A 115343-nucleotide genomic window follows, 5' to 3' on the forward strand; every position below is an offset into this window, starting at 1 on the left:
CCACGGAGCTTATTTTGCAGTAAAACGTCCTTTTCGGATTCTAACGGTCACCACAGAGCTTATTTCCAAGAAACAGGCCAAAAAACAGCCAAAATATAGCTTTTCTACCGAAATAGCGTCACTGGGGATCGTTAGATTTTTAGGTTGGTTAAATCCAGCCAAATAACGTCTCTGGTGATCGTTAGAAGTTAGCTGAGACGAAATCAAGATACGGAGGGGACCATTTTACGTCTATAGAGAAATTCCAACCAGCCCCACTCTCAAAAAGCATAAACATACACCTTGGTTCGCAACGAATCGCGGCAGGTGATCGTGCGTAGTGGCTCTTTGCCCGGCAGTGCAAAACAGACGCTGATGACCTTCGCACCCGGCGGCAACTCGCGTTGGAACTTGTCCACGAGCCGAGTCATCGCACCCGGAAACAGATAACAGATCACGCCATCGGCATGCGCATAGGAACATGTATAGATGTTGCCGCGGATGAAGCGCAGACGTCCCTTGAACGAATGCTGTTGTCCTCCAGCTCGGCGTAACCCTACACTAAGCCATGTCAGCCATTGTGAAGTCCACAAGGGAATGAGTGAGTTTTCAATGCCAGTCAACCTTTTGCCAGGACAATGCTTCACCACATCCATGCCCAGTGTTCCCCATCCCGAACCCGCTTCCATAATATCTGCATAACCCGTTATACGATTGACCTCCTGTATCACTACCTGCCTGACCGGGCGGGATGTCGGCATGGGCGAAATTCCATTTTTCCAGCTTACGATTACGATCCATACAACGGCAATCAAAGTTAACACGGCAATCAGCCATGGAATTAATTGAATAATCATCATGAACTCATCATAACAAAGGGAAGCTTCGGAGGTCTATGACCGTGCAGAAGCTTCCCTTTGTTATGTTTATATTCTTTTCAAAGGCATGATCATTATTACTTGGCAGTACTGTTTAGAGGATATGATGCAATTATTCACCCGTTTCCCCGACATGAGACTTCATGTATACCCCTTTTTTGTACACGGATTTAATCGTAAAATGAATGCCCAGCTTGCGATTCGTGCGGTAGATGAGCGAGTTAATCTCGTCGATACCCACCGGATCACTCTCCAGCATACTTCGTTCCGGCCACACCTGAGCAATGATCTGCTCCCTCGTGACAAAATGATCCAGCTCACTATACAGCAACTTGAATAATTGATATTCCTTCTTGGACAACGGAATTTCATCCTCGTTTACCTGTACCGTCTGCAGATGATCCTGTAGACGCACACCCTCACCGAGCAAGTCCGATATACGATATTCTCTCGTCTCCCCGAGATCACCTTCCACCCGAAGGTGAATCAAACCGTTGACCAGTGTCAGGCTATCGCCTTCGCCAAACGGATATTTCTCATATGGGACGAGGCGTTGCCCGTTAAGCTCGGTTCCATTTTTGCTATCCAGATCCTCGATCCAGAGCTGTTCTTTCGTGTCATAATGAATGCGGCAATGCCGCTTCGATATCATCTGATTATAGATGGACAAGTCCAGTTCACTGACACCTGTGTAACGCCCCACCGTAATCGAGCGGCCCTGGCTCACATAGGCGAATGAACCATCGCTCTCCTGTCCCGGCGTACGAATGACGATTTTTGCCGTCTCCCGCATGTTATTCCCCACCTTTAATGTCACTCGGTCTCTATCTTTTCATTCGAGTACTGATAAATTCATCAGATTTGTTCCATTGTTTGCGTGCCTGCCATTTCATATAGTGATATACAGGAACACCATAGACTTAAACAGGCTTAAACATTCTTTACTCATTCTATAACTATACCAGACGTTGTGCATTTTTTCTCATAACGCCCTGACGGACGCTTTAGCTTATTCAACAAGAGAGGTATTTCCCATGAAGAAAAAAAACATTTTGATATACGTACTGCTTGCCTTCGCTCTATCTATGACCGTAACCGTATTATCTCGCGTGAGCGGCGATGGCGGTGTATCACCAGAGGGGACATCGGCCTCCGAAATTTCGTGGCTTCGGATGAACAATCAACCTTAAATGTGGCAGCTTACTCTATTATAAACGCGACTCCTGTGCAAAACGTTTCACGAATGTCATCGATGCGTAACATTTGCAGCACGTCCTTCGTTCCACAATATAAGGGGAGGAATTTCAGTGAAAAGAAATACCATTCACGCGATCACATGCGCTCTTTTTGCTGCTTTGATCCTTAGCAGTTGTCAAAGCTCTGATCTGCCCAATCCAGCGGAATTAAATAAAACTCCACGAGAGCTTGGGTCGTTCTATCCCGATAACATCACTGAAGTAGATTCAATTGAGATCATGAGTGGCAGTGACGGTTCTACAAAAAGAACGACCAATCCCAAGTTGATTCATGACTGGATTAAAAAGATTCGACATGTAAAAATTGTTCAGCATTCGGACGCAGAAGACACAACAGGCGTGTTATTTCATGTGACCATGTTCAAACAGGAAAACGTCATCTTTTATATGACACCTACCGATATGAATCATCAGCCAATTGAGCCACAGGGTGAACTGGCAGACCTCATGACTGAGCTCTACGAAGCCATTCCATAGCATTTTTCGCACTCAAAAGGACTCTGAAATCACTTTAATTCCAGAGTCCTTTGACAACGTTCAACGAAGAATACAACGTAGCAAGCACAGCGTTTTCTAATATGATAAGTACAACGACACTCGTTTTAAGCCTACATCAATGTTGTTCACCATCTGTTTCTTCGGATGTACCTGGGATATTTTTCTCAGATTCACTGGATCGCGTTGATTGATTTGTTGGATTTATTGTATTTGCCACGCTCTCCTTCGCCTGAATCTCCTCCATCCGGCTGGACACCTTCTGATACAGATACGAAATACCCAGTAGCAACAGACCAAAGCTGAAATACGCGATGATTTTACTGCCCGCTGTCAACAGACTGACATCGTAGAACACCATCTTGCCCGTGGCGAACAGCGTCAAACCCAGACCGAGACGGCGGATCATGACATATTTTCGACGGAACCCGTACGCGATATAGAGAATAGCCAGCACCAGGTAGATCAAGCTGAACATCAGTCCTACGTCGCCCCACTGGAACTGAATGGTCAGGAACGCGGTGATGACGCCGAGCAAGTAGATGCCCGCAATAACGGGATACCACTCCACACTTTTGAACTGACTACGTATCCCCAAAATAAGCAGATCACGCCCCGCGAAGAATACGCCCACGTTGAAAATAATTAACACCACCAGTCCGACAATCTCGGCTACCGTATGTTGCTCCAAACCTGGTTGCAATGCAGGCATCGTTAAGGTAACAGCCAGTGCAATACAGCATCCGACTGCATGCAGGAAAAGGGTATAACCCCGCAGGAAAGTGTCACGAAGCATCTTCACTTTGCCCAGTCCATACGCCAAAGCAATCGTCAGCGCCGCAAACATAAGCAACTTGTAGAACATGTATAACAGGAAGGTCTCATCCACAGCCCTGATATACAATTCATTCGATTCATAGAGCACGTACAACCATACATTCACAAGGGTCACGTACCTGAAACCTTCCAGGAAACCACGCTCCCACGGGACGTAGTTGAATCGCCTTCCCATTCCTTCGGAGGCGTTTCCGCGCAGCGCCCAAGCATAATAAAGCGTAATGAGCAGGGTTCCCAGCGTAAGACTGGAGTATTTTAACATGAAATACGATTGTTCCCCTACAAAGAATAAGGACAGTAGGTCATACTGCACAAAGATTACAATACACAGTAGCACGATGCCCCAGCCCGCACGCTCCACTGCCTTGAATTTTCTGAAATGTCCAAACGTAACAAGCAAGACACCTTCAATCAGCCAGCCCATCGACAGCCATTTCGAACCAAACTGGAACGGAACAAACAGAATGGTGAAGGTGAGCGACGTAAGATAAAAAAGTAGAATGGTCTGCTTCTCCTGCGCCATATGTCGCTGAACCAACCTCGCAAGTCCAAGATAGACGAGTGCAAAAATAACTGCAAGCAAGCCCTGTGCATCATTCCAGCCCGCCGCATCAAGCAATACATATAACACAAGACAACTCAAGCTCGTATTCATCGCTAACAAGGCAAAATCCCACCAAGTCAGCTTCACCCGATGTTTAAACGGATAAGCAAGCGTAATACCCAGATACAGAGCAAAAGCCACCACAGAATACAGCATACCTACCTGTTCACTCGGGGACAGCCACAGCAGAATGAGCATCGATGGCGCGTGGAACAGGAAGCTGATGTAATGCACTACCGGCCATCGTTGCCCGAACGAAATGAACACAATGATACCGTTCAGCAGCAACAGATAGATCATTGCGGTATAGACCGCTGTGCCTTCCAGTCCAAACGTAAACAGGTACGAGAAAAAAGGCAGATAACCGCCTACCAGACCAAAGGAACAGATCGTTTTCGACTGATACCGCAAAGACAGCAGGACGGACACCGCCGACACCAGCACGGATAAACCCAGACCTGTATACAGCCCGATAATATGCAGCAGGAAATAACTGTAGAATATCGAACCAAACAGCACAGATATACCTCCGCCGAGCAGCCCCATGGCAAATGTTTTCTGTTTCCGCCGGAACAGCAGCTCACCGCCCGCAAGCATCAATATGCCAAGCAGGAAAAAGCCCGCGCCCTTCATCTCATCGCTAAACCACGTCGAATACGAGTACCGGAAGGCTGCCCCAACTCCCAAAATCAGGAGCAGGATCGCCACCTTGTTAATCCAGCTCAGCCCGATCCGCATCTCCATCCGGTTCTGCTTGATCCGGCGCTGGATCGTCTCCTCGCTCAGCTCCTCCTCTGCCATCTGCTCATAACCATGCTGCATCTGCCCCCGCACAGCCTCGGCTCTCTCCCATACCGCCTGTTTGTGTGATTCGATACGTGCATTGACCTCGGTTGCCAGATAGGCAATCCGCTCCTTCATCTCAGCCGCATCCTCTTGCAGATGCTGGGAAGCCTGATTGAAGAGAGTATTCAGATTAGCTTTGGTTCGATATTCCAAATCACTGATCTGGTCACTATGTACTGCCGTTTTCCCTTGAAAATACGTCTCCATCTTCTCCCGGGATACCCGGATCAAGTTCAGCTTCTCGTCCAGCATCTGCTCGGACAATGCCGTGCGAAGACGCGCATTCTCCTCTTCCATCTGGCGTGCCCGCAGTTCAAGCTGCCGCAGCTTAAGCTTCTGAGCTTCGGTCTGCTCCAGCAGCTGTTCATTACGTACAATGAGATCATCCGACTGGTATTCTTGCAGCAGCGCCTGATATTCCTTCGCCAGCTGTTTCTGCTGCGCCTGAACCTGCTCAAGCCGATCCTTAAATTCCTTCATGGACTTCCTCCATTGGTTGTCATAAGATGTTTCCCTAAATTTTACTATACTTATGTCAAAAATAGAGGTTTTCATGATAATTTTCCATCCAATGCACTTCCAAGCTTGCTACATAAAAAAAAACACCAGCACTCCAGATCTGCGATATTACAGATGCCAGAAGACGCTGATGCTTATTTATTGAAGCTGTATACGTTGAATTAAAGATTTTATGCAACCCACTTCGATGACAGACCAACCTCTCTCTACTTATAGGAGGTAGTAAAAAAAAGTAATTTTAGGAGGTAGTAAGAAAGTAATTTTCCTTCTAGCCGTCTTAGTGAGTCGATTTAGGGATTGGTTTTTTCAAAAATACACCGTAAGATAAAGCACCCAGAAGCAACAGCCCCGCACCCAGCAAAAATACGTTATTAAAGCTGCCTGTCGTGTCCAAAATGTATCCGGTTACAACAGGAGCAAGCGCAGCACCCAGAAATCCGCCAAAGTTCTGTATTGCACCCAAGGATGCTACTTGTTCACCCGGAGCTATATCTGCAGCCAGTGTCCATATGACACCTGATGGCAGCTGCGAAGCAAAGTAACCTACAGACAATAAAACGATGCTTACAACCGTACTGTCGATAAACGGGATAGGCGCTACCGACGCTGCCGCCAGAATTGCTCCTCCAACGATAGGAACCTTACGTGAGGTCACTACATTTACCCCTTTTCGAATGAAAAAGTCCGAGATCAATCCGCCCAGCAGTACGCCGATTATGCCGGCTACGAACGGAATCGATGCAATCCAGCCCGTCTCCTTCAGCGTAAAGCCCTGCTCCTTCTCCAGATAGCTCGGTAGCCATGTCAGGTATACCCAGATCGTAAACATAATGCCGAAGTTTCCGATGATCATAAACCAGGTGCTTTTGTGTTTGAACAGAGAACCCCAGTTTGCTTTGGGAGCATCAGCGGTTTTTGCTTTTTCCGTACCTGTGCTCTGTTCAGCTGCAGCTTCCGGCCCTTTGATCAGCTGCTTTTCGGCAAATGTCGGATCACGATACACCTTGAGCCAGATCAGCATAATAATCAGACCAATGACACCGACAAAAATAAACATCCCTCTCCACGTCATCGTCAACATTAGAACCGTCAAAAGCGGCGGTGCAATCGCATTCGCAATCTGTGATCCCGTGTTAATTATCGAGGTTGGCAGTCCACGCTCACTCTTGGCAAACCAGCGCTCGGTTACCTTCAGACCGGAGGTAAAGAAAGGAGATTCCGATACACCCAGCAGCATACGCATCGCGTATAACAGGGAGTATGTATTAGTGAACGCACTCAATATGGTTGCCGCAGACCACAGTCCAGAAGCCCAGGCAAACATCTTTTTGGGTCCAAACTTGTCCACGAGCCAGCCCGCTGGCAGATTAGCCAATGCATATGGCCATAAAAAGGCGGATAACAGCAATCCCATTTGCGTGGAAGACAGTCCGAACTCTGCTGCTATCGTTGTATTTGCAATGCTTAGATTGGATCTGTCCAAATAGTTTACAACGGCACCCAGGAGCAATAATAAAATGATGCCCCATCTCAAACCTACTTTTGGTGCCTGAGGTACCGAAGCAGGGGATGGCGATGTTTTTAACGTTGCCATGGAAGTCACTCTCCTCAACATTTATAAATATAAAATTACTCAAATTATATTTAATGAATAAATATGGAAATTAAAACTTCGAACAAGCCATGCTTCTCCCGCGGTATGGGGAAGGTTCCAATGAAGTATACGTTTTCATAACTGGGTAAAACCTCTTTATTCTATACATCTGTCCCAACATACTCCAGACTCCCGTCCCCCTGCTTGCTCACAACGACCAGCTTGGCGCAGCTCCCTGATCGCTGTGAACTTTGTTACATGTGCACGGGTTATCTGATCTGCTTGGAGCCGATTAGCGCGCAGCAGCTACAGCTTGCAGAAACTCTTCCGCAGCCTTCGTTACTCGTCCATAATCACCGGAATCCTTGGCCGCTTTGGTGATATAACTGCCGACACCAACGCCAACACAGCCAGCAGCAAGCCACTCATGCACATTTTGCGGTGTAACTCCACCCGTAGGCGCGATCGCAGCTTGAGGCAGAGGCGCAGCCATCGCTTTAACATACTGCGGCCCTACAGCTTCCGCCGGGAACAGCTTCACGATATCCGCTCCCGCTTCAAGCGTCTCTACGATCTCCTTGGCAGTGAACGCCCCACTAACGGTTACCGCCTGGTAACGGTTAGCAACCTTGATCATATCCGGGTTAAGTTGAGGACTTACCAGCATCTCTGCTCCAGCCAGTATAGCAGCTCGCGCCGTTTCCCCATCAAGAATTGTACCTGCACCGATCAGAATACCTTGGGAAGCATATTTACGTGATAAAATCTTGATAACATCAAGTGCTCCCGGTACACTCATCGTAATTTCGAGTGCCCGGATTCCTCCTGCAATTGCTGCTTCTGCAACGGATAGTGCCTCTTCTTCACTTTCTGATCGAATAATGAGTACAATGCCGGTTTCGGCAATGGTATTCAAGTTCTTCAGCTTACGCCACATATCTGTATCCCCCTTAACTCATATGTCTTGTTTATATTAATCTGCACTTCCATAAGCCTACTCTTGTCTTTGCGGATACAGGCGATCACCGCTGTAGCCCAGCTGACCGGAGAGCTTCCACGCGGCTTCTTTAACCAGCTTTACAATGCTGGCCTCACGTTCCGGGGTCATGCCTGAATACATGCTAGCCACACTGATTGCAGCCACTGGCTCGTCCCACTGATCATAGACAGCAGATCCGATGCAGTACATCTCCAGATGATCCTCACGGTCATCAATCGAATAACCGCGCTCACAAATCTCCTGCATGTCCTGCAAAATATCGGGAACCGTCACTTTGGAGTAGGATGTGCGCGAAGGGATCTCGCCGTCTCCCAGAATCTCCAGCACCTTGCTGGTTGGAAGAGCTGCAAGCAATGCCTTACCCAGCCCGGTAGTATGCATATAACGGCGCGAGCCCAGCTTGGCTGTTGGACGCATCACCGAATAACTCTCCGCTTTGTCCAGATATACGATCCGTCCCTTGTCCTCAATGCCAAGAAAGGCCGTGCTGCCTGTCTGGCGATTCAATTCCTGAAGCAAAGGCCGGGCCATATGGGGAACGCCCATATTGGACAAATAAGCCATACCTGTCTCAAACACCGCAATTCCCAGGCGATATGTCTTGAGACGTGCATCGTCCATTTCAATAAACCCTTTGTGCAGCAAGGTCTGAACGAGTTCAAAACCGCTACTCTTAGGCATATTCATCTGTTTGCATATTTCATTCAGTGTTAACGGAGTACCACTCTTGGCAAATAAAACGAGTAAATCTGCTACACGCTCCGCAGATTTATTCATGCGAATATTGTCCATGTTATCTCCTTCAAATTCTTCGACGTCGAAGTTCGCATATGTGAACTTATTTCACATCACCGAACGATGCCCTCATTATAGATCAGCCATTCCGAAAATATCAACCGCTTTCCCAAAAATTTTTTCGGATTTCTTTTTCCCCAAAAGGGATTGTTTTTCTGAGAGAAACAGTTTACTCTAGAAGCAAATGTTCACCAACGCGAATCAAGTTCGTATATGCGAACTATATGGAGGGTAAAATCCATTCACGATCGATATGATCCTGATATTCTGTAGGGGGAATTGGGCATGAAACCTGTACTGATTTTTCTAATCGGCTCCGCTGGCTCCGGTAAATCAACCATTGGCAAGAAGCTGGCTACCGAGCATCACTTTTGTTACTTGGATAAAGATGTTTTGTGTAACACGTTTACGGGCAAACTTCTGGAAACGCAAGGATATTCACCTCATGATCGTGACGGCAACACCTATTATCGCGATATCGTGATGGATCTGGAGTACGAAACGTTACTCAACGTGGCCAACGACAATCTGCAATTGGGCAGATCCGTTATTCTGGACGCGCCTTTTGTTGGTTATTTTCATAAAAGCGATTACATTGACGGGTTGGTTTCCAAATACGGGTGGGAACAGGTCACTCCTGTTGTGCTCCGGGTTGATGTAAATATGGATGTGCTTGAACAGCGCTTGCGAAATCGAGGGTTGGAGAGGGACAGATGGAAGCTGGAGCACTGGGATGCTTTTGTGCAAGGATTGAAAGCCAACGTCTGTACTTGGGACAATATACAGCTGATTTCTGTAGATAACAGTTCAGAGGATTTGGATCTGGAACAGCTGACTTCACAGCTACCTTTGACTGTAACTTCTCTTGGTTCTTAGCGTCTTAATCTAGGCGAAAAAATATAGACCTGATACCGGTATGAATACCTATACCCATACTTAATACGACAGCAAAAAAAGTACACAGAGAGCAAGCGCCCTGCTGTGTACTTTGGTGTTTTTATCTTATCATCAGCAAGGCGCGAAGCCCCATTGCTCCAGAACGCTGCAAATCTAGCTTTTATCTGCTGTATCGCTTTGTTCTGCTGTGCCACTCTCATCCGTCGATTCCGGCACAATCAATTGCGTTGTATTCGGGTCTAACCAGCTCTTAATCATACCTCGCACATAGGCCAGATCTTCATCAGACAGATCATAATACCACGTACCGCTGCGCATCTTCCCATCGCCTTTCAGCATATAGTTGCTGATGGTTGGAATGCTGTCCTTCATATATAGAGACTCGGCAAAATTCACAATAAAGTCCGATTTCATATTGGTTGTAAAATTCGATCCGGCAATCTTGATGATGTCCGGGATTTTGGTCAGATTTTTGACCTCCATCGCACGATTCATGAAGCTACTTAGGAAAATCCGGTGACGCATCGTACGGTTGAAATCCGAATCCTCCCGATAGCGGACATATCCCAGCGCCTCTTCGCCGTTATAGATCGGTTTGTTAGCTTGCACGAACAGCTTCTCATGCGCTTTATTTTTGTTCTCAATGTCTTTCTTGATCGGCAACTCCACACCGCCTACCGCATCGACAATGTCTTTCAAGCCGTGAAAGTTAATCGCAGCATAGAAATCCACTTTGTTCTCCAGCAGCTTCTCCACCGTATCCATTGCCATCTTGGCTTCGCCATGAGCATAAGCCGAATTAATCTTGGACTTCACATCACGGCCCACAATTTCAGTGTAGGAGTCACGCGGAATGGATAACAATAACACTTTATTATCCTCTGGACGCACGACAGAATAGATGATCGTGTCCGAACGGCTTGGCTCATTATCCCGCTGATCAATGCCCAGCAACAACAATGAAAAAGGATCGGTATGTTGAACAACAGGCGCATCCTTATCCCCTGCGGCTTTATACGAATCATCCAAAGCCTCCTTCACCGTACCTGAGGCGAACAGGTTAAATGCCAGCACAACGAGTTGTTTCTGATAGATGAATCCGATGCCTCCGAGCACAATCAACAGGCTCAGTATGATGATGAGCGGCTTCTTCCATTTTTTCTTCGGTTTTTTCGGCTTCCGTCTAGTTAAATGTGCAGCACTGTTTTCCATCATATCTCCTTTAGTTGCGGTTTCTTCATTCATTTAACTATATTAATAACACGTTTTCAATAGATTACGTTATAATCGGCTATACAAATACTGGACACCAAAGGAGCGATGAGAGATGGAGTATCGACGTTTAGGCAACAGCGGTCTGCGTGTATCGGCACTGGGTCTGGGCACGAATGCATTTGGCAAAAGAGCTGATCAAGCCGCTTCGACCCGCATCCTTCATGCAGCACTGGACCGTGGCATCAACTTTATTGACACGGCCAACATCTATGCTGGCACAGAATCAGAACGAATCATCGGACAGGCACTGGCCGGTCGGCGGGAAAACGCAGTGCTTGCTACCAAAGCCGGCTTGCCCCGGCATGATGGTCCCCATGGGCGCGGTTCCTCGCGCTACCATCTGCAGCAAGAGCTGGAACATAGCCTGCGGCGTCTGCAGACGGATTATGTCGATCTATACCAGATCCATACCTTTGACCCGCATACCCCGCTGGATGAAACACTGCGCACGCTCGACGATATGATCACGTCCGGCAAAGTGCGCTACATCGGCGCCTCCAATTACGCCGCCTGGGAGCTGATGAAAGCCCTTGGCATCAGCGAGATGCGCGGATATGCGCGATACATCTCCACGCAAACCAGCTATTCGCTCGCCGATCGAACACCTGAGAACGAACTCGTTCCGCTGTGTCTGGATCAAGGCGTAGGCATTATCCCGTACTTCCCACTGGCTGGCGGTATCCTGACGGGAAAATACAATGGACAAGCCAGTATTCCGTCTGGCTCCAGAGCAGATACCGACCCGTCGTTCAATCGCTTCTTGCTGGAGCATAATATTCGGCTAAGCGAGCAGGTAAGTGCCAAGGCAGAGGCCGCCGGTTGCTCTCCAAGTACACTATCCCTCGCATGGCTATTAACTCGCCCGGCCGTATCCACCGTAATTGTAGGAGCCACGCAGACGGAGCAGATGGAGCACAATCTGGCTAGCCTTGATTTAAACCTTTCGGATGACTTGCTGACTCAACTGGATCAACTCAGCGAGGGTTTCCGTCATGGCGAGCCATTCGCATCCTACAGACTGGATTAGATTTCAATGACAAAAAAACCTTCCAACCTTACATGGTTAGGGAGGTTTTTTTATTTTTCGTCATTTTTCACAAAACCTATATGAAGAATTCACTTCATGCAAAAGGCATGCGGCTTATTAGTAATTTAATGTAATGAGTAGAATTGCGTTTAATGATCTGCTTTGTGCCGGATGAATTCCTGCATGATTTCCATATAACCCTCTTTACGATCCGCTAAAAGCTCGAAGAAGTTTTTATCTGACTCCTCCACAAGATTCATCCCCTCAATTGCAAGCCTTGTGCCTTCCGCCGTTGTTGTAATAATATTGGCCCGTGTATCGGTCTGATGACGGGCACGCGTAACGTAACCTCTTTTTTCGAGGGCTCGTAACACTTGGGAGGTAACATTCACGTCTACATTGGCAAAATGAGCAATCTGTACCTGGGTAACTCCCTTGCCTTCCAAGTCACGCTCATTAAGCCATAGACAAGTATGCAATAAAATGAATTGGGGCTGTGTCAGATCAAGCGGTTCCAGAACCCTCCGTACTTCCTTCTGCCACATTGTGGTTACCTGCCATAACAGGTATCCGGGACTATCTTGCGGATTTGTGTATCTTGAGCTTTTCATTGTTCTACCTCCGTGATGTACGATCTTGTGCAACAGAGATGTATGTATATATCATACATGGTATAACGAACCTGTTATAATAACGCTTCGAAATACACTTCCGTTGCATCTCTGTTCATTCATCTATGAAATAATATAACGATTTATCGTGTAGGAATAAACTGTTTTATCCATTGACCAAATCCCTGCGGATTTCGGCTCTGGATCAGGACGGTGCCCTCTCCTCGAAAACGGCAAACCAACCCTTCGCCACTCGTCACGCTGGATAACCAGCCTTGGGATGCTTTTTCGATGCGATAATCGACGTAATGAGGCCAAGCTACCAAGTGAGCATTATCGACAATAATCTCTTCGCCAGCAGCCAATTGTATAGGATGTATTGCACCATATGAGGACAGAAACACAGTGCCTCGTCCACTGATTTCAATTATAAAGAAGCCTTCTCCGGAAAAAAGACCTTTTTTCAAATTCTGCATTTTGGTATTCACCTGAATGCCTTCTGTTCCTGCCAGAAATCCGTCTTTCTGTACATAGAGAGAGTACGAGCCATCCAGTTCTACTGCCTCCACACTGCCAAGGGTTGATGGAGATAACAAAATCTCCGCGTTTCCCCCGGCTGCCGTCAATTCCTGGAAGAAAAATTTCTCTCCACTCAGCATACGGCCAAATCCAGCGAGCATGCCGCCTTCTGCTGATCCTTTGAGTTCAACGGTAGGCGACATGGACACCATGGCTCCACTCTCAGCCTTGAAACGCTCCCCACGTTGCAACTCTACCTTGAGCATAGCAAATGCACCATCGTATAGAATTTCGTATCTCACGGTTTCATCAGCTCCCTGTCATTGTCGGTAGTAAAGTCATTGAGTCCGTTATCTTCCAGCATGGCTGCCTTGTCGCCATATTCCTTGATAATGTGCTGGTCACCCCAATTACATAGTGCGGTCAGAATGGGCTCTAAACTCCGGCCGTATTCACTTAATTCATACTCTACCTTGGGCGGTACCTGATTGTACACGATTCTTTTTACGATACCGTCATTCTCCAGCTCCCGCAGCTGCTGCGTTAACATTTTCTGGGTGATTGCGGGCATAATACGCTTTAGATCACTCGTTCTTTTCTTTCCATGCGTCAGGTGACAAAGAATAACACACTTCCATTTGCCGCCAATAACCTCCAGCGTTGCTTCAACAGATATATTATATTTTTTGCGCTCCATTGTCGTCTTCCTCCCTAATGAATCTAGTTTTTGCCCCCGTTCACGCTACTATATAGGCACTAAAAAGTACGTAGGGTACTAAAAAGTACGTACTGTTCATGTTATACCGAATAATTCATAATAGCATTTGCCGGTAAGCAAATCTACATTCTAGGAGTTGAACAGGACATGCATCATGAGACAAAACACAGCACTTGGGCGCTACTGGCACTGGCAATCAGCGCTTTTGCCATCGGTACGACGGAGTTCATCAGTGTAGGACTCTTGCCCCTGATCGCAAATGATCTTCATATTAGCGTATCGTCAGCAGGGCTGACCGTTACCATATATGCTCTGGGCGTGATGTTTGGTGCACCAATCCTGACATCACTTACATCGGCTATATCACGCAAAACGTTGCTACTCGCAATCATGTTGGTTTTTATTGCCGGTAACACCTTGGCATCATTATCAACCGGGATTACCGTACTACTCATTGCACGAGTCATATCAGCTCTCTCACATGGCTTGTTCATGTCGATCGGCTCCACCATAGCGGCTGATCTGGTACCGGAAGGCCGCAGAGCAAGTGCTATTGCCACGATGTTCTCGGGACTGACCATTGCAACGGTAACCGGTGTGCCTATCGGTACATTCGTAGGCCAAAATGTTGGCTGGCGGGCAGCCTTTATCCTGATTGCAGCCGTTGGCATTCTTGCTTTGGTTGCTAACTTGTTGCTTGTGCCCTCAACGTTACAACGTGGTAATCGTACAATCTTTCGGGATCAGGTAAAACTCGTAACAGGCGGTCGCCTAATGCTTGCTTTTACCATCACAGCCGTAGGCTACGGAGGCACATTCGTTGTGTTCACGTACTTATCTCCGTTATTGCATGATATCAGCGGTTATTCGGAGCAAACGATCGCTTTCATTTTGCTGCTGTATGGTATTGCCATCGCCATTGGTAATGTGATTGGCGGCAAGGCAGCCAACCGGAATCCATTAAAGTCACTTCTTGTCATGTTCATTGTGCAGACCATGATCCTGGGCATTCTGTACTTCACCGTTCCATTCCAATGGGCGGCACTAGTGACCATCATGGGCATGGGGCTTCTTGCTTTTATGAACGTGCCTGGTCTTCAGATGATTGTGGTCACATTGGCAGAACGAATTGCACCGCAAGCCAAAGATGTCGCGTCAGCTTTTAATATCGCTGCGTTTAACGGGGGTATTGCTATAGGCGCCTATCTTGGCGGAGTCGTGAATGACTCCATTGGTTTGATCCATACCACCTGGGTCGGTGCATTAATGGTGCTCATTGCGGCAATCCTGACGATATGGGCACAGCATCTTGAACAGCAAGTTACGACAAACTCAGACAGGTTGAAACCAAACGTTGTTTAAGGTTTGATCTGGAAGAAAAGCACCTTTCTCGTTATAGATCAGAGACCGTTAGAATGCATATCTGGTCTCATATTATATATCGACAGACTATATACGTTACTATATAGGTTGCGCATTATTTGATCTAGTATGATTTAATTTTGTATCATGAATTGTTGGCAATTCAACTCTATATGGAAATATAAACAGATTTCAAGGAGGATTTCTCATGACAATAGCAAAAAATCTACAATCGACAACAACATTACACAACGGTGTTCACATGCCTTGGTTTGGCCTGGGCGTATTCAAGGTCCAAGAGGGATCAGAACTGATCGAGGCGGTAAAAAGTGCAATCAAACACGGTTACCGCAGTATCGACACAGCGGCGATCTACGGCAATGAAGCCGGAGTTGGACAAGCCATTGCTGAAGCATTGCAAGAGAACGGGTTAAAGCGCGAGGACCTGTTTATTACCTCCAAGGTATGGAATGCCGACCTTGGATATACGGAAACCCTTGCCGCATTTGAAACCACGATGAACAAGCTGGGATTGGAATACCTGGATCTATACCTGATTCACTGGCCCAAAGCCGGTAAATACAAGGGTGCATGGAAAGCCATGGAGGAACTGTACGCAGCAGGCCGAATCCGTGCAATTGGCGTAAGTAATTTTCAGATTCATCACCTCCAAGATCTGATGCAGGATGCACAAGTGAAACCGATGGTCAACCAAGTGGAGTACCATCCCCGTCTAACACAGGACGAGTTGCGAGCATTCTGCAAACAGCATGGCATTCAGCTTGAAGCCTGGTCACCGTTGATGCAAGGTGAACTGCTGGACAATCCAGTACTAGCAGAGATCGCTGCATCCAAAGGTAAATCTATCGCACAGGTAATCCTTCGCTGGGATCTGCAGAATGGTGTTGTAACCATTCCGAAATCGACCAAAGAGCACCGAATTATCGAGAATGCGGCCATTTTTGACTTCACGCTGTCCACGGAAGAGATGGAACGGATCAGCTCGCTTAACGAGAATGTGCGGGTAGGTCCAGACCCGGATAACTTTGATTTCTAATTCGATAAGTTAAAATAACACCACTAACCTCTCAAACAAAGTCGATTATTTATCTATCGGCTTTGTTTTTGGTTTCTTCTTCATGATTAAACTGGTTAATGAGTTTATCTAGAATTACCGACTGCTTGATGACTTCCGGATGCAGAAATTCGTTATATTTCTTCTCCAGTTCGTATAGGCGGCTTCTAGCCCGCTCCATTCTCAACTGTATGCGTGCTCTTCTCCTCAATCAACTCAGCCCCTCTGTCACATTTCAGAACTTGACGTCAGCTATTAAAATATTAATCTAAAGGCATAAAATGAGTTGATTTAGAGATAAAATAAGTGCTCTCTCTAGATTAAAAACCTTACCTAGCAAGCACCAAAGAGACTGTGTCTAAATTCCTGAACGAATTTAGATACAGTCTCTACTTTCTTTTTTCAAACAACAGCCAGAGGATCAACATCCCCCTATTTAAATAAATGGCTTCCAGCCATCCTCCCCCGACAGAACGAGGGACAACGCATACTCGGCCGCTTCTTCGTCCGTCAGTATGTTGCACCAAGGCACGCGCACATCTGCACGTCCGGCTCCTGGCCCAGCACTTTTATATTCGGCATAATTCACCGTGGTTTCCGCTTCAACCTTGTTCCAGTTATGCCAGCCCTCCTGTTTCACATGTGCACCGAGCCAGCAGTTCAGGAAACAGACTTTGGAATGATTTCGCCAAGGCCTGCCCAGATACACCGATTGCGGAGGGGCATTGCTGGTCAGATCACATTCGATAAACACATAACCGTAACGAACATCTTCTGGTGTAGAGGCGGCTGTGATCCACCCATTGACTTGCCCTTCTGCAACCTCCGCTTCCGTCAAGCGACTCTTCGTGAATATCTCACAACCCTTGAACACGACCGTAGCCGAGCCAAAAATAAAGTCGATATCTCCTTCGATATAACAATCCTCGAAGTACTGTCTTAACTTCCTGCGCTCCGCACCGTCACGCGGCCCGCCAAAATAACTGCGATCCAGCGGTTGCTCAGGCAACGGTCCGGTAAAGATCGTATCCTGATGACCGATAAAACGACATCCGCGGAACACAGCGCGATCCCCATCCACATAGACTGCTAGCGCCTGTCCTACCTCGCTACCTGGCCCAGCCGAATTCACGAAAGAGATGCCTTCCGCCTTGAAATCATCAGCCCCGACAAACGCCGTGTACGAATGAAATGTATGATACTGTGAACCGTCGGGAAATCGCTTGAGCGCATGGTCATCGTAGGTGATGATCGTCTGCTCGGCGCCCTCACCAATCAGATGGATGCCCGGCTTATCCATGTGCAGCTTCTCAACATACACGCCGGCCTTCACTCGGATCGGAAGGCCGTGAGTACCATGATCTGGATGAGCATCCACTGCCTCCTGAATGGTTGTATAATCTCCTGATCCGTCAGAAGCAACCGTAATACAGGGAGCAGATGACTCCAACACGAGATCCGCTGCCGAGCGCTGCTCCGTCATGGCAAACGCTCCATTTCCAGTGCGGCCAGCAACAATGGAGCAACACCCATAAAGGAATCGCTTACAATTGCCTCGCTGACATAGTAGCCGTACGAGCCATCACGATCCAGACTCAATCCTGCTCCATGACAGATGCCGTTCAACCGAACACCTTCGTTGGTCTCCTCCATTAACTTGGACGTAAGTCCTTGCCAACCTTTTTCGGCCGCGGTTCTGAAGTGAGGTTCCAGATAACGCAAACGCACACCTTTGGCAATTGCATATACAAACATGCTTGAGCCTGAAGCTTCCAGATAGTTTCCTTTGCGGAACCCTTGATCCAGCACCTGGAACCATAGTCCGCTCTCCTGCTCTTGTACTCGTACCAAGGCGTTACACATCCGCTCAAAGATACCAATAATCGTCCCCCGTTTAGGATGATTCAGCGGGAAATGTTCGACACTATCCACAATGGCCATGGCATACCAGCCCATAGCTCGGCTCCAGAAGTGCGGGGAACATCCGGTCAGGGAATCGGCCCAAATCTGCTCTTTAGACTCATCCCAGCCGTGGTATAACAGCCCTGTACGGGGATCACGCGTCTGGCGTTCAATCAGTAAAATTTGATGAGCTACCTCATCAAATAACTCGGGACGCTGAAACGTCTTCGCATATTGGGAGAGAAAAGGAGAAGACATGTACAGTCCATCCAGCCACATCTGGAACGGATAGATTTTTTTATGCCAGAAGCCACCCTCGGATGTGCGTGGCTGCCCTGCCAGTTGCGCAGCGAGCAGATGAGCCGCCTCGGCATAGCGCCCATCCTTGGCATCGTCCAGTAACGCAAACAGGTTCTTTCCTTGGTTAATCTGATCCAGATTATATTCCTCCAGGGAGTAGGTACCGATAGAACCATCTGGTTGCACATACAGATCCATATGTCTTTTCATAAAATCGATATATTCCTGCTTGTTATACTCTTCTCCTGTTCGTGCCATAGCCATTAACGTCATGCCCTCCACATATGCCCATCGTCCTGAAGGAAATGCATGGAAACCATCCTCGTTACATTGTTGCATGATCGTAGCTGCAATTCGCTCAGACCAGGATAACTGCGTCTGTACCTGCATCGCGTTACCTCCTAGTAGTTTATATTGGTTCAAATGCAATCACGTGAAGCCGGCATTACTGCCGGCACGTCGCTGTTGAATTACGCAGATTCAGCTTCGGCTGGATAATTACCGGCACATCCACTTGCTCGTCACGAATCAGGGATACGATGAGCTCTGCCGCCTGAGCGGCCAGTTCATCCAGCGGTGGACCAATGGTGGTCAATGCCACTTCGGCATACTGCATATCCGGCAGATCGTCGTAACCGATAATCGAGATATCACGCGGTACGCTGTAGCCCGCTTCGAGCAACGCCCGAAGCGCTCCCCGTGTTACGAGGTTGTTCAAGCCGATAAATGCCGTGGGAGACTCCGCTCCAAACGTATAGTTCCGAATCGCGAAATACCCGTCCTCCCACGAAGAATGCGCGGGCAATACATCGTCCTCATTAAAAGTCAGTCCCGTGCGCTGCAATGCTTCCCGATAACCTTCCAGCTTCACATGCTGCGAGTTACCGATGAATCCAATTCGGCTGTGACCGAGTGATTTCAGATGCTCCACTGCCTTGTACAGCCCCTCCTTACGATCAATCTTAATGTAAGGAGAGTTCGGGGCTTCATCTGTACCGAGTACAAAACACGGCATGTTCAGGGTCGCAAACTTTTTCCAGAATGCATCCCGGTTGTCCAGCGCATAGTCCCACAGAATACAACCATCGACACGCAGCTGGCTGAACACGTCCACACCGTCATCGGCAACAACCAGAATCATCTGATATCCTCGCTTCTTCAGCTCGGTATGCAGGCTGCCGGAAATGTTCGAGAACAATGGATTGCTCAATTCATCCAGCACAAAACCGATGATATTGCTTCTGCCGGTGGAGAGCTGCCGGGCCAGCATATTTTTCCGGTATTGGTGTTTCTCCGCTACCGCTAACACCTTCTGCTTGGTCGCCGGTTTGATCCGGGGATCGTCATTCAGTGCCTTCGATACCGTGCTGTAGCTCACCCCCGCCAGTTTGGCTATATCTTTAATGGTAATCAAATTGAATCAACACCTCTCATATGCCTGAAACCTGTTTCTTATTTCTGTGCAGCTTTATAACGATCGTATTGTGCCTGTCTGCCTGCGATCACCTGTTCAACGTTCATACTTTTTAGTGTCTCGATGTACTTGTCGAACTGATCCAGACTTGCATCACCGCTAATAAACTTGAAGTTCATCTCTTCTACGTATGTGGTGATGTCAGGCATCGACATACTCTCTACGCTCGCTTCATCTGGCAAAGCATACACAAACGGGAACGGTTCACGCACATATTTCTCTAATTCTTTGTCCAGCTTCGCATGCCACGGTGCAACGATCGAGTCCGCTGAATCCGTGGACTGGATGTTTGGCAAGTTAACTGGTCCAATGCCGAGCTTCTGGATATATTCATTGTCTTTACCTTTATCCGTGAATTTCTTCACGCCGTTCTCTTCTGTATACGTATCATCCTTGATGCCCCAAGTGTAATAGGTTTGTGCTTCGTCACTCACTGCATAATCCAGGAAGCGGAAAGCCAGTTCCGGATTCTTGCTATCCTTACTAATACCGAAGATACCACTAACCGGTGTACGTCCGATGTAGAACTGGTCTCCATGCGGCCCTTTTAATGGCAGAATGCCTTTGATAATTGGCTCTTCCGGCTTGTAATCCTTGAAGAGCGGGCTGTATACCATCGACATATACCAGCTGAAATTAAACGTCGCTCCGGTTACGTCCTGCGAGATCCGTGAAGTAACCTGGTCACTTGTGGTACTCGCGTAGTCCACCCCAAGCAGGCCTTCCTTGTACAGACCGTTCAAGTACGTCAGGTATTCCTTGTAGGCCGGCTCATAGTAGCTGAAGTGCACTTTGCCTTGATCGTCTGCATAGAAATTGTTCGATAAATCCAGTCCAAAGGCGGGGCCGAAGGCCATCGGCACAAACTTCGATTCCATGGACAATGGAATTTCATCCGCTTTGCCGTTGCCGTTAGGGTCATCCGTTTTAAATTTGCGCAGCATCGCCGTGAACTCATCGAGCGTGGTTGGCTCGGATAATCCCAGCTTTTTGAGCCAACGCTCATTCACCATGAATACAGGCATGTAGTTGCGCGTCAGCGTCTGCTGCGGAACATAATACATTTTACCATCTGGCGTCGTTAAACTGGCTTTTACGGATGGCGACTTTTCATATATTTTTTTGAGATTGACGCCATATTTCTCTACCAGATCATTAATCGGAATGAACAGACCACTGTTAATGTACTTCATTAATTGATCCTGATCCGGCAGATACACGATATCCGGGAGTCCTGTACCGGCAGCCAGTCTTGGATTCACCGCATCCGCATAGTTCTGAGGAGGGATCAGATCCCAATCGACTTTTACACCCGCATTGCTCTCGATTTTCTTAACGATGGCTGCGGTGGACAAATCCACGTTTGTCGTCCACGCGTTCGTTGCCAGGATGGACAGCTTCGCGTCCGGTTGATCCGTTACTGGCCCAGCGCCTGTATAATTAAAGGCTTTTTCTGTACTCTCAGGTGTCTTCCCCGCATCGGTTCCTGCACCTGTTCCCCCGCTGCAACCTGCCAAACTGATCGCAAGTATCGCTGCAATTACACTTTTTCTTCCTGCCCCTTTGACTTTCATCCATCATTCCTCCTTGGTATGAACCCTCTTGAACTCCCTTGAATGACTTGCTTGAATGACTGTGGTGCTTGGTAATGCAATCTATCCTTTCACGGCTCCGAGGGTAATCCCTTTAACGAAGTACCGTTGGATAAACGGGTAGATCATCACGATCGGCAAAATGCTGACCACGATGGAGACGTAACGAACTTGCAGCGTAGAAACCGCCAGCGCTCCGGATGTCATGGTACCGCCCATCTTCTGCATGACCTCTGGCGAAGCCATGATCAGCACCCTTCGCAGGAACATCTGGAGCGGCTGCATATCCTGTTTGCCCAGATACAGCAAGGCCGAGAAAAAATTGTTCCAGTGGAATACGGCATAGTACAGCGTCAGCACCGCAAGTGTAGGCTTGATAATCGGAACAGCGAGACGATACAGCATCGTTAACTCGTTTGCACCGTCAATGCTGGCGCTTTCAAATATTTCATTGGGAATCCCTTCAAAGGCCGAGCGGCAGATCATGACGTTGAACGTAATTACCAGTACAGGCAGCACCATCACCCAGCGGGTATTGTACAGACCAAGCGAGGTGATCAGCATGTAGACCGGAATGAGTCCACCCGAGAAATACATGGTGAAAGCGATAAAAAAGTTCAGCTTGCGCCGCAGAAAAAACTGCTGTCTCGACAACGGGAATGCAGCAAGGCAAGTCGCTACAATGTTAAGCAGCGTACCCACAACGGTATACCAGACGGTGTTATAAAAGGAAACCCACAGTTCCTTGTATTGCAGTACCATCTTATATCCTGAGAGTGTGAAGCCTACAGGCCAGAGCACCACTTTTTGTTTATCAATCGCATCCACCGAACTGAAGGAAATGCTGACCACATACAGGAATGGATATAGCGTGACTACAACCGCCAGAATTGTCAGCAGGTAGACAAAGACATAGAATAATCGGTCACTTCTCGATTTTTGCATACAGGCTCTCCTTTGGATCAGTGTGTGTCTTACCAGAGTGACATTTTGGTCAGGCGGCGAGTCAGGGTATTGGCTGCAAAAACAAGGATAAAGGTGATAATAGAGTTGAATAGTCCAATAGCTGTGGCGAAGCCATAGTTCTGACCCTCGATCCCCATACGGTACACATAAGTGGACAGTACGTCTGCCGTTTCATATGTAGCCCCGTTATAGAGCAGGTATACTTTCTCGAAGCCTACGCTCATAATGCCGCCGAGCGACAGAAGAAGCAGAATCACGATGGTCGGTTTAATGCTTGGCAGAGTGAGATGCCACAACTCCTGGAACTTGTTCACGCCATCGATTTTGCCGGAGTCATACATCTCGGGGTCAATGCCCATAATGGCTGCGATGTAGATGATGGAGCTGAAACCAAAGCTCTGCCAGATGTCCGAACTTGTGAAGATGGTACGGAACCAGCTTGCATCCATCATGAAGTTTATTTTTTCCATGCCGAGACTTGCGATCAGGGTGTTGATAATACCATCTGTTGGTGATAGGAAGTTGATTATAATGCCGGCCACCACAACGGTGGAGATAAAGTGAGGAAGATAAGTTACGGTTTGCGCGAAGCGTTTAAAGGTTCGGTTCTTAATCTCTACGATGCAGACTGCAAACAGAATCGGGATGGAGAAACCGAACAAGAGTGGCAGAAAGGCAAGCAAAAAGGTATTACGCAGCAGCCGCCAGAAGTAAATCGAGTTGACGAACTGCTCAAACCAGCGTAGCCCCACCCATTCGCCGCTGAACATGCCCTGACCCGGTATAAAGTTACGAAAGGCAAGCAGTACACCCGGCATGGGCAGGTACATGAAGATGAGATAATACAGAAAGATTGGTGAGAACATCAGCAGCAAATACTTATCCCGCCGAATCAGACTGAACAGCGTGGACATGCGTTTTTTCAACGTAAACACTCCCCTTCGTCTCGAAATTACAACGTTTGAATTTTTTAATAAAAAAAATATATACCCCTGTAATACATCTGATATTGATCCAACTTTAATTTTGTAACAACCCATACTATACCGCACAATCACAATAAAAATCGCATTTATTCAGTCTCGTTTATGCCTCAACTATGCCTTATCAAATCTTACATCCCCCATAATTACAACGTTGTAATTTTAATTTAAATGAATACGCTTACATAAACTTTTTTCTCATCTTAGCAGAGTCTTGAATGTTTAGCAACAACAAAATCAGGGACACCTTGTAACTTTTAAAAATATCCCCACCGATGCATACGCAAATTGCCTGATACCTGTATTCGAATACGAAAAAAAGAGGCAGCAATCGTGTTGCTATTCTGCCTCAACATGTATGACTACTGCATATCATAACTGATTGCGGAACTGCATCGGTGTCACACCCTTGACGCGCTGAAACGCTCTGTAGAACTGACTGACATGCGAGAATCCCAGTGCAAAGCTGATTGCCGTCACCGATTCGGTTGTATTACGCAGACAACGGACGGCTTCCTCCACACGTAAATTCAGTAGATACTGGTACGGTGTTGAACCCGTCAACCTCTTGAACGAGCGCATAAAATGGTACCTGCTCTGGTGCGCTACCGCTGCCATCGAGTCAATATCTATCTCGCTTGTGAAGTCACTGTGAATGTACTCCAATACACGCTGCATATGAGGATCTATTCCTGGATTACTTCCGGCTGCACCAAGGAAATAAGGTCGATTATGACAAGGCAGCGATAGTCCCTCTGTTTTCCCGGACCATATGGAGCCAGCTTCTCTTGCCAATCCGTGCGAATACCCGGATATAGATAATATGCGTTCAAGATACTGCTCTACTGCCAGCTCAGTCTCCTGAATGAGCAACGGGTCCGGTTCATCCTCCAGCCCGGTCACATGCCAACCCCGGAACAGCCTGCTGATCTCCGCGGGATCAAAAGCTTGAGTGACCTGTAATTCTGAAGGGACTGCTGTTGAACTCTGATTCGCAAGCCTTCCCGGCAGGTTACGAAATTTGATCACAATGACGGCTGCATCAGAACCAATCTCAAAAAAGTGCTCCGTCCGGGGATGGGCAATGATTCCTGATCCGGCCTGCAATGAATATGTCTGTTGTTCCTGCACCAGCAAGCATTGACCCTTAATTGGCAGGGTTACCTGATACCAATCATCATGAACATGGGGTTCATTGGCGAACCCGCCAGAAGCTTTCCATAACTCCAAACCATTGAATGCCATGTTTAATTCCATCGTTTCTCACCTGCTGACATTATAGCAAATCGTGCTTGTTTTCCAAGCACTTTTCACAAAGACAAGCTCTATAACAATCTTTTATTATGGATAAAAATATCCGAGGTGATCTGAAATGACTCAAGCCGCCCTAAACAAAATTCAATTAAACCACGCAGCAAACTGGGCCCTTGCAGGGGTGAGCTTCGCCCATCTGCTGAATGATGCCATGCAAACGGTGGTTACATCTGCCTTCCCGCTGTTTCAACAAGCCATGCATCTCAGCTTTGCACAGATGGGCTGGATTGCCTTTGCACTAAACATTACTGCTTCGGTGCTGCAACCGCTGGTCGGATATATATCCGATCGCAAACCCATGCCTATTCTGCTGCCTGGCGGCATGGTATTTTCCCTGTTCGGGATTCTCGGCTTCGCTTTCTCGTCATCGTTATGGATGCTGCTCGTATCCGCATCGCTGATTGGCATCGGCTCATCCATTCTTCATCCCGAATCCTCGCGTGTTGCACATCTGGCTGCTGGTCGAGGGCGCGGTATGGCACAGTCCATCTTTCAGGTTGGCGGGAATACGGGACAAGCTCTCGCTCCCCTACTGGTGGCTTTTGTGCTTCTTCCCCATGGTCAGTTACAATTTCTATGGCTAATGGCCTTTGCACTTATCGGCATCCTTATCCAGGCTTCAGTCAGCCGTTGGTACAAAAACAAGCTGAACGTTGTACATCCCCATCGGACACAGTCCGTACAGCATGCGCTGCATGAATCAGAAGCAACGCCTCAGCCTGTGAGTCGAAGACGAATCGTCATATCCATGAGCGTTCTCATCCTGTTGTTATTCTCCAAGTTTGTTTATATTGCGGCTATGACAGGGTACTACGCCTTCTATTACACGGATGTGCATCATCTTCCACTCTCCAAGGCGCAGCTCTGCTTGTTTATCCTTCAATTTGCAGGCATGGTTGGAACCCTGCTTGGCGGGCCACTCGCAGATCGTTATGGGCGCAAACCGATGATCTGGTTTTCCATTGCAGGTACGGCTCCGTTCTCACTGTTGCTCCCGTATGCAGGTCCCGTCCTATCTATGGTGTTATGCGGTATTATTGGTTTAATCCTGATGTCGGGCTTCAGTGTTATTATTGTCTACGCGCAGGAATTGCTGCCGCGTCACATTGGAACCGTATCAGGTTTGTTTTTTGGCCTGTCATTTGGTATGGCTGGGCTGGGCTCGGTTGTCATTGGTTCTCTGATCGATGTGACCAGCATTTCCTTCGTCATCCGATTGTGTTCCTTTTTGCCCCTGATCGGCGTGTGTGCCGTATTCTTGCGCAGTGATCCAGCCGCTAAAGCTTAACAAGCTATTGAAACCTCCATGGCAGGTTCAATACAATTAGTGGAGAAGCAGAAGCGCGATATTGAACAGAGAGGAGGAATCGTTAGATGATCATTGATGTACAGCATGTGACTTGGAAAAGAGGAGATCTCACTCTGCTGCACGATGTCAGCTGGCGTGTAAACAGAGGCGAACACTGGGCGCTGCTTGGCCTGAACGGCTCGGGCAAAACAACGCTCCTCAATATGATTACCGGTTATTTATGGCCTACGGAAGGAAGAATCTCAGTACTCGGTCATGAATATGGCAGTGTAGATCTGAGGGAGCTTCGAAAATCGATTGGCTGGGTAAGTTCCTCCTTGCAGGAGAAACTGTACGCTTCTGATCGTACGCAATATGTCGTGATTAGTGGGAAACACGCTACAATTGGTCTGTATGACAAACTGGCAGACCAAGATTTGGATCAGGCGATGCACTGGATGCAAACGCTGGGCTGCCAGCATCTGTGGGATCGCGAGTATCGCACCTGCTCGCAGGGGGAGAAGCAGAAACTGCTCATTGCCCGTGCCCTGATGGCTAATCCACAGCTGCTCATTCTAGATGAGCCTTGTAACGGGCTTGATCTGTTCTCCAGAGAGCATCTACTAGACAGCATCGGTGAACTGACGGCACGTTCAGACGCACCTTCGCTGATCTATGTTACGCATCACACCGAGGAGATTCTGCCCGTCTTCCGGCACAGCCTTTTGCTCCGTCGGGGTGAAATTTTCGGCAGCGGATTAACTACTGATCTGATGACACAGGCTGTATTAAGTGATTTCTTTGAAGCTCCGGTAGAAGTAGATCAGCATGGAGAACGGGTTTATGTACGAGCAGCAGCATCCAAAAGTTAAAATCATCCGCATCCCATTGGAACAGAGAAAGGCAAAATGAAACAAGAAAGCCCAAAGACTTATCCACATGTGGATAGTTTTTGGGCTTTCTACTCCTATATATTGTGTTATCCACGGTTTTCTGTGTAAAACTTTCGCTAAACTGAGTATAACTTCGCTTCTAAGTTTGCCTCTTCCTAAGCCTATTTTCGTGCGGAGAGAAACAGAAAAAGCGGAATACGCTGTCTGCGCTGATACGTCTCCTCATCGACGAACTCCGCCCGCCTCGGTGCTGATTCACGCAATTGCTCCACTCGGAATCCAGCTTCCTGCAGGGCCATGTAATAAGATTCAATGGTACGGTGCATTTTCTGGACGGAGCCGCCAAGCCACCGCTGCTCCCGAAACCCTTCGACGAAGTATTGATCTACGATCCAATTGGTTCGTGTCCCGGAGGGCTGCAGCGTTGAAGTTATCACCGGGTGTTCTACCGAGAAAACAAAGATTCCATCCTTTTTAAGTGCGCCATACACTTTGCAAAAGAGGCTTTCAACATCCTCGATGTAGTGGATCGCCAATCTTGAAATGGCAAGGTCATATGAATTTACAGGATACGTCCACTCTTCAAGATAAGATTGCTCAATTCGGGCATTCAATCCCTGAACGGACTTGCGGGCAACCCGAACCATATTCGTTGAACCTTCGACACCTGTATAAGCCAAGCCATTATACCTCTCGCCGAGTAGTTCTACAGCAAATTTTGCGTCTCCGCAGCCGAGATCGAGAATATGTTTATCGGTAACGTCCCCGATCATCTCCAGCATAACCGGTCGCTCCAACGTATCATTGGCGTTATCCTGACCTTGCCGACGTTCCATATACGTCTCAAATACCGCGTCATTATCGTAAAAATCAGAACCTCTTTCACTCATACCTGCACAGACCCCCACTCTATGAGTTATACTCTAGTCCGTTCACCTTTCTACCCACTATAATCTGTAAAAGTATACCGGATTCAGGCAACCTTCACCATAATAAAAAAGCTGCCTGCCGGAGTTTACTCCGCAAACAGCCTTCTTGGCAAACTTTTGGTTTGTTTATCCCTAGCCAAATCGCTCGGTTTTGTACCATTTGCTCTCGCGTTTTCGAATCTTGTCCATCAGCAGATTATAGAAAGCACGAATCGAGATCAAAATGAAGAGCTGAGCATAGGTGAAATACGATACGCACGCATAGATAAAGTTACGGGTGTTGCTCTGCCCGATATCTGCCGCCAGTGCCAGATTGATCTGAAGAACATAGATAAAATACATCAGTGCCCAACCAATAACCAGGTAGACGTAGGCGTCCCCGGCAAACTGGAATGGAGAACTGACCTCCGGTTTAAATATTGCGATAACCTGGTAAACAAGGTTAACCACAAAGATAATGTCCGAGACAATAATAGCCAACATAAACCAGAAGTAACTGACCGCATAGTAGAGGACAAGCAATTTATTTCGCCAGCTGGAACGGTTGAACAGGTTATGAATGTTGTCCAGAACTACCTGGTAATTCCCCTTGGCCCAGCGTTCACGCTGTTTCATGTATACACCAAGCTGTTCCGGTTCCTGCTGGTACGCTTCCGCTTGCGGCGCTAGGGCAACCAGCTGTCCCCGGTTCATAATTTCAAACGACAACGCCGTATCTTCCGTAATGGCCGTCACATCCCATCCGCCGATTTCCCGGATCAGGCTTGTCTTAATAATATAATTCGTGCCCGGAATTGTCCCCAGCTTAAAAAGCTCCCACAGCCCGGTGTGATAGACACGCTGAGACGTGATAATTTCGAGATTAATACATTTGGAGAGAAAATTCTGCCCGCGGTTACGCGCTTTGTTTCGGCCAAACACGACCCCGTACTGTTCAGGATTCTCCAGTGATTTTTGCGCGAGGAACATCAGTGAATTTCGCTCCGGTGCAGCGTCTGCGTCAAATATACAAATCCAGTCTCCGGTTGCCAGTTCCAGTCCATCGTTGAGCGCACCAGATTTGCCACCCGTACCTTTGCGTTCAAGTACGGTAACGTTACGGTGCACATAACTGGTCTGTCCAAGGAACGACTTTAACCGATCGGCTGTGTCATCCGTGCAATTATCTGCAATGACAATGACCTGCACCTTATCCTCCGGATAGTTCAGTCGCAAGATATGCTCCACTGTTGCCACGATGACCAGACCTTCGTTATGGGCAGGTACCATAACCGTGACGTTCGGATAATGATCCATATTTTCCGGAATCTGAATGCCCTTCTTCTCCTGCTTGTGGATAAAACGAATAGCTCCGGCCATAATGACGATCGATTCGAACACAGCGATCCAAATACTGAATATCGACAAGATCAGAATGAAATCAGCCATCCGTTTTCCTCCGATCATACCTTCGAATTACTCTTGAGCGAAATCGGAGCGTGGCAATCGTTAATCCGATGGTAAACACCACAAAAATACAACTGACGGCAATACAGATCGGGATAAACCAAGACATATAATCCATCCGCCTCGCTCCTTTCGGTTAAATATATTCCCCGATTAAATCCGTCTCCGTGTTTCGTTCCAGCGCTGCCAGGACAGCGTCAAGATTGTCATACTTGCTGAATTGTTCCTTCTGAAAAACCAGTGCACCTGATTTGATAATGGTCTGGAGCTGGTTCCCCTTTTTATCGAGCACATCCAAATCCATAATATTTTTTTTAATCCTTCGCGTTAACATAGGCAGGTAATCCACATTGACCATCGGACACAATATGACAAATCGTCCGCGGTCTACAAAAAATTTGTGATCCTCATATCGAATTTGCTTCTGAATCGACTGTGAGATCTCAAGTAGCAACTGGGAATATCGAACTGAACCAAGCGACTCCTGCACAAGCGGCAGAAATTCAATCTTAAACATGGCGATGCTGAATCCATAGCAGTCTGAATAACGTCTGGCAAGGTTGCTCTGTTTAACCAATGTATCTCCAAGCGCTTCCTTATTGCCCAGCGTTGTATCCAGATCGATCTCTGGATTGTGATCCTTCATCTGCTCCAGACGTTCGATCACCCGTGCACTTCGCACAAGTCTTCTTTTAATATAAGCAGCAATTGCCGTGTTCGCCGGAATGAGCAGCCACCAGGAAAACACGAGCGCATTGGGTTCTGCAAAAGTCACGAGCCACACAAAATAAGTGACCAAGTATACAAATATCAGTACGACGGATACACCGACAGGAAGCAAAAGCCCTGCGGCTAGCGCCCCTAGTGACGCTATGCTAAATACAACATCCAGCTTGGTGTAGCTTTGATTCATGTACAAGTGGAGATATACAAAGAACTGCTGTACGATGGCGAGACTAATCAAGATTGCGTAACCCCAGGCCAGACGCTGGGTAGGTGCGTTATTTCTCATAGTCCTCCTTCTCTGCATCCAATTTCAGAATGACTCGGTGCCAACACCTCTTTTTTATTAACCGAAATTCCAACAAAAATCGACAATTAAAGACAATAATATAGTAACATATAATCTCGGATTATATAAATAAATTTTTACTTTTTAAGAAAATTATACAAATAAGTTTCGCCAAGCAACGGGAACAAGTTATCAAACAGGTGGGTGTTTCCGTCAAATACGTAACCGCCCGGATATCGTGTGTCTTGCCCTCGCAGTGTGATCATATGTTTATACAGTTGTTTTGCCCAAATTGGATCACCTGAGCGAACAGCAAGCAGGACGGATAGACCATACACCGATGCCGATTCATAATCTACGGCTGGTTTCTGTGTTCTACGATCATACTGTCCGGGGAGCTTGCCCCGGGTGCCGAACTCTTTTTTGAGAAAAGCAAGCAGCTTGTCGGGTTTGTGCCCCATCTCCATCACATGATTGGCAACGATGAGCTGATCAATCAGATTAACTTTGTCATCGTAGGTGTAAGCCTTGGACTTTACATTCATGCTCTTCGGATAGAATAATCCATCGTCAGGCATTTTATGCAGTATATCCTCGTACATGCTGTAAACGTCCGGCTCCAGCATCTGATGGTCTCTCATCGCTTGCAAAGCGAGCAAATCTACATAGACCAGACTTAAGGTGTCCGTGGAATGTCCACTTTTAAAATCATAAAAATCGACCAGGTACCCCTGTTGCTCGGTTCGCTGCGTTAATGTTCGGGAAAGGGCCGATGCGGTTGCCAGCCTGTCTGCTCTGCCTTGCTCCCAACGGTCGGCTGCTTGCAACAGTGCCCCCATAATTCGCAGATCGTCACCCAGCGCGTTGGTTGCCACATGGACTTTCCCTTGAGGATCAAGCTTCCAGGCAATGTAAATGTCGGGCCTGATCACATAGTACTTCTGGAGCTGCTTGTAAGCCTGCTCGAACATATCCTCGTTATCACTTGCCAAAGCATACTGCATCCACAATCCAAGCGACTCCGACAGTGCCTCTCGGCCAGCAACAATGTCCGCTCTCTCCGACGCCGCTTCCTGCAAATAGGTTGCAAGTGTGCCATTCGGATTCGTCATATGTTTTTCAACAAAGGCAACTGTAGGCGACACCTTCTCCATCACAAACCGCTCCCTCCATAGGAGTACAATCGCTACAGATACAACAACTACAAGTAATATGTACCATGACCGCTTTTTTCGGAAAATAAACTTCACACCATTCCTCCTGACGGGAATATATGACGGAGCAACTCGGCCACTTCTTACGCTTTTGGAAGTAGGCCTTGTTCCAAGTGTGCGCTTAATCATCGTGATCCATGTATGAGCGGCGTCCGCCCTTTTTGACAAATTTCCAATCGACCTCAATGTTGTGTCTCATCTTCCGCAGCAACTGGATTGCTGTCTCAATCTCTTCCTGTGTCAGACCATCCAACGTTACCTGATCCGAATGCACGCCTTCTTTGCGAATAAACTGCCACGCTTCAAGCCCAGCCTCGGTTGGATACAGCACCTTATTCTTTTTATTACCCAATGCCGGCTGTTTGACAATAAAACCGTCCGATTCCAGTTTGCTAATCGCTCTTGCTGCCGTTGTACGATCCACCTTGATCAGTTCAGCCAGCTGGTTCGGAATGATACCAGGGTTCTCGCAAATGCGGTACAAGTACAAATATTGTCCACGGGACAAGTTCAAATGCTGAAACTCCACATTGCTGATGGAATCCAGACAGCGAGCAATCATGCCAATCTCGCGCAACACTTCTCTTGGCTCGTTCAGTTCATGTACTTCCTGCGATTCATCGTTCGGCTGAGTCGGTTCGTTGGCTAATTTAGGCTCTTTCGGTTCTGTCACAGAGTTCACACTCCTATAAAATTGTTGCATTCGCAACATAATTGATGATATAACTACACTAGTTAAGTGTATCACTTTCAATTCCATTCCGATATTCCATCCGACTAGGTAAAGGAGAACGATTCATGAATATAACTGTTGTTGAAGCAAACACCCCGGAACTGCTTGATGCGTGCTTTGCCATTCGTATGGCCATTTTTGTAGAAGAGCAAGGCGTACCTGCCTCCGATGAATTCGATGCATTTGATGCGCTAGGGACAGAAGCACGCCATATCCTGCTCTATGTGGATGGTGTACCTGCCGCTTCCTCCAGACTTCGCATCGTAGAGCAAGTTGCCAAGCTTGAACGCATCTGCGTGATGCTGGATTACCGCAAGCATGGCCTAGGCCGCGTGTTAATCAACAAGTTGGAGGAGATGGCCAAGGAAGACGGATTAGAGAAAGCCAAGCTGCACGCACAAGTTCAAGCCTCCGGCTTCTATGAACGTCTTGGCTATGCTCCTGCTTCCGAAGTATTTATGGAGGATGGCATTCCCCATCTGCTGATGACGAAGAAGCTGAAGTAAGCAAGCCAACTTGACTGGAAGTCCGAAATTAGCCTGCAACTCAAAAAACGCCCCTATCTTCACTTCATTAGTGAGTACATAGAGGCGTTTGTTATGTTTCTTAGATTCGGGCAGTCATGCTTTATTTGCGTGCTTTATCCCATAGCCAGACGGCTAGCGTCCGGTTTTGCAGAGGTTCTCCCGTCTGCTTTAGCTTCCGCATTTTTCATCTGCTTGCTGCGCAGCTGTCCGCAGGCCGCATCGATATCTGTACCATGCTCCATACGTACTGTAGAGTTGATGTTGTTCTTCTTCAGCGTATCGTAGAAGCCCAGAATCGACTCCTCTGTACTGCGCTGGTACTGGCTGTGCTCATCCACCGGATTGTATGGAATCAGATTTACGCTGACCATGCTCTTGCGGCTGGACAACAGTTCAGCCAGTTCCGCAGCGTGCTCGCGCTGATCGTTCACGTCTCGAAGCAAAATGTATTCAAACATAATGCGTTTATTTGTCTTCTCCAGGTAATAATCCACCGCATCCATCAATTGTTCAATCGGGAATGCGCGGTTGATCTTCATGATATGTGTACGCAGCTCATTATTCGGCGCATGCAGGGAGATCGCAAGGTTCACCTGCAGACTGCTGTCTGCAAATTCCTTGATTTTATCTGGCAATCCGCTTGTGGACACCGTGATTCGCTTCGCTGCAAGAGCAAGCCCTTTGCGATCCTTGATCACTTCGATGAAGTTGCTCATATGCTCGAAGTTATCAAACGGTTCGCCGATGCCCATTACCACGACGTTGGTAACCCGCTCGCCTTGACCCGCTGCATCCAGATGCCGCTGCACATGCATGATCTGTTCTACAATCTCTCCTGCAGAGAGATCACGGCTCTTCTTGATCAGCCCGCTGGCACAGAAGCTACAGCCAATATTACATCCGACCTGTGTGGTAACACAGACAGTTAAGCCATATTTTTGCCGCATGAGCACCGTCTCGATCAGGTTTCCGTCCTGCAAACGGAGCAGGAATTTCACCGTACCGTCTGCCGACTCCTGCTTCACGTGTTCACTCATTGAATTCAAGGTGAAATGCTCAGAGAGCACATCCAAACATTCCTGACGAACATCGGACATGCCGTTAAAATCATAAACCCGCTCCTGGTATAACCACTCCCAGATGCGGGACGCGCGGGATTTCTTCTGCCCATGCTCAGGCAACCAAGCACGTAATTGCTCTAATGTTAATCCATATATGGATGATTTAATCATGGTATAAACCTCTTTTCGCAAAAAGCATATGGCTCCTCGGTCGTCTTACCCAAAAAACCTCTACTCCGTATTGTCCCAAAATTAACAGGGGAACACAAGGGCTTTTGCATTTCTTCCAAGAGGTTTTATGCTTGGTAAATCTGCGCAGGCGGCCTAGAAGTGAATAATGCCAGACGTGTGCAGCAACACGAGCAGAACCAGAATCGGTGCTATATAACGAAGCATGAACAGCCAGATGCGGAACCAGCCGGAGCTTAGACCGGATGCCTCGGCGGCCGTTTTCCAAAAGTATCCCGCAAAGATCGTAACTAACAATCCACCTACAGGCAACAGAATGTTGGAAGCCATAAAGTCCATCCAGTCGAACACACTCTTCGATCCGATCTTCCACTCCGGGAACAGTCCGAGTGACAGAACGGAAGGCAGCCCTACGATAAAGACAGCGAGAGCAATGCTCCATACGGCGCGATTACGGCTCCATGCGAAACGCTCCATGAAATACTTAACGGGAACCTCCAGCAGTGATACTGACGATGTTAACGCCGCGATTGCCAGAATAATAAAGAATAATCCTGCGAACAGAAAACCCAGTGGCATTGCAGAAAACGCTGCAGGTAGTGCAATGAAAATCAGGGACGGACCTTGGTCGGGCGCAATGTTAAACGAGAAGGTTGTCGGGAAGATGATCAGACCCGCAATAAAAGCATAAAGCAAGTCTCCTGCACCGACGGCAACCGTTGCTGCACCGAGGGATTGGCTTTTATCCACATATGAACCATAGGTGATGAGAATACCCATACCCAGCGAAAGCGAGAAGAAGGCATGTCCGAGGGCAACCAGTGCCGACTCCGTTGTGAGCTGGGAGAAATCCGGATTCAGGAAAAAGGAAACCCCGGCACCTGATCCTGGCAGTGTAACTGCACGGATCATTAGAATGATTAGCAGGACCAACATAGCTGGAATCAGGATTTTGTTAAACTTCTCAATCCCGTTGGATACACCCTTCGCTACAATCCAGCCTGTAATCAGAACGGCAACCAACTGCCAGACAATTGGCATATAACCGCCTACAAAACTGCTGAATTGTCCAGCATAATCCGAATTGTTAAACAACGTGCCGCTGAACGAAGTTACAGCATATTGCAATGTCCATCCTGCGATGATGACGTAGAAGGACAGAATGATAAAAGGCGTTAATACTTGCAGTAAACCAGCTACTAACCAGCCTTTGTGTCCACCTGCTTTAATAAAAGCAGTCGCTGCGCTCCCCCGTCCGCTGCGTCCAATAGCGAGTTCGGCAAGCAATACAGGCAAACCGATCAGCAAGAGACAGACAATAAAGAGCAGGAAAAAAGCAGCTCCCCCATTTTCGCCCGTAATATAAGGGAATTTCCACATGTTTCCGAGACCTACGGAACTACCGATGGCCGCTAAGATAAAACCGGCACGCGAGAAGCGTTCCCCTTTGCCAGCGTTGTTAGGGTCCAGATCAGACTTACTCAAATTCATTGTATCTACTCCATCACTTTAAAGTTTTCCCGTAATTATATACTACTCGGCTTGTCAGGTCATGCAAAAATCAGTATTTGTCGAAAATTCACCATATTGGAGATGATTTCAGGTTGAATTCAGTATGGGAAAATAACCTGAAACTTAACCATTCGACTATCATCCATCAACCATTAACCGTGAGTTAAGTTGGGAAAACAAAAAAAAAAAAGATGTTCCAGACAGCTCTTTACATAGCCTCTGAAACATCTCCTCTTTTTAAAAGATGCTCTATATATCGCGGGGTGACATCCCCACATAGGTTTACTATTCTCGCTTTACACTGACTATACTTTGATCTCCAGCAATTCGTATTTGATGACACCCATCGGAGCGTTAACATGAATGACACTGCCCACTTCTTTGCCCATCAGCTCTTTGCCCAGTGGACTCTCATACGAAATTTTGTTGTTCGATACGTCTGCTTCGGCAGGACCCACCAGTTGATATTCAATCTTCTCGGCAAACTCAAGATCGTTCAACAGTACTGTTGAGCCAATGCTTACTTGATTGGAATCGATATTATCTGCGCTGATGACTCTGGCTTTGGTTAACATCTTCTCCAGAATCAGAATGCGGGTCTCCATAAATGCCTGATCATCTTTGGCTGAATGATACTCGCTGTTCTCCTTCAGGTCCCCGTAACTGATCGCAAGCTTGAGTCGTTCTGCCAGTTCCTTGCGTTTCACCGTTTTCAGTTCCTTCAGTTCTTCCTCCAGCTTTTCCAAGCCTTCCTGTGTCAAAATCACTTCATCATTAGCCATGTTTTCCATCTCCTAATCCTGCTATCTATCTCTATTCTAACCTATTTCCACTCCAAACGGTTAACATACCCCGGAAAAAGAAACCAAACTATCGTTTATCAAAAAACATGCACAAAATATATATGTGTACTCTATTACAACTATGAGTATCATCTGAATTGTACCGGTACAATCAGGGCAAACGCATGTGTGCGTTTCAGACGTTCACTTATACAATGAATTCAGGGCCGTAGCTTTCACGACATTTCACTTGCGGCTCATGATAAAACTAAGAGGTGAACGAGATGAATGTTACATTAACTCCATCTGAAATACACGCTTATCTGAAACGGATAGGCATAAATACAATCAAGAAACCCACTCTGGAATTCCTTGCCGAAATGCAGCAGGCACATGTCCACCATCTATCCTGGCAAACGGTCGATATTTTTGCAGGCAGGCCCGCAGGCATCGATCTGCAAGAATCCGTGCAGCTTATCCTTCAAGGACGTAGCGGTTACTGTTTCCATTTGAATGGCGCATTCAGTGTTTTACTTCATTCCCTGGGTTATAAAGTGCACTGGCACCGCGCGGGCGTTCAGCCGCGTGTGAACTCGTTCCATCTCGGTCTATCCGTCTCTTTGCCAGATGCGGACCCGAATGTGGAACGTCGGATTGTGGATGTAGGTCTAGGCGGCATGCCTTTTGAACCGCTCCCTCTTCGTTACGGAACCTATGGGCCGACTCCATTTACGTATACATTAATGCCTTCTTCCGTTGTTCCCGGTGGGTGGCGGCTTGAATACGAGCCTAACGGACCAAGCAAGGGTGTGGATTATGATCCCGAGGAGCTTACCCGCCTGGAAGAGTTTAATCCCAAGCATGAATTCTACAGTCAATCCGTGGATTCGCCCTGGCATAACGCATTTTTGCTCCGTCAGAGAGATACAGACCACAGCTATGAACTCAGGGGATGCATGCTTCGCACACATGGAATCGAAGGTATTCGTAAGACGGAAATTCAAACCTATGAAGAATGGAAAGACGTACTAGCCAAGCTTTTCTATGAACCGTTGGTGGATTATACAGAACAAGAGCGCAGAGAGATGTGGGATCGGATACAAATTGCTCATGAAGAATGGAAAAGAACACAACTAGCATGGTCCACTGAGGAAAACGCGATGAAAGGATAAATTATTAGAGGAAAGCCTGTCATCCATGCCGAATACAACGTCAGGTGATAAATGATGATAACTATACAAGTACTGAAGGTACCCTCTGTGATACCCGAAGCATACTGGGATCTATTTCTGTCCTCTGTCTCTGAGGAGCGGCGGGCACAAGCTTCTCGTTTTATACATCTGGCGGATGCCTATCGGTCAGTGCTAGGTGAAGTGCTGACCCGTGTGAAGTTAAGCAAGTTGACCGGCCTAGGGCATGGAGAGATTACGTTTACCCGTAACAAATATGGCAAACCCGCCCTCACTCACGACGCTGATGTACAATTTAATGTCTCGCATTCCGGCGATTGGATTGCACTGATTGCTGGGGGTAAAGATGAAATCGGTGTGGACGTGGAGAAAATAGCACCGATCGACCTGCAGATCGCAGAGCGTTTCTTCTCGCCGCAAGAGAACACGTATCTGGCGGCACAGCCTGCAGATCAACAGTTAAATACCTTTTATCGCCTTTGGACGCTAAAGGAGAGCTACATTAAAGCTATAGGCATGGGCTTGTCCATGCCGCTGAGCTCATTCGCTATTCTTCCCCATGTTCAGAAACATGGAGAGCCTGTTTGGAGATGTAATCAAGACGGGCAAATTGTTAGGCATCGCTTCTACAGTCACCCTCTAGATGAACAGCATATGTTTGCTGCCTGTACTGCAGAAGGAGATTTGCCAAGCCATCCCGAGATCGTGACGCTGGAGAGTATATACGCTGAATTGGTTTAATTTGCAGAAAAGACCTGTAGGGGTTAGAAAAGGAGCGAATCCATCCGGTGATAAAGATCCCCGGCGTTTCGCTCCTTTTATCTGTGAACCCATATAACTGTAACGGTAAGATTAGTCGCGGCTCCGCAGTTTGCTGAGCAGACGAATAATCTCAATGTACAACCATACCAGAGTTACCATCAGTCCGAACGCACCGTACCACTCCATATACTTGGGCGCACCTTGCTCGGCGCCACTTTCGATGAAGTCAAAATCCAGTACCAGATTAAGAGCAGCAACAATGACAATCACAACCGAGATGCCAATACCAATCAGGCTGTTCTCATGAAGATATGGCACCGTGATGCCGAACAGACCGAGCACAAAGCTAAGCAAATACATAATCATGATGCCGCCTGTTGCAGCCACTACGCCTAGCTTGAAGTTCTCTGTTGCTTTGATTAACCGCGTTTTATAGGCTGTTAACAGGGCAACAAACACCGCCATGGTTAGCAAAGCTGCTTGTAACGTAATTCCGTTGTACAAGGACTCATAACTTGCCGAAAGTGCTCCCAGGAACATCCCCTCTGCTACCGCATAGATCGGTACAAGATATGGAGATACCACCGGTTTGAACGAAATAATTAGCGCCAAAATAAAACCGACAATTAACCCGCCATAGGCAAGCGGCATCACTTCTTGTCCTTTGAAAAACATCATCCACGTTGCAAATGCACTGCCCAGCAAGATGATCAACGTGATGAACGCTTTGTTCACCGTGCCGTTAATCGTCATGTAATTCTGGTACCGATCCTCTCCATATCCTCTGTTCTCGAACGTGCTGTCTTTAAGTGTAGGATTACCGCTGCGACCGATCAACACCATCACCTCTTCTTATGTATTTGGTAAATCCGTGAAACCCCTGCGTGGTGCTGCTTCCTCGAAAAGTAAACTTTTCAGCTTCTATTCTTGCTACGTAGAACTATATTTGCAAAGAGAATGGAGTTGGATGCAATCCATGGATCACATCCTGTCCACTTGCATATGAACCCAGGACATATGTCCTAAATATATTTCAAGCTTATTAACTTGTTTACTTGCTTGTGCACCTTAAATAACTTAACTTTTACTTATACAGCACCTTGTCTACATTATACTTTGCACGCATCGTGTTAATGATATAGGTCTCGTAGATTTCACGATCCATCGGATCTTCTACCAAACAAACTTCAATCTTCGCGACTTCCTCGCGATAATTCTTCATTGGTGATACCGTATCTTCAAAATGCTTTTTGATTCGCGGTCTCAATTTTCGCGCTTTCCCGACAAATAACAACTCATCATCGGCATTATAAAACATGAAAATTCCGCCTTGCTCCCTTGTAATCAGGTGAAAATCAGTAAATCCGTAAATATGGCTTAACTGCGGATTTTCCTGCTTTGTAATGGTTACATCCGGTGTTGGAACCGTAATCTGAATCATCCATTTCACTTCCTCTATATTCTATAGAACTACATCCTAACACATATCACAATCCGACACCATTTCGAGCTAAATGAAGTACAATTCACGGAATTTTCGCTTTTGCGACAAATATTTCAAAAAAAAGGTTAACTTCCCTGATTCAAAGTGGTACTATAGGGGTATGAGGAAGAATTTGGGCACTAAGACATATGTCTTTGTATCCACGCTCGTTTTACAGAGCCTATCATTTTTCATCTTTTTCATACTGAATTCGGTGACGTGCACACGAGAAGAGTACAGTTAGTAAGAACCGTAGCTTTGAAGTAGATTGTAGAATTACCATCTTTACGAAAACCTATTGCAGCAAGCAATGAGTGGCAATAATTAGCCTTTTTGAGATTTCTTTTTATTACAGCATCAAGTTTATCATCTAGGATTAGAATAATATAGACAAAGCATAGGAAGTAGCTCCACTTAGAATTATACAGACAGGTATTTCTAGAGACTAGTCAGAACATGCAACTGTAGCTAGAACAGCATAGTATTACACCCTTAGAATTGAACAGGCTTCACCTCCAGCCCGGCATATGAGCCAGGGCTTTTTCCCGTTGTGCGTACAACTCAGGCCACTTTAGCTACGAAACAGAGGTATCGTGGTTCTTTCTGCTGGGTTTATAATATGGCAAGATACCAGTAGAGGGAGTGATGGGATGTATTCCGACCTGCATTTGACGGAGGACCGCCCTGTATATATACAAGTCAAAGATTATTTGAAACGGTTAATGTTAAAAGGCGGTTTGCAGCCCAATCAGAAGCTGCCTTCAACCCGTGAGCTGAGCACGTTGATGAAGGTAAGCCGAAGCACCATCCTGCTCGCCTACGCAGAGCTTGAAGAGGAAGGATTGATCTATGCGCTCAAAGGTAAGGGTAATTACGTCAGCACACTTATTGAAACGCAACAGACCAATGCAATCCATTGGCAACTTGACTGGACGGCAGAGGTTAGCGATTATGCAATTCAGGCAGAGCAATATGATCTGATGAAACATGGCTCGGGAGCAGAGCGCGGCGAAATTTCCTTTACCAGCATCGCGCCGGATGAAAAACTGTTTGATCTTCAAAATGTGAAACGGGCCTTCCTGGATCGCATGTCACTTGAAGGAGAAGTTTTACTTAATTACGGCTACGCGCAAGGATATAAACCGCTCATGAATTATTTGATGAACTACATGGAAAACAAAGGGGTCGACCTTACGGGTAAGGATATTTTGATTACGAACGGGTTTACGGAGGGATTTGACCTGGTGCTCGGGGCATTGCGCAAAAAGAGCGGCAAAGCGCTCTGTGAGAATCCCACACATCATACGGCGATCAAGAACCTGAAGCTGCACCAGTTTCAGCTAACCGGTATCGATATGGAACCGGATGGCCTGGATCTGAAGCAGCTAGAGCAGGAACTGGCTGAAAGTGCGTATGATCTGGCATATCTTGTGCCCTCGTATCACAATCCGACCGGAATCGTGACTTCGCCCGCAAAACGAACTGAAATTATACGTTTAATGAACGAATATCAAGTTCCGATTATTGAGGATGGATTTAACGAAGAGCTTCGTTATTCCGGCTCCCATGTCTCGCCCTTGATCGCCAGTATGGGTAAGGGTAACGGCCTTGTCTATCTCGGTAGCTTCTCCAAAGTATTGTTTCCCGGACTGCGTGTGGGCTGGATTATCGCGGATGCCGCATTGATCGATTATCTGGAAAGCATGAAGCGGGCGCGCAGTATTCATACGTCTACTCTGGATCAGTCCCTGTTATATCAATATTTAAGCAACGGCAATTTTGAAAAATACCTGAAACGGGCTCGTACAGAGTACAAGCGAAAATATGAACTCGCTGTGCATTGTCTGAAACGGCATCTGCCGATGTGCCAAATATCCGGAGCAGGCGGTTTGCATCTGTTTGTGCAGTTTCCACCAGAGGTGCGAACCAGAGAGCTGCTAGCTGCCTGTAAAGTAAAAGGGGTAACCTTTACTCCCGGAGATACCTTTTATCTGGAGCCCGGTCAAGGACTTCACACCATGCGGCTCGGCTTCTCCAGAGTCAGTGACGAGAACATTCGCAAAGGCATTCGTATCATCGGGGAAACGGTTGCGAGCATGATGTAAGAAATTTTAAAAAGCATAGGAGGATTTCATATGAAAGTCGGCGTTATTATGGGCGGAACATCTTCAGAGCGGGATATCTCCCTGCTCACCGGACAGGAGATGATTGCGAACTTGGACAGAAGCAAATACGAGGTCGTGCCGATTGAGCTGAATTCCAAACGGGATCTGATCGATAAATCGGACGGAATCGATGTAGCTTTGCTTGCCCTGCACGGAAAATACGGAGAAGACGGTACGGTGCAAGGCACGCTTGAATCCCTCGGCATTCCTTACACGGGTTGCGGCGTGCTTGCAAGCAGCGTATGCATGGATAAGGACATGTCCAAACAGCTCATGCGGCAAGCGGGGGTACTCACGGGAGACTGGCTTCAAGTGAACAGAATGCAAGATCTGTCCTCTGTGGTTGTCCAGCACTTAACGTACCCTGTCGTTGTCAAACCCAACTCAGGCGGCTCCAGCATTGGAACGCAGATCGTCTATGAACCATCATCCCTGCCTGCGGCAGTAGAGTCCGCTCTTGCCTGGGATGACAGTGTAATGATCGAGCAATACATTGAGGGTGAAGAGATTACCTGTGCTATCGTAGATGGTAAAATGCTACCCGTGATCTCTATTCGTGCCAATGCTGCCTTTTTTGATTATGCTGCCAAGTATGATGATAACGGTGCGGATGAGCAGGTCGTACAACTCCCTTCAGAGCTGCATCAGCGCGTAGAAGCCGCAGCGTTAACCTGTTACAACGTACTCAAATGCAGTGTCTATGCCAGAGTGGATATGCTCATTCGGGATGGCGTGCCTTACGTACTGGAGGTAAACACCTTACCGGGGCTTACCCGCAACAGCCTGCTACCCAAAAGTGCCGCCGCTGCGGGGATTTCTTTTGCTGAGCTACTCGACACCATCATTGATCTGTCTCTCAAAGAACGTTCCGGGGAGTTGTCTCGTGTATGAGTCTAGATGTAAATATCCGGCATAGCGCCGATCAGGATCTGCAGGACATGGTTATTCTTATGGATCAGCTGGGATACCCAACAACCTACGACGAGATGCAGGAAAGATACACTCACATTGCTGCTGATACCCATTTCACAACGCTGGTAGCCGAAGTGCGCGGGCGTGTAGTGGGACTGATTGGTATGCAGACGTCATATTCCTATGAAAAGAACGGTAGACATTGCCGTATTATGGCACTGGTTGTGCACGAACATTACCGCGGCTCCGGTATCGGCCGTCAACTTCTATTCGCTGCTGAGCAATGGGTAGCCACACAGCAGGTCGACTCTATCTCGCTAAACAGCGGTAATCGTGCGGATCGTGAAGCAGCGCATGCATTTTATCAAAATATGGGTTATTCCGCTGGTAGCACCGGATTCAGCAAAAAAACACAGTTGCTGCAACATACGTAATCCAAGTCGGGCGCCCAAATATGGATACAGGTCATTACTGCTCACGGTAAAACTCCGCATATAACCTCGAAACTATAAATATAAAAAATAAAACATTCCCTTCTAAGCGCTAATATGGCTCGAAGGGAATGTTTATGTTTCATGGTCTTATCCTGATTGATTTAGGACTTGGCAGATTGTTCACCGGACAGCAGGAATGCGACCAGACGGCCGACTTCCTTGGATTCACCCAGACGTTTGGCCGGGTTGTCCTTTACGAACTCTTTGGACGCCGACTCCCAGTCATTCGGGTTAATCTGTTTGAATGAGGCACAGCACGAGGTCATTCTTAATTTAATACCCTTTTCAAATTGGGCTTTATCACACCTTCGACAACTCATATGCCTCCATTAATTTCTCCAGAGGAATCCCGTTAATTTTCATTCCTGACACTTGGCAGGCTTCAAGCTCAACACCTGAAAGATCACAGTCGACAAATCGACTGCCTCCCAAATCACAATGTCTCCACTGCATTGGCACGCGGTCTGTACCCAGATGTGTATCCTGGAACTGAGCCCCGTCCAGCGCACAGAATTCAAACTTGGTATTTGTTAAACGTAAATCTGCCAGCAACATTTCCGTCATATTCAGGTTCGTTAGTTTGCTTCCACTCATATTACAGTCGGTGATGCGGCTGTTCCTCATTGTACTGGAGCTGTACCACATCGAATCCAAATTGGCTTGAACATGTTCATGCTCCTGAATTGGATCATGCTGTCCGCTTCCGGTATCGATCTTCTTCTCATAACCATACTCTGACTCGGAGGCATACATCCGAACATAACCGAGCTTTTCGTAGAAATGATGATTACTCGTCTGCCGACCAGAAGTCTCCAGCCTCCAATGCAAAATATGCGGAAACACAGTCTCAATCTGTCTGATCACTTGTGAGCCTACTCCGCGCCCTTGACAGACAGGGTCGATATAGATTTTATCCAACCTTGCGATTCCATGTCCGAGCACATTTATGCTCACGCCACCGATGGCACAGCCATCTGCTTCCACCACATAGTAGTCCCACTCACGAATGACATATTCATGCAAGCGAACAGCGTTATATCCCGGAGGACAAAGATTGCTATCCAATTTCTGCTCTCCGTTCGCCCAAACGTGCATGACATGATCAAAAGCACGTGTGCAGATTTCTGTCAGCACAACGGCATCTTCTTGTTCTGCCCGGCGCAGGTTTATCGATAATGGTTTGGATTTATTCTGCCCATGCCCAGTAGCTTCCCCGTCAGAATCCGTGCTGTTAAGTTCAAAATAATCATAGACCTCCCCGTCAGACAGACGTCTCCGATTCACATACTGGAAGCCTGTATGCTCCAGTACTTTACGAGAAGCCGGGTTGTACGTCTTCACGATGCCCACAATCCGGTTTAACGACGTATGTTCGAATAGATACGTCGTCAACGCTCGTACCGCCTCCGTGATATAACCTTTGTTGCGGTGATCGCGTGAAATGGCATAAGCTACCTCATGATCAGACGGATCAAGCATATCGTTAGGAAACACACCACACCAACCGATCAACCGCTGGCTCTCCTGATGAATGACCGCAAGCATAATCCGTACATCCTGAGGATCAAACGGTTCATAACTCCCTACGACAAACTGCAAAAATTCACTTAATTGCTCTTCTGTCATCTTCCAATCGGGTAACAGGTCGGTAATTTCAGGCTGATGTGTCAAGGTTGTCAGCGCGGCTCGGTCTTGCAAGGTAAAGGGACGTAACATTACTGAATTAGCAAAAATCGTGAAACCATGATTCATATAGAACACCTCTTAGGGATTATTTTGTGATGGCACGACAAAAAAGAGTACCTCCAATAGAGGTACTCCCGTATCGTTTCATCCTTTCAGATCAAACGCCGAAGCTCCTCGTAATGGGTCAAAAAGGACAGACGTATCCCGTGTTGGTCTAACGGAATTTTTGCGCCTTGTTCTTTTCTACATCATTACGAGAAATCTGGCATTCTCTGAAATCCCCTTTCAATGCACGCATCATTTTTAGCTATCTACATTAGATTACGGACGATCAATGAAAATCCAGCCTGTATCTTGTTCTTTTTCAATCGTGGCTCCAAGTGATTCAGCCATGAAACGAAGCGGCACATAAGTCTTGCCGTTTTTGCCAACAAAGGCGGATTCCACCATCGTGACTTCTTGCCCCGCAACGGTGGCCTTTGGAGAATCTACCGTCAGCACGATCTCGTTTCCGGTTATGTCATCAATGACAACGATCTGTTTCGAACCTTTCGTCCATTTCACTTCTGCATCCAATTGCTCGGACAGATAGCGAATCGGTACAAAGGTTGTATTTTTGACAGTAATTGCACCAAACTCTTCGTCTTCCGGATAGAGGAAGATGCTTTTCGTTGTAATCTTCATCTCATTTTTCAGGAATTGATAAACAAATGAATTTGGATCAAAATTGCGAAGCACCTGACCCGGTGTAACTTCCCCTTCGGTTAGTTCCATCACACCACGGGAAGCATCTACTTGATCAACAGTAACCGCGCCGCCGACATTCCATAGCTCACTGTCTGCGCTAACCGTTACAGAGCGCACTGGCAAGTCTTCTGATGCAGGCACAGCCACCTTCAACGACATCTTTTGTTTGCGAATATCCAGCTTGCTGTCGATGAAGAAGTCCATGTTTAATTTAGTTTCCGAGCCAAATACTGTTTTCAGCTCCGGTGTATCTTTCAGCAGGTTGCTCAGCTCCTGATCATAGTTCGCCAGAATGCTGTCCAAACCTTCTTTAATCATGGCATAAATGGAAGTGACTGCTTCCTCCTTCGAATTAGGCAGGATAGAGGTGATTCCTTCGTTTTCCATACCTTCCAAGCCCATATAACTTTCAAATACAGGGTACAGCACATCATACAAGTCTCCAATCAACTGTTTGAGACCTTGCTCATCCTTAGAGATACTTGTCAGGAACGGCTTAAACATCGCAAGCAACTCTTCACCGTTAATCTCCATATGTAGCTTGTTCAGAGACAATATTTCACCATTTACGGCTTCCTGAACAGGGGTAACGGATATGTTTTTCGGATTGGACAGATGTTTCATGACAAAAGTGAATACCTTCGGAGAAAGCTCCTGAAGCTGTTTCTCCAGTTCTTTAGTATCTATTGGAAGAAGCATGGTCTCTGCTCCCCCAAGTGTATCCAGAGATATATAAACCGGTTTCTGAGCTCCATCGACATCGATGGTCATGCCCGACTTGTCCATAGACAGATGGAAAGGCAATTTCGTTCCTTCGATGCTCACCGATCCTTTGACCGATGCCGTGTTCGCGTCCTTCATCTTGGCATGATCAATGTTCAGCGAGATTGAGTTAATTCGTTTGATCATTTCGAGGTCTTCATCGGTTGCCAATTGTTTGTCCGGCTCTATGTTAATATGCATGGATTGTTTGGTTTCACCGGATTTTACATTGGTGTTATTGACCATGGCTTGGCTAACATTAACTCCGCCCACGGCCTGACAACCTGTAAGAATAACCAGTAAAAGGACAAGCGGTACTGCCATCCATTGGCTTAACTTACGACTCATAATTGGGATCTCCCCCCTTAGCAAAATATGGTTCAATTCATATTATGAGGGCAGGTGGAAACAATGTAAACGGATACGCACAAAAATAGGCCAAATAGGCCGGATCGCGTCCGGCCTCCTGGTTCTTCTATCACTCATATGTCATAACATGCGCGTGGAAACATGCTGTTTCATGTAATATTTTCAGACTATTCCTGCTCCTGATCTTCTGCAGGCTCTTCATCTTTCACCTCATCTGCTGGTGTTACAGGGGTCTCGAATTGATCCGGTTCATCGTCTTGAATCGCTTTGTTTTCTTCATTCTGGTTTTGTGTCATCATCGCTCTCCCTCTCTTCAGCGGATATCATCAAGGCACTGCCTTGTTTGTATCAATAACCGGATGGCATATGAATCAAACATGATGCGGTGATTTTTGCAATACCTAGCCATTTTAGAACACGTAGAAGATAATCCCGTTGCCGTTCTCTACGGTGACTTGAAACAAAGCCTGAATCATATCAATCGTTTGCACGATCTCCTGAAAAATCTCCTCTTCGTCCCAACCTTCCATTACGGGGTATACCCCTTCAGCAAGCATCTTGTCCAAGCTGAAACGCATCCTCACATCCTCAGGGGTAAGTTGCTCCAAGGCCATATAAGCCTCAAGAACCTGCTTGTTATTAATCAAGAACAGATCCATATCGGAATAGTTACCCAAATACTGCTGACTAGCCAGCGGCACAACGTATCCTAGCGGAGGTTCTCCATCCACAAGGTTACCGTTCAACGTAAACTGTAGCATCTGCCACGTTTTATCAATATCCAGATCGACCTGACAATCATGCACACTAACTTCTCCTGATTGAATGGAATTTACCAATTCATCGGTTACGACCACATATCTGCCCGACATGCCCATCGCGTTATCCCTCCTGACATTTCCTTCTATTGTTCCCCATTAACCGTGCATGTTACATCAGAATCGGGGTAAAAAGGAAAAAGGGCACAATAACGTCACCATACGATGCTCATGTGGGGAGCGCAAATGAACCATTTCCTAAGGAGGATATCCCGATGAAAAAATTTGACTACAGTCTAAATTACGAGGAACTCGATCTGCGGAAGCAGCCTGAATTATATACCGTTGGCCGGGGCGAGCAAGGGGTACTTATGGTGGAACCCTACAAAAGCGAGATTCTGCCGCACTGGCGGTTCAAAACACCTGAGATTGCGACAGAGTCATCGGAGAAGATCTATGAACTATTTTTGGAGTATAAGAAACAGGGGGATTTCGTTGGCATGGATATGGCTCGCAAGTTTTTACAGATGGGCTACACTCGGGCGAGACGTTATACCAATCATAAAGGCGGACGCAAATATTCGAAGCAGGATGGCTCGATCCTGCCTTATCAGAACGACCCGGTGAAGGCGGAAGCAGCAGCTATTTTCAAAGCGCAATGGGAAGTAGCGAAGAAAGACCCCGACTACGTGAAAATGATGAAGCAACATCGGGAAAAGTACGAGTCAGAGGAAGGCTAGGCGCATATTTGAAATCATTGACTTGTGGAAACATATGGCTCAAAATCTATCTTGTTACTGTTTGTTTTCCACCACTATTTTGGAGAAAAGAGGCGCAGCCGACTATGACAGATTCGTTTATACAATTAAACACAGGCCAGAATACCAACATTAACGAATGCGCTCAGCTTCAGGTGACAATCAAATGCACATCCGCCCCCTCGGCCTTGGATGTTAGCTGTTTCATGGTAAACGAAGCAGGAAAAGTTCCATCGGACGACTATTTTGTATTTTATAATCAGGAGGCTGACCCGCATAACAGCGTTCGTTTGCAACAGATAAAGGAATGGCAATCCACTTTTGTACTGGATACGCATATATTACGGCAGGCCTCTGTAGAAAAATGTGTGTTCACGGCTACACTTGATGCGGGACATACATTCGCCGATGTTCGTACATGTCAAGCGGTTGTTCAAGCGGGTTCCCAGCAGATTACGTATGAGATTACGCAGGCCACGGCAGAAACAGCGCTTATTTTCATTGAAATTTACAAGTATCGTGACGGATTCAAGGTTCGTGCCATCGGACGTGGTTTCTTCGGTGGATTGAAGCCGCTGGCAGAATCTTTCGGGGTAGAGATTGAAAGTAACGATGCCTCGGAAGCCGAACAGGCCCTGCTCACAGCACAAGCTGAAGTGGCAGCAACCTCATCCCAAACCGCGGTACCCGTTGCTGATCCGATTCCGAGCCCTCCACCACTGAACTTGACCAAAATCGATTTGCTCAAGCATAAAGTAACCCTGTCTCTCCAAAAGAAAAAGGTTGAACCTATTCAGGCACGTGTTGCCGTTGTATTCGATGCATCAGGGTCCATGTACCATCTGTATCGTAAAAGCATCGTGCAAGAAGCCTTTGAGCGGATACTGGCGATTGCATCCGCATTTGATGACAACGGGGAATTAGACGTATGGTTCTTCGCCAAAGACTTCTTACGTGCCCCTAGCGTCACCGCCAAAGATTTCGAGAATTATATTGAACGTACATACAAGCTGGGGAGCAAAGGCGGTACCAATAACGAACCACCTGTAATGCAAGATGTCATTCATAAATACACCATCGAGGAACCCAATGTTAAGATTCCAACGTATATTATCTTTTTTAGCGATGGCGGGGTTAGTCAAAAAGGAAAAATCAAGCGATTGATTACCGAAAGCTCAACCAAAAATCTGTTCTGGCAATTCGTTGGTTTGGGTAGAGCCAATTACGGTGTTTTGGAGAATCTCGATGAAATGGAGGGGCGTTTCATTGATAACGCTAACTTCTTCGCACTGGACGACATCTCGAAAATCAGCGATGAAGAATTGTACGATCGTCTGCTCAACGAATTCCCAGGCTGGATCAAGGAAGCTCGGGCCAAAGGCATTCTGGCCTAAGAGTTCATCTTCTAAGGTTAATTCAGGCTTGTAGCTTTCCCACTTGTAATCTTAGAATCGTGGTCTTAACATGCTTCCGACAATTCGCAGCATGGACTTGCGTGGCATGAGGCGGGAGAACTGTGCTGTCCAGTAATTCCGGGCACCCGGTACTGCATATGGCTTGCCTTTCTCCAGCGCCCTCACGGCCACTGCCACGACATGCTCAGGTGTATCACGTTTACCTACAGAAGCTTCATCAGCACCTACCACATCAAAGAACGGCGTCTCGGTTGAGCCCGGACATAAGGCCAAAAATTGAACGCCACGTTTCCTATTTTCTTCATATAACGCCTCTGTAAAAGAAAGTACAAATGCCTTTGTCGCCCCGTACACCGCCATAAACGGATCAGGCTGGAAAGCTGCCGTCGAAGCCACGTTAATAACCGTGCCATTCTCCTTCTCTAACATATTTGGCAAGAAAAGATGCGTCATGTTTGTCAAAGCTAATACGTTCAACGTAATCTCATCCTGTTGCCGGGAACCCGGCAATTGTTCAAAGTAACCATGAGTAGCGAATCCAGCGTTATTGATCAGGATATCAATCTGTATTCCCCGTTTCTGGCATTCCTCATATACCTTCTGTGGTGCGTCTAATTCGGAGAGATCCGATACGACCACTTCTGCCCTTACTTGATATGTACGTTTGATTCGTTCTGCCAACTGTTCCAGTTTGGACTCCGTTCTTGCTACTAGTACAACATGATTACCCTTCGAAGCCATTTCGAGTGCAAAAACTTCACCTATTCCTGAAGAAGCTCCTGTAATAAGTGCCCATTGATGTTGTTTTATCATTTCTCATCCACCCTCTACATTAATATAAACATACGTTTTCTATAGGAAACACTGTTACCATATAGAATCATCGTAACCAATATTCATGATCCTGTCAAATTCAATCTGTTTAACTCGACTTCAGAACGTCGTGCTTACTTTCAAGAGTCCAATTAAATTGACGTGATCTGGCGTAAAACAGTAGAATGGCCATAAGCAAAGGAAACGTCGCAGTTCCTGATTAACAACAATACGGTTATGAGGATGAAATCAATGAAGGATAAGGATATACATTCGGGTTCCGCGGAACCTGCACATACGGTAACAACCTTTCAGGAAGCCAGACTGCAGCACTCGGATAATCTTCGGCAAAATGTTGTGCATGCTGCTGCTGCTTTATTACAAGAGCATGGACCCGAAGCCGTCACGGTACGCCGCGTAGCTGAACGCATGGAATGCTCTACCAAGATCATATATAACCTTTTTGGCAAAAAAGAAGGGTTAGCCAAGCATCTATATCTAGAGGGATGCTCTGTTATGGCTCAGCATTTTGAAGCTGTTCCCCGGCAAGCATCATTCGAACAATATTTCCGTGATCTGGCCTACGTCTACTGGGACTTCGGCATTGCTCAATCCAGCTTCTATCAGCTGATGTTTGGAGGTTCTTTTTCCGAATTCAAACCGGACGGAGAGACGTTACAGGGAACAGCGACTGCACTGAAACAAGTATCTGGGTTAGTTGAGTCAGCCATTGAACAAGGAATGATTCAGGTGCAAGATCCCCTGCTTGCGGTGCGTATGATTTGGGCTCCCTTACATGGTGTGATTCATCTGTACTTGGGAGGACATATCGAGAACGAAGATGCTGCCAAAACCCTCTATGATCATACGTTATCGATGGTTATAGGCTCTCTTGTGAACAAATCTGCGAAAGGATAGACACAAGATTGGTGCATGTAGAAAAGGTTAACGTCGAACGTAAAAGGAGCCTGTCCGCTTGCGTAATACGCTTAGGACATGCTCCTTTTTCTTTTGCTACTCTATCTCGGTGTACATGACTAGATCAATTTAGATCATATTTATCATCTACAGCAGGCTTAGCGCGCCTCTTGATTCTCCGCTTCCCAGCGTGCAATTTCCTCACGCACTTTCGGTGCAACTTCTTTGCCAAGCAGTTCGATCGCGTGCATAACCTCATCATGCGGCTGTGTACCCAGTGGTGTATGCAACATGAAACGGGTGATGCCAACCTCTTTGCGCAGATAGATAATCTTCTCAGCGACGGTGTCCACATCCCCTACGTACAATGCACCTTCCAGACTACGTGCCGCATCAAATGTTTCACGTCCATAATGTCCCCATCCGCGTTCGCGTCCCAGCTGGTTCATTACCGCTTGTGCAGGGCGGAAAAACTTCTCTACCGCATCATCGGTTGTATCGGCAACAAAGCCATGAGAGTGGGAAGCAACGGTTAACTTGGAAGCATCGTGTCCGGCATGTGCGGCTGCTTTTTTGTACAGCTCCACCAGAGGTGCGAATTGTTTTGGACGACCACCGATAATGGCAAGCACCAGCGGCAATCCGAGCAGACCTGCACGGACAACCGATTCCTGATTACCGCCGCTGCCAATCCAGACCGGAAGCTTCTCCTGCACCGGACGCGGGTAGATGCCCAGGTTGTTGAAGGAAGGGCGGTGTTTGCCCGACCAGGTTACTTTTTCCGACTCCGTCAGTTTCAGAAGCAGATCCAATTTCTCGTCGAACAATTCATCATAGTCGCCCAGATCATAACCGAACAATGGGAACGATTCAATAAATGAGCCACGCCCTGCCATAATCTCCGCACGTCCATTTGAAATACCGTCCAATGTCGCAAAGTCCTGAAACACACGTACTGGATCATCCGACGACAACACGGTCACCGCACTGGTCAAGCGAATGTTTTTCGTCTGCGAAGCTGCCGCCGCAAGAATGACTGCCGGGGATGAAGCCGCATAGTCCGAACGATGATGCTCCCCTACACCGTACACATCCAGACCCACTTGATCTGCCAGAACGATTTCTTCCACAACATCACGAATACGCTGCGCGTGGCTAATTACTTCTCCTGTATTAACATCCGGGTTTGTTTCCACGAATGTACTAATTCCGATTTCCATGATATGTTCCTCCCTGTGTATGAAGCGATCCGTCGTTCATCTAACCTATTGTAAGTAGATCACCTTTTGTTATATACCTTTATATTGGACTATTTTGAGCAAAAACACAAGTACCCTCTGTTTCCAGAGGGCTCCTTTCTTCTACAACTTCCTTCCGATATACAACAGATGGGACGAGATTCCCAGAATGGAAGGGTCTTTGGCCGCCTCAATCAAGTATTGAAGCAGTTCTTGCTCTTCACCGCGTTCCCTCCAATATTGCTGCTGCTCGTCTGTAATCAACGCTTTGAGGCTGGAAGAGCCGATCAATTGAACAGTCCCGAAGCCGTACTGTTCCATGAACGGCACAACATCCTGCACATGAAAATAGTATGCTCCCGTAAAGCGGCCCTGATCCTGATGATCAAATGTGCCTCTTTCTACAAAAGACCGGATCGCATCCATGCTATCATTGGGACTCCAATGATGGGGCGATTGCAGTGAGTTGATACTCATCCGCATCCGGGTCTGTACCGCCACAAATACAACGCCTCCCGGCTTGGTTACCCGATAGAGTTCACGCACTGCCGCCCTCCGCGCTTCTTTCTTCTGCAGATGATAAAGCGGCCCCAGCATAAGCACTGCATCATAAGTGTTATCTACAATCTCGTTCAGGTGAATCGCATCCAATACATGAAATCCCTCAAACTGCGGCGTCAACCCAAACGCTTCGGCCTTTTCTCGTGCTTGCTCTACCGATGAAGGTGTAAGATCCGATAACGTAACCCTGTACCCCTGTTTGGCTAACTCCATCGCATATTTTCCCGGCCCTGCACCGTTATCCAGAATCATACCGCTCGGCGGAAGATGTTCGCGAATATAATGCATGTTAATGATGAATTCGATGGGTTCGCGCTCCAGCCTGCCCCACTCATCAAATCCGGAATAATATTGAATAATGCGCTCTCGATCTCTGTCCATCTCTTGTACACCTGCCCTTTCCTCTGGAATTAAGCTTTACAGAACATCAAAGAACATCAAAAAGACCTGCCGCCTCAGCTAAGAGGCGACAGGTCTGACCTTCGCGGTACCACTCTTTTTGTTTATAGACAGGATTATACCAACCTATCCTTCCATAACATCTCATGACCTGATGACGGAGGTTACCCGTCAGGATCTACGTGGAACGCATTCGATCCTGCCGCTCACAGGTGAGTTGGGGACAGGCTGGACTGTCTCGCACCGAATTGACAGTTCTCTGAACCACGCCATATACCTTAATACTCCTGATCATTGCGTTTGTTATTTTAGTTTTACCAAGTATAGTTCTCCTAAATATTTACTATCAACTCTAAATTCACAGTACATCAGACAGTTCTCTCATTTATAAAATACAAACCGTATTACATCAATCCTTCTTATTTTTGCTTCTTTTCCACTAATGGTACAGCTATTTTAGCTTCCGGTTCTTCTATACTATACATCCAAGGATATACAACTGCCGTATCCGATGTATACTTCTCATACCGATCAATACCCTGGTTGTCTCCGTCACCCGCAAACTGGGTCTTGGCAGGCATACCATAGCTTCGTTCCCCCTTTATGAGCATAAAGGTCTGATTCATCCCTCCAAAATGCGGATCATCACTATACCTCTCCACGTACAAATCCCCGTCCTTAAGGTAATATGTCCAATGGATTGTATAACCGCCCAGATTTGAATCCACAACTTGTGGCTTCTCACCAATTGCAGGCAAAGTAACCGGCTCGAACTCACCCTCAATATATCGGACTTGATGATGGGCGAACAGAGTCATTGGTGTATCTGGATTAATCTCTAGGCCGGGGTTGACTTCAAAACGAAGTTCCATTTGATTTGAAGTATCTGACGGCCATACGGCACCTTCCAAACGTGTGCCATGCACATCCAGATCATATTTCAAATAGGGCAGTTGCAAGATGGCTCGATCCTGAGCAAGAATCACCCGGATTTGTGTCGGCGTAATGATGGCCTCCTTCACGAGTACCCCTTCCGATTGTTGGCCCAGAGGGAGATTCAACACTTTTCTGCTCGTTCCGCCAAGCATCTCCGTTTTATCTAATCGTATACTGATATTCAAGGGCTGATCCATTCTGCCTTCTTCTTTATGATACGCGAGTACATAAGATGAGGCTTGTTGTTTTAACGTATCCAGGTTATAGAACTGTTCTGATATATATTCACCGTGCGCTCCTGGCTTACCGCTTATACTCGGTGCAACCGAATCTAATGTCTGTCCTTTTTGATCATAAATCTTTAAAAAAGGATAAGCATACTCACGGACATCAGACTGGTCAAAAGTTAACGATGTAGACAGCATCACTTGATTATCTTTCTCGTTGAATACACTCACTGCAAGTTTACCCAAGCCGTCTTGATGGATATCGAACCCTTGTGACTGCCGCTGGGAAAGATCCAGGTTAATTGCCTGTTCCTCGGGAGCCAACACCTGGACTCCACTTACTGTAAAATCAACATCGACCTCTTTTCCTGACGGTGTCCACTCCGTTTCAAAATAACCTTTGTATACTCCGTTCACCTGATCAAAATCATGATAATACCTGCCTTCGATTTGCTTCCCAGTCTCATCGCGCAGGCCGATCGAAGGAAATCTTACCGTATCCCCTTTGTACTTACCGGGGTTTAAGGTGTACAAAATAACAGTACGATTATCATCAGTAAAGGCAGTATCGAGTGTTAATGTTACCCCGCCGACCGTCACCGATTGATTCAGTTTCTGTCCAAGTCCATTTTGCAGCGCATTCTGGATACCACTCCGGTGATTCAACAGGTCAAACCAGTCATAGTGGACTGCTGCGTATACAGGTGTCGCCATAAGAATAACGGCTGCTGTTCCGATCAGTGTGGTTTTTTTCCATCTCAGGCTCTGCCGTACATTTTCTTTCCTCGCTGAAGCATGAAGCTCAGGGCAACGCTCTTGATCCTTTTGAATCTGATCCCACATGGCATTAAAATCGGGATAATGGATATCCGCATCATTTTTCAGATGATGAGACAACCTTTCTTCCGTATGTTTCACTGTACACTTCCCCTTTCTGATGTTGTTTGCTGGCCTTCTCCCATTTTTTCCTCAGCAGGCGAATTCCCTTATATATTCTTGACTTTACCGTGCCCAGCGGAACTTCCAGCGTTTCGGCCGTTTCCGATAAACTGAATTCGTTCATATAGCGTAGCAGAATGGCTGAACGTATTTTCTCAGGCAACTCCTGAACCCAATGTTCCCAGAGATCCGATTCCTCCGCATGCTGAGCCACCTGGTCAACCGGGTCAACCGTTCGTTGCGGCGTGAGCATAAAAACCCTTTTTTCCCGTTGCTTGGATGCATGCTCTCTTTTCATAAAATTAAGGCAGTGATTCACTGTGATTTTCATCAGCCATGTTTTCATGTTTTCCACCTTCCTCCAATCCTGACGGAAGACGGTAATAAAAACGTCGTGGCAGACATCTTCCGCATTCTGCGCATGATGGAGCATGTAGTAACACGTCCGGTACACATCTTTGTTGTACATTTCGAACAGTTCTTTTTCAGTCAAACGACTCTCCTCCTTTCTTTTGCATCAGCCTTTTCAAAACTATAGACAAAGCCGATCCTTCAAAGGTTCATTCTTCTTCTCTCCGCACAGCCAAAAAAGAACGTTCACTTCCACAGCAATGCAGAAATGAACGTTCTTTATGGATGAAGACAAGTATACTAGGACTCATGTACAGTGCAGTCCCTGCACTCCACCCTAGATCTTTTTCACAAATTCGGACTTCAACTTCATCGCGCCAAGGCTATCGATCTTGCAATCAATATCGTGATCTCCATCGATCAGACGAATATTCTTCACCTTGGTTCCTTGCTTCACGACGAGCGAGCTGCCTTTCACCTTGAGGTCTTTAATGACCGTAACGGTATCCCCATCCTTCAGTACATTCCCGTTGGCATCACGCACAACTTTGGATTCCTCGGCATCCCCTTGATCCGCTTCCAAAGACCATTCATGCGCACATTCCGGGCAGATCAACAACAGACCATCCTCGTACGTATACTCCGAATTACATTTCGGACAATTAGGCAAAGTAGACATATGTATTAAACTCTCCATTCTAAAATTGGCTTACATGCAAGTATACGGGATTTGGGCCGTTTGTTCCATACGATGGATCACTGCAACACATGTTTAACTTATAGGGAAGGTTCCACCCACACCGAATTTAAACCAAATTTAAACTTGGTTCTACCCTTGCTTTAAGGAAATCCGCTTAATATATAAGTATCCAAACAGACGAAATCATTTTATAAACCTTACGGACATTGTCCTCTACTTATATTTCCATGCCAAAGGAGTTTCTGCTTATGTCATCCTATGTTTTCCCCATTCAGACCGCGTTTATCATCTTTGTCATTGCATCCATGTTTCTGCTGGTGCCGTGGTTAATCTATGGTTATCGCAAAGACGGCTTCTTTAGCTGGTCCCGGTTTGCCGTCAGCTTTTCTTTTATTTTCTTCCTCATGGCTGCTTACTGCCTTGTGATCCTGCCGCTTCCCGCGACTCGAAATAACTGCGCTGGTCACACAGCGAATGCCGTATATTACAACCTTCAACCCTTTATGTTTGTGAAAGACATTATGAAGGAAACACCTATCATATGGTCTCAACCATCAACTTGGATCAACATGATTAAAGGCCGTGCTTTCTTGCAAGTACTGTTTAATGTCCTGCTACTCATGCCGCTGGGGGTCTATATTCGGTATTTCTGGCAAAAGAGAGCATTCTGGAAACATGCCTTTGTCGCCGGTTTTGGGCTTTCCTTATTTTTCGAAGTCACCCAACTCACCGGGTTGTACGGGTATTTCAGTTGTCCTTACCGACTGTTCGATGTGGATGATCTAATGTTGAACACCTCAGGTGCAGTGATTGGATTTTTCGCAGCCCCGCTTGCGTTGGCCTTGTTCCCGTCACGTGAGAGTATTCAAGCTAAGAGTGAGCAAATCATGGAGCAAAACCGCGTCTATCCTGTGCCACAGTTGCTCGCACTGCTGATCGACGGTATTGTTGTCATGATTATCGACACCTTCATCTCCATATTCACAGCGTCCAATGATATTCAGGATGTTATCAATACGTCCACGGCGATGGTTATCGTGCTGTTCTTTATCCCTTGGGTTCGCAACGGAGTTACACCGGGCTCTGCCGTTCTCCGGTTCCGATATGTCGATCGTCAAACGGGTATGCCGACGCTTAGAGCATTATTGAAAAGATTTATTGCCATCTATGCTCCGTGGTTTGTGTTAACGGTTATTCAACTGGTAAGTCAGTATGCATCCCCTAACTACCAGGATGATGTGCTTAATTCTTATCTGGTCTGGATTTTCCTAGGCATAAACTTTTTAGTCTTCCTCGTATATTTCGTCCTCTTTATCCATGTGGTGGTCGTGATATTCTCGGGTGGAAAACGTTCCTTCTACTTCGACGAGGCCTCTCATACGCGAGCCTCCCGTAAATAATAAATCAAGTGTGCTCTCCCTAACAGAGACGACCACATAGCCAAAAAAGGCGGCATCTCATGGTTATTCCATGAGGCCGCCTTTTGCAATTAGAAAGACTAAGATTTTAGAACTCGTTGTATATTCTCAGACTTTTGATTGAAGGATACCTTACTTAACACCTAGCAGTTCGCGTTTGGAAGCCTCTGGGTCATGCACAACCTCAATCTCATGGTTAATGATCAGTGTCGCCCGATCTTCACGATATTCAGGCCATTCGATTCCTGCTGTCTCCGGATTGCCGTTTCTCGCGAAGGAAATCCAGGCATCCTGTACCTTGAGAGCAAGCGCTTTAGCCGCTTCATCCGGCTCAGCTTTCATGAATTTCAGCGCATCCAGCGTGTTAAATACAAAGAACATTTCAATGCTATGAATCGCTCTTTTCAGAAGGGGATGCTCCGGCATTACCCAGTCAAAACGGTACATCCACACCGGGGCATGCTTCTGCTGTGCAGATGCATACTGTAGTGCTGATCGCCAGAAGAACATATCCGTCATGACTTGAGCTTGTCCATCCGCTGTTTTCGGATAACTATCCGCGATAGCGGCGCGATTCTCCAGATCCGGTGTCATGAAATCAACGCCCTGCACCATATCAATTTCATTGGAAAACGGGACATCTGGCTGAATAAATAACGATCCTTCATGCAGCGTTGTTCCGATCAGTACCGGAATATCCTGCGCGAATCCCTCACTTACAGCCTGGAGTGGTATCTGGGGCAGTGTCTCACCATCGAGCACAGGTTGGAACAACAAGGCCATACCTGGTCCGCTCTGCTGTTTCACCGTTTCTGCCGCCGCCATAATCTGCTCTACCGGAATGCTGTTCAGGTTGGCTAGGCTGTCCCCGTCTATACCAAGCACCTTTAACATGCCCTCACGCAAAGCCGAAGCTTGTTCTGCCGGCATGAATTGCGAAGCACCACTCTCCATGATGGCACGCTGGAACAGCCCTTTGGCTGCTGGCATCGCCATTAGTGCGGCAATACTCATACTACCTGCCGATTCGCCAAACACCGTTACCTGACCAGGGTCACCGCCGAAGGAAGTAATGTTATCTTTCACCCATTGTAGCGCCGCTACCTGATCCAGCAGGCCTGCATTGGATACGTATGAATCATGCAGCGGAGCCATATGCAGGAATCCTAGCGGCCCAAGACGATAGTTAATCGTCACCACGATGACATCGCCGCGAACAGCCAGCTGTGTGCCATCATATACAGGCAGACTGCCTGATCCGGTTACGAACGATCCCCCGTGAATCCAGACCATAACGGGGAGGGGATGACTGCTTTCTTTTTTGGGTGCCCATATGTTCAGATACAGACTGTCTTCCGACTCTGGCGGCTTCTGCCCGCCCATCCATTCTGAATCCCGACGCGGCTGTATATTCTCAGGCCCAAATTCGGTCGCCTGTCTGATTCCTTCCCATGACTCGGGCTGTACCGGAGCTCGGAAACGCAGCTCTCCCACTGGCGGTTTCGCATAAGGAATACCCTTCCATACACTTGCACCGTGTAAAAGCTCGCCTTGAACCGTACCATATTTCGTTTGAACCTGAAGTTCTCGCATTCCGCTTCTACATCCTCTCCGTGATTGAATACATTCATTGGTACCCATGATTAGAGCTTAATTAGGCTAAACATGTGTATATATTTGAGTATAAATCTTCGGCATCCCCATTTACAAATTTTGCCCAGATGGATACCGTTTGATGTTAACTATAGCGTCCTCAGAGAAAATGTAATATCCAGACTCCATTTCGTTCTTTTCCCCTATATTTTTACTTAATAGTGGGTAATTTGCCTTATGTTAAATTTAACCATATAATTAATATTCAATTCAAAAGCAAAGGATGAGCAACATGACTCTACTCCACAATCCCAGAACCGCGGTTCCGCCCAATTGGAGTTCAAAAATCCAATTCTCAAGAGCACAATGGATGGATTGGAAATCAGAGTATAAAGGAACTTCATTGCGAGAACTCAAAACTCACATTTCTCATACTGGATTAAAGACGAGGCAGAACTCCAATAAAAAAGTGCTAGAGCTGTTTAGAAGTAAACTAAATTTGCTACAAGGGCAGTTCTTTTATCCACATCTCTTTTTTCTAGTAGACCTAGAGGGAATTGTACTAGATATCCATGGGGAGGATTCTCTTTATCAGGATTTCGAACCCTTGATCGTTAGGCCAGGTAGTGCAATGTCCATGGAATCAGGAGGAATTAACGCCATCTCTATCGCCATTAAAACAGGGGAGAACATATTCCTTGAAGGTGACGAACATCAACTAAGCTTCTTCAAAAGTTGGCTCTGCCTTTGCAGTCCAATTAAAGTTCAAGGTGAAATAGTAGCTTTTCTAAATTTCTCACGCCATACCCCGTTTGTATATGACAGTATATTTGCTTTAGTTTCATCTATCGTAGCCTCTATTGAATACGAATTAGAGTTAGAAATGCAGACTCATAATCAGATAGATAATCTATTTGATACTTACTGTTTTACGGCAAGAGAGCGTGAAGTCGCCAATCTCTGGCTACAGAATAAAGGAGCACTATACATAGGTGAGAAATTAGGAATTACGGAAGGCACAGTAAGAAACTTTGTGAAGAAGATTTATATGAAATCCGGAGTGAATGATCGTGGGGGATTTATGAAAAAGTTTTATTAAAAATAACGGGACATTAGTAGTGAAACATACGCTGAAGTCCCGTTTGTTTTCTTTTATTATATTCATAAACTTCTTATTCCTGAAATAATAGTACTTAGGTGAATAAGAAATACGGTGACTGTAACCATCCAGAAAAGCACTAAGGGCTGACTTAGAGCCCCATCACGGATCGCTTGCACTACTAATAGTATAGTCCAAACAACTAGCGCTATTAACAATAACTTTGTCGCCATAGAAGCCGCTTTCAACATCGCTAGTGTGTAACCAATTACTATAACTACCAGTGATAATCTGTATTCTTTCAATAATGAACTCCCTTTCCTTTCCATGGTTATTTCAAATCTTGCTATAATCTACTTTTGTTTTTTTATTCTAATACCGAAAGCTACAGCCAGCATAAAAAGCACACCTAAAATACTGAGAATGATCATTGAGGTGTTAACAGAAGGATCTTTATCATTCAGAAAATGAGGAAATAGGCGATTTAGTAATACGAGGGAAAAAACGAAAAATTGTAGAATGAAATATGGCACATACATTATATTATGAGTTTGGCTATAAAAATACACGAGAAGTAAAAATACAATCAAATTATATATTGATGTCGGCTTGTACTAAAATTAAGATGTAATACAGTAAAGCCAATGATAAAATCAATAGTTATTAATGCCTTTATATTTTTGAATTCATAACTCCTCATCTCACAATTCGTGTTATATCAATCTTAGCTACAGCAGATTGTCGATTAAAAGACCTAATTTATATCCTAGACTATAAGATTCTTCGGCAAGAGTAACTGTACTATTTAGTAGAAGGTTAAATGTATTAAAAATAATAACTCCTTCCATAGGTATAATCACAGGTAACATAACTTTCCCATACAAATTCCAATTTATATTCATCAAAGAAAAGAGCCTCCGTTCTTAATTTACTTCACCCCAAAGCTACTTTTTAATTTTCTTTGATTTCCTTAATTTAATAAACTCTACAGATATAAATAACATTATAATTAGTAATGATACAAGCGATAACAAGGCTAACCTTTTTTCTTTCAAAAATACATAAATAAGATTGACAAGTGGAATTAACAATAAAAAAATTCCGTAGTAATTTTTTTTATTCATGGGCTCCTCCAACATACATGGATATCTCGTATCTTATAACAGTACAACTAAAGCATTCCAGACCATATGAAGAACTATACCAGGAATCAGAGAATTTGTTTTAAAATAGATATAATTGAATATCAGCCCATATATCGTAGTCAAAATGAATAAGTCACTGTGCAGAAGCCCAAAGATCACCGAGGAAACAATCAAAGCCCATTTGAAACCAAATTTATTAAGTACGGTAGTAAAAAGTAAACCTCTGAATAGTAACTCCTCATAAAAAGGTATAATGATTATTATGGACAAGATCATAAATATGTTCTTTACGTTAAAAACCTGATTTAATTCATCCAATTTCAAACTTTCCCTTTGACTTTCATCCGAACCAAAACCAAAACCTAAAATAAAAATCGATGATAGGGTAAATAACGCCAACCCAGCAAGAACGTAGGCTAATACTGGTCTCAAACTCAATTTTAACTTATCAGATATAAAACCTCTAAATCGATTATTTAAGGAGAGAAAAGCGACATATGATAGCACTTGAAATAACATAAATATAAGTGCCTCATCTATATTTCGAATACCCATTATCTTAAGTGTTGTAGAGATTATAATCATTAATAGTGCTGGTATTGACAATATGAAGACTATTTTCATAGCAACTTCTTTAAAACTATATACTTTGCCTGAATACATTACTCTATCCCACCTCTTACAGTAGTAGCCTGGTTACATAGATTATACGTAATCAGGCTACTTCATTACTAATTATCTTTTATTCCATCCATCCACTACACCGCTCGTAAACCCTTTTGAGAAATCCCAAATTGGTTCTAGAACTGCCACACCTCTTAAAAGGCCGTTCTTGCTTGCTTTCTCTGCTGTATCTAGTAAATCTGAAAACCAGCCACCACCATCTATTTGTAACATTTCATCGGAACTAAGTTCTACAAATTGTGTATGCATACATTCTTACCTCCTAATTAAAATAAATTATCTTCTACCATTCGTAGCATAATTAATATAGTTCCACGGATTAACGAATTCTTTAACTGCTGAACCTATGCCCTTAACGCCTTCTACAACCCCTTGTCCAACATAGCCTACGCCATATCCCACAGCTTTACCCAAGTCTTCCATAATGCCCCCTCCATTGATATCTTCCAACTCAGACATAGACAATTGACTAAAATTATTATTCATATACTATTACCTCCTATAATTTTGAATCTATGTAAAATTAATACTTAAATTAGTTTTTGTCAATATCTTTTTTACATCTCTTTATTAACTTGTTATCTGATCTTAGGCCATATAAAACATAATTAATTCATATACATAGTATAAAATCTACAATTAATAAAAATATAATCCTATATCCACTATTAGATATGTACTCCATATGCCATATAGCTTATTCTAAACATTCTCTTCTTATATTCTGGGTAGATAATCAAGATTTTAGAAATGATACTTCCCATAGTAAAAGTGTAGAAACTTTGATTAATACGATATTTAAGTCATGATTTACTACTTTCGGAGGTTCACATGTCTTTATTCAATAGGTTCAGTATTCAAAAACAATATGATCAAAAGGACTGTGGTGCAGCTTGTATAGCAACTATTTCGCGTCATCACGGTTTAAAAATCCCGCTTACTCGTATTAGAGAAATTGCAGGTACTGATAAACAAGGCACTAATGCATTAGGTCTTATCAAGGCTGCAGAACAACTAGGTTTCTCAGCCAAAGCTGTTAAAGGGAACCCGGAAGCCTTCTTCAGTGACTTCCCACTGCCTTGCATTGCACATGTAGTTATCGATCAAAAACTTCTCCATTATGTAGTTATACATAAGATAACAAAGAAAAAAGTAATTATAGCCGACCCAGCAAAAGGAATTGTAAAGTATAACCCCGAAGAATTTTTCAAGATTTGGACAGGTATCCTAATCTTTATGGTTCCAACCACACAGTTTCAGAAGAAAAATGAAACACAAGGTACCTTATCTCGTTTCTTCACCCTACTGCTCCCTCAGAAACATATGTTATTGGGGATTTTTTTCGCGTCATTGTTATATACAGCATTAGGCCTTTTAGGTGCTTTTTATTTTAAATTCTTACTTGATTCGATTGTTCCTTACAGGCTAGAGCAGACCCTACATTGGATTTCAATTGGTGTCATCGTCCTGACTTTACTACAGGTGTTGTTAAATGCATTTAGAAGCCACTTGTTACTGTACCTGAGTCAGAAGTTAGATATCTCATTAATCCTTGGGTACTACTATCATGTCTTGAGATTGCCTCTTTCCTTTTTCGAGACACGTAAAACAGGAGAAATCATCTCCCGACTTATGGACGCATCTAAAGTGAGGGAAGCTATATCCAGTGCTGCTCTAACCATAATGATTGATACTTTAATGGTCATAGCGGGTGGAATCATTTTATATTCACAAAACTCATTCCTTTTTGGAATCACAGCGATTTTGGTCCCACTTTACGCTCTGATTGTTTGGGGATTCCACCGTACATTCGAAAGACAAAATCGAGAGCAAATGGAGCAAAACGCTGCATTGACTTCATATATTGTTGAATCTGTTAATGGTATTGAGACACTTAAAGCTTACCAAGCTGAGAGAGAAGCCAATCTAGAAACTGAGAGAAAGTTCATTACATTGCTACGTACTCTCTTCAGTTTCGGATATTCTAACAATCTTCAATCTAATCTTAAGGGAGCTCTTCAAGGTGTTGGTGGGATTGCCATCCTGTGGATTGGTGCTAACGAGGTATTGAAAGGGCAATTAACCATCGGACAGCTCATTACGTTTAATGCTCTGCTCGCATACTTTCTAAATCCCATTTTAAATCTAATCAACTTGCAGTCCTCCCTACAGACCGCTATTGTTGCTGCAGATCGGCTAACTGAAATTATGGATCTGGAACCTGAAAAAAAGGAATCCGATGACCGCAATATCAGACCAACCACACTGAAGGGCTCTATTAACTTTCAAGATGTTCATTTCCGCTATGGGACAAGACAATCTATTTTAAATGGCGTATCTCTGCATGTTAATCCAGGTGAAAAAGTCGCATTAGTAGGAGAAAGTGGATCTGGTAAGACCACCTTAGTCAAGTTATTACTCCGTTTCTACGAAGCAGAAAAGGGAGAACTTCTAATCTCAGAGAACAACATAAAAGATATTTCTATTGAGTCACTTCGACAGAAAATAAGTTATATCCCGCAACAAACATTTTTCTTCAGTGGAACGATTAGAGATAATCTTGCCATGGGAGCAACTTCCGAGATAGAAATGGATGAAATTATCGAAGCTACAAAACAAGCAAGTGCCCACGATTTTATCAATCAATTGCCTATGCGTTATCAGACTAATCTTGAAGAGAATGCCTCTAATTTGTCAGGTGGACAGCGTCAGCGACTGGCTTTGGCACGAGCATTACTAACTAGACCAGACATACTCATCTTGGATGAAGCCACCAGCAATTTGGATACAACAACCGAAAAAGCGGTATCTGACACGATTCATGGCTTAGAGGATATGATCATGATCATTATTGCTCACCGACTAAGTACGGTTATGCGCTGTGATCGCATTTTTGTCATGGACAAAGGTATCGTAGTCGAGTCTGGAACACATAGTCAGCTATTACAGCTACGAGGGAGATATTACGAGCTTTGGAAGGATCAGTTACCTGGATTAGATTCAGGAAGCCAACAAGAAGAAAATCGCGCTCTACCTAAATCGGGACACATGGGGGCGATGGTATGAGTTTTAAACTTCTAAACCTTGAAGAGCTTAGAGACAGTAGAGAAATGTTGGAAAAAAGGTCACCTGCCTTTATTAGTTGGTTTCTGATATTGCTAACTGTCGTCCTCGCTATTGCTCTAATTTGGAGTTGGAAAGCTCAAATTGATATCGTTGTGAAAGCTCCTGGAGTGATTAAGCCCAATGAAAGAATATCCAAAATCATAAATAAGGCTACAGGAAGCGTCTCAAAAATCTATGTCCAACAGGGACAGCAAGTTCATACTGGAGACAAACTCTTCTCCATACAAACTGGAACACTTAAAAGTGATCGAACCCGCTTACAAGAAGATTTAAAAGAATCAGAGCAACGATTGACTGGCCTTGAACAACTCTCTGTAGCCCTATCTTCGGGTAATGAGGCAATAAAGCCCTACACAACGGCTGAAACCCTGTTGCGTCACAATAATTCATTACAGAATAAACTAGAGTTAGATATTTTAAAGGTGATGGCTGATCTGGTCGAAACGGATAAAAAAATTGCTAACCAACGCCTCCTACTTAAAAGTCTTAACTATGGTAAAAACTACTTGGCCTCAGGTTCTCTTGAATATGAACGATATGAAAACCATAGCTTGAAGGCTTCTCAAAATTCATTAGCTGAAGCACAAATCCAGGAAGATTATAAACGAGCTATCTTTAACGGTGATGAGCTAACCGCGGCAGCGGCCAAAGAGAAGCTAAAGACAATCAAGTTGCAGATGGAAACCAGTCAAAGTGAATTTAGATTCACAACTCAGTCAGAGTTGGAGGATGCATTACAGCAGAAAGAAACGTTAAAAAAACAAAAATCGGACTTGTACGTTCAGTTGCAAGGTAGTATTGAAGAGTTAAAACAACAACAAAAGGAACTTAATACCCGAATTAACACCATTAGTTCTAGTCTGAATAATTATACAGCAACTGCACCGACTTCAGGCGTCATCAACATCATCAATGAGATCGGTGAGGGACAGCTTATTCAGGAAGGATTACAAGTATTAGATATAGTTCCAATTAAAAATACGATATACTCTGTTCAAATTGCTATGAATCAACAGGATGTAGGCCGTATTCACGAGGGAGACACTGTTCGCTTTCATTTTGCAGCCTTTCCTCGAGAAGAATATGGTTCGGTGCTTGGGAAAGTAGCATCTATTAGTAGCGATGCCTTAATAAATCCGCAGAATGGCTCGAGTTACTATATGGTTGAAGCTAATCTCGAATCCATCATATTGAAAAATATTCTTGGTCAATCTGAGCATATTAAATCAGGAATGCAAACCGAGGCGTACATTATTACGGAGCAAAAATCAGCCTTGAAATGGCTATTAGAGAAAATGGATTTTTGGACAAAATAAAAAACGGAGTCGTACATGTTAAGTACGACTCTGTTTTATTTTTAATAGTAAGAACTATAAAGATACATCAATAAGATATCTCCAGTTATTAGCTTCATTTCTCTAACTCCATTAGAAAAACTTATCAAGTATATCACCTAATTTGTACCCTAATCCATAAGATTCATTGGCAGAGTAACCATGCTTTTTAGGAGAAAGTTAGATGTATTAAAAATAATAATTCCTAAAATAGGTATAATTACAGGTAACATCGATTTTCCATACCAATGCCAGTTTTTATTCCTCAAGAAGAGAACATCCTTTCACAAAAAATGGGTGAATTGAGAAAACGATGATTCACACTCCACTACTGGATATCGCACCGTATACTCAGCACCCTCAATCCATTTCCCGGCAGTAAAGTCCCGGCCCTTCACAACCACTCGATCCTTGTAAATCTCCACATGCAGTCCTTCGCTACCCTCCAAATGTTCGTCCTCATCCGTCCATAGATAAGCAACAGAAGAAGCATTAAACATGGTTGGCATTTGACCTGCACCATCGTACATCGTATGCGGTGCTTGCAGCTGCCAATGTGTATGTCCCGAGAACAAAATCGTTTGTGGATACTTGGCGAGCACGGCTTTCAATTCCGCATCCTGATTCACGCCATACCAGCCTTGTGCCTGAAGCGATCCCGCAACGGTGTCTATCAGCGGCTGATGGATAAAGATAAAAATGGGACGATCTGGCGCAGCCTGTTCAGCCAGCTTCGCATCCAGCCATTCCAGTTGTTCAGACGACATCTCACAGTCCTTCGGATGCGGTTGTTCCGTGCCAAGAAAGATATAATGATATCCGTCGATCCAATGATCGTGATAACTTCCCTTCATGCCTGTCGCCGCTTCAAAATCGTTCAACCGTCGATGCCATAATCCCGCTACAGTTATTGTTTCAGTGTTGGTTCTAGCAGAGATTTCTGCCTGAACTTCTCCACGTACACTTCCTTCTTTATTTCCACCCTCACTGTCATACACATGGCTACCTACACTGCCTTCTGAACTTCCCATTTCTCCTTCATACCCAGCCTGCCCAGACAACATAAACTGGTTGCCAGCCAGCTTCTGAATCAGCGCCGCTGACTCCTCCGCTGTCTGCTTCACCGGATGCTCTAACTCGGCATCTTGCTCCAGCAGTTCAGCAACATGCCCTTCGGTCATCCCAAGTAATACCAATGGCGGCTTCTGCCAGATGACTGCTCCAATATCATGATTGCCCACCGTGAAACGTATCTCCGGCAACTTCTCCGCATATTGCTCCCAGATTCGCTGCCATTCCCGATACTCGCTCGGCAACCCGCGGTCGGTTACATCACCCACATGCATAATTCCACTGCTTCCATAGCTGAAAGAGGCAATATCTGCAAGCGCCTGCTCCAGATGCCGGTTATGAATATGACCCACCTCGTCCCGTACATGTGTGTCCGTGATCACTTGGAAGGTAGCCAGTGGTTGCTCGGTAGTACTCATTACGAATCACTCCATTTCAGTCCAATAATGCCTATCAAAATAAAACCGATCCATACCATCGACGTCAGTCGCAGTCGTTCACCAAAGAAATAATGCCCCACCACGCCAATCATCGTGATCCCCACGCCTGACCAGATCGCATAGGCTACAGCCAGCGGCATATACTTGACGGCATAATTCAGAAAGGTGAAGCTTGCGGCGTAACAAACAAACATCATCACGGAAGGCCACAATCTGGAGAAACCATCCGATACTTTAAGTAATATCGTGGCACTCAGTTCCAGACCAATGGCAAGTGCCAGCAACACCCAGCCCAGATAAGTCTGACTATTCGTCATCGGCCTACCCCACCGGAGAGCAATTCATGGAACGTCTGGATCGTGCGATCCGCCAGTTGTATTTTCCCAGGCTCACCAATGCCAATCTTGTAGCCTGCTCCGGCCGCTCTCGCCATCTCCATATCTCCGTCCGTGTCCCCAATCACCATGACCTGCTGCGCCTGTACACTGAGTCGCTCACAAGCAAGTAGCAACATATCGGGGAACGGTTTACCGCGGTCCACCAAATCTGTGCCAATGACGATGTCAAAGTAATCATCCAGCCCCATCCATTGCAGATGTTTGACTGCACTTGCGGTCTCATCGGCTGTCACGACGCCCAGTTTCAACCCCTGACTCCGTGACTGCCCCAAGAACTCTCTCACACCAGGTAGCGGGTATGCTGGGCGATGTACTTCCATCGCTTCCTCCGCCTGTGCGAGACATGCCCGAACGATCATTTTGGCCTCTGCCCAGCTGAGGCCTGCACGATATCCATGCCACGTCAGCACGGCATATACTTCATCCATCGTACCCATGGCGAGCGGGCCCCGGACATCATAACCGTTCATCCGTCCTTGTTCATCGTGAAACGTGCCCCAGATCTTTGGAAGATCGGCATCATCCATCTCTAAACCACGAATAACCAGTTGTTCTCTGAAATCATTGAGCACACAATCTGTCCAGAACCCCCACATGCCTGTAAAATCAAGCAACGTCCCATCCTTATCAAACAGAATGGCTTGAGCCTGCGTCTGTAAACGGTCGTCTACATATATCTCATGTACTTTATTCTCTTGCATGGACTAAACTCCTTGTCTGTGATCGTAATGAATGGAAAGGGCGGTACGTGGTGTACCGCCCTTTTGTTTAAGGCTTCAATGTCTATACATGAGAGAAGATGAATTGGAATACACTACAAAACGGATCAAACCTCACGCGTCCTCCGTTATTTTGCGATTCGATCCAGTTCTTTCTGCGCTTTCTCTTTGGCTTCCTTCAGCGCCTGCTCTGCCGGAACATTGTTGATCTGCACTTTATCCGCTGCTTCCTTCAGGGCATCGTTAATTTTCCCGCCTGTTGGATCACGGAATGGAGCTGAAGCATGCGCTGCTTGTTGCAATGGTACGGTAATCTGTGGATGCTCTTCGCTGAATTTCTTGAATTCCGGATCTTGCTGTGCAGATTGACGCACGGCAATGTAACCTGTGTTCATCGACCACGAAGCGGTGTTCTCGGTTTTGGAGAAATACGTCAGCCATTTATACGCTGCCTGTTGTTGCTCTGGACTAGCTGCTGCCGGAATACCTGCAAGGATGGCACTCGCTACAGGTTTACCTTCGCCAATGCCTTCCCAGCCTGGCTGTTGCATGGCCGCTACGATTTTAAAGTCCAGATCGCCTTGGTCGCCACTTGAACCGGTGTATCCAGCCGCTTTATTTTTCATCACATCGTCAATCGTTTTGTACCAATACTCCCAGCCTTGACCGCCATACTGAATGCCCATGATGTTGTCTTCGTTGATCCATTTACGGAACAGTTCCCATGTCTCGATCCATTCAGGGGAGTCGATCATCACCGTTTTACCGTCATCACTCAGAATTTTGCCGCCTTTGCCCATAACAGCATCGATCATGTTATCTCTGCCCCACATCGGCTCCCAGCCATAGAAGGTCGTTTTGCCATTTTCTTTCTTGGACATCTTCGCGGCAGCCTCGGCAAACTTCTCCCATGTCGTCAGGCTTGCCGGGTCGATTCCGTTCTCTTTGAACGTATCCATACGGTAGTACATAATTTGAGTCGTGCCATACATCGGTAAAAAGAACTGCTTGCCATCTACATTCCCTTGTTCCAGGAACGTTGGAATAAAATCGCCTTTTTTGAATTCCGGATCAGCCGCGATCATCTCATCCATAGATGCATAGTAACCTTTGCGGGCCCAGTCAATATTGGCACTAAGAACGGCAGCAGGTACTTTCTTGGACGCAATGGCCGCTTGAAGCTTCTGCTCAGTCTCGGTGTAGTCCGCTTGTACAATGCCCTTCACAACCACTTCGTTCTGCGAGGCGTTGAACGCATCGATTTTCTTCTTCATATTGTCGCCCAGATTACCGCCCAGCCCATACCAGAACTCAATCTCCACCGGTACTTTTGCTTGTGTATCCGTGCCGCCGCTAGCAGCAGCCGTTGAATTCGATTCTGCCGGGGCTTGTGTTCCACAAGCGGTTATTAAAGCGAAGCTTGCAGCGAGTACCAGCGACATGCCACCTTTCCAGCTCAGCTTCAGTTTCTTTTTCAAAGTCATGCCTGACTTGCTCCAATTCATTGTTGTTCCTCCTGTTTTTGGGTGACTTTATTAGGAAAAAAGTGAAGCATATCAATTCTTGTTTACGCCAGCCGTCATGTTCACACTCTGCATGATCGTTTTCTGGGTGAACACGAAAAGAATAAGTAAAGGTGCGATGGTAAACGCACTTGCAGCCATAATCTGCGGCCAAGCCAGTCCATAGGCCCCGCCTTCCACGAAGAAACTTCGTAACCCGGCAGATACCAGCTGCAGGTCAGGGTCTTTGGTGATGAGCATCGGCCAGAAATAGTTGTTGTACTGTTCTATGAATGTAATCAGCACCATCACGGCGAAGCTGGAGCGAACGAGCGGTGCAATAATCGTCCAGAGAATGCGGAAATGTGATGCTCCATCCAGCTGTCCGGCTTCCACGAGTTCATGAGACACCTGCATAAAGGCCTGACGAATCAGGAAAATAGAGAACACACTGACACAATTGGATACGATCAGACCTGTGTAGGAATCCAGCAGATTCAGCTCGCTTAACACCAAGTAACCTGGCAGATATACGGCTGTGCTTGGAATCATGTACCCTACCAGAATGATGCCGGTTAACGTGCCCTTAAGGCGAAATTTCATATGAGTCAAGGCGTATGCCATCATGCTGGAGTTCACAATCTGGAGCAGACAGATCGCTATGGCGACCCCGGTGCTGTTCAGCATGTACCGTGCAAACGGTGCAGCGTTCCAGGCATCCACGTAGTTCTGCCACAGAAATGTCTCTGGCCAGAAGGTCGGCGGGAACTGCCAGATTTCATCATTTGTTTTGAATCCGCTGATCACCATCCAATAGAACGGAAAAGCAGTGCCTAGTGCAATAATAGCAAGCGCCAGATAGCGAAGGATGGCACTGATTTTTACTTTTTTACGGGATGCCTTATGCATCTCTCTGGGCTTCATTTGGCTCGTTTTACTTTTGGGCATGGTCATTGTCATTAGTAGTGCACCAGGCGTCTGCCAAGCAGGAAGGAAACTCCCGATAACAGCACGCAGATCAGAATAATAACTACAGCGATCGATGAAGCTTCTCCGACATTAAACGATTCAAACGCAGACTGATAGTACATATACAGCAAGGTTCGAGTTGATCCAGCAGGTCCACCTTGAGTCATGACGTTAATCTGGTCGTAAGCCTGTAGCGATTGAATGGTCAGTATGATGGAGAGGAAAAAGGTCGTTGGCGAGATCAGCGGCAACGTAATTCTTCTGAACTTGTCCCAGGCTCCTGCCCCGTCAATGGAAGCTGCTTCAAGCAGATCGGACGGCAGATTCCGTAGAGCTACCAGATAGAACACCATCGCCCAACCAATGGACTTCCACAGGGTGACAATCAACACGGCAACCAGTGCCCAGTCCATATCACGGAGCCATCCAATCGGCGATACTCCCACCCAGCCCAGCATCAGATTGGCTAGTCCCACTTGCGGTTCAAAAATCCATGACCATGCGATGGATACGGCAACCGTTGGTGTCACCCATGGTGAGAAGAGCAATGTGCGAAAAATACCGGATGATTTCATTTTGCTATTCATCAGCATCGCTAGTGCAAGTCCTCCCACAATCGTAGGGATCACGCTTCCGAGTCCAAACAATAACGTGACTTTCAGAGATCGATAGAACTCTGAATTCGTTAGCAGGTACGTGTAGTTATCCAACCCGACGAACAGCTTGTCCGGGCTCATGAAGTCCCAGTCCGTAAAACTGAGATATACGATGTATCCCAGAGGTCCCAGCCAGAAAATCAACAGCGGGATTAAAGCAGGCAACGTGAATAGAACTGCCTCGGACTCTCTCCATATTTTCAAACGCAATTCTCCCACTCCTTATTGTCCAAATTTTCTTTAATCATTAGCAATTTATAGATACATATAAGCTTTTTTAATCTTCTGTACAAAAATGATTGTACATTTGAATTGAAAAATCTATTTCGGGGTTGTGTTAAAATTCGAAGGACTCATGTAAAATATGAATATGTTCGTGGAAACGTTTATTCTATTGCCGAGGTGACATTGTGGGAAAAGAAATTGCCGGGAACCCGAATCATTTATCGTTACCTGATCGGTCTGCACTAAGGGAGAGAGTCATCGAGGCGATTGCCAATACGATGGATCTCTATGGGGTTAATCATACGTTTGGTAAATTGTACGGTGTGATGTATTTCGAAGACCGTCCGATGACGCTGGAAGAGATGAAAACCTCTATGAATATGAGCAAAAGCAACATGAGTTATGCCGTTCGTTCGTTAACCGAGTCTCAAATGATCTATAAGCTGGACGAGAAAAAGGAGCGGCAGGATCAATATGTGGCGGAGACAGACTTCTTTCGCACGTTTCAAAACTTCTTCGGATTAAAGTTGCAGCGGGAAGTGGATGTGATGCTGGAAGGCATCCGCGAGGTCATCCCTGACCTGACAACCATGATTCTATCGGAACATACAACTGCACAAGAACGGGAAGAGGCATTGCGAGATTTGCACAAACTCCAGCATGCAGAGCAATACTATGTCTGGCTCCAAGGATTCGTGGATCGGCTGCGAGAAGGTAAGCTATATGAAAATAGCCCGCAAACACCGGACCAAGGATAATGAAAATATAAATAAAAGAGCTGTCCCAATCCAAAGACTTTGGGGACAGCTCTTTTATTATCGTGTAGGATAAGTCTTCTCATCTTTTCGTCATGTTTCAACATCGTTTTCGTAGCATATATCTCACGAGAACTACATAACCGCTATCAAATTAGAGTATATCCCCCGTCTACATACAACGTACTTCCGGTCGTGAACGTATTCGTCATCAGATACGCGACTGTATGTGCAATTTCTTCATTGGAGCCTACACGTTTGAGCACTGACATTTCCTCATAATCTTTGAAATGATCGCCTCGCGGTGTCCCTTCCTGTCCTTCCCGCCAGATGGTTCCAGGGGAGACTACATTGACACGGACAGGAGCCAGCTCGACGGCAAGTGCTTTACCCAGGCTCTCAATGGCTCCGTTACACGCCGCATATGAAGCTCCTCCATCCAATGGACGCTGGCTGAACCCGCCAGATATCAATGTGATTGAGCCTGAGGAAGCGAGATAGGGTGCAGCGTACTTCGCAGCAAAATATTGAGGCCAAAATTTCCCTTTGAAACAACTCTCTGCTGTCTCCCGATCCGAAGTTAGGGGGCCTCGGGTATAGACCGCTCCCGGGGTGAATAGATGATCGAATGCACCAACTTGGGCGAAAAATGCTTCGATCTGCTGTTCATCCTGATTGTCCAGCACATAAGTATCGACAAGGGCACGCCGGTCTCCACCCTCTCTTATCGCCTCGATCTGATTTCGTGCCGTCTCCAGTCTGGATGACGATCTACCTGCAATGACGATTGAAGCGCCTGCTTCAGCTACCTGGATTGCGGTAGCCAATCCGATACCTGAGCTTCCGCCAATAATAACAACCCGTTTATTCTCCAGTGTATACCCATTCATCTATCATCTTCTCCTTGTCTCCAGTTATACGCGTGAGCTCACGTACTGTTCATTATTCAACACATAGATAACGCTGAACAGTACGCACTTACATCGTACCTAGTACGAAATTGCATACTATTGGGGTAAAGAACTCAGCAAAAATGATGAAAATCCGTTAAAATAGATAGAATAATATAGGCAGATAAACTGAGGTGATTACTATGAATTTACAAGAGCCCCGGTTAGAAGGTGTCATAACTACACTAGAGACCATTAATGGGAAATGGAAACCGCTCATATTGTTCATTTTATTGAAAGAAGGTACCAAACGATTTGGTGAACTACGGCGTATGATTCCTGAGGTATCTCAAGGCACGTTAACGAAGCAATTGCGCGAATTGGAGCAGGATCTGATCATCGTGCGCACACTCTATGGAGATGTTCCGCCCAAAGTGGAGTACAGCCTGTCTGAACATGGTCAGACCATCGGCACATTATTGGACAACATGTGCGGCTGGGGTAAAGCACATCGGAACTATTTGAACAGCAACCACAACCAATAGAAACTGCCCGCTTGTTGCACCATAAATAAATCATGCATTCTCAGAAATTATCTGCAATGCCAAAGAGGCCGGGGATCGAATTCCCGGCCTCTTTGGCATTGCAGCTTTTGTTCATATTAAAATGGTTTATATGTTTTTCACTGCCGTTCTTTCCTACTTCTGCGCTGCCGCTTCAATATCTGCATATGCCCAGTGGGTTACAGGCACGTCGCTAAAGGATGGCGTTGCCACTCCCGTCAGCGGTGTACGTTTGAACAATACGTTCAGCACTTTTACCGCTTCGGCACGGGTCAGCTTGCTGTCTGGTTTGAATGTACCATCACTATATCCAGTCATCAGACCAGTGGACTGCACATAGGCAATCGCATCTGCTGCCCATAGATCAGTGGCTACATCTGTAAAGGAAGCTGCTTCTGGTGCTGTTGGTGAGGTACTCGCAGTCACAGCGTTCGTTTGTTGTTTCTGCAACCAGCGGTACGCGATCGTTGCCATCTGGGCACGCGTAATCGAACCTTCCGGTGCAAACGCTGTTTCACTCAGACCATTCATGATACCTGCGGCCTGTGCCTTTTGAATCTCGCTTGTTGCCCAATGTGTTGCGGCTACATCGGCAAAGGTTGTACCCGCTGCCGTAGCTGTTGCTGTTTCACTAGGCAGGTTACGAGCCAGCATTGCAGCCATCTGGGCACGTGTAACGAAGGCATCTGGACGGAAATCTGCACCGAAACCTTGGATGTACGGATGATTTGTCTTTTGAGCAGCTTTCAGCCCATCTACGACAACCAGTGTAAACGTACTGAACTTGGTTACCGTAAACTCAATGCCTTCGCTGTTATTAGCCAGTTTCACAAGTTTGCCTTGTACCAGTTCTTTCGTGCCATCACTGTGTTCAATGTACACAGCCAGGTTATCCAAGATCTGCTGACGTGCTGACGCATCCGTTGGCAGGCTGTTACCCAGTGGCAATGTTAGCGTCACTTCACGGCTCTGCATATTCGTTTCAATCTCAACTGGACGAGCCAGTACACGCACATTCGTATTTGGAGCAACTTGCTGAATCACTTGCTCTTTCTTCGCCCGCTCTTCCAAGTCTTTGCGCTCGGATTCCTTTTTGAGTGGAACCAGACGGAAGTACAAATCTTGATCAAATCCGGCGATAGACTTTGTTGGAATCGAAATGACTGCATTCTCTGTCGAGATTTCCAGTTTCATCGAACCGTCACTTAAATTCTTAACCGCTGTTTTTGGAACCTCGACTCTTGTCTCGGACACAGCATCTTTCGAATCTGGAATCACAATGCGTGCCGTATTGCTACCCAATTGTTTTGCTTTTTCAACCGATTCCTTGGTAATGGCATCTGTCATTTTGACCAAATCTTTAACCGTGCCATTGGTTACGGTTGTACGTGTGATTGGGGTTTTGGTCAGATTTGTGCCGTCAACACCGTTCACGTCTACCACGAGCTGTTCTTGCTTGGCCGTTGGTGCAGGGGTAGACGTTACTGGTGCAGATGATCCACCGCCACCGTTACCACCTGTATTGTTGCCCGGGTTAGGTGTGGAACCATTCCCATTCCCATTACCGCTGTCACCATTGGCTGTAAAGACGATCTTCACAGCACGTCCTGGCAATGCATCACTAACGGCCTTATGACGCACCCAGACTATTTTGTTACCGCTAAAATCCAACTTCTGAATGGAAGCCAGATCAATCCAATTCAGTTTTCCATCAAAGGAAATTTCCATTGTGTCATTCAGACCCGTTATTTCGTTTTTAACGTCGTCCCCTTTTACATTAGGAGCAGTGAAGAAACGATTAATTACATATTGTAAATTCCCAATATCCTCATAGCTGTCTTGTTCATCAAGTACCCATTGTGCCAATTCCTTTTGATCTTCCACGCTAAGTTCTGCTCTTTTGGACAGGTCGAGGGCACCCGTACGATCTAAAGCATATTTCTCGAAGAAAGCCTCACCCTCCATTTGATCTTTCATAGCACTTTCGAGCCACTGACTCATTGGATCAATTTTGGTGGCCTTTTCAATAGATTGATACGGGGCAGTCAAAAGCCCTAACACTACCATTGGTTCCACGATATCTCCTTGGTAGAGTCCTTCCAACTTTTCATAGGCCATCGAATACAGATATTTATAAGCAAAAACATTTTTGTCTACTTTATTGGTGAGTTTCAAATAGTTTTGACCAATGCTTCCATACTCTTCTGCTTCTTGGTCATTAAAGTACTCTGATATATCTACCAATTTTTGTGCGAGTAGATCCAGTTTATTGCTCAAAGCAGTAAGCTCCGTTTGTTCCCAAACAGATTGTGCCAACATGCCAAGTTCAATCATAAGCTGAACCTGATTTTTATTCTCGTAATCTTCACTGACGTATTGGATCAAGAATCCTGCAATGAAATCTCTAACCTGTGGGTTTAAATTTTCGTAGCCGTCAGGAAATTTAATTTCTAAAGCCGGATCTTCCATAGCATCACGCATAGCTGTTTTATTTCCATTTTTCCTCGCAGCGTTCAAGACAGACAATACATCCGTGTTATTATCGCTTGAGAAAAATTTGTCAAAAGCGGTCTGGATTTGAACAAAGGATTCGTACCTGCCAGCTGGCCGCTCCGCAATCATATGATCTGCCAGTGCATTTAACTTTTGTGCATCTGTCTTTATTCCATTCATTTTGCTCATATCTAACGGAAAGCTATTTACAGGATTTTCCGTGTTATTATTGTTGTATTTCTTAATGTCAGACTGAATTTGTTGCAATTCGTACAGAGAAGCCAGCATTTCATTAGTGGTCGGCGCCTTGTTAATTAAGGGGGTAAACCTTGCTTCATCATCGAGAGAAGTTAATAACTTGGACACAGGCGACGGACCCTTTTTAAGTTGTAGCTCAAGCATAGCCGCTGTGATACGTTTTTCAATGTCTGAGAATTCAGAATATTTACCAACAAATTGATAAAACATACTGTCAGGGGCAGGATGATCCAGATAGTTAACTTGTTGCATTTGCTTCGCATATAGTTCATCAAGTGAACTCATTTCATCCGGTCCACCAATGTCATGAATGAATTCAACCGCTTTTAGAGCTAGTTGCACGAGGTATTCAACTTGCGCTTTATTCTCGTACCCTTCACTGGTTGGTGGATCTAAATTAAGCATATATACTGCGATATCCTTCTGATCATCTAAGGATAGTTGCTTGAAACCAGGCGCATCTATGAAACTTTCATCACTCAATTGTTCAACAGCATCAGCTAAAAAGTTGCTTGCGTTGCCTTTTGCTGCTTTTATTAATTCGTTGTACTTTCTCAACCCTGGTTCAAAGAACGCATCAAATGCTTTTTGAACGTCGGATACTGTTTCGTAGCCATCATGCTTGTGATCCAGCATCCATTGAGCAAGTTCATTTCTAGCTTCTTCATTATGAATTGTAGACATTTTGTCCATGTTAAACACAAATGGTCGCACGCCTGGGGTCCACCCTATTTGTGGAAGAAACATTGTATACATTTTAAAAAGTGAGTCAATCGCCTCATTCATACTGTTGATATCCGTTGCTTTATTTATCTCTTTGTAATCATTAAGTTTCTCATATAACATTGCGAGCTGGCTATTATGGTAGATCGTAGCAGAGCTGTTTTTGAAAACAATATTGTATAGCAATATATTATCAATAAACATTGTCCAATCCGCACCAGTCAGTTGCATATAACGAGATGCAGCTTGTGTCCATTCTGCCTTGTCGACACCGGGGAAATAGGAGTTCCACTTCCCTAACAAATTATATACATACTCCATTTTTTGGCCTAAGGTTTCAATCTCGAACTGTCCGGGCATTACACTGACGTTATAAATCAGATTAAATGCATATACAGCCTGATTATCACTATCATATTGCACATCTAGTGGAATCAGCATAATCATACCTCTGGCAATCTCATTCTTTTGATCTTCGCTTAATGCTGCGTAACCTTCAGGCAGCTGTAGCAATTCTCCTTCTTCAAGCAAATGACGAACATTAGCTATTTTCTCGCCAGGGTTGGAATCATCATACCCTTGTCTCTCCATGTTTAAAAGTTCGTATGGGTAAGATCGAGCACTTACCACACCTCCAGGACTTACAATCTGAAGCAACATCACAGCCACTAACATAAAACTTACAATTTTTCTGAACAAGGCTTCGCTCTCCTCTCATTTCATGTTTAACCCTTATGCCTATATCTTTGGACCTAGTTTAGAACACTACAATAAACAGATTCTGAACAGGAAATGATAATAAACGGAAAAAAATCCACTCCATAGTTGAAAATAGAGTGGATTTCTTCATATTTTTCGTCAAAATTCATCATTGTAAAAAAAATTTAAGCGAAATTCATTGTTAACTATCCGGCTTCACCTGATACTCCCGTAATCTACCCTCATACACCAGCTTCAACTGCTCGCACTGGCGAAAATCATCCGGAGTTACAAGCGCAGGTAACTTGTTCCATAGCTTGATGCCTGAGCGTTGCAAAATTTCGGCTACAAACTGGGAGCAGAAATAAGAGTTGCTGAACTCCACCGGCTCCTTGAGTGTAATACCAAGAACGCCCAGCAGGTTGTACATATATTTCTGGCGGCTGCGAATGAAAATGTGCAACACACGCTTCATTTTTTCCACTTCCCGCTCCGTGACCTGAAGCTCGTAGATGACACATGTCGTATTGGGATACTTACTGTATGTACCCGTCTGGATATCTTCCTTCACAAACCCGCCATTCAGCGGATTGCTGGGATGTTTGCGTCCAAAGCTGTACAATTCCGTTAATTCCCGGTCGAACGAGATGGAGGCGTGGTTATACGGCGCTCTGGTGTAGGTCTGAATGACTCTTGTAAACAACGTACCTGTATTCGTCAGCAAAATATAAATCGAACGTTCCTCGGTCATCCTCATATTTCCCCTTATCAAGTTGGCACTATTCCTTCATAATAACATAGGTACCCTATAATGGAATCTCACATTGAATAAGCAGGTGATCTTCTTATATGAGTAGCTCTCTATTCACATTAACCCTGATTTTTGCAGCCTTACTAGTTATACATATCGTGTACAAAGTAATTGCCAAGCTGCAGCCGGACAAGGATTATTCGGGCATTGGAACAAAAATTAAAACCTGGTGGGGCATGCTGGTCATCTTTTGCCTTGCAACCCTGTTCAATCCCATCGTCTCGCTGATCTCACTCATGGTGCTTGCGTTTTTCTCGCTCAAAGAATACTTTTCCATGATCCGCAACACCCGGAAAGCCGACCGCCGCCTGTTTCTATGGGCATACCTCGCGATCCCGGTGCAATTTTACTGGATATACATTGGGTGGTATGGCATGTTTATCATCTTTATTCCGCTCTATGTATTTCTCGTCTTGCCCATGCCACGTCTGATCAACAAGGGAACGATCGGATTCCTGCGTAGTGTCAGCTCCACACAGTGGGGACTCATGCTCATGGTGTTTGGATTAAGTCATCTCGCTTATTTTCCCTTTGCCTCACCCGAGTACGGATCGAAACTGGTATTGTTCCTCGTGGTGCTAACACAGCTTAATGATGTGGTGCACTATCTCGTATCTCTTTATCTGGGCAAACGAAAAGTGGTGCCTACAGCGAATCCTTTTATTACATGGGAAGGATTTGTGTGTGCATTCTTTGTCACGACGGCAGCCTCCTATTTCATTCATCCCTACCTCACGCCATTCGACTGGCCATTTTCGTTGTTCATCGGGGCGCTGATCGGCCTCGCCGGATTCTTCGGCAGCCTCACCGTATCTGTGCTGAAACGGGATCTGCTCATCGGGGATGATAACAAGTCGGATGCACTCAAAAAAAGCTATCTCAGCCGGGTCGACAGTCTCACCTACACCTCGCCGGTCATGTTCCACGTCGTTCGTTATTTCTTTGAATTCATGTAGAAACGACCGTTTACTAATCATATAAAACAAATTCTAAGAAAACGATAATGCATATCAAAAAAAGCAGCCCGAAGGCTGCTTTTCCCGTTTTATTTTTATCTCTATCCGTACAGTGATTATGTTTCTCCGTTTCCTGAGCTCTCTGTGTCTACTTCAACCTAATCTCCTTCTCGGACATCAGGATGTTACCCTTATCGTTGGTAAAAACAAATATGGCTTTCCCGCGTTCACCCTTCATCTCATCCGAATAGATAAAGCCTGAGAACTGTCCATTACCGCTAAAATAAAAGCCGTCTTCTCCGTTCCCGCCGTGCTCGATCGCTTCCTGCATCGTATTCACAATCGTTACCGTGTTGGATGTCCAGCGCATTTCCGTTAGGCTGTAACCTTTGGGCACTTGTTTGATCGCAAAATCAAAGCTGTTGACATCACTCGGTTTATCCGATTGATCAATGACAATGTTGATCTCCTCTGAAGTTGCCGTAGCGTTAGACTGTGTCTGCATCTTGCCCTCTTCACCTTTTGCGCTACTCTGATCGTTCTTGTTTTTGGCCTCCGCATTAGGTATCGATCCCTGTCCAGCGTCCTCGATGGGTTGTTTGGACTGCGGGTATGCGTGCTCCTGTACAGACTCTTTATTATTTTTGGCGCCACAGGCGCTAATAACAATGACCATACATAACACAGCAGTATACAGTGCAGATCTCTTGATCACCTGTTTCATACTCCATCTTCTCCCTTCGTTCTTCTTGCATCCTTCTCACACACAGATTAGAACCTTATTCATCACTACACCATATCGTCCCTCATGAAGCTCCATAATATGTAAATGATTTTAAAATTCCAGACTGCACCTGTTCTTTTGCAGTGATGCGTGTATGAGTTTTCATGCAAAGCGATGGGAATCAGACGTGTATCATCTCTTATAATTAATGTTGAAATTGCGGCAACTCCAGCACTTGTCCTGTCTGAATGTTTCCGTGTGACAATTGGTTTGTATCTTTGAGCGCTTCGACATAAATCCGGGTATCCATCTGATCCGGTTTGTTCGCAAGAGATATACTCCACAGCGTATCGCCGGAAGATACAACAACCTGTTCATTCAGCAGCACTGGCTGATCTCCCGCCGATGCCTTGAATACTACACTGCAACCAGCGATAAATACGCTCATCGTGATGAGTAGCTTAATCATCGCCGGGCGTGTAATCTGATCTCGTAAAAAGAGCCTTGAAGCGTGTTTTCCATATGAAAATTCCGGCTTGGTTCTTAGAACCTGCTCAGGTTCATGAATGCTTTTGTACGTGGAATATTTCATTTCCATCTGACCCCCGATTGTTATCTTCCTTTTTTCGTCAATCTTCAACTTGCTTGCCTATATAACTTCATTTAACAACATAATTTTCTTCTCTCTCTAAAGACAAATAGGCACATATTACTAGCTTTTAATCGAATACATAGGTCTATGTTATCACTTCATTCTAAACAAATTCTGAACAATGACCGGGCCGACTGAACAAAAGTTTAAATTCGAGAATGGGTGCCTGATTTTCGGCGATGGGACATATAATTCTGCCCTATAATAAGGGAAAGATTGTGATTCTACTGGAGTAAGGGTGTGCAGTTTATGATCTCTGCTGATCTGAAGGAACAATATTACCAGGCGCTAATCGCTAAAGATTCAGAATACGAAGGTTTATTTTATGTGGGGGTCAAAACAACAGGGGTATTCTGTCGTCCCACCTGCCCGGCTCGGAAACCTAAATTTGAGAATTGCGAATTTTATGAAACCGCTCAGCAAGCACTGCTTGCGTCATTTCGTCCATGCCAGCGATGCCGGCCTCTATCTCACCCCAATCATGTCTCGGATGTGGTTCGCATGCTGGTTGAGGCTGTCGAGAAGGAGCCGGAAAAACGCTGGAAGGGACAAGATTTCAGGGCACTATCCATTGATGAATCTACTGCTCGCCGTCAGTTCAAAAAAAGATTCGGGATGACCTTTGTTGAATACGCTCGCGCACGGCGTATGGGACTAGCGCTGAAACATATTCGTTCAGGGCGCACCGTCATCGATAGCCAACTCTCCACCGGATATGAATCCAGCAGTGGATTCCGCGATGCCTTTTCAAGGATCATGGGAGCTGCACCTACACATATAGATGACGAACGGGTACTGAAAGCAACCTGGATCGATACAAGGCTTGGCCCCATGATGGCTGTAGCGGATGAGCAAGCTTTATATTTACTTGAATTTATTGATCGCAGAGGGCTGGAAAGAGAGGTAGAACGTTTGCGCAAGCGCACCAAATCTGCAATTGTACCTGGCACAACAGCACCTATTCAATCCATTGAACGGGAATTAAATGAATATTTCGACGGCAAAAGGACAGCGTTCGACACAACGTTGTTCTGTTTAGGAACACTATTTCAGAAACAGGTCTGGGAAGCGTTATTAGCCATTCCGGCTGGGGAAACGAGGTCTTATCAGGAGGTTGCAAACGCCGTTGGAAAACCGTCTGCATGCCGGGCCGTAGCCCAGGCGAACGGGGCAAATCAGCTAGCTATTGTTATTCCGTGTCACCGTGTGATTAACGCAAGTGGTGAGTTGGGCGGTTATGGAGGTGGACTGACACGAAAAAATTGGTTGCTTCAGCACGAGAGACAGATGTCATTGCACTAGGAATTCACAGTAGTAGTAGCCTATCTATTTCTATAAAGGAAGTGAGCCACGATGAAAAACAACCATTGCACACAAAAAGAAAAAGCTGAACAATTTCATCAATATCATGTGAAGGGACAACCTCTCGTACTGGTGAACGTGTGGGATGCCGGGAGCGCACAGACCATTCAATCTACGGGGTCCAAAGCTCTGGCTACGGGAAGCTGGTCTGTTGCCGCCGCTCATGGGGAACAGGATGGTGAAGCTCTGCCGTTTCAATTCGTGCTTGCTAATCTCGCACGTATTATAAAGAGCGTAGATCTACCTGTCACCATCGATATAGAGGGAGGGTATGGCAGGTCTGTGTCAGAAGTGAAGCAAAACGTGTTGCAAATTATTGAACATGGGGCGGTAGGCATTAATATCGAGGATCAGTTGCCCTGTGATGAAGGCCTGTACAGTGTCACAGAACAATGTCTGAGACTATCCGCTGCTCGCGAAGCGGCACGTGAGGCAGGCATTCCTCTTTTTATCAATGCACGCACAGATTTATTTCTACAACAAGTTCCTGAGAAACATAATGAAGCGTTAGTTAACAAAGCAATCACACGGTCCGAGGCATATGCGGAAGCAGGGGCAAGCGGTATATTCATTCCAGGTTTACAGGATCAGCATTGGATTCAGGAACTATGTGACCGTTCGCCAATCCCCGTCAACGTGATGGTAACCTCCAACGAACCTTTACCCAGACAACTGGCAACACTAGGGGTCGCACGAATCAGCTACGGGCCTTATCCTTATCTGCAAGTCATGGAGAACCTGAAAGCACTTGGGCAACGTATTTTAACAGGAGCATAAGGATTATACTAATGAGGTGTGTTCAATCCACGCCGTCCCACACGGACAGAAGATAGGATGTTTCCAGCCTTCACCTGTGGTATAATCCCACTACCTAACAGTAACAGGAGGCACATATGCTTAACGTTGAACAAAAGCTTGAAATTCTCGAGTCGTACCCACAGTTGCAGCGCAAAAATGTTTCTCTGGGTCGTGTGAATTTCCACTACGAGGACAGTGCCTACGAGAAAAAAATTGTAGCACTCCATATTCACCCTAACGGTAACGGTTATATCTATGCAGGGTTATTGCCGAACTACGAGACGGATGCCAAAGGGTTCGTCAATGTCCGTGATTACTCCGAGGCAGATCTGCGTACATTGCTGGATGCAACGCTCAAAGCGATGTCTCATAATCCAGACGCAGTTGAAGTGACTGAGAACGTACCATCCCCTAAAGAATCTGCCCCGGTCACCCTGTCATCAGGCGGTGGTATCTGGATCAATGAAGAGGGACACACACTTACGTTAAAATATGACAATGACATGTGGTGTGTATATGCTGGTCAGGAACTAGAGATGGCTTTTGAATCACGGGGTGAAGCTGGCGAGTATCTTGAAGAGGAAGGTTTCAAACCACAAGCCCAAGCATAGATTAGAGTACAACCCATGTGAAAAAATAACGAAAACACGAGGCGAGCATAGTCCTCGTGTTTTTCTTATCCCTCGTGCCTAATTACTGGTAGTAATTATTACTGAACATCCTCATTTGCGTTCCCCTAACGGCTTAAACTCTGTAATTCATCACAGTTAGTCTTTGCTGCTTTTGCGTACCAACGGAGCATGCTTCATCATGGGATAGGTGGACAGAAGCAGCGCGCCACCGATTACACCCAGCACCGTGAATACGAGCATTCGATTTTGATAGGCAATCCAGAGCGTGAATTGTCTCATATCTCCAAATGCAACCACCAGCGACATCACTAAGCCCAAGCCAAACAACAGAATCAGGAAATTACGCAGGCCCAGCCGAATCCAGCAAACCGTCAAGAAAACAGATAGACCGAGTACCAAGAGCCCCAGCATCACGTCAATCCACAGATAAGGAAACACAAGATAACTCGAAGAATAGAGCATTCCCGGTTGGTACAACGTGACCTGTAGCCATCCTCCGACATTCAGCAGATGAACGACCCCATAGATCGCATGCAGAATGATCATCGTGCCCACAACCATACAGGCTCCCATCATATAGAAAGATTTCATGAATTGAATCCGTGTACTGCCCATACCAATAGCCACCGGGTAGAGCGTGATCAGACCCGCAATGGCAAAGGTACAGATCCCTCCATACATCGGCCCGAACAATTGCGATGAATAACTGACATGAAACAGAAAACCAATCGCCACATAGACTGCTGTCAACCCAAGTGCAATGGATGTAAAGATGATCAAATATAAACGCATGTCATCTAAAATCAGCCGATTCGTTCCTTTTACTGCATTCATGCTCTCACCTCCTCCTGCTTCCGCGTTACATTCACCAGATAATCCTGAAGCATTGCTTTTTCAATGGAAATCCCGTGATGTTTAGCCTTGGCTACCCATTCCTTCGAATACACATCATCAATCATCACTTTGCCGGTTGTGCCCATACGAGCAGAATCAATAATACTAGCACCTATAGAGGCCAGCTCAACTTCTTGAATTAACCCTGTTAGAAGAATCCCGCGCTCACGTACTTCCTCCATGGGGTGATGATATAATACTTTTCCTTGATGTACCACGATCAGCGTTTCACACAAAGGCTGTACCTCTTCAATATGATGCGTTGATATCAGAATCAGACGGGGGTTATCTTCATACGTTTCCAATAATGCTTCATAGAAAAGTTTTCGTTTCTCGGCATCGAGTCCATTCGTAGGCTCATCCATAATCGTTACACTCGCATTACTGCACAGCCCCAGAATAATTTGAGCAGCTGTCTTCATGCCCTTCGAAAATTTACCCATTTTCTGTTTGGAAGGCAGGTCGAATACATCGATGAGCCGCTTGGCAAGTTGTTGATCCCATTGTGAATGGAAATGTGATCCGATGGTGACCAGATCATTTATTGTCCAGTTTTTACCAAGCGGATGATTCTCCTGAATATAACATAGATGTCCTTGAGCAGACAGATTATTGTACGGGTTCTGACCCATAATTTGAATGGTGCCACTGTCAGGGCGGTTATGTCCGGCGAGCAGGCTCATTAGCGTCGTTTTACCAGCACCGTTCCTTCCCCAAATTGCACCAATGACAGGTTCATTCTCATGCAGGGTGACACTGTTCAGAATAGAGGGTTTACTCTTTTGATAGCTGTAACATACCTGCTCCATATGAATCATATTTCACTCTCCTTATCCTTCTTACCGCGAATCAGATCAATAATCATGTCCTCGTCCATCCGAATACGTCTGGCTTCTTCAAGTAGAGGTTTGATGTATTCTTCGTAAAAATGTTGCTTTCGTTCAACAAGCAAGGCTTCTCTAGCTCCTTTGGCAACAAACATTCCCACACCTCGCTGTTTGTATATGATGCCTTTGTCTACCAACTCCTGTAGCCCCTTTCGCGCCGTAGCCGGATTAATATTGTAAAAGCGTGACAGTTCATTCGTCGAGGGAACCTGCTCCTCCACCCTCAATCTGCCTTCCACAATATCATCCATGATCATCATGGCGATCTGATGAAAAATAGGCTGGGATTCATCCAAAGTCGATTTCATCTGTTTCCAACTTTCATACATAATATTGATTCTGCGTGTGTCTTATCTTTGGGTTAATTTTTCATCTCTTAGTTAGTTGGTTAGTTACTCATGTAACTAACTATAGTATACAAGAACATAAATGTAAATAGACCTTTGTTAATTGATTAACTTCTCCACACGGATTCGGTTATATTGGTTCAGGAGAGCGTCAAGGAGTACGGACTGTCTAATCACTTCAGGATGAAGCAGGCTACCGTATTGCAGATGTATCTGATGCAGCTGTTGTCTCGCGTCTTCTATCTGAGATTTTAATTCCATACGATCCATAGCACCCCCTCCTTTTGTCATATTTTAGCTTATTATGCCAATCGATAGTTTAATGAGGGTATGACAGATACGCTCTTCATACGTTACCGGATCGTTTATACATACAAAAAAGAACGCCTCTGAGTTATTCAGGAGCGTTCTGTGGCTCAGGCTTATGTCCCTAAACCGTGATCATTCGTTCGGTAGATTGGAGGAGGGGTATCTTCCTTGACTGGAGATGGCCCGGTAACCGTCGGCAGGATGTTCACCGCGATACTACAAGTAACTATCAGCAAAGCCAGTTTTTTCTTCATTGATTTTTTGCACCTCACCAATCAAGATTTTGTATTGCTGTATAGCAGTATCGGACGCATAATCCCTGTATTGTTCGAATAGTCCGACACTTCTAAGCATACCTCGTCCATCACTAATTTCAATAGAAAATCTTAAGCTATCCAGCACAAAATTTAAACCTTGTGCAAAGTGATCCCTCTTCAGATAATACTTGCCCAATCCAGCCAATAATCGAACATAACGATCATCCGTAACCTGCTTGCTGACTTTTCCAATTCGGTTCCGTTGCTCCTGATAAGTAAAATGCGGTGCATACTCTTCTAATACATCATCGATATCCATATCGTATCGATTCGCCGCAGTAACAATATCACATAGCGCTGGAAAGATCTCGTTCTCTTTTGTTGAAATGTAGGCCAGATACTGGGGAAGAATTTCAAACTGTCCAGCCATTAATTGATATATATAACGATTCCCCTCAGCCCATTCCTGAAATTGTTGAATAACAACCATTTCTTCATGATCCGGATTTTTGACCCAGGAGGAATCGGTGTATAACGAAACATATTTGAGGGCCATCTCATAGTTGTCTAAATGGAAGTAAGCACTTCCCGATGCCAAATAAGCATACATAACATAGAAAATAATTGGTCTTTTCGTTTCTTCCGCTTTCTTTCTCCCATTCAATTCATAGTGAATAGTTGCCTTCACTCGCAGTTTTTCTGACAACTCCTGTACCTTACTCCACCGATGAAGCGAGGCAAACGCATTAATCAGTTCATTCAATGCATCCAGTTGATAGCGTTCATCCAGCCGGTCCACATAATATTCAAATTGAGCCGCAATAATAACATTCCGTTGCTGATCATTCGACAGTCCGAGCTTGAACAGACGATACTGACAGAGCGCAAGCCGCTCGGAATGTTGCATCTTCTCACTTTCAGCGATTGTTTCATATAAGAGAGTTGCCGGTTTCCATTTACCAGCATGATAGAACTCCTCCGCCACATCAAATAACATCGGGATATACGAAAGATTATCCATCATGAGACGGACGACCTCTTCGATACAGTCCAGCTTATCCAGTTCAGCACATCGATGCAGAAAAGGACCTAACCTCCGCCAATCCGGCGTTGCGTGCACAAAGCACTCATCAATATACAACTCATAGAAATGGCCCGCTGCCAGCTTCATAGCTACCGTAATACGGTCCAGCTGCTGCATGGAGATAGGTCGATTTTTATTCAAAATGTTGCTGAGTGTGCCAGAATTAATTCCGGACAGCTCTGAAAATAAACTGATCGACATCTGTTCACGCTTCAGATAGCTTGCTAAATGATCGCGTATCGTGGTTGTTGTCGGCTCCAAGGGAACACCACCCTCCAAAATAAAAACACCAAAAGCAAGATTACAGGTATATGCAAAAGTAATTATATGTAATATGTACGTGCTTTTCAATAAAATAATTTCAACTAATTTGTATTAATTACATTTTAACCCTTTTAGAGCGAGAAAATATGTATCTATATTTTATATCGAAATGGTCTGTTCTTCCAAGACCCAACTGCACAAAAAAACACGAGCCAGGCGGGCTCGTGTCATTTGTCCGAATATCATTACGCATTCGGCGTATTTTCACTTTTACTCCATATTCAATGTATGTGACTTAAGGCAGTACATTCCCTGCAGCGCGATAAATTTCATACCACTCTGGACGAGTGAGGTGAACTTCACTTGCTTTCACACAATCTTGCAGACGTTCAATATTCATTGTGCCTGTCACAGGCTGCATCTTCGCAGGGTGACGAAGCAGCCACGCAATCGCAATGGTTGTATTGCTCACGTCATACTTCGCAGCGATCTCATCGATCTTGGCATTCAATTCCGGGAATTTCTCATTGCCAAGGAATACCCCCTCGAAGAATCCGTATTGGAACGGAGACCACGGCTGAATGGTGATATCATGCAGACGGCAGTAATCCAGAATGCTGCCATCTCTGTTCACCGCAGCGTCATTCTCCATATTCACGTTGATGCCGCTATCGATCATCGTCGTGTTGGTAATACTCATCTGTAGCTGGTTGGCTACCAGAGGCTGTTTGACATATTTTTTGAGCAATGCGATCTGGTTCGGATTCTGGTTGGATACGCCGAAGTGACGCACTTTTCCCTCACGCTCCAACTGATCGAATGCTTCGGCCACTTCCTCCGGCTCCACAAGTGCGTCCGGGCGGTGCAAGAGCAACACATCCAGGTATTCCGTTCTCAGACGTTGCAAAATGCCATCCACTGAATTCAGGATATGCTCTTTGGAGAAATCAAACATACCCTTGCGAATGCCGCATTTGGATTGAAGAATCAAATTCTCACGAACTTGGGGATTCATCTGCACAGCATCGGCAAAAATCTCCTCACATGTCCCTGTGCCGTAAATATCGGCGTGATCGAAGAAATTCGCGCCTACTTCCATAGCAGAACGTACAAAATGCTCCGCATCCTTACTATCCAAAGAATTGATTCGCATACAACCTACAGCAACTACAGGCACATCGAGTGCACTGCTGCCCAGTTTAATGGTTCTCAAGATGTTTCCCCTCCATTATTCAAAAATAGTTTATGCGCATGGGACACTGATACATATCCGTATATGTACGTCCATGCTTGTCTTCCGTCTATGATTGTGACACACATCTGCAATCGGTTTCAATAGACTTTCCCTACATTTATATGGAGAAATGATTTGTTTTAAGTCATACTGCCCAGCCTTGGGCAGAAATCATTAATCTTTTTCCGGCACGATCACCTTCATATAACCAGGCAATACACGGATATCAATCGGTAAAGCTGGGCCTTCCTCTCCATCAACATTCGTACGGATGGTTTCGTCGGAGCGAACACGCACTTCTTTGGCTGTAAAATAGTGCACGTCCTTATGGGCCTTCAGATTGCCGAAGAACAGTGAAGTGCCTAAGGTCAAGCTGTTGAACACACCGATGTTCTGAATCACAAAGCAGTGGATCAATCCGTCGTCTACCGCTGCATCCGGTGACAATTTTTCGAATCCTCCGACCGAGTTGGTAAGTGCTGCCACAAAAAGCGGAGTCTCTCCTTCCCAGAATTGCCCGTCATATTCGATCTTCAAAACGTTTGCCGGTGTATTTACCAGATCCTTCAAGCCTTCTTTCAGATAAGCGAATGATCCCAGCTTTGATTTTTCCTCTGACGAAACCGAGAATAACGCCTCCGCCAAGGAGCCGGCTGCCAACACATTGGCAAACAGTCGTCCATTCACCAGGCCGAGATCTACCGACCGGGTCTGTTCCGAACGTAACTGCTCGAGCGCTTCCTCCGGGTCAAGGGAGATATGTAACGCCCTTGCAAAATCATTCACTGTTCCCAGTGGAACAACGCCTAGAAGAGGACGATGCTCCTGATCCAGCATACCGTTGATCGTCTCATGTAATGTGCCGTCTCCCCCGATCGAGATGACCAGATCACACCCTTCTTTGCAGGCATGCAGACCGTAATGGGTGGCATCCCCTTCCCCGGCTGTTTCGTTAACCATGACTGCGTATTGACTGGATTCCAGAATAGCCCGAACCTGGGATACATATTGCTCTGCTTTTTCCTTGCCTGACGACGGATTGCTAATGATCATTGCTTTCCTCATCGATACATCTCCCTCTCCGCATATAACCTCTGTACATCCTTACCCTTTTCAAGATGGGGTTGAATACAGTGTGATGCAACTATATTGATCATCATGCAAATTTTTTTAATTTGCACAAAGTTATGCTGAAAAAGTGCAGGGCATGGGCCTTATCATATAGAATAAAAGTATAGATAGATAAACGTTATAAAATCACTGTTCCTATATCCCCAAGACGGGTTAATAATAAGAGATGTTATGATTTGGAGGGAAGGCATGTAATGAAGAGAATCGCACTATTATTGTTGATATGTATTCTAAGTATAGGTACGGCGGGGCAAGCGAAGGCATACGTGCTCGATGATTCAGATCATTCCCTCATTAAAGATCCCGCGCTCGAAGAAGGACTGAAGCTGATTCTGAACATCCCTGTAGGTGAACCCCTGACATCCAAAGATCTGAAGCAGCTTCGTATGGTGGATCTGAGCAATGCCGGCATTCAGAGTCTTTCCGGGCTGGAACATGCCGTAAATTTAACCCATCTGCGTCTGTACGGTAATGAAATTACAGATCTCACACCACTGGAACACCTGACGGAGCTTCGCGAGATTGATGTCCGCAACAATTACATTACATCCATTCAGCCTCTTGCGGCTTTACGGCAACTGGGACGTCTATATATCAGTAACAATTCAATATCCTCCATTGACGTCGTGCGGGAATTCCCCAGACTACATACATTGCATGCCAGCGGCAATCAGATTCTAAGCCTGAATGCCCTAACAGAGCTACATACGCTGAAATGGCTCGAAATCTCAAATAATTTCATTACAGATCTTACACCACTTACGGAACAGACTGAGCTGAAGCGGCTGAATGTGGCTAACAATCAGATTGAAGCACTTGATGCTCTCGCAGAGTTGCCAGATACCCTGCGTGAGCTGAATGTGGCAGGTAACCATGTATCTCGCTTGGCGCCCCTGAGCCACCTGACAGAATTGCGGAAACTGGATATCTCGGGTAACCAGATCCAGCAACTGAGCGACATCGCAACATTAACAAACTTAACGGAGCTCAATGCGGAGTCCAATCAGATCTATAATCTGGAGCCGCTACGCAAGTTAACCAAACTAAACGTCTTGAAGCTATCGGACAACCGGATATGGGATCTGACACCAATCTCCGAATTATCCTTCACACCGGATAATTCAGGTGTACCAAGCGTAGACAACATCTCTGCTTCCACTTCTATGTCCTTAAGCACACCAAACGTGATGACAGAGACAGCTGATGCCGGGCTTACTGTACATAACAATTATCTGGATGTGACAAGTGGCAGTCATACGATGCAACTACTGAACGAGATGAATGTCAGAGAGCAGAAGCGTACGCCTCAGGGTCGTTTTCAACGCCTGATCGAAGGGTCTGCCACGGCATATGTGGGTGACCGTGCATACGAACTGGATGCGGCTCCATTCATCGATGAAGGCCGGACATACGTGCCTCTTCGTTTTGTATCCGAGCATTTGAATGCTCGGGTGAACTGGAACAGCGGTACACGCGAAGCAGTCATTACACAAGAGGATCAAACCATTCGCTGGGGCGTAAGCAACAAGCAGGTCACCGTTAACGATGAACTCATCATGAATGATGCTCCGCTGTTAATGAAGGATGGCAATGCCTACGTTCCAATTCGATTTATTTCAGAGCAGCTTCATACAACCGTTGGATATATCGCCAAGAGTAAAACGATTCTGATCTTTGAAAACAAATAACCATAACCCCGCTGCATTGTGAGCGGGGATTTTTTCTCTTTTCAGAGGAATAGGGTATATCGTGCTCACTATCTGGTGATCCCATAATTAAAGCCAACATGAGCACAATAGGTGTAGTGACCTACTCCCTCCCACTCTATAATGCTTCATTACCAAACGAACCACCTTGGATTAGGGTAAATATTGCACGGATTAGCACATCTGCTTTTGCAACGGAAGTTGGTATACTTAACGTAATCAAAAGGATTACTCACCAGCCTACGAGGAGGATCATCATATGACATTTACGTTTAACGGATTTTCGACTACACCTACAGAGCCGTGGAACGAGTTATCTTTTTCAACCACTCATGAAAGCGCTAACTTAAAATTAACCGGTGAGCAGCATCAGCTGGTTGAAGGGTTCGGTGGTTGCTTCAATGAACTGGGTTATTTGGCTTTGGCCCATTTAAGTGACGAGCAGCGGCACGAAGTCATGCATTCCCTGTTCCACCCGGAAGGGGAACATCGGTTCACGATCTGTCGTCTGCCGATTGGCGCGAGTGACTATGCAGAGCAGTGGTATAGCCACAACGAAGTAGACGGAGATGTGGCGATGGACCATTTTTCCATCGAACGAGATTTCAAATATCTGATCCCTTATATCAAGGAAGCTTTGAGTTATAACCCGGATTTGCAATTATTCGCATCGCCATGGAGTCCGCCAACCTGGATGAAGTTCCCCAAAGCTTACAACTACGGAACACTGCGCTGGGAAAAGGACATTCTCGAAGCCTACGCTTTGTATTTTGTGAAGTTTGTTGAAGCCTACCGTGAAGCAGGCATTACGATTCATCAGGTACATGTGCAGAATGAAGTGATCGCGGATCAGAAGTTCCCTTCCTGCATGTGGACAGGTGAACAGCTGCGTGAATTTATCGCTGATTATCTAGGGCCGGCTTTTGACAAACATGGGCTGGACACCGAAATTTGGCTGGGTACGATCAATGCGCCTGATCCGTGGGAAGAACTGATGAAAAAGAAAACAACCGGATTCGATGAATATGCCGGACTGGTGCTCAGCGATCCCAAAGCCTACTCCTATATTAAGGGGGTTGGATACCAATGGGCAGGCAAACATGCCATTCAGCGTACCGTTGCTAGTTACCCGGAGCTTCGCTATATGCAAACCGAGAATGAGTGTGGGGATGGTCATAACTCGTGGAATTATGCCAAGCACGTGTATAACCTCTATCAACACTATTTCAGTAACGGCGTCAACGCCTATATCTATTGGAATATGGTGCTTGAGCCCAAAGGACGTAGCACATGGGGCTGGGAGCAAAACTCAATGATCACCGTTGATCCTGCAAGTAAGGACGTCACTCGTAATCCAGAGTATTATGTCATGAAACATTTTGCTCACCATATCGTTAACGGTGCTCGCCGGCTGGGTCTCTCTGGAGCATGGAGCGGCAAAGCCGTTGCTTTCCGTAACCCGGATAACAGCCTCGTTATCGTTGTTAACAATCCGTTCCCGGATCGCCGCGACCTTCGCTTGACGTTCGCCGAAGGAAAAACGATTCATGTGCAGCTAGAGGCTGATTCCTTTAACAGCATGGTGATTACAGCGAATTAAAACACCATGCAGAATGGTAAGAAACGTAAACATGGCATGATATTTCTACAAGCCAAAGAGCCTGTCCCATATCATAACGGGACAGGCTCTTATTTGAGGGGAAAATGCAGGTCAAACGATTTTTAGCTGATAGAGCGAATCCATTCTACTTGTACTTGTACTACTACAGTAGTTATACAATTGTCCAACTCCAAGGTCCGCACCTGGGCTTAAGGATTGTTCGCCATGTAGGTTTTCAGCCACTGCATTGCAGGGCGCTCTGTGCCATTGCTTCTTACCAGATGGGAACCACTAACCCAAGTTTGGTTTTCGTTATAACCCCACAGCGTAACACCTTTAACAGCCGGGTGCTTCCACAGTACCGGGAATTTTTGTTGGTAACGTTGCAACTGGGTATTGTCATCGCCAGTCATATCTAGCTCGGATACATACACTGGAAGACCCGTTGCTTGCAGTTTGTTCAGAACGATGTTCATCGTGTTCACAGATACGTTGTCCATATTAAAGTGATGCGCTTGAATACCGATGCCATCAACGAGACCTCTGTTTTTCAGCAGGTTGATGATTTGGATATATTGATCTGCCTTCGCAGGATCACCGATAATGCCATATTCATTGATCAACAATTTGGAATTCGGGAAAGCTTGTCTTGCTTGTTGGAATGACCAGATAACCCAATCCCAACCTGTCTGTCCATCTCCGCCAATCGCATTACGGAAGGCTGGCTTCGCATGCAACGGCTCATTAACTACATCGACAAACTCGGACTGGGAATAGCGCTGGCCTGCCGCTCTGATCCATTGGAGCACTTCGTTTCGCTGATCCGTAGCTGAAAGGCTATTGATCCAGTTTGGCGCCTGACTACCCCACACAAGCGTATGGAATTTGAAAGGCATATTATTGTTCTTCGCATAGTTGTAAGCCATATCTGCCTGGCCCCAGTTCATCACATTACGCGTGCCTTCTACTGCACCCCATTTGGTGGAGTTCTCTGGAGTTACCTGATTCCAGTACGGACTGAAATTGTTTGGTACCTGGCTAGCTATAATATTCCCCAAGAATTTACTTCCTTTAGCCAATCCGGCACTGACACTGCCCACCGCGACTGACGCGGCCAGCACACCTGCCAGAGCAAGCGTACCTACCGTCTTAAACCATTTGGACTTCAACATAATATTCCTCCTTGGTTGGGTTTATTTTATAAAGCGCTTACAAGGACATCATAATGGATAATTTTGGTTTTATACACATATAAAACATACTATTTACTTTGAAAAATATACTTCCTATTGCTTTATCTTTTCCCCCACTTTATTCAACTGTATCGAACATATATGTTACATCTGCGTTTACATTGCGTTGATGTTTCTCTAGTATGGAATGAATACGTTAAATACACACACTAGAACACAAGGGAGATTACACATGCGCACACATGGTTTAAAACGTTTCGCTAGTTGGTCATTATCCATTCTATTAGGTACTTCCCTGCTGCTCGCGCCGCTTGCTTCGGAAGATGCTCACGCAGCTGAAGCAGATCCAGAGACTAAGATTACTTTGCTTGGCACATCTGATATTCATGGTCGCTTTATGCCATGGGACTACGCACTGGATGGCCCCAACCCTGCCGGAAGCATGACACAGCTCTATACGATGGTAAAAAAAGTTCGTGCTGAGAATCCCAACACTATCCTGCTGGATGCGGGAGATATGATTCAGGACAATTCTGCCGAATTGTTCAATGATCAACCCCAGTCACCGATGATGGTGGCCATGAACGAGATGAACTATGATGCCTGGGTTATGGGGAATCATGAATTTAATTTTGGCCTGGACGTACTGGAGAAAATCTCTTCTCAGTTCAAAGGCCAGGCGCTTGTTGGTAACATTTTCAAAGAAAATGGCGACCGTTACATGCCTGCCTATACCATTATCGAGAAGGACGGTATCAAAGTAGGCGTGATTGGAATGAATACCCCGATGATTACCGAGTTTGAAAAAGGAACGGATCACTTGAATGGTGTCATTGTCAAAGACCCTGTGGAAGAGACTCGCAAAGCCATTGCCGAGCTGAAAGGCAAAGTGGATGTAATGGTTGGCCTCATGCATATGGGACTGGATAACGAGAACGGCAAACCGGGAACCGGCGTCACGGACATTGCCAATGCCAACCCGGAGCTGGCTGCTATTTTTGCCGGACATATGCATCAGCTGATCGAGTCACAGACCGTGAACGGCGTGCTGATCTCCGAGCCTAACAAATACGGTACACACATGTCACGTATTGACCTGACGTTTGCTAAAGAGAACGGTAAGGTTGTGCTTAAGAGTAAAGAAGCGAAAGCACTGGCTGTCAAAAAGGCAGACGGCACCTATGAAGTTTCCGATCCTTCCTTGGAAAAAACACTGCACCCGTTCCACGAGTTCGCCCGTGCCGACGCTAACATTGAGGTAGCGGAGTTGAAAGGCACCAATCTGGTTCCTGCAGATGAGATCAAAGGCATCCCTGCTGTGCAGATTCAGGAAACGCCACTGTCTGATTTTTTCACCGAAGTTATGCTCCATTACAGTGATGCCGACGTTGTTGCGCATCAGATCGATAATGACAAAGCCAAGCTGGACGTTGGCCCGATCAAGAAAAAAGATATTGCGTTTAACTACCAGTACACATTTGGTGAAGTGACGGTATATGAAGTGACCGGACGTGATCTGAAGGATTACATGGAATGGTCTGCAGGATACTTCAACTCTACTCGCCCCGGAGATGTGACCATCAGCTTTGATCCGAAGCGACGTGCTTCCAAGTACAGCACCGATGATTTCTTCGGCGGTGTGACCTATGAGATCGACCTGACCAAGCCATATGGTAGCCGCATTACCCATTTGAAGTACAGTAACGGAAAAACGGTTCAGGCAGATGATACACTCAAGCTCGGCATGAATGCTTATCGAATGGAAGCACTGGTTGCCAAAGGCGGAGCTCTTGAAGGACGTAAGTTTAAACAACTCTGGTCTTCTAAGGATGCTTCGGCCTTTGGTGAGATTCAAGGCACGATCCGTAATCTGTCTATCGCATATCTGAAAGACGTGATGAAAGGTGTCTACGAACCGAAAGTGCAGCAACATTGGAAAATCACCGGCGTAGACCTGACTACACCGGAGCGTGCAGATGTCGTGGAACTGATTAATGCTGGCATTATGACCGTGCCGACAACAGAAGATGGCAAGTACACCAATATTGCCTCCATTAATATTTTGGATGCTATAACTGAAGATGAGATGCAAGCTCTCTCTTCCAAAGCAGGGGTAGATGCAGCACAATTCAAAGGCGCAAAAACGAAAGGTGCTTTCTACCAGAAGTTGAACAAGGTTCGCAAAGCTGTAGATGGTCAAGGCAATGGCGGGAACTCTCCATCTCCAGCACCTGCACCGGGGAAACCGGCAACTCCAGCGAAGCCGAATCCAACTCCGGTTCCTACACCTGGAGCGGCAAAACCAAGTACTCCGAAACCAGGTAAACCATCTGTTTCATCGGGCAATGGTAAGCCAAGTGTCGGAGTTCCAGGCAAACAAGCGAGGGTTACAGCCACTCATTTGAATGTACGTGCGGGTGCATCTTCCAAATCTAAAGTGATTACTTCTGTACCACAAGGTACGATACTTGAGGTAGTTAGCACAGGCCATGCCTATGGCTGGGTCAAAGTGAAGCTGGATGGACAGACGGCATACGTTTACGGCAAATATGTGAGTATTCTAAAATAACACCGTATGTATCAAGACGATACCCCCATGTAATGATGGGGGTATCGTCTTTTCTTAATATCTTAATATGAGTTCACTACCCGAGAAAGATCTCTGTGGAATGATACAAATCGTTTCACGTGGAACGTTTGCACATATTAGGGTTGCTATTGAATCGCTCGCTCGACATGAGATTAATCCCCTGCCAGGGAAATAATGGCATCAGCCTTCAGCAACGGACGAAACAGAAGAAAGATTTCGTTGTGATCTTACAACGATCAAGCAGGAAAATACATTTCAGAACTGCACCTCATGCACCTTCTTGCGCATGTGTAGTGAGTTTGACGCACCGAGATGCTCAAGTCTTGCGATTAGGACTATGTTACAGCAATGTTAGAATAATGCGGGTGCGGACAATGACCATAACTACCTTCGTCGGTATATAGGGGTGAGCCGATGTTCAGAAGGCCAGTCTCTTTATTTCCCACGCGCTTCCCGTGAACATAGAGTATAATAGGCAGGTATATGATGCATGTACGGTGCAATGCTGGTAAGTAAGAGTAAGATCATCACCTCAATCCTTACTGGGACCAAAATAACGTGAGCAGACTGCATTTCAAAACTAAACGCAAAAGAGGTAAACGATGAGTAAGCAGTATTTTAAAGATTATGGCTTAGGGGAAGAGATCGTCAAAGCACTGGACAGCCTGGGTTACGAGAATCCCACCGAAGTTCAGACCCGGGTTATTCCCGTTGCTTTGGAGAATCAAGACCTTGTTGTGAAATCACAGACAGGTAGCGGCAAAACAGCCGCATACGGTATACCTCTCTGCGAGCTGGTGGACTGGAACGAGAATAAACCGCAGGCCCTGATCCTGACTCCCACAAGGGAGCTGGCCCTGCAGGTCAACGAAGATATTACCAACATCGGGCGCTTTAAACGTATTAAAGCTACCGCACTGTATGGACAATCCCCTTTTCACATTCAAAAAGCCGAGCTGAAACAACGAACCCACGTGGCTGTCGGCACACCAGGCCGGGTTCTGGATCATATTGAACGGGGAACGCTGCCGCTGGATCGCATCGCATATCTGGTCATCGATGAAGCAGATGAGATGCTGAACATGGGCTTTATCGAGACGGTACAAGCGATTATCCAGGCATTGCCGCAGGAACGGACAACGATGCTGTTCTCCGCAACGTTCCCGGAAGATGTAGCGAAGCTTTCACGTCAATATATGAACACCCCCGTAGAAATCGAGATCAAGGCTAGCGGACTGACTACAGCGACGATTGAACATGCCGTAATTCGCACGTCGGAAGTGAACAAAACTGCACTGCTTCAGGACTTGTTGATTACTGAAAACCCGGACAGTAGCATTGTATTTTGCCGCACGCAGGAGAATGTCGATAAGTTGTTCCGCGTGTTGGCTGATCTGGACTATCCAGCGGATCGCATCCACGGTGGTATGGAGCAGGATGAGCGAATCGAAGTGATGAATGCCTTCAGACGTGGACAATTCCGTTATCTGATCGCCACTGACGTTGCCGCGCGTGGAATTGATATCACGAACATCACCCATGTCATCAATTATGATATCCCGCTTGAAAAAGAAAGCTATGTACACCGTACAGGCCGCACGGGCCGTGCAGGTAAAACAGGTAGAGCCTTCACTTTGGTCACGCCAAAGGATGGTAGACGTCTTGCGGAGATCGAATCCTACATTGGGTTTGAGATTCCTGTGGTCAAAGCACCTTCAGAAGATGAGGTAGACCGCTGCCGGGAAGCATTCGAGAAACGCCTCAAGATCGCCCCTGAACGCAAAAAGGACAAGCGTGAGCAGTTAAACCAGCAGATTATGAAGCTGAACTTCAACGGAGGCAAGAAGAAGAAACTTCGTGCGGTTGATTTTGTAGGAACCATTGCGAAGATCGAAGGCGTAAGTGCGGACGATATCGGGATTATCACGATTCTGGATAACGTGACGGATGTGGAAATCCTGAATGGCAAAGGACCGCTCGTGCTGGAAGTCATGCAACATACTACGATTAAACGTATGCAGCTTAAAGTACGTAAAGGGCGTAAATAGACGGATCATAGGATCATATATAGCGAGGGATAACGGAGAATTTCTACGATCCGTTATCCTTTTTCTGTCTTTACGTTGAGAATCATTATCAATATAATAAAAGAAATGCCCACGCGCAGCAGGAGGTTCGTACGAATGACAATAACACTTGATGAACATATTCGAGTATGGAATCATTCTTCGGTTAAAGTCATGGATATTCGCCTTGCCGTGCTGGAACCCGGAGAAGGCTTGCAACGATACCAGCTCCCGGCACATTCATTCTTATATGTGCTGGACGGACATGCCCAGATACGCCTTGATCAATCCCAATATTACATGAGCCGATTCCATGTCTTACATGGAGGACGCGGCGCCTTTATAGACATTTTCGCAGAGGATCGGTTGGAATATTATCTGATTCTGTACAAAGCAGTCATGATGTTACCTGCTTCTCATCCACTGTTAAGGCAACCGGGAGTCGATTCTTCCTTTCGATATCAATATGTATTTGTCCCTGGCCATCCGACCTCTTTGCTGTTGAAGCTGGATGATATGTTTCAAAACTGGACGACTCCCGATCTGCTCCATCAGTTTCAGGCTCGAACCCTGTTTTATCAGTTCGTTCATGCGCTTCTTTTACAGATGAAACAGCAAGGAATCGAACCCGTGGCCCCGGACTTGCCTTCTCAGGTATTACATTACATTCAGGAACATTATATGGAGCCCATCACACTTAAATCCCTGGCTGAACTGTTCGATTGCAGTGTTAGTTATCTGACCAAAATGTTCAAGTCTCGACTGAACGACAGTCCCATACGGCTATTAGCAAAAGTTCGTGCTCAAAAGGCTGCCATGATGCTTTCACGTCAAGGAATCCCTCTTCAAGAGATTGCCGAACTTGTTGGTTACCCGGATGCCCACACATTAAGCCGCAGTTTCAAAAAAGTATACGGCATAACTCCTGCTCAGTACCGGGCAACCGTTTCCCAGACAGGGAACCGAATACCGGAAATGCCCAAGCCGCGTACCCGATCTGCCCTTGTTGTAGCTGAACCTCAGTGCTATAGTTTCAATGATTATAATTCTCATTTACATTCAAGCGGAGGTTTATCCATGGTTAAGACAAGCAGATCATCATCCATTGCCACAGCGGCATTGCTCTTATGTTTCACCTTAATTCTCTCGGCATGCGCTGGTGGAGCAACAGCACCGAACAACTTAGCATCAGGTACAGCAGGGGAATCGAATGTATCTCAACAAAAATCAGCCGCCACATCCGAGACATCAACGCCAGCAACCCGGACCTACACCGATAGTAGAGGAACCATCACCATTCCCGCCCACCCTCAGCGAATTGTCGATCTGACGGGCAGTGCCATCGGGAATTTACTGGTGCTTGGTGTCAAGCCGGTAGCATCGACTCATGATGCGATGCGAAACCCTTACCATCAAGGCATGCTGGAAGGAATCATCAATCTGGAGGAAGGAAGCAACGCAGAAGCAATATTGAGTCTGGAACCCGATCTGATCATCACATATGATTATCTGGTGGACAATCAATACGAAGCCTTGTCCCAAATTGCCCCTGTAGTAAGCTTGAAATATGGCGGTGCAACTCCACAAGAGCTCTTGCTTGAATTCGGAAAATTAACGGGCAAAGAGAAAGAAGCTCAGACTTGGGTAGACCATTGGAATGCCAAAATCGCCAACGTTAAACCAAAGATTCAAGCAGTCGTGGGCAATCATACGGTTTCTATCCTTCAGCCCTATGCCAAAGGCATCTATGCGTGGGGAAATAAGGGTGCACGTGGGGGAGAGATTTTGTACCGGGACCTTGGTCTGAAAGCCCCTGCTCTAATCCAGAAGGATCTCATTGATGGGGAAGGCACAGGTGCCAGCCTGTCCTTGGAGAAACTGCCCGAATATGCAGGCGATTATATTTTCACAAGCAATTGGGGGTGGGACGACGGTAATCCTGATGTGGTGTACGAAAGCAACATTTGGAAGGGACTTCCTGCTGTGAAAAACAAACAGGTTTATTTCATCAACACAGAGGGCTCATTCTATAATGACCCGATTTCTCTGGAAGCACAGCTACAATTTATTGAAGACAGCCTCTTGAAGAAACCTCAATAAAGCTACTTCTCTGAAGACCAACAAGCTGACAGCTCAGACAAAATCCCCTCCTTCCAGCATACGGAACAGGAGGGGATTTTTTGAATACCGTTTTTTTGATTTCGAATTTTCTGTTTCATATCTATTTCTATTTTCACTTCTTCTTTTTCCGCACTACACTTCCTGCTACCGTATAAAAGAACAGCTTATCCTCCGCACCACCTTCATTATCCGTCACCTGAAAGGTCTCCGCATCCGCCGTCTTGTATACCCCTCCTGTCACAAAACTGAATACGCCCTGATCATCCTTGCCCCAATATGGATTTAACATGACAAAAGATGCTCCATCAATGCCTTTTACGGTACGTTTGCCGTTGGCATTATAGAGCCCATTTCGATCCTTGGCCCAGCTCTGGGGATCAGCTTCGAGCAAATGAGTAAAGCTGGCACGATCTATCTTTTTATTGACTATACCCCACAGATATACCTGATTCGCATCTACAGCCCAACTACCAGATGGTGTGAGCACTTCAAAAGTTGCTGTATCCGCTCCCTTGATCCGTTGAAGCACATCGTCAGGATGGCCGAAAGGCTGAAGGGTACGCGCATACTGCGCATGATATACATGGTTCTGATCTCTGGATAAACCCAGATGCTCCGTACCGCCTAACACTTCAAACGTTAGTACATCTGCTCCCTCAATACGGTACCCGTTATAATAAATATGCTGCTTGTCCCGGCCAAATCGGCCTCCAAGTGACTCGAAGCTCTTCGGATCTGTTCCACGGATGGTACGCCACTGAAAATAAACCCGATTCCGATCACGCGCAAACTGTTCATCTAGCGGTCCAAATGAACTTCGATCCGCACCGCGAACCAGATTGAAGGTTTCTTTAGCATCTCGCCTGTACCCACCGTCAGAATCTGTCCGATAGAATACGGAGGTAGCCGTGGCATACCAATTGCCCGTAAGCTGCACCGAATTATCTGCATGATGAGCATAGTCAGCCTGCCACCAGCCAGGTATATCTGGATGATGCTCCCGCAACCAATCGACCATCTCATGTTTATATTCATTGGCATAACGAAGGCCGCTCGACAAATGAAACAGATGATCCTGATCCGTACAGTAATCATGCCGCGCAATGGCTAGACTTGTATCAATTTCATCGAACACATGAAAATGCTGGCTGTCTTTGACATATAGCCAATGTTTATCCTTTGCAAAATAAGGCGTCCCTGGCAACAGCTCAAAGCTGCCTGGATCGGAGGGAGAAACGGGCTTGTCCTCCAGATAGACATGCTGCGAATCAGAGCTGTAATCCTCGTGCACAACGCGGAACGCTTCTATGTCTTGACTGAACAAACTGACCTTGTTCGTGCGCGCATTGAACCACCATATACCCTGATGATCTTTTAGATAGGCAAATGTCAGCCAGCCTTTGGGGTAGGTCGATAAGACTTCGAAACCATCAGCAGTGATCCCGCCCTTGACCAGCACCGCGTCTCCGTCCTCTCTCTGCAAGACCACTAGAGTATTCGCATTGATCACAAAGCGATCCATAACCTTTCCTCCTTCAATCCATGGCTATATCGTCAGAAATTATAAGTGTGAGCCACCACTGGCATCCAGACATTGTCCTGTCATCCAGCGACTATCCGCCGAGGCAAGAAATGCAGCGATATCAGCCACATCGTCGGGTTCTCCCCAGCGATTCATTACAGAGAGCCCGGCTGCATACGCCTGTCCCTGTGGGTTCGCAAGTGTTCCTGCGTTCATCTCGGTGTTGATGATTCCCGGTTGTATGGCGTTAACTCTGATCTGGCGGCTTCCCAGTTCTTTGGCTAGTAGCTTCGTGAACGTATCCACAGCCCCTTTGGTCATACTGTAAGCAAACACCCCCGGAGAAGCTACCCGTGTCACAAAAGAGGAAATATTGATGATACACCCTCCGTCCCGAAGCCGAGAGACGGCCTGCTGCGTCACAAATAGCGGTGCTTTTACATTAATTCTCATGACATCCTCAAAAGATTCTTCCGTCGTTTCCTCCAGGCTAAGGATCTGTCCTATGCCAGCGTTATTGACCAAAATATCCAACTTGCCTTCTTGTCCGTGCTTCTGAACAGCTGCATCAACCTTGGCAAACAGTGCATGAATGCCATCCAGCGTATTTAAATCAGCTCCAATGGCCTGCCCCTGTCCACCACGGTCTACGATGTGCCGCACCACACTCTCCGCTTCCGCCTGCCTTGTTGCAAAATGCACAAGAACGTATGCCCCCTCCTGTGCCAGACGGATCGCAATACTCCGGCCAATACCTCTGCTCGCACCTGTTACTACGGCTACTTGTCCTTCCAGTCTTCTGCATGTTTCGTTCATAACGTCATCCCCTTCAATGAATAATCTGACCTTCTCAAAGGCTCAGGACAGTTATATCACGAGACGACAATCACAATCTTGCTCTTATATTCGAGCGATACCTCAATCACTTGTAGAGCCTCAGTCGGTGATGAAGTTGCTCTCGAATCTCTGTCTGATTGCTCACTTTAACGATCAGCGAAGGTTCGTAGTGTTGTTGCATGATCTCATATGAAAACTCCGGACCGGATGATGGGAAGACCGTCTGAAACAGCTGATAGAAGTATAGGCCATTCGGTTCGTCTGAACCTCTATACTTATACGGTGCCTGATAAATCAGGTAAGGCAATTGGGCCAGATCAGGCTTAGAAGGTCTCTTTTTATCGTGATCCGACAGCAGATTTATCCATCGTGGATCATCGACCATATCCTCAATCAAGTTATAACGAGATGCATTCAATTTCACATTTTCCAATATTAATTCAGTCACATCGGCTGTATTCTCTCTCGAAAAACCATATACGTAACCTGCCTGACTCGGCTCCTCGCTATGATCGGCGCGGCTCAAACAGGCAAAATAGAGCGCGCGTAGCGGAGACGCTGTAAGCTCCAGCAGATTCGTAGGCAGACCCTCATGATGACACCAGGCTAACACATGCTCGTGCTCCCACTCTCCCGCTTGATCTGCCATATCTCCGATATAATCGTTTACTGTATCCACATAAAATTCCGGGTTATCTCGAAGCAATCGCGCTATTCCTGATCGAAGTAAGGAAGAGGATTGAGTGGCGTATCGCCTGTTTTCTCCGCGATAATAATACCCCTCCTGACCATTCGGTAACTCTTCGATCATCGCTATATAATCTTCTACCGAATTTACCTCATAGCATACGGCATCATTCATAGCATCTTGCACCTCCAGCGCCTATATGTGTTTTATCCTTCATCTTCCTACAAAGATACTACCATTTACTTACGACTTCATCTGATTTCTGGCTTCATATCACAGTCAATGGGGGCAGCATTATGCTCTTTCCGCTTATTCTTCATCAGATGTTGCTCTGTTCAGCAATCTCTGAATTGTTCACTTGCTAAATATTGTAAATCAACTACAATAGATTTGAAAGCGCTTTAATTATTTTCTAATCTATATGGAGGTGTACGTAATGGGAAAACGTAAGACGGTCTGGCTTCTGGTTTTCACACTCGCATTAACGATGTTTGGTCTACATCCTGAACGAAGCAACGCGGCAAGTGTAGCAATTACCAATGGTACCGATTGGCTTGATACGGCTGGCAATCCCATTCACGCCAACAGCGGTAACATCCTGCAGGTAGGCTCAACGTATTATCTGTATGGCGAACACGCGGTGGGCGGCAAGTTTGACAGCGTAAACGTCTACACCTCGACGGATTTGAAAAATTGGACCTTCAGCAATGCCATATTGACCAAAGACTCCGCGACGGAACTCGCCTCCAGTAAAATCGAACGTCCCAAAGTGATCTACAACGCCTCCACCAAGCAATATGTGCTCTGGGCTCATTATGAGAACGGTACGGATTATAATCTCGGCCGCGTTGCAGTAGCTACCAGCAGTACACCCAATGGAAAATTTACGTATGAGGGCAGCTTCCGTCCGCTTGACTATGAATCCCGTGACATGACTGTTTTCGTGGATACGAACGGCACAGGTTATCTCGTAACGGCCTCCCGTAAAAACGGCGGTGCGAATGATACGATGGCTGTTTTTAAAATGAATGCAAGCTACACAGGGGTACAGTCGTTCGAAGGATGGTTGTTCGAGAATGCATACCGCGAGGCCCCTGCTGTTGTGAAAAAAGGAAACCGCTACTATCTCTTCACCTCCCAGGCCGCTGGCTGGTATCCGAATCAGGGAGCATACGCTACAGCTACGTCCATGACAGGGCCATGGACTGCACTTACGCCTTATGGCAATCCATCAGCCTTTGGCTCTCAGATTCATGATATTGCCACGATTCAGGGTAGTAACACCACTTCGTATATCTATATGGCAGATCGCTGGAATCCGATGAATCTAGGCGAGCACAAACATATCTGGCTACCACTCACGTTAAATGACGCCAGTGGAACGGCTTCGCTGGAATGGTATACGTCATGGAACATTGACGCGGCAACAGGCCAGATCACGTTACCTGCGCTCGTCAATCATGCCCAAGGCAAGGCGGCCTCCGCCAGCTCGACGGCCTCTGGCTCGTCCCCCTCCCTTGTCAATGACGGTAACTATCAGACCTCGTGGGTAGCTTCCTCCAATAGCTGGCCGGCATGGTGGCAGGTCGATTTCGGAGCACCAAAAACCATTACGGAGATCGACATATCCTGGTTTATGTATAAAGGTTCCGAGGGGTACTACAAATACAAAATAGAAACCAGTAACGATGGCGTGAATTATTCCACCATAGATCGCTCTAACAATCTGACATATGGCTTCACAACCGATGCTGTGAACCTGACTGCTCGTTATGTCCGGATTCGTATGATCACAGCCGTGCTATGGAACAATCCGGGTAACTGGTACACCCCAACCCTGCATGAGGTGAAACTGTTAGGTCCAGCAACTCCATAATCACTTTCAGTTAGAGGAGTTTCACGGGTGAAGGGCTAGCAACAGGAGCTAGCCTTTCGCTCGTTTTAGGGTGTGTCTGAAAACGCTGAAAAAAGCAGATTTTTTCGAATTTTCGTTCCAAGCAAGGAAGTTTGCAGCAGGCGTGCCGGGGCACGTCAAGGGGAAGTGACGACTCAGTCTCCGACGGTGAATGAAGGTGTAATCAACGCGTAATCACCTGCCAGACTGGCTAATGGCTGCCAGCGCTCAGTAGCTATTTTAGAGTTACCGGCATAGGCATCTGCATCCACCCTTACATGTTCTACTTTTCCAAGAACAAGATGATCTGTCCCCACCTCAATTATTCGATCCAGTGTAAGTTCAAAAGCAATTGGAGACTCCTGAACCGAAGGCACAATCACCCGTTTTCCCGACTGCGGATGAACCCCTGCCAGTTCAAATTCATTTTCTTCCGATGTTACATTCATAGATGAGCGCTGCATAGATTCCACTAACGATGCCGGAACTACATTAATAACGTATTGTCCGGTATCTTGAATATTAACAAGGGTATCTTTCCTCGTCCCTTCTCTCTCTCCTACACCAGGACCAATGGACAGAAGTAAGGTTGGCGGATTACGCGAAGCAACAGTAAAAAAACTAAATGGAGCCAGATTAAGCACACCCGTTTTACTTCTCGTCGAAACCCAGGCAATAGGCCGCGGCACAACAGAGCCAATCATCAATTTATACATTTCATCCACCGTGATATCACTTGTTGCAAACTCATGTACATCGTATTTTGCCATTCACATCCACTCCTTCGCCCCATATCAACAGGAGACTTTCTTCGATTTTACAAAGGGCTACGAGAGCCATATAGTTGGTATAAGGATATCCACTTGTTCACCATAAAAAAAGTACGCACTTCAAAGTACGTACCCACAGAGAAGGAGTATATTGATGACAAAACACATGAATACATCTCCGCCAAAAGCATTGGCCCCCTTCGATTATACGTTGTCCATCATTGGCGGGAAGTGGAAGATGAAGATTATGTATCAGCTCGCCTTTCATGGCGTTACACGTTATGGCGAACTCAAGAGACGTGTGCCCGGGATAACGTATAAAGTATTAACCACCCAACTGAACGATTTGGAACGTGAGGGTGTCATACAGAGAGTCGAATATGATCAGATTCCGCCCAAAGTAGAATATTCATTAACTCTGCGAGGTCAGAGTCTGATGCCCATTCTGGAGGAAATCTGCAAATGGGGCGTGCACAATGTGCCGGACGCACAGATGATTCGCGAACAGTAGCGACATACTATATTACTATTAAAAGTTCATCTAAACGTTCATCATTGTAGGTGTCAACCTGTTAGAGATTGGAGAATTGGAAGATCATTTTATGCCCATCATGCGTTGCTCCCACGCTTTCCCGATAGTTACCCTCGGTATAATGAGTCATTGTTTTTCTCCAGAATTGTTGGCCGATCCTGTTCTTCTCGTTCGGATTGGTGAATATCTCCCAGCGGCCCCTGAACTTCGCAAAGATCGTTGTAGCCGCTTGCTCTGCAAGACCTACACCGCGAAAAGGCTGCATCAGAAAAAATTCATGCATGAAATAATCAGTCCCCTCGGAGCAATACGGCGGTGTAGCTACAAAAGCAAAACCTACGGGCGTGCCTGAAGCAAGAAAGAGAAAAGGATAGAGACAGCCCGGCTTTTCCCACCATATATTTTGCACATCGTATTGGTCTTGTAATGTTCGGTAGTCAGAACTCGCTTCGTAAATACCATGCACATTCGGTCGATGTGCCTCCTGCAGACCATAATGTCCTGACAGGTCATGCAGGTATAACGGATACATGTTTTTGATGATGTACGCCTTGTCTGGATTCGTCAGTTCCACTTGGATATTCATGTTTAACTAAATCACCGTTCCTTCCACTGGTTACGCCCGCTTTAAGTAAACGTGCCCCCTGGACTCTATTGTACGAATGCTGGCGGTGGACAGATATGTAATATTCGTTTCCTAATCATTCTTTACATCCATGTCTGCTCATTGAAGGAACATAGTAAAAAGCCACACCCGATGGCTCGAATGTGACCCCCTTTTCATCCAATCTTATTTCATTTCTATTTCGTTTCGCTTTTTAGAATATACAATTTTCTTAATACTCTCGATGGATAAACAATATTGCTCTGCAAGCTCATCGGTCGTTGCTCCCGTAGCAAACTGCTGGCGAATCTCGTTGTTCCGCTCCCGGATCAGTTGTCGACCGCCTGAATTCTCTCCCCATTTCTTATGGGTATCCTTCGGCCTCGGAACATAGATTAATCCACCAGGAAGATGACGTTGTATCTCTTCGAGCAATGCCTTCGGAAGGACGGCATCCGCATTCACATATTTCATCGTACTCCACTCCTTAAAAAGTTAATCTTTAAGGTAGCAGAGTCTAACGAGAAAACTTCTGATTTTATCATATCAATGATGGCGGGAATGGATATTAGGCTCTATGCAAACAACCGCCGTTGTTCCTCGCTTGGACTCTGCATAGAGCGGGTGTTAAAACTTCTTATGAATCGTATCATGGTAGCTCCCCTTTGGCTGAATCGATATAAGATTACGTTAAGTCATGCCCCAGCATTTCGGGTAACACTTCTATATCTTCCATATGAGAAGCCAATATCCTCTAATCCTCCTTATATTGCGCTACACTTTGCTCCAGCATCGTACGGACCAGCTCCTGCAATTCTCGTGGAGATATCACCTTGACCTCAGGTCCATAGGAGAGTAGCCTACGCGCTGTAAAAGCAAACTCCGAATGTGGCACAACGCCGCGCCACTCTTGATCTGCAACGGTCTTGAATAATGCATCCGACGCAGCTATTCTTGCCCCGAATGCTGTAAATTGCAGTACAACCTCTTCACCATCTGTGCGCGTTGCCTGTTTCAGCCATGCTTTTAGTGTGGGTACAGATTCATCGATCTGATCCAGCACCGTAAGCTGCTTTATTCGATCCACACGATATAACAATACGTGATCGTTATGCCGTGCAGGCATGTACCAATATCCCTGCTCATAATAAATGCCTATGGGATAGACGGTCACCTTTTTCCAGCCGCTGCGAGCGTTGTACAAGAATGAAATAACTTTCTTCTCGACTGCGGCTGTTAACAGATCCGATGTAAGGGAATCGTGGTGATCACCCGGATGTTGCATAAATGCAATGTGTTCCCTCATCCCCGCAATCCGCTCCTGTACATCCAAAGGCAGTGTAGAGAAATACTGCTCTGCCAGATGTTCACGAATCGAACCATACGGAAAATCAGGGACCATCTCCAAATATTCAAGCATCATAAACAAACCCAATGCTTCCTGCTGCGTCAGCTGCAGAGGTGGCAAAATGCGATTGGGCAGTACACGGTATCCACCGTTAACACCTACCTCCGTGTATAGGGGAAAGCCCATCGCCTGTAATGCATCCAGATCACGCTGGATGGTTCGAACCGACACTTCGAATCGTTCTGCAAGCTCCCGAGCCGTGAACTTATGTCTGGAATCCATGAGGCGCATCATCGCCAGCCTGCGTTGATTCATCATATCCCCACCTTAACTACGTCACTTTTTGTCATAGAAAAATTGTAACATATCCGAGCTACTCCACGAACGCGAAGACGTTATAGCATCCTTGAATGATTTTGCTTTGCAGGCAGGCTCTCCGCACATAGGTGTAGAATTATAAGGCATCTACCATTAAATGTCGGGAGTTGAGACCAACAATGACCAGTAAAGAAATCTTTCCTGTAAATGTACGTGAGATTATTGATTACATTGAGCGCGGCAATGTATTGAAGGGGGCATATCCCCCCGTTACCGATGGCGTTACAGCAGATGTAGCCGCTTCTGAGGTGCCAAATCCGTTTACGAATCTAGAGGAAGCCCTGTTGTTTTACCAGGATGAGGATGTAGAGCCTCCTTTTTATTTTCTATTAGATATCACTGCAGATGCGTCAGGGGATATTCCACCCGCCTCTGGTGATCAGGAGAAGTCTCTAGCCCGAGCGTTCATTATGTATGAAGAGGAGCAAGATTTCTACAACATAATGAAGAAAAAATTAGAGGGACTGGCTGATGAACTGCACCTCAAGCCTGCTCAAATCAACCATCTCGCTGATATCATCAGCGGTGATCTATTTCAGATTGCGCGAGCCCGATTGTTATGCAAGGAGCCACATCCTTATTTTGAAGAGATGTTCAATGTTTATAAAAATCAGGGACTGCCTGTGGGCTGGATCGGAAGCGAATCTGCCAGTGAAGGGCACTTCGTCATTTACAGTCGTCCATAAAGTAGTTTTAAAATTTCGAAATCTGCATACAAATAACATTGAATTATTTTCCATTACAGGTTATGGTAAAGACAGCTTAGCGATAAGCAAGTTCCTTACACGAAGGGAGAGGTTTTAATTGGCTACTACTTATATTGATTTGGTGGTTCAGTATTAAAACTGAATAGCTGGCATAACTGAAAAAAGCGGGAATGACTCCCGTATTCTTTGTTATGCCCTTCAAAGTAACCTTTCGTGAATATTGCTGTTTGCAGATACGATGAAGGTCGTATCTTTTTTGCGTCCTGATGCCGCAGAACAGTAGCTTCGTAAGAGGCTGCTTGTTTGCGGCATTTTTGCGTCCAAAAACAACATTAAAGGAGCTAACCTTATACCCATGATGAATTTAAAAATCTACGGATATATCGAAACAGAAGAGGTTCCCGATGGATTATTACCCGGAAGAATTACAGAACTTCGGCGGGAGCAATTCACGGTCATGACAGAGCGGGGTGAAGTCACCGCAGTACTAAAAGGTTCATTTTATTATCAGGCGGATATGCCAACTGACTTTCCTTGTGTGGGGGATTTTGTCCTGCTGCGCTACAACGATATCGGTGATTCCCTGATCGTTAAGATGCTGCCCAGAAGGTCCAAATTCTCGCGTGCAGACTATGCAGGCCATGCTGCAGGCTATGCCAAAACGATATTGGAGCAGGTTGTCGCCACCAATTTCGATGTCGTATTTATCCTGACTTCGCTGAACCAGGATTTCAATGTGAATCGTATCCTGCGTTACCTGACACAAGCCAGACAAAGCGGTGGTAAACCGGTCATTATTTTGACCAAAGCAGACCTCGTCACAGAGACTTATCCTATGCTCGCGGAAGTGAAACAACGCATCTCCGATGTGCCTGTTCACGTGATCAGCAGTCATACCCGTCAAGGACTGGACGAACTCGCCCCATATCTGGCACCAAGCCATACCGTTGTATTTCTCGGCATGTCTGGCGTGGGTAAATCCTCTCTGCTCAATGCATTAATTGAAAATGACGTCATGAAAGTTCAGGCCATACGGGAGGACGACAGCCGTGGACGCCATACCACAACACATCGTCAACTCTTCATGTTGCATTCGGGCGCAATGGTTATTGATACTCCTGGCATGCGTGAGCTTGGGCTTTTTGATGCTGACGAAGGTATTCATGCAAGCTTTGCCGATGTCGAAGCATTATTCGTTCAGTGCCGCTTTACCGATTGCCGCCATAAGACCGAGCCCGGATGTGCCGTTCTCTCTGCACTAGCAGACGGTTCGCTACAGCATGAACGTTGGGAGAATTATATTTCCCAGCAGTCAGAGAACAAGTATGTACAACACAAAACCAACTACCTCATCGAAAAAAGAGCAAAAAACAAAATCAACAGGATTCAGAGTAAACAAACCAACAAAAGCGGAGGTCGTAAGAAATGAATAAGACGAAGATGACGAAAATAAAGAAGCAAACCTTAACTCATGTTTTAAACCAATATTTTAAGAAGAACATTGTTTTAGCGGACTATCATACAGCCACTCTGCATGGCGGAACTGTGGGTAACGTAAACCTGGTAACTGGAACGGCCGAGACCGTGGATGGTCAAAAGTTGCCTTACCAACTTGTACTGAAGGTTCAGAAACAATGGGAACGTTATAATGATCATGATTCATGGCGCCGGGAATATGATCTGTACATGTCTGACCTCGGAACGACATTCTCGGAAACCTTCCGCTGGCCCACCTGTTATTACGCGGAGATGAATGCTGAAGAAAATGAATTTCAGCTGTGGCTGGAATATATCGACGGCGTGTCAGGTCCGGATCTGTCTGTTGAAATGTTTGAACAGGCTGCGCTGGAATTAGGGCGTTATCAAGGTAAACTGTATGCGGAACAGCCCGCAGTGCTGAAGAGTCTGACCAACTTGAGCCATGCCGATCTCATGAAAAATACGTATCTGCACTATCGCTCATGGCCTGTCGTTTATGATTACATCCGTTCTGAAGACTGTGATTTCCCACCCCATATCCGGCAAATGTTGATCGATATGGATGAACACTCGGACGAAGTATTGGCTCGCATCGAACAGCTGCCGATTGTGTTGAACCATCGGGATTTCTGGGTGACTAATCTGATCTATGCCGATGGGAAAATCGCGCTCATCGATTGGGATACCTCAGGGTGGGGATACTTTGGAGAGGATATCGCCAGCCTGGTTGCCGATGAGTGCGATATTGAGCAGATGGTGGAATATTATCAGCGCTGTGTTCCTGCGTATTATAAAGGCTTTGCGGAATATGCGGAAGCTCCCCCACTCGCTGACCACTGTGTACACGAGATGATTCTGTTCGTGTTCGGATACAGACTTGTCGAAGGTTATGTACATGCCGAGTCCGATGCGGCGAAGGAAGAAAACCTGCGTATACTCCAGAAAGTCTATGAAATGGAACATAGCCCGTTGAAGGCATAAACGGCATGGTAGTTCATTGCTGATCCAGGCTTCCAGGCTCCCACCTTAGCTGTACTATGAATAAATCATTAAACTACGTCAGTTTTTGTCATAGTTAGAGTGTATATTACAGTTATTACACAAAGGGAGCGATGAATTATGAATAATCCAAATTCAAAAGCGATTCTTTACATTGCCATGAGCCTGGATGGATATATTGCCCGATTGGATGGTACGTTCGATTGGTTGCTTGATGTGG

At 45.9% G+C, this 115343-nt stretch carries 108 protein-coding genes and 1 other annotated feature (1 of these 109 running past the window's edge); of the genes, 38 read left to right on the top strand and 70 right to left on the bottom strand.

What is annotated here, in order from left to right:
- Positions 1 to 260: 260 nt before the first annotated feature.
- Together Q9R46_RS18745 and Q9R46_RS18750 are read right to left on the bottom strand one after the other, a co-directional pair.
- Positions 261 to 839 (bottom strand): class I SAM-dependent methyltransferase, encoded by a 579-nt coding sequence (locus Q9R46_RS18745; RefSeq protein WP_311281289.1) that lies wholly within the window; start codon positions 837 to 839, stop codon positions 261 to 263.
- Positions 840 to 969: 130 nt separating this feature from the next.
- Positions 970 to 1650, bottom strand: coding sequence for an FHA domain-containing protein (locus Q9R46_RS18750; RefSeq protein ID WP_123063975.1), 681 nt, complete (start codon positions 1648 to 1650; stop codon positions 970 to 972).
- Positions 1651 to 1891: 241 nt separating this feature from the next.
- Between Q9R46_RS18750 and Q9R46_RS18755 the strand changes: the two genes are divergently transcribed.
- Both Q9R46_RS18755 and Q9R46_RS18760 read left to right on the top strand, forming a co-directional pair.
- The gene (locus Q9R46_RS18755; protein WP_311281290.1) at positions 1892 to 2047 is read left to right on the top strand and encodes a hypothetical protein; all 156 of its coding nucleotides are present in this window, start codon (positions 1892 to 1894) and stop codon (positions 2045 to 2047) included.
- A 117-nt stretch (positions 2048 to 2164) separates the two neighbouring features.
- Positions 2165 to 2590 carry a hypothetical protein gene (locus Q9R46_RS18760; protein WP_311281291.1) on the top strand — a complete coding sequence of 142 codons (426 nt, stop codon included), beginning with the start codon at positions 2165 to 2167 and terminating at the stop codon, positions 2588 to 2590.
- A 136-nt stretch (positions 2591 to 2726) separates the two neighbouring features.
- Here the strand turns inward: Q9R46_RS18760 and Q9R46_RS18765 are convergent, their stop codons facing one another.
- The 4 genes from Q9R46_RS18765 to Q9R46_RS18780 form a co-directional block, all read right to left on the bottom strand.
- Positions 2727 to 5375, bottom strand: a complete 2649-nt coding sequence (locus tag Q9R46_RS18765) for a DUF2339 domain-containing protein (protein ID WP_311281292.1) — start codon at positions 5373 to 5375, stop codon at positions 2727 to 2729.
- A gap of 316 nt (positions 5376 to 5691) precedes the next feature.
- Positions 5692 to 7008, bottom strand: a complete 1317-nt coding sequence (locus tag Q9R46_RS18770; RefSeq protein WP_311281293.1) for an MFS transporter — start codon at positions 7006 to 7008, stop codon at positions 5692 to 5694.
- Positions 7009 to 7300: 292 nt separating this feature from the next.
- Positions 7301 to 7945, bottom strand: a complete 645-nt coding sequence (locus Q9R46_RS18775; protein WP_311281294.1) for a bifunctional 2-keto-4-hydroxyglutarate aldolase/2-keto-3-deoxy-6-phosphogluconate aldolase — start codon at positions 7943 to 7945, stop codon at positions 7301 to 7303.
- 57 nt (positions 7946 to 8002) lie between these two features.
- Complete coding sequence (locus Q9R46_RS18780; RefSeq protein WP_311281295.1) at positions 8003 to 8800, bottom strand: IclR family transcriptional regulator; 798 nt, start codon at positions 8798 to 8800, stop codon at positions 8003 to 8005.
- A 288-nt stretch (positions 8801 to 9088) separates the two neighbouring features.
- On the opposite strand from Q9R46_RS18780, the gene Q9R46_RS18785 reads away from it, so the two are divergent.
- Positions 9089 to 9679 carry a P-loop nucleotide/nucleoside kinase family protein gene (locus Q9R46_RS18785; RefSeq protein WP_311281296.1) on the top strand — a complete coding sequence of 197 codons (591 nt, stop codon included), beginning with the start codon at positions 9089 to 9091 and terminating at the stop codon, positions 9677 to 9679.
- 174 nt (positions 9680 to 9853) lie between these two features.
- Here Q9R46_RS18785 and Q9R46_RS18790 read toward each other — a convergent pair whose 3' ends face one another.
- On the bottom strand, positions 9854 to 10915 hold the full coding sequence (locus tag Q9R46_RS18790; protein WP_311281297.1) for an LCP family protein: 1062 nt from the start codon (positions 10913 to 10915) through the stop codon (positions 9854 to 9856).
- Between the two features lie 112 nt (positions 10916 to 11027).
- On the opposite strand from Q9R46_RS18790, the gene Q9R46_RS18795 reads away from it, so the two are divergent.
- Positions 11028 to 12002: an aldo/keto reductase gene (locus Q9R46_RS18795; RefSeq protein WP_311281299.1), complete on the top strand. Its 975-nt coding sequence runs from the start codon at positions 11028 to 11030 to the stop codon at positions 12000 to 12002.
- Between the two features lie 149 nt (positions 12003 to 12151).
- Here Q9R46_RS18795 and Q9R46_RS18800 read toward each other — a convergent pair whose 3' ends face one another.
- The 3 genes from Q9R46_RS18800 to Q9R46_RS18810 all read right to left on the bottom strand — a co-directional run bounded on the left by Q9R46_RS18800 (position 12152) and on the right by Q9R46_RS18810 (position 13829).
- Entirely contained in the window at positions 12152 to 12613 is a 462-nt protein-coding gene (locus Q9R46_RS18800; RefSeq protein WP_145333713.1) for a MarR family winged helix-turn-helix transcriptional regulator, read from the bottom strand.
- A 143-nt stretch (positions 12614 to 12756) separates the two neighbouring features.
- Positions 12757 to 13434 carry a TIGR00266 family protein gene (locus tag Q9R46_RS18805; RefSeq protein WP_145415286.1) on the bottom strand — a complete coding sequence of 226 codons (678 nt, stop codon included), beginning with the start codon at positions 13432 to 13434 and terminating at the stop codon, positions 12757 to 12759.
- A complete protein-coding gene (locus Q9R46_RS18810; protein ID WP_145333715.1) occupies positions 13431 to 13829 on the bottom strand; it encodes a winged helix-turn-helix transcriptional regulator in 399 nt (132 codons plus the stop codon). The genes Q9R46_RS18805 and Q9R46_RS18810 overlap by 4 nt, the downstream gene beginning before the upstream one ends.
- A gap of 168 nt (positions 13830 to 13997) precedes the next feature.
- On the opposite strand from Q9R46_RS18810, the gene Q9R46_RS18815 reads away from it, so the two are divergent.
- Together Q9R46_RS18815 and Q9R46_RS18820 are read left to right on the top strand one after the other, a co-directional pair.
- Positions 13998 to 15212, top strand: coding sequence for an MFS transporter (locus tag Q9R46_RS18815; protein WP_311281300.1), 1215 nt, complete (start codon positions 13998 to 14000; stop codon positions 15210 to 15212).
- A gap of 214 nt (positions 15213 to 15426) precedes the next feature.
- Complete coding sequence (locus tag Q9R46_RS18820; protein ID WP_311281483.1) at positions 15427 to 16269, top strand: aldo/keto reductase; 843 nt, start codon at positions 15427 to 15429, stop codon at positions 16267 to 16269.
- 49 nt (positions 16270 to 16318) lie between these two features.
- Here the strand turns inward: Q9R46_RS18820 and Q9R46_RS18825 are convergent, their stop codons facing one another.
- The 8 genes from Q9R46_RS18825 to Q9R46_RS18860 all read right to left on the bottom strand — a co-directional run bounded on the left by Q9R46_RS18825 (position 16319) and on the right by Q9R46_RS18860 (position 24761).
- Entirely contained in the window at positions 16319 to 16498 is a 180-nt protein-coding gene (locus Q9R46_RS18825; RefSeq protein ID WP_311281301.1) for an aspartyl-phosphate phosphatase Spo0E family protein, read from the bottom strand.
- Positions 16499 to 16723: 225 nt separating this feature from the next.
- Entirely contained in the window at positions 16724 to 17770 is a 1047-nt protein-coding gene (locus Q9R46_RS18830; protein WP_311281302.1) for a pectinesterase family protein, read from the bottom strand.
- Positions 17767 to 18879, bottom strand: coding sequence for a glycoside hydrolase family 88/105 protein (locus Q9R46_RS18835; RefSeq protein WP_311281303.1), 1113 nt, complete (start codon positions 18877 to 18879; stop codon positions 17767 to 17769). The genes Q9R46_RS18830 and Q9R46_RS18835 overlap by 4 nt, the downstream gene beginning before the upstream one ends.
- 55 nt (positions 18880 to 18934) lie before the next feature.
- On the bottom strand, positions 18935 to 19903 hold the full coding sequence (locus Q9R46_RS18840; protein ID WP_145415292.1) for a LacI family DNA-binding transcriptional regulator: 969 nt from the start codon (positions 19901 to 19903) through the stop codon (positions 18935 to 18937).
- Positions 19904 to 19941: 38 nt separating this feature from the next.
- Entirely contained in the window at positions 19942 to 21537 is a 1596-nt protein-coding gene (locus Q9R46_RS18845) for an extracellular solute-binding protein (RefSeq protein ID WP_145333721.1), read from the bottom strand.
- 81 nt (positions 21538 to 21618) lie between these two features.
- Positions 21619 to 22500, bottom strand: a complete 882-nt coding sequence (locus tag Q9R46_RS18850; protein ID WP_145333722.1) for a carbohydrate ABC transporter permease — start codon at positions 22498 to 22500, stop codon at positions 21619 to 21621.
- Positions 22501 to 22529: 29 nt separating this feature from the next.
- Positions 22530 to 23435 carry an ABC transporter permease gene (locus Q9R46_RS18855; RefSeq protein WP_145333851.1) on the bottom strand — a complete coding sequence of 302 codons (906 nt, stop codon included), beginning with the start codon at positions 23433 to 23435 and terminating at the stop codon, positions 22530 to 22532.
- Between the two features lie 441 nt (positions 23436 to 23876).
- Positions 23877 to 24761 (bottom strand): helix-turn-helix domain-containing protein, encoded by an 885-nt coding sequence (locus tag Q9R46_RS18860; protein WP_311281304.1) that lies wholly within the window; start codon positions 24759 to 24761, stop codon positions 23877 to 23879.
- Between the two features lie 115 nt (positions 24762 to 24876).
- Here Q9R46_RS18860 and Q9R46_RS18865 point away from each other — a divergent pair, with 115 nt between their 5' ends.
- Together Q9R46_RS18865 and Q9R46_RS18870 are read left to right on the top strand one after the other, a co-directional pair.
- On the top strand, positions 24877 to 26106 hold the full coding sequence (locus tag Q9R46_RS18865) for an MFS transporter (protein ID WP_311281305.1): 1230 nt from the start codon (positions 24877 to 24879) through the stop codon (positions 26104 to 26106).
- Positions 26107 to 26192: 86 nt separating this feature from the next.
- A complete protein-coding gene (locus Q9R46_RS18870) occupies positions 26193 to 26978 on the top strand; it encodes an ABC transporter ATP-binding protein (protein ID WP_311281306.1) in 786 nt (261 codons plus the stop codon).
- Positions 26979 to 27160: 182 nt separating this feature from the next.
- Here Q9R46_RS18870 and Q9R46_RS18875 read toward each other — a convergent pair whose 3' ends face one another.
- The 6 genes from Q9R46_RS18875 to Q9R46_RS18900 form a co-directional block, all read right to left on the bottom strand.
- Positions 27161 to 27889, bottom strand: a complete 729-nt coding sequence (locus tag Q9R46_RS18875) for a class I SAM-dependent DNA methyltransferase (RefSeq protein WP_311281307.1) — start codon at positions 27887 to 27889, stop codon at positions 27161 to 27163.
- Between the two features lie 171 nt (positions 27890 to 28060).
- Positions 28061 to 29356 (bottom strand): glycosyltransferase family 2 protein, encoded by a 1296-nt coding sequence (locus Q9R46_RS18880; protein ID WP_090921414.1) that lies wholly within the window; start codon positions 29354 to 29356, stop codon positions 28061 to 28063.
- Positions 29349 to 29492 (bottom strand): hypothetical protein, encoded by a 144-nt coding sequence (locus Q9R46_RS18885; protein ID WP_167375743.1) that lies wholly within the window; start codon positions 29490 to 29492, stop codon positions 29349 to 29351. Before Q9R46_RS18885 ends, Q9R46_RS18880 begins: the two co-directional genes overlap by 8 nt.
- An 18-nt stretch (positions 29493 to 29510) precedes the next feature.
- Positions 29511 to 30386, bottom strand: a complete 876-nt coding sequence (locus Q9R46_RS18890; protein WP_311281308.1) for a diguanylate cyclase domain-containing protein — start codon at positions 30384 to 30386, stop codon at positions 29511 to 29513.
- Between the two features lie 137 nt (positions 30387 to 30523).
- On the bottom strand, positions 30524 to 31636 hold the full coding sequence (locus Q9R46_RS18895) for a glycosyl hydrolase (RefSeq protein WP_311281309.1): 1113 nt from the start codon (positions 31634 to 31636) through the stop codon (positions 30524 to 30526).
- Positions 31637 to 31721: 85 nt separating this feature from the next.
- Positions 31722 to 32162: a MarR family winged helix-turn-helix transcriptional regulator gene (locus tag Q9R46_RS18900; RefSeq protein ID WP_311281484.1), complete on the bottom strand. Its 441-nt coding sequence runs from the start codon at positions 32160 to 32162 to the stop codon at positions 31722 to 31724.
- 236 nt (positions 32163 to 32398) lie between these two features.
- On the opposite strand from Q9R46_RS18900, the gene Q9R46_RS18905 reads away from it, so the two are divergent.
- Positions 32399 to 32839, top strand: a complete 441-nt coding sequence (locus Q9R46_RS18905) for a GNAT family N-acetyltransferase (RefSeq protein WP_145333732.1) — start codon at positions 32399 to 32401, stop codon at positions 32837 to 32839.
- Between the two features lie 134 nt (positions 32840 to 32973).
- Here Q9R46_RS18905 and rlmN read toward each other — a convergent pair whose 3' ends face one another.
- From rlmN to greA, 3 genes are all read right to left on the bottom strand, one after another.
- Positions 32974 to 34092 carry a dual-specificity RNA methyltransferase RlmN gene (rlmN, locus tag Q9R46_RS18910; RefSeq protein ID WP_311281310.1) on the bottom strand — a complete coding sequence of 373 codons (1119 nt, stop codon included), beginning with the start codon at positions 34090 to 34092 and terminating at the stop codon, positions 32974 to 32976.
- Between the two features lie 153 nt (positions 34093 to 34245).
- On the bottom strand, positions 34246 to 35601 hold the full coding sequence (locus tag Q9R46_RS18915) for a sodium-dependent transporter (RefSeq protein ID WP_311281311.1): 1356 nt from the start codon (positions 35599 to 35601) through the stop codon (positions 34246 to 34248).
- 326 nt (positions 35602 to 35927) lie between these two features.
- Positions 35928 to 36404 (bottom strand): transcription elongation factor GreA, encoded by a 477-nt coding sequence (gene greA / locus Q9R46_RS18920; protein WP_123063945.1) that lies wholly within the window; start codon positions 36402 to 36404, stop codon positions 35928 to 35930.
- A 284-nt stretch (positions 36405 to 36688) separates the two neighbouring features.
- On the opposite strand from greA, the gene Q9R46_RS18925 reads away from it, so the two are divergent.
- Entirely contained in the window at positions 36689 to 37576 is an 888-nt protein-coding gene (locus Q9R46_RS18925; protein ID WP_311281312.1) for an arylamine N-acetyltransferase family protein, read from the top strand.
- An 87-nt stretch (positions 37577 to 37663) separates the two neighbouring features.
- On the top strand, positions 37664 to 38335 hold the full coding sequence (locus Q9R46_RS18930; protein WP_311281313.1) for a 4'-phosphopantetheinyl transferase family protein: 672 nt from the start codon (positions 37664 to 37666) through the stop codon (positions 38333 to 38335).
- A 111-nt stretch (positions 38336 to 38446) separates the two neighbouring features.
- On the opposite strand, the gene Q9R46_RS18935 is transcribed toward Q9R46_RS18930, so the two are convergent.
- Both Q9R46_RS18935 and Q9R46_RS18940 read right to left on the bottom strand, forming a co-directional pair.
- Positions 38447 to 39193, bottom strand: a complete 747-nt coding sequence (locus Q9R46_RS18935) for a Bax inhibitor-1/YccA family protein (protein WP_311281315.1) — start codon at positions 39191 to 39193, stop codon at positions 38447 to 38449.
- A gap of 247 nt (positions 39194 to 39440) precedes the next feature.
- Positions 39441 to 39797 carry a nucleotide excision repair endonuclease gene (locus tag Q9R46_RS18940; protein WP_311281316.1) on the bottom strand — a complete coding sequence of 119 codons (357 nt, stop codon included), beginning with the start codon at positions 39795 to 39797 and terminating at the stop codon, positions 39441 to 39443.
- A gap of 692 nt (positions 39798 to 40489) precedes the next feature.
- Here Q9R46_RS18940 and pdxR point away from each other — a divergent pair.
- The 3 genes from pdxR to Q9R46_RS18955 are packed head-to-tail and all read left to right on the top strand — an operon-like array spanning position 40490 to position 43350.
- Positions 40490 to 41944, top strand: coding sequence for a MocR-like pyridoxine biosynthesis transcription factor PdxR (pdxR, locus tag Q9R46_RS18945; protein ID WP_311281317.1), 1455 nt, complete (start codon positions 40490 to 40492; stop codon positions 41942 to 41944).
- A 30-nt stretch (positions 41945 to 41974) separates the two neighbouring features.
- Positions 41975 to 42895, top strand: coding sequence for a D-alanine--D-alanine ligase (locus Q9R46_RS18950; RefSeq protein ID WP_311281318.1), 921 nt, complete (start codon positions 41975 to 41977; stop codon positions 42893 to 42895).
- Positions 42892 to 43350 carry a GNAT family N-acetyltransferase gene (locus Q9R46_RS18955; RefSeq protein WP_311281319.1) on the top strand — a complete coding sequence of 153 codons (459 nt, stop codon included), beginning with the start codon at positions 42892 to 42894 and terminating at the stop codon, positions 43348 to 43350. The genes Q9R46_RS18950 and Q9R46_RS18955 overlap by 4 nt, the downstream gene beginning before the upstream one ends.
- A 161-nt stretch (positions 43351 to 43511) precedes the next feature.
- Here the strand turns inward: Q9R46_RS18955 and Q9R46_RS18960 are convergent, their stop codons facing one another.
- The 5 genes from Q9R46_RS18960 to Q9R46_RS18980 all read right to left on the bottom strand — a co-directional run bounded on the left by Q9R46_RS18960 (position 43512) and on the right by Q9R46_RS18980 (position 47852).
- Positions 43512 to 43676 (bottom strand): hypothetical protein, encoded by a 165-nt coding sequence (locus Q9R46_RS18960; RefSeq protein ID WP_186375551.1) that lies wholly within the window; start codon positions 43674 to 43676, stop codon positions 43512 to 43514.
- Between the two features lie 34 nt (positions 43677 to 43710).
- Positions 43711 to 45162, bottom strand: a complete 1452-nt coding sequence (locus Q9R46_RS18965) for a GNAT family N-acetyltransferase (RefSeq protein ID WP_311281320.1) — start codon at positions 45160 to 45162, stop codon at positions 43711 to 43713.
- Positions 45163 to 45417: 255 nt separating this feature from the next.
- On the bottom strand, positions 45418 to 46953 hold the full coding sequence (locus Q9R46_RS18970; protein ID WP_311281321.1) for a copper amine oxidase N-terminal domain-containing protein: 1536 nt from the start codon (positions 46951 to 46953) through the stop codon (positions 45418 to 45420).
- A 188-nt stretch (positions 46954 to 47141) separates the two neighbouring features.
- Positions 47142 to 47273, bottom strand: coding sequence for a hypothetical protein (locus Q9R46_RS18975; RefSeq protein WP_311281322.1), 132 nt, complete (start codon positions 47271 to 47273; stop codon positions 47142 to 47144).
- 111 nt (positions 47274 to 47384) lie between these two features.
- Positions 47385 to 47852, bottom strand: a complete 468-nt coding sequence (locus Q9R46_RS18980) for a DUF1877 family protein (RefSeq protein ID WP_311281323.1) — start codon at positions 47850 to 47852, stop codon at positions 47385 to 47387.
- 155 nt (positions 47853 to 48007) lie between these two features.
- Here Q9R46_RS18980 and Q9R46_RS18985 point away from each other — a divergent pair, with 155 nt between their 5' ends.
- Positions 48008 to 48472: a DUF4385 domain-containing protein gene (locus Q9R46_RS18985; RefSeq protein WP_311281324.1), complete on the top strand. Its 465-nt coding sequence runs from the start codon at positions 48008 to 48010 to the stop codon at positions 48470 to 48472.
- Between the two features lie 104 nt (positions 48473 to 48576).
- Positions 48577 to 49884 carry a VWA domain-containing protein gene (locus Q9R46_RS18990; RefSeq protein WP_311281325.1) on the top strand — a complete coding sequence of 436 codons (1308 nt, stop codon included), beginning with the start codon at positions 48577 to 48579 and terminating at the stop codon, positions 49882 to 49884.
- A 51-nt stretch (positions 49885 to 49935) separates the two neighbouring features.
- Here Q9R46_RS18990 and Q9R46_RS18995 read toward each other — a convergent pair whose 3' ends face one another.
- Positions 49936 to 50718: an SDR family NAD(P)-dependent oxidoreductase gene (locus tag Q9R46_RS18995; protein WP_311281326.1), complete on the bottom strand. Its 783-nt coding sequence runs from the start codon at positions 50716 to 50718 to the stop codon at positions 49936 to 49938.
- A 252-nt stretch (positions 50719 to 50970) separates the two neighbouring features.
- Here Q9R46_RS18995 and Q9R46_RS19000 point away from each other — a divergent pair, with 252 nt between their 5' ends.
- Positions 50971 to 51636: a TetR/AcrR family transcriptional regulator gene (locus Q9R46_RS19000; RefSeq protein WP_311281327.1), complete on the top strand. Its 666-nt coding sequence runs from the start codon at positions 50971 to 50973 to the stop codon at positions 51634 to 51636.
- Between the two features lie 158 nt (positions 51637 to 51794).
- Here Q9R46_RS19000 and Q9R46_RS19005 read toward each other — a convergent pair whose 3' ends face one another.
- The 5 genes from Q9R46_RS19005 to Q9R46_RS19025 form a co-directional block, all read right to left on the bottom strand.
- Positions 51795 to 52856: an LLM class flavin-dependent oxidoreductase gene (locus Q9R46_RS19005; protein ID WP_090921199.1), complete on the bottom strand. Its 1062-nt coding sequence runs from the start codon at positions 52854 to 52856 to the stop codon at positions 51795 to 51797.
- Positions 52857 to 52997: 141 nt separating this feature from the next.
- On the bottom strand, positions 52998 to 53816 hold the full coding sequence (locus Q9R46_RS19010; RefSeq protein WP_311281328.1) for a class I SAM-dependent methyltransferase: 819 nt from the start codon (positions 53814 to 53816) through the stop codon (positions 52998 to 53000).
- Positions 53817 to 53894: 78 nt separating this feature from the next.
- Positions 53895 to 54138: a binding site (T-box leader), on the bottom strand.
- Between the two features lie 115 nt (positions 54139 to 54253).
- The gene (locus tag Q9R46_RS19015; protein WP_311281329.1) at positions 54254 to 55915 is read right to left on the bottom strand and encodes a DUF4179 domain-containing protein; all 1662 of its coding nucleotides are present in this window, start codon (positions 55913 to 55915) and stop codon (positions 54254 to 54256) included.
- Complete coding sequence (locus tag Q9R46_RS19020; RefSeq protein ID WP_311281330.1) at positions 55872 to 56429, bottom strand: RNA polymerase sigma factor; 558 nt, start codon at positions 56427 to 56429, stop codon at positions 55872 to 55874. The genes Q9R46_RS19015 and Q9R46_RS19020 overlap by 44 nt, the downstream gene beginning before the upstream one ends.
- A 195-nt stretch (positions 56430 to 56624) precedes the next feature.
- A complete protein-coding gene (locus Q9R46_RS19025; protein ID WP_311281331.1) occupies positions 56625 to 56966 on the bottom strand; it encodes a zinc ribbon domain-containing protein YjdM in 342 nt (113 codons plus the stop codon).
- 269 nt (positions 56967 to 57235) lie between these two features.
- Between Q9R46_RS19025 and Q9R46_RS19030 the strand changes: the two genes are divergently transcribed.
- On the top strand, positions 57236 to 58387 hold the full coding sequence (locus tag Q9R46_RS19030) for a VanZ family protein (protein WP_311281332.1): 1152 nt from the start codon (positions 57236 to 57238) through the stop codon (positions 58385 to 58387).
- Positions 58388 to 58537: 150 nt separating this feature from the next.
- Here the strand turns inward: Q9R46_RS19030 and Q9R46_RS19035 are convergent, their stop codons facing one another.
- The gene (locus tag Q9R46_RS19035) at positions 58538 to 59998 is read right to left on the bottom strand and encodes a carboxylesterase/lipase family protein (RefSeq protein WP_311281333.1); all 1461 of its coding nucleotides are present in this window, start codon (positions 59996 to 59998) and stop codon (positions 58538 to 58540) included.
- Positions 59999 to 60368: 370 nt separating this feature from the next.
- Between Q9R46_RS19035 and Q9R46_RS19040 the strand changes: the two genes are divergently transcribed.
- Positions 60369 to 61097 carry a helix-turn-helix transcriptional regulator gene (locus Q9R46_RS19040; protein WP_311281334.1) on the top strand — a complete coding sequence of 243 codons (729 nt, stop codon included), beginning with the start codon at positions 60369 to 60371 and terminating at the stop codon, positions 61095 to 61097.
- A 1157-nt stretch (positions 61098 to 62254) separates the two neighbouring features.
- Here Q9R46_RS19040 and Q9R46_RS19045 read toward each other — a convergent pair.
- From Q9R46_RS19045 to Q9R46_RS19055, 3 genes are all read right to left on the bottom strand, one after another.
- On the bottom strand, positions 62255 to 62905 hold the full coding sequence (locus Q9R46_RS19045) for a CPBP family intramembrane glutamic endopeptidase (RefSeq protein WP_311281335.1): 651 nt from the start codon (positions 62903 to 62905) through the stop codon (positions 62255 to 62257).
- A 72-nt stretch (positions 62906 to 62977) separates the two neighbouring features.
- Positions 62978 to 63175: a hypothetical protein gene (locus Q9R46_RS19050; RefSeq protein WP_145333784.1), complete on the bottom strand. Its 198-nt coding sequence runs from the start codon at positions 63173 to 63175 to the stop codon at positions 62978 to 62980.
- Between the two features lie 27 nt (positions 63176 to 63202).
- Positions 63203 to 63412: a hypothetical protein gene (locus tag Q9R46_RS19055; RefSeq protein ID WP_145333786.1), complete on the bottom strand. Its 210-nt coding sequence runs from the start codon at positions 63410 to 63412 to the stop codon at positions 63203 to 63205.
- Positions 63413 to 63757: 345 nt separating this feature from the next.
- On the opposite strand from Q9R46_RS19055, the gene Q9R46_RS19060 reads away from it, so the two are divergent.
- Entirely contained in the window at positions 63758 to 65992 is a 2235-nt protein-coding gene (locus Q9R46_RS19060) for a peptidase domain-containing ABC transporter (RefSeq protein ID WP_311281336.1), read from the top strand.
- On the top strand, positions 65989 to 67368 hold the full coding sequence (locus Q9R46_RS19065; RefSeq protein ID WP_311281337.1) for a beta-barrel domain-containing protein: 1380 nt from the start codon (positions 65989 to 65991) through the stop codon (positions 67366 to 67368). Before Q9R46_RS19060 ends, Q9R46_RS19065 begins: the two co-directional genes overlap by 4 nt.
- Before the next feature lie 302 nt (positions 67369 to 67670).
- Here Q9R46_RS19065 and Q9R46_RS19070 read toward each other — a convergent pair whose 3' ends face one another.
- The 6 genes from Q9R46_RS19070 to Q9R46_RS19095 form a co-directional block, all read right to left on the bottom strand.
- Positions 67671 to 68876 carry a metallophosphoesterase family protein gene (locus Q9R46_RS19070; protein ID WP_311281338.1) on the bottom strand — a complete coding sequence of 402 codons (1206 nt, stop codon included), beginning with the start codon at positions 68874 to 68876 and terminating at the stop codon, positions 67671 to 67673.
- Positions 68876 to 69214, bottom strand: coding sequence for a DMT family transporter (locus Q9R46_RS19075; RefSeq protein ID WP_311281339.1), 339 nt, complete (start codon positions 69212 to 69214; stop codon positions 68876 to 68878). The genes Q9R46_RS19070 and Q9R46_RS19075 overlap by 1 nt, the downstream gene beginning before the upstream one ends.
- Positions 69211 to 69996: an HAD family hydrolase gene (locus Q9R46_RS19080; RefSeq protein ID WP_311281340.1), complete on the bottom strand. Its 786-nt coding sequence runs from the start codon at positions 69994 to 69996 to the stop codon at positions 69211 to 69213. The genes Q9R46_RS19075 and Q9R46_RS19080 overlap by 4 nt, the downstream gene beginning before the upstream one ends.
- Before the next feature lie 146 nt (positions 69997 to 70142).
- Entirely contained in the window at positions 70143 to 71519 is a 1377-nt protein-coding gene (locus Q9R46_RS19085) for an ABC transporter substrate-binding protein (RefSeq protein ID WP_311281341.1), read from the bottom strand.
- A gap of 51 nt (positions 71520 to 71570) precedes the next feature.
- Positions 71571 to 72425, bottom strand: coding sequence for a carbohydrate ABC transporter permease (locus Q9R46_RS19090; protein ID WP_090921732.1), 855 nt, complete (start codon positions 72423 to 72425; stop codon positions 71571 to 71573).
- A 50-nt stretch (positions 72426 to 72475) separates the two neighbouring features.
- Positions 72476 to 73351 (bottom strand): carbohydrate ABC transporter permease, encoded by an 876-nt coding sequence (locus Q9R46_RS19095; RefSeq protein WP_311281342.1) that lies wholly within the window; start codon positions 73349 to 73351, stop codon positions 72476 to 72478.
- A gap of 200 nt (positions 73352 to 73551) precedes the next feature.
- Here Q9R46_RS19095 and Q9R46_RS19100 point away from each other — a divergent pair, with 200 nt between their 5' ends.
- Entirely contained in the window at positions 73552 to 74124 is a 573-nt protein-coding gene (locus Q9R46_RS19100; RefSeq protein WP_311281343.1) for a GbsR/MarR family transcriptional regulator, read from the top strand.
- 146 nt (positions 74125 to 74270) lie between these two features.
- On the opposite strand, the gene Q9R46_RS19105 is transcribed toward Q9R46_RS19100, so the two are convergent.
- Complete coding sequence (locus Q9R46_RS19105) at positions 74271 to 75011, bottom strand: SDR family oxidoreductase (RefSeq protein WP_311281344.1); 741 nt, start codon at positions 75009 to 75011, stop codon at positions 74271 to 74273.
- 203 nt (positions 75012 to 75214) lie between these two features.
- On the opposite strand from Q9R46_RS19105, the gene Q9R46_RS19110 reads away from it, so the two are divergent.
- Positions 75215 to 75556: a winged helix-turn-helix transcriptional regulator gene (locus tag Q9R46_RS19110; RefSeq protein ID WP_145333806.1), complete on the top strand. Its 342-nt coding sequence runs from the start codon at positions 75215 to 75217 to the stop codon at positions 75554 to 75556.
- Positions 75557 to 75709: 153 nt separating this feature from the next.
- Here the strand turns inward: Q9R46_RS19110 and Q9R46_RS19115 are convergent, their stop codons facing one another.
- Entirely contained in the window at positions 75710 to 79747 is a 4038-nt protein-coding gene (locus tag Q9R46_RS19115; protein WP_311281345.1) for an S-layer homology domain-containing protein, read from the bottom strand.
- Positions 79748 to 79949: 202 nt separating this feature from the next.
- Positions 79950 to 80498 carry a hypothetical protein gene (locus Q9R46_RS19120; protein WP_311281346.1) on the bottom strand — a complete coding sequence of 183 codons (549 nt, stop codon included), beginning with the start codon at positions 80496 to 80498 and terminating at the stop codon, positions 79950 to 79952.
- Positions 80499 to 80596: 98 nt separating this feature from the next.
- Here Q9R46_RS19120 and Q9R46_RS19125 point away from each other — a divergent pair, with 98 nt between their 5' ends.
- On the top strand, positions 80597 to 81514 hold the full coding sequence (locus tag Q9R46_RS19125) for a phosphatidate cytidylyltransferase (RefSeq protein WP_311281347.1): 918 nt from the start codon (positions 80597 to 80599) through the stop codon (positions 81512 to 81514).
- Positions 81515 to 81662: 148 nt separating this feature from the next.
- Here Q9R46_RS19125 and Q9R46_RS19130 read toward each other — a convergent pair whose 3' ends face one another.
- Positions 81663 to 82238, bottom strand: a complete 576-nt coding sequence (locus tag Q9R46_RS19130; RefSeq protein ID WP_311281348.1) for a hypothetical protein — start codon at positions 82236 to 82238, stop codon at positions 81663 to 81665.
- A gap of 205 nt (positions 82239 to 82443) precedes the next feature.
- Positions 82444 to 82830, bottom strand: a complete 387-nt coding sequence (locus Q9R46_RS19135; protein ID WP_260984797.1) for a LysM peptidoglycan-binding domain-containing protein — start codon at positions 82828 to 82830, stop codon at positions 82444 to 82446.
- A 309-nt stretch (positions 82831 to 83139) separates the two neighbouring features.
- On the opposite strand from Q9R46_RS19135, the gene Q9R46_RS19140 reads away from it, so the two are divergent.
- From Q9R46_RS19140 to Q9R46_RS19150, 3 genes are all read left to right on the top strand, one after another.
- Complete coding sequence (locus tag Q9R46_RS19140) at positions 83140 to 84192, top strand: bifunctional transcriptional activator/DNA repair enzyme AdaA (protein ID WP_311281485.1); 1053 nt, start codon at positions 83140 to 83142, stop codon at positions 84190 to 84192.
- A gap of 51 nt (positions 84193 to 84243) precedes the next feature.
- Positions 84244 to 85029, top strand: coding sequence for an isocitrate lyase/PEP mutase family protein (locus Q9R46_RS19145; RefSeq protein WP_311281349.1), 786 nt, complete (start codon positions 84244 to 84246; stop codon positions 85027 to 85029).
- Positions 85030 to 85145: 116 nt separating this feature from the next.
- Positions 85146 to 85661 carry a hypothetical protein gene (locus Q9R46_RS19150; protein ID WP_311281350.1) on the top strand — a complete coding sequence of 172 codons (516 nt, stop codon included), beginning with the start codon at positions 85146 to 85148 and terminating at the stop codon, positions 85659 to 85661.
- Between the two features lie 156 nt (positions 85662 to 85817).
- Here the strand turns inward: Q9R46_RS19150 and Q9R46_RS19155 are convergent, their stop codons facing one another.
- From Q9R46_RS19155 to Q9R46_RS19185, 7 genes are all read right to left on the bottom strand, one after another.
- A complete protein-coding gene (locus Q9R46_RS19155) occupies positions 85818 to 86516 on the bottom strand; it encodes a hypothetical protein (RefSeq protein WP_311281351.1) in 699 nt (232 codons plus the stop codon).
- A complete protein-coding gene (locus Q9R46_RS19160; RefSeq protein WP_311281352.1) occupies positions 86513 to 87394 on the bottom strand; it encodes an ATP-binding cassette domain-containing protein in 882 nt (293 codons plus the stop codon). Before Q9R46_RS19160 ends, Q9R46_RS19155 begins: the two co-directional genes overlap by 4 nt.
- Positions 87391 to 87771 carry a GntR family transcriptional regulator gene (locus tag Q9R46_RS19165; protein WP_145335268.1) on the bottom strand — a complete coding sequence of 127 codons (381 nt, stop codon included), beginning with the start codon at positions 87769 to 87771 and terminating at the stop codon, positions 87391 to 87393. The genes Q9R46_RS19160 and Q9R46_RS19165 overlap by 4 nt, the downstream gene beginning before the upstream one ends.
- Before the next feature lie 138 nt (positions 87772 to 87909).
- Complete coding sequence (locus Q9R46_RS19170) at positions 87910 to 88080, bottom strand: aspartyl-phosphate phosphatase Spo0E family protein (RefSeq protein WP_311281353.1); 171 nt, start codon at positions 88078 to 88080, stop codon at positions 87910 to 87912.
- 255 nt (positions 88081 to 88335) lie between these two features.
- On the bottom strand, positions 88336 to 89721 hold the full coding sequence (locus tag Q9R46_RS19175) for a helix-turn-helix domain-containing protein (RefSeq protein ID WP_311281354.1): 1386 nt from the start codon (positions 89719 to 89721) through the stop codon (positions 88336 to 88338).
- Positions 89722 to 90019: 298 nt separating this feature from the next.
- Positions 90020 to 90937 (bottom strand): aldo/keto reductase, encoded by a 918-nt coding sequence (locus Q9R46_RS19180; RefSeq protein ID WP_311281355.1) that lies wholly within the window; start codon positions 90935 to 90937, stop codon positions 90020 to 90022.
- 195 nt (positions 90938 to 91132) lie between these two features.
- Complete coding sequence (locus Q9R46_RS19185; protein ID WP_311281356.1) at positions 91133 to 92023, bottom strand: diacylglycerol/lipid kinase family protein; 891 nt, start codon at positions 92021 to 92023, stop codon at positions 91133 to 91135.
- 260 nt (positions 92024 to 92283) lie between these two features.
- Here Q9R46_RS19185 and Q9R46_RS19190 point away from each other — a divergent pair, with 260 nt between their 5' ends.
- Both Q9R46_RS19190 and Q9R46_RS19195 read left to right on the top strand, forming a co-directional pair.
- The gene (locus tag Q9R46_RS19190) at positions 92284 to 93777 is read left to right on the top strand and encodes a leucine-rich repeat domain-containing protein (protein ID WP_311281357.1); all 1494 of its coding nucleotides are present in this window, start codon (positions 92284 to 92286) and stop codon (positions 93775 to 93777) included.
- Positions 93778 to 94054: 277 nt separating this feature from the next.
- Positions 94055 to 95395, top strand: a complete 1341-nt coding sequence (locus Q9R46_RS19195) for a glycoside hydrolase family 30 protein (RefSeq protein WP_311281358.1) — start codon at positions 94055 to 94057, stop codon at positions 95393 to 95395.
- A gap of 209 nt (positions 95396 to 95604) precedes the next feature.
- On the opposite strand, the gene Q9R46_RS19200 is transcribed toward Q9R46_RS19195, so the two are convergent.
- Positions 95605 to 96567, bottom strand: coding sequence for an endo-1,4-beta-xylanase (locus Q9R46_RS19200; RefSeq protein ID WP_311281359.1), 963 nt, complete (start codon positions 96565 to 96567; stop codon positions 95605 to 95607).
- 253 nt (positions 96568 to 96820) lie between these two features.
- On the opposite strand from Q9R46_RS19200, the gene Q9R46_RS19205 reads away from it, so the two are divergent.
- The 3 genes from Q9R46_RS19205 (at position 96821) to Q9R46_RS19215 (ending at position 103344) form a co-directional block, all read left to right on the top strand.
- Positions 96821 to 99157, top strand: a complete 2337-nt coding sequence (locus Q9R46_RS19205; RefSeq protein WP_311281360.1) for a 5'-nucleotidase C-terminal domain-containing protein — start codon at positions 96821 to 96823, stop codon at positions 99155 to 99157.
- A gap of 623 nt (positions 99158 to 99780) precedes the next feature.
- Positions 99781 to 101226: a DEAD/DEAH box helicase gene (locus tag Q9R46_RS19210; RefSeq protein ID WP_311281361.1), complete on the top strand. Its 1446-nt coding sequence runs from the start codon at positions 99781 to 99783 to the stop codon at positions 101224 to 101226.
- Between the two features lie 135 nt (positions 101227 to 101361).
- Positions 101362 to 103344, top strand: a complete 1983-nt coding sequence (locus Q9R46_RS19215) for an AraC family transcriptional regulator (RefSeq protein ID WP_311281362.1) — start codon at positions 101362 to 101364, stop codon at positions 103342 to 103344.
- Between the two features lie 133 nt (positions 103345 to 103477).
- On the opposite strand, the gene Q9R46_RS19220 is transcribed toward Q9R46_RS19215, so the two are convergent.
- The 3 genes from Q9R46_RS19220 to Q9R46_RS19230 form a co-directional block, all read right to left on the bottom strand.
- Positions 103478 to 104887 (bottom strand): DKNYY domain-containing protein, encoded by a 1410-nt coding sequence (locus Q9R46_RS19220; protein WP_311281363.1) that lies wholly within the window; start codon positions 104885 to 104887, stop codon positions 103478 to 103480.
- Between the two features lie 39 nt (positions 104888 to 104926).
- Entirely contained in the window at positions 104927 to 105703 is a 777-nt protein-coding gene (locus Q9R46_RS19225; protein WP_311281364.1) for an SDR family oxidoreductase, read from the bottom strand.
- A 106-nt stretch (positions 105704 to 105809) separates the two neighbouring features.
- A complete protein-coding gene (locus tag Q9R46_RS19230) occupies positions 105810 to 106586 on the bottom strand; it encodes an FRG domain-containing protein (RefSeq protein ID WP_311281365.1) in 777 nt (258 codons plus the stop codon).
- A 313-nt stretch (positions 106587 to 106899) separates the two neighbouring features.
- On the opposite strand from Q9R46_RS19230, the gene Q9R46_RS19235 reads away from it, so the two are divergent.
- Positions 106900 to 108288, top strand: coding sequence for a family 43 glycosylhydrolase (locus Q9R46_RS19235; protein ID WP_311281486.1), 1389 nt, complete (start codon positions 106900 to 106902; stop codon positions 108286 to 108288).
- A gap of 173 nt (positions 108289 to 108461) precedes the next feature.
- Here Q9R46_RS19235 and Q9R46_RS19240 read toward each other — a convergent pair whose 3' ends face one another.
- A complete protein-coding gene (locus Q9R46_RS19240) occupies positions 108462 to 109076 on the bottom strand; it encodes a flavin reductase family protein (RefSeq protein ID WP_311281366.1) in 615 nt (204 codons plus the stop codon).
- A gap of 154 nt (positions 109077 to 109230) precedes the next feature.
- On the opposite strand from Q9R46_RS19240, the gene Q9R46_RS19245 reads away from it, so the two are divergent.
- The gene (locus Q9R46_RS19245; RefSeq protein ID WP_311281367.1) at positions 109231 to 109587 is read left to right on the top strand and encodes a winged helix-turn-helix transcriptional regulator; all 357 of its coding nucleotides are present in this window, start codon (positions 109231 to 109233) and stop codon (positions 109585 to 109587) included.
- Between the two features lie 61 nt (positions 109588 to 109648).
- Here the strand turns inward: Q9R46_RS19245 and Q9R46_RS19250 are convergent, their stop codons facing one another.
- The 3 genes from Q9R46_RS19250 to Q9R46_RS19260 form a co-directional block, all read right to left on the bottom strand.
- Entirely contained in the window at positions 109649 to 110194 is a 546-nt protein-coding gene (locus Q9R46_RS19250; RefSeq protein ID WP_311281368.1) for a GNAT family N-acetyltransferase, read from the bottom strand.
- 204 nt (positions 110195 to 110398) lie between these two features.
- Positions 110399 to 110686 carry a CD3324 family protein gene (locus Q9R46_RS19255; protein ID WP_311281369.1) on the bottom strand — a complete coding sequence of 96 codons (288 nt, stop codon included), beginning with the start codon at positions 110684 to 110686 and terminating at the stop codon, positions 110399 to 110401.
- Between the two features lie 280 nt (positions 110687 to 110966).
- Positions 110967 to 111878 carry a helix-turn-helix transcriptional regulator gene (locus Q9R46_RS19260; RefSeq protein WP_311281370.1) on the bottom strand — a complete coding sequence of 304 codons (912 nt, stop codon included), beginning with the start codon at positions 111876 to 111878 and terminating at the stop codon, positions 110967 to 110969.
- Between the two features lie 179 nt (positions 111879 to 112057).
- On the opposite strand from Q9R46_RS19260, the gene Q9R46_RS19265 reads away from it, so the two are divergent.
- The 4 genes from Q9R46_RS19265 to Q9R46_RS19280 form a co-directional block, all read left to right on the top strand.
- A complete protein-coding gene (locus Q9R46_RS19265; RefSeq protein WP_311281371.1) occupies positions 112058 to 112624 on the top strand; it encodes a hypothetical protein in 567 nt (188 codons plus the stop codon).
- A gap of 376 nt (positions 112625 to 113000) precedes the next feature.
- The gene (gene rsgA / locus Q9R46_RS19270; RefSeq protein ID WP_311281372.1) at positions 113001 to 114074 is read left to right on the top strand and encodes a ribosome small subunit-dependent GTPase A; all 1074 of its coding nucleotides are present in this window, start codon (positions 113001 to 113003) and stop codon (positions 114072 to 114074) included.
- The gene (locus Q9R46_RS19275; RefSeq protein WP_311281373.1) at positions 114071 to 115105 is read left to right on the top strand and encodes an aminoglycoside phosphotransferase family protein; all 1035 of its coding nucleotides are present in this window, start codon (positions 114071 to 114073) and stop codon (positions 115103 to 115105) included. Before rsgA ends, Q9R46_RS19275 begins: the two co-directional genes overlap by 4 nt.
- Before the next feature lie 138 nt (positions 115106 to 115243).
- On the top strand, positions 115244 to 115343 hold the 5' end (the start) of the coding sequence (locus Q9R46_RS19280) for a dihydrofolate reductase family protein (protein ID WP_311281374.1). It continues 464 nt past the right edge of the window; 100 of the gene's 564 nt are visible here — the first part of the coding sequence; the start codon lies at positions 115244 to 115246; its stop codon lies off the right edge, out of view.

The sequence above is a fragment of the Paenibacillus sp. RRE4 genome, assembly GCF_031844205.1.
In the GTDB taxonomy this organism is placed as follows: domain Bacteria; phylum Bacillota; class Bacilli; order Paenibacillales; family Paenibacillaceae; genus Paenibacillus; species Paenibacillus xylanexedens_B.

What these genes read in the sequence shown, in the direction of transcription:
- Q9R46_RS19025 (WP_311281331.1), bottom strand. Translation starts at nt 56,966, where the DNA reads ATGTCTACTTTGCCTAATTGTCCGAAATGTAATTCGGAGTATACGTAC.
- Q9R46_RS18775 (WP_311281294.1), bottom strand. Translation starts at nt 7,945, where the DNA reads ATGTGGCGTAAGCTGAAGAACTTGAATACCATTGCCGAAACCGGCATT.
- Q9R46_RS18865 (WP_311281305.1), top strand. Translation starts at nt 24,877, where the DNA reads ATGACTCAAGCCGCCCTAAACAAAATTCAATTAAACCACGCAGCAAAC.
- Q9R46_RS18780 (WP_311281295.1), bottom strand. Translation starts at nt 8,800, where the DNA reads ATGGACAATATTCGCATGAATAAATCTGCGGAGCGTGTAGCAGATTTA.
- Q9R46_RS18960 (WP_186375551.1), bottom strand. Translation starts at nt 43,676, where the DNA reads ATGACCTCGTGCTGTGCCTCATTCAAACAGATTAACCCGAATGACTGG.
- Q9R46_RS19010 (WP_311281328.1), bottom strand. Translation starts at nt 53,816, where the DNA reads ATGGACAGAGATCGAGAGCGCATTATTCAATATTATTCCGGATTTGAT.
- Q9R46_RS19220 (WP_311281363.1), bottom strand. Translation starts at nt 104,887, where the DNA reads ATGGATCGCTTTGTGATCAATGCGAATACTCTAGTGGTCTTGCAGAGA.
- greA (WP_123063945.1), bottom strand. Translation starts at nt 36,404, where the DNA reads ATGGCTAATGATGAAGTGATTTTGACACAGGAAGGCTTGGAAAAGCTG.
- Q9R46_RS19195 (WP_311281358.1), top strand. Translation starts at nt 94,055, where the DNA reads ATGACATTTACGTTTAACGGATTTTCGACTACACCTACAGAGCCGTGG.
- Q9R46_RS19110 (WP_145333806.1), top strand. Translation starts at nt 75,215, where the DNA reads ATGAATTTACAAGAGCCCCGGTTAGAAGGTGTCATAACTACACTAGAG.
- Q9R46_RS19160 (WP_311281352.1), bottom strand. Translation starts at nt 87,394, where the DNA reads ATGATTCATATGGAGCAGGTATGTTACAGCTATCAAAAGAGTAAACCC.
- Q9R46_RS18765 (WP_311281292.1), bottom strand. Translation starts at nt 5,375, where the DNA reads ATGAAGGAATTTAAGGATCGGCTTGAGCAGGTTCAGGCGCAGCAGAAA.
- Q9R46_RS19260 (WP_311281370.1), bottom strand. Translation starts at nt 111,878, where the DNA reads ATGATGAATCAACGCAGGCTGGCGATGATGCGCCTCATGGATTCCAGA.
- Q9R46_RS19165 (WP_145335268.1), bottom strand. Translation starts at nt 87,771, where the DNA reads ATGAAATCGACTTTGGATGAATCCCAGCCTATTTTTCATCAGATCGCC.
- Q9R46_RS18995 (WP_311281326.1), bottom strand. Translation starts at nt 50,718, where the DNA reads ATGATAAAACAACATCAATGGGCACTTATTACAGGAGCTTCTTCAGGA.
- Q9R46_RS18815 (WP_311281300.1), top strand. Translation starts at nt 13,998, where the DNA reads ATGCATCATGAGACAAAACACAGCACTTGGGCGCTACTGGCACTGGCA.
- Q9R46_RS19265 (WP_311281371.1), top strand. Translation starts at nt 112,058, where the DNA reads ATGACCAGTAAAGAAATCTTTCCTGTAAATGTACGTGAGATTATTGAT.
- Q9R46_RS18890 (WP_311281308.1), bottom strand. Translation starts at nt 30,386, where the DNA reads ATGAGAAATAACGCACCTACCCAGCGTCTGGCCTGGGGTTACGCAATC.
- Q9R46_RS19045 (WP_311281335.1), bottom strand. Translation starts at nt 62,905, where the DNA reads ATGTATTCAGGCAAAGTATATAGTTTTAAAGAAGTTGCTATGAAAATA.
- Q9R46_RS19035 (WP_311281333.1), bottom strand. Translation starts at nt 59,998, where the DNA reads ATGCGAGAACTTCAGGTTCAAACGAAATATGGTACGGTTCAAGGCGAG.
- Q9R46_RS18875 (WP_311281307.1), bottom strand. Translation starts at nt 27,889, where the DNA reads ATGAGTGAAAGAGGTTCTGATTTTTACGATAATGACGCGGTATTTGAG.
- Q9R46_RS18850 (WP_145333722.1), bottom strand. Translation starts at nt 22,500, where the DNA reads ATGCAAAAATCGAGAAGTGACCGATTATTCTATGTCTTTGTCTACCTG.
- rlmN (WP_311281310.1), bottom strand. Translation starts at nt 34,092, where the DNA reads ATGATTAAATCATCCATATATGGATTAACATTAGAGCAATTACGTGCT.
- Q9R46_RS18755 (WP_311281290.1), top strand. Translation starts at nt 1,892, where the DNA reads ATGAAGAAAAAAAACATTTTGATATACGTACTGCTTGCCTTCGCTCTA.
- Q9R46_RS19230 (WP_311281365.1), bottom strand. Translation starts at nt 106,586, where the DNA reads ATGAATGATGCCGTATGCTATGAGGTAAATTCGGTAGAAGATTATATA.
- Q9R46_RS18950 (WP_311281318.1), top strand. Translation starts at nt 41,975, where the DNA reads ATGAAAGTCGGCGTTATTATGGGCGGAACATCTTCAGAGCGGGATATC.
- Q9R46_RS18880 (WP_090921414.1), bottom strand. Translation starts at nt 29,356, where the DNA reads ATGGCTGATTTCATTCTGATCTTGTCGATATTCAGTATTTGGATCGCT.
- Q9R46_RS18940 (WP_311281316.1), bottom strand. Translation starts at nt 39,797, where the DNA reads ATGATTCAGATTACGGTTCCAACACCGGATGTAACCATTACAAAGCAG.
- Q9R46_RS19205 (WP_311281360.1), top strand. Translation starts at nt 96,821, where the DNA reads ATGCGCACACATGGTTTAAAACGTTTCGCTAGTTGGTCATTATCCATT.
- Q9R46_RS18785 (WP_311281296.1), top strand. Translation starts at nt 9,089, where the DNA reads ATGAAACCTGTACTGATTTTTCTAATCGGCTCCGCTGGCTCCGGTAAA.
- Q9R46_RS19245 (WP_311281367.1), top strand. Translation starts at nt 109,231, where the DNA reads ATGACAAAACACATGAATACATCTCCGCCAAAAGCATTGGCCCCCTTC.
- Q9R46_RS19235 (WP_311281486.1), top strand. Translation starts at nt 106,900, where the DNA reads ATGTTTGGTCTACATCCTGAACGAAGCAACGCGGCAAGTGTAGCAATT.
- Q9R46_RS19150 (WP_311281350.1), top strand. Translation starts at nt 85,146, where the DNA reads ATGCTTAACGTTGAACAAAAGCTTGAAATTCTCGAGTCGTACCCACAG.
- Q9R46_RS19125 (WP_311281347.1), top strand. Translation starts at nt 80,597, where the DNA reads ATGAGTAGCTCTCTATTCACATTAACCCTGATTTTTGCAGCCTTACTA.
- rsgA (WP_311281372.1), top strand. Translation starts at nt 113,001, where the DNA reads ATGATGAATTTAAAAATCTACGGATATATCGAAACAGAAGAGGTTCCC.
- Q9R46_RS18790 (WP_311281297.1), bottom strand. Translation starts at nt 10,915, where the DNA reads ATGATGGAAAACAGTGCTGCACATTTAACTAGACGGAAGCCGAAAAAA.
- Q9R46_RS18915 (WP_311281311.1), bottom strand. Translation starts at nt 35,601, where the DNA reads ATGAATTTGAGTAAGTCTGATCTGGACCCTAACAACGCTGGCAAAGGG.
- Q9R46_RS19070 (WP_311281338.1), bottom strand. Translation starts at nt 68,876, where the DNA reads ATGAGTACTACCGAGCAACCACTGGCTACCTTCCAAGTGATCACGGAC.
- Q9R46_RS19145 (WP_311281349.1), top strand. Translation starts at nt 84,244, where the DNA reads ATGAAAAACAACCATTGCACACAAAAAGAAAAAGCTGAACAATTTCAT.
- Q9R46_RS18860 (WP_311281304.1), bottom strand. Translation starts at nt 24,761, where the DNA reads ATGGAATTAAACATGGCATTCAATGGTTTGGAGTTATGGAAAGCTTCT.
- Q9R46_RS18925 (WP_311281312.1), top strand. Translation starts at nt 36,689, where the DNA reads ATGAATGTTACATTAACTCCATCTGAAATACACGCTTATCTGAAACGG.
- Q9R46_RS19190 (WP_311281357.1), top strand. Translation starts at nt 92,284, where the DNA reads ATGAAGAGAATCGCACTATTATTGTTGATATGTATTCTAAGTATAGGT.
- Q9R46_RS19040 (WP_311281334.1), top strand. Translation starts at nt 60,369, where the DNA reads ATGGATTGGAAATCAGAGTATAAAGGAACTTCATTGCGAGAACTCAAA.
- Q9R46_RS19155 (WP_311281351.1), bottom strand. Translation starts at nt 86,516, where the DNA reads ATGAATGCAGTAAAAGGAACGAATCGGCTGATTTTAGATGACATGCGT.
- Q9R46_RS19120 (WP_311281346.1), bottom strand. Translation starts at nt 80,498, where the DNA reads ATGACCGAGGAACGTTCGATTTATATTTTGCTGACGAATACAGGTACG.
- Q9R46_RS19225 (WP_311281364.1), bottom strand. Translation starts at nt 105,703, where the DNA reads ATGAACGAAACATGCAGAAGACTGGAAGGACAAGTAGCCGTAGTAACA.
- Q9R46_RS19130 (WP_311281348.1), bottom strand. Translation starts at nt 82,238, where the DNA reads ATGAAACAGGTGATCAAGAGATCTGCACTGTATACTGCTGTGTTATGT.
- Q9R46_RS18975 (WP_311281322.1), bottom strand. Translation starts at nt 47,273, where the DNA reads ATGATGACACAAAACCAGAATGAAGAAAACAAAGCGATTCAAGACGAT.
- Q9R46_RS19170 (WP_311281353.1), bottom strand. Translation starts at nt 88,080, where the DNA reads ATGGATCGTATGGAATTAAAATCTCAGATAGAAGACGCGAGACAACAG.
- Q9R46_RS18770 (WP_311281293.1), bottom strand. Translation starts at nt 7,008, where the DNA reads ATGGCAACGTTAAAAACATCGCCATCCCCTGCTTCGGTACCTCAGGCA.
- Q9R46_RS18810 (WP_145333715.1), bottom strand. Translation starts at nt 13,829, where the DNA reads ATGGAGCGCAAAAAATATAATATATCTGTTGAAGCAACGCTGGAGGTT.
- Q9R46_RS18905 (WP_145333732.1), top strand. Translation starts at nt 32,399, where the DNA reads ATGAATATAACTGTTGTTGAAGCAAACACCCCGGAACTGCTTGATGCG.
- Q9R46_RS18965 (WP_311281320.1), bottom strand. Translation starts at nt 45,162, where the DNA reads ATGAATCATGGTTTCACGATTTTTGCTAATTCAGTAATGTTACGTCCC.
- Q9R46_RS19050 (WP_145333784.1), bottom strand. Translation starts at nt 63,175, where the DNA reads ATGCATACACAATTTGTAGAACTTAGTTCCGATGAAATGTTACAAATA.
- Q9R46_RS19090 (WP_090921732.1), bottom strand. Translation starts at nt 72,425, where the DNA reads ATGCATAAGGCATCCCGTAAAAAAGTAAAAATCAGTGCCATCCTTCGC.
- Q9R46_RS18835 (WP_311281303.1), bottom strand. Translation starts at nt 18,879, where the DNA reads ATGCAGGTACAGACGCAGTTATCCTGGTCTGAGCGAATTGCAGCTACG.
- Q9R46_RS19030 (WP_311281332.1), top strand. Translation starts at nt 57,236, where the DNA reads ATGTCATCCTATGTTTTCCCCATTCAGACCGCGTTTATCATCTTTGTC.
- Q9R46_RS19140 (WP_311281485.1), top strand. Translation starts at nt 83,140, where the DNA reads ATGATCTCTGCTGATCTGAAGGAACAATATTACCAGGCGCTAATCGCT.
- Q9R46_RS18855 (WP_145333851.1), bottom strand. Translation starts at nt 23,435, where the DNA reads ATGTCCACGCTGTTCAGTCTGATTCGGCGGGATAAGTATTTGCTGCTG.
- Q9R46_RS19080 (WP_311281340.1), bottom strand. Translation starts at nt 69,996, where the DNA reads ATGCAAGAGAATAAAGTACATGAGATATATGTAGACGACCGTTTACAG.
- Q9R46_RS18745 (WP_311281289.1), bottom strand. Translation starts at nt 839, where the DNA reads ATGATGATTATTCAATTAATTCCATGGCTGATTGCCGTGTTAACTTTG.
- Q9R46_RS19105 (WP_311281344.1), bottom strand. Translation starts at nt 75,011, where the DNA reads ATGAATGGGTATACACTGGAGAATAAACGGGTTGTTATTATTGGCGGA.
- Q9R46_RS18955 (WP_311281319.1), top strand. Translation starts at nt 42,892, where the DNA reads ATGAGTCTAGATGTAAATATCCGGCATAGCGCCGATCAGGATCTGCAG.
- Q9R46_RS18980 (WP_311281323.1), bottom strand. Translation starts at nt 47,852, where the DNA reads ATGGGCATGTCGGGCAGATATGTGGTCGTAACCGATGAATTGGTAAAT.
- Q9R46_RS19135 (WP_260984797.1), bottom strand. Translation starts at nt 82,830, where the DNA reads ATGAAATATTCCACGTACAAAAGCATTCATGAACCTGAGCAGGTTCTA.
- Q9R46_RS19210 (WP_311281361.1), top strand. Translation starts at nt 99,781, where the DNA reads ATGAGTAAGCAGTATTTTAAAGATTATGGCTTAGGGGAAGAGATCGTC.
- Q9R46_RS19005 (WP_090921199.1), bottom strand. Translation starts at nt 52,856, where the DNA reads ATGGAAATCGGAATTAGTACATTCGTGGAAACAAACCCGGATGTTAAT.
- Q9R46_RS19060 (WP_311281336.1), top strand. Translation starts at nt 63,758, where the DNA reads ATGTCTTTATTCAATAGGTTCAGTATTCAAAAACAATATGATCAAAAG.
- Q9R46_RS18900 (WP_311281484.1), bottom strand. Translation starts at nt 32,162, where the DNA reads ATGATTGCTCGCTGTCTGGATTCCATCAGCAATGTGGAGTTTCAGCAT.
- Q9R46_RS19250 (WP_311281368.1), bottom strand. Translation starts at nt 110,194, where the DNA reads ATGAATATCCAAGTGGAACTGACGAATCCAGACAAGGCGTACATCATC.
- Q9R46_RS19255 (WP_311281369.1), bottom strand. Translation starts at nt 110,686, where the DNA reads ATGAAATATGTGAATGCGGATGCCGTCCTTCCGAAGGCATTGCTCGAA.
- Q9R46_RS18885 (WP_167375743.1), bottom strand. Translation starts at nt 29,492, where the DNA reads ATGGATTATATGTCTTGGTTTATCCCGATCTGTATTGCCGTCAGTTGT.
- Q9R46_RS18845 (WP_145333721.1), bottom strand. Translation starts at nt 21,537, where the DNA reads ATGAAAGTCAAAGGGGCAGGAAGAAAAAGTGTAATTGCAGCGATACTT.
- Q9R46_RS18800 (WP_145333713.1), bottom strand. Translation starts at nt 12,613, where the DNA reads ATGAAAAGCTCAAGATACACAAATCCGCAAGATAGTCCCGGATACCTG.
- Q9R46_RS18795 (WP_311281299.1), top strand. Translation starts at nt 11,028, where the DNA reads ATGGAGTATCGACGTTTAGGCAACAGCGGTCTGCGTGTATCGGCACTG.
- Q9R46_RS19065 (WP_311281337.1), top strand. Translation starts at nt 65,989, where the DNA reads ATGAGTTTTAAACTTCTAAACCTTGAAGAGCTTAGAGACAGTAGAGAA.
- Q9R46_RS19185 (WP_311281356.1), bottom strand. Translation starts at nt 92,023, where the DNA reads ATGAGGAAAGCAATGATCATTAGCAATCCGTCGTCAGGCAAGGAAAAA.
- Q9R46_RS18830 (WP_311281302.1), bottom strand. Translation starts at nt 17,770, where the DNA reads ATGACGGAGCAGCGCTCGGCAGCGGATCTCGTGTTGGAGTCATCTGCT.
- Q9R46_RS19200 (WP_311281359.1), bottom strand. Translation starts at nt 96,567, where the DNA reads ATGTTGAAGTCCAAATGGTTTAAGACGGTAGGTACGCTTGCTCTGGCA.
- Q9R46_RS19275 (WP_311281373.1), top strand. Translation starts at nt 114,071, where the DNA reads ATGAATAAGACGAAGATGACGAAAATAAAGAAGCAAACCTTAACTCAT.
- Q9R46_RS18970 (WP_311281321.1), bottom strand. Translation starts at nt 46,953, where the DNA reads ATGAGTCGTAAGTTAAGCCAATGGATGGCAGTACCGCTTGTCCTTTTA.
- Q9R46_RS18985 (WP_311281324.1), top strand. Translation starts at nt 48,008, where the DNA reads ATGAAAAAATTTGACTACAGTCTAAATTACGAGGAACTCGATCTGCGG.
- Q9R46_RS19215 (WP_311281362.1), top strand. Translation starts at nt 101,362, where the DNA reads ATGACAATAACACTTGATGAACATATTCGAGTATGGAATCATTCTTCG.
- Q9R46_RS18990 (WP_311281325.1), top strand. Translation starts at nt 48,577, where the DNA reads ATGACAGATTCGTTTATACAATTAAACACAGGCCAGAATACCAACATT.
- Q9R46_RS19000 (WP_311281327.1), top strand. Translation starts at nt 50,971, where the DNA reads ATGAAGGATAAGGATATACATTCGGGTTCCGCGGAACCTGCACATACG.
- pdxR (WP_311281317.1), top strand. Translation starts at nt 40,490, where the DNA reads ATGTATTCCGACCTGCATTTGACGGAGGACCGCCCTGTATATATACAA.
- Q9R46_RS18870 (WP_311281306.1), top strand. Translation starts at nt 26,193, where the DNA reads ATGATCATTGATGTACAGCATGTGACTTGGAAAAGAGGAGATCTCACT.
- Q9R46_RS19240 (WP_311281366.1), bottom strand. Translation starts at nt 109,076, where the DNA reads ATGGCAAAATACGATGTACATGAGTTTGCAACAAGTGATATCACGGTG.
- Q9R46_RS19055 (WP_145333786.1), bottom strand. Translation starts at nt 63,412, where the DNA reads ATGAATAATAATTTTAGTCAATTGTCTATGTCTGAGTTGGAAGATATC.
- Q9R46_RS18750 (WP_123063975.1), bottom strand. Translation starts at nt 1,650, where the DNA reads ATGCGGGAGACGGCAAAAATCGTCATTCGTACGCCGGGACAGGAGAGC.
- Q9R46_RS19075 (WP_311281339.1), bottom strand. Translation starts at nt 69,214, where the DNA reads ATGACGAATAGTCAGACTTATCTGGGCTGGGTGTTGCTGGCACTTGCC.
- Q9R46_RS19085 (WP_311281341.1), bottom strand. Translation starts at nt 71,519, where the DNA reads ATGAATTGGAGCAAGTCAGGCATGACTTTGAAAAAGAAACTGAAGCTG.